Annotated in this window: 101 protein-coding genes, 3 pseudogenes and 1 riboswitch (1 of these 105 only partly in view); of the genes and pseudogenes, 19 read left to right on the forward strand and 85 right to left on the reverse strand. The window is 39.0% G+C overall.

The window, feature by feature from the left end; all coding sequences use genetic code 11:
• The 7 genes from QUF94_RS15610 to QUF94_RS15640 form a co-directional block, all read right to left on the reverse strand.
• Positions 1-784, reverse strand: the 5' end (the start) of a protein-coding gene (locus QUF94_RS15610) for a class I adenylate-forming enzyme family protein (protein WP_289316660.1). The gene continues 791 nt to the left of window position 1, outside the view; 784 of the gene's 1575 nt are visible here — the first part of the coding sequence; the start codon lies at positions 782-784; its stop codon lies off the left edge, out of view.
• A 27-nt stretch (positions 785-811) separates the two neighbouring features.
• The gene (locus QUF94_RS15615; RefSeq protein ID WP_289316661.1) at positions 812-1987 is read right to left on the reverse strand and encodes an acyl-CoA dehydrogenase family protein; all 1176 of its coding nucleotides are present in this window, start codon (positions 1985-1987) and stop codon (positions 812-814) included.
• Positions 1988-2156: 169 nt separating this feature from the next.
• The gene (locus QUF94_RS15620; protein ID WP_289316662.1) at positions 2157-3062 is read right to left on the reverse strand and encodes a LysR family transcriptional regulator; all 906 of its coding nucleotides are present in this window, start codon (positions 3060-3062) and stop codon (positions 2157-2159) included.
• A gap of 124 nt (positions 3063-3186) precedes the next feature.
• Positions 3187-4425: an MFS transporter gene (locus tag QUF94_RS15625; protein ID WP_289316663.1), complete on the reverse strand. Its 1239-nt coding sequence runs from the start codon at positions 4423-4425 to the stop codon at positions 3187-3189.
• A 270-nt stretch (positions 4426-4695) separates the two neighbouring features.
• A complete protein-coding gene (locus tag QUF94_RS15630; protein ID WP_289316664.1) occupies positions 4696-6711 on the reverse strand; it encodes an alkyl/aryl-sulfatase in 2016 nt (671 codons plus the stop codon).
• A 693-nt stretch (positions 6712-7404) separates the two neighbouring features.
• A complete protein-coding gene (locus tag QUF94_RS15635) occupies positions 7405-7560 on the reverse strand; it encodes a hypothetical protein (RefSeq protein WP_289316665.1) in 156 nt (51 codons plus the stop codon).
• A 95-nt stretch (positions 7561-7655) separates the two neighbouring features.
• Positions 7656-8534: a LysR family transcriptional regulator gene (locus tag QUF94_RS15640; protein WP_289316666.1), complete on the reverse strand. Its 879-nt coding sequence runs from the start codon at positions 8532-8534 to the stop codon at positions 7656-7658.
• Positions 8535-8788: 254 nt separating this feature from the next.
• On the opposite strand from QUF94_RS15640, the gene QUF94_RS15645 reads away from it, so the two are divergent.
• Together QUF94_RS15645 and QUF94_RS15650 are read left to right on the forward strand one after the other, a co-directional pair.
• Positions 8789-9418, forward strand: a complete 630-nt coding sequence (locus tag QUF94_RS15645) for a chromate transporter (RefSeq protein ID WP_289316667.1) — start codon at positions 8789-8791, stop codon at positions 9416-9418.
• Between the two features lie 86 nt (positions 9419-9504).
• Positions 9505-10047, forward strand: a complete 543-nt coding sequence (locus QUF94_RS15650) for a chromate transporter (protein ID WP_289316668.1) — start codon at positions 9505-9507, stop codon at positions 10045-10047.
• Positions 10048-10247: 200 nt separating this feature from the next.
• Here the strand turns inward: QUF94_RS15650 and QUF94_RS15655 are convergent, their stop codons facing one another.
• From QUF94_RS15655 to hutG, 4 genes are all read right to left on the reverse strand, one after another.
• Positions 10248-11564: a Na+/H+ antiporter NhaC family protein gene (locus tag QUF94_RS15655; RefSeq protein ID WP_289316669.1), complete on the reverse strand. Its 1317-nt coding sequence runs from the start codon at positions 11562-11564 to the stop codon at positions 10248-10250.
• A 173-nt stretch (positions 11565-11737) separates the two neighbouring features.
• Positions 11738-11846, reverse strand: a riboswitch (SAM riboswitch).
• A 335-nt stretch (positions 11847-12181) separates the two neighbouring features.
• Positions 12182-12853, reverse strand: a complete 672-nt coding sequence (locus tag QUF94_RS15660) for an SOS response-associated peptidase (protein ID WP_289316670.1) — start codon at positions 12851-12853, stop codon at positions 12182-12184.
• 60 nt (positions 12854-12913) lie between these two features.
• Positions 12914-13069, reverse strand: coding sequence for a hypothetical protein (locus QUF94_RS15665; protein ID WP_155727292.1), 156 nt, complete (start codon positions 13067-13069; stop codon positions 12914-12916).
• A gap of 294 nt (positions 13070-13363) precedes the next feature.
• Entirely contained in the window at positions 13364-14320 is a 957-nt protein-coding gene (gene hutG, locus QUF94_RS15670) for a formimidoylglutamase (protein ID WP_289316671.1), read from the reverse strand.
• A gap of 124 nt (positions 14321-14444) precedes the next feature.
• On the opposite strand from hutG, the gene QUF94_RS15675 reads away from it, so the two are divergent.
• Positions 14445-15347 carry a LysR family transcriptional regulator gene (locus QUF94_RS15675; RefSeq protein ID WP_289316672.1) on the forward strand — a complete coding sequence of 301 codons (903 nt, stop codon included), beginning with the start codon at positions 14445-14447 and terminating at the stop codon, positions 15345-15347.
• A 239-nt stretch (positions 15348-15586) separates the two neighbouring features.
• On the opposite strand, the pseudogene QUF94_RS28835 reads toward QUF94_RS15675, so the two are convergent.
• From QUF94_RS28835 to QUF94_RS15705, 5 genes and pseudogenes are all read right to left on the reverse strand, one after another.
• Positions 15587-16134: pseudogene (locus tag QUF94_RS28835) on the reverse strand (SF0329 family protein).
• 290 nt (positions 16135-16424) lie between these two features.
• Entirely contained in the window at positions 16425-17180 is a 756-nt protein-coding gene (locus QUF94_RS15690; RefSeq protein ID WP_241588816.1) for an amino acid ABC transporter ATP-binding protein, read from the reverse strand.
• 20 nt (positions 17181-17200) lie between these two features.
• Positions 17201-17914: an amino acid ABC transporter permease gene (locus QUF94_RS15695; protein WP_289316675.1), complete on the reverse strand. Its 714-nt coding sequence runs from the start codon at positions 17912-17914 to the stop codon at positions 17201-17203.
• A gap of 12 nt (positions 17915-17926) precedes the next feature.
• Positions 17927-18634, reverse strand: coding sequence for an amino acid ABC transporter permease (locus tag QUF94_RS15700; protein ID WP_289316676.1), 708 nt, complete (start codon positions 18632-18634; stop codon positions 17927-17929).
• Between the two features lie 187 nt (positions 18635-18821).
• Positions 18822-19694, reverse strand: a complete 873-nt coding sequence (locus QUF94_RS15705) for a transporter substrate-binding domain-containing protein (RefSeq protein ID WP_289316677.1) — start codon at positions 19692-19694, stop codon at positions 18822-18824.
• Positions 19695-20070: 376 nt separating this feature from the next.
• Between QUF94_RS15705 and QUF94_RS15710 the strand changes: the two genes are divergently transcribed.
• Positions 20071-21255, forward strand: coding sequence for an acyl-CoA dehydrogenase family protein (locus QUF94_RS15710; RefSeq protein WP_289316678.1), 1185 nt, complete (start codon positions 20071-20073; stop codon positions 21253-21255).
• A 144-nt stretch (positions 21256-21399) separates the two neighbouring features.
• Here QUF94_RS15710 and ggt read toward each other — a convergent pair whose 3' ends face one another.
• From ggt to QUF94_RS15730, 4 genes are all read right to left on the reverse strand, one after another.
• Entirely contained in the window at positions 21400-23475 is a 2076-nt protein-coding gene (gene ggt / locus QUF94_RS15715) for a gamma-glutamyltransferase (RefSeq protein ID WP_289316679.1), read from the reverse strand.
• Between the two features lie 224 nt (positions 23476-23699).
• Entirely contained in the window at positions 23700-25694 is a 1995-nt protein-coding gene (locus QUF94_RS15720; RefSeq protein ID WP_289316680.1) for a TRAP transporter permease, read from the reverse strand.
• Positions 25687-26193, reverse strand: a complete 507-nt coding sequence (locus QUF94_RS15725) for a DUF1850 domain-containing protein (RefSeq protein ID WP_289316681.1) — start codon at positions 26191-26193, stop codon at positions 25687-25689. Before QUF94_RS15725 ends, QUF94_RS15720 begins: the two co-directional genes overlap by 8 nt.
• Before the next feature lie 85 nt (positions 26194-26278).
• Positions 26279-27253 (reverse strand): TAXI family TRAP transporter solute-binding subunit, encoded by a 975-nt coding sequence (locus tag QUF94_RS15730; protein ID WP_289316682.1) that lies wholly within the window; start codon positions 27251-27253, stop codon positions 26279-26281.
• A 451-nt stretch (positions 27254-27704) separates the two neighbouring features.
• Here QUF94_RS15730 and QUF94_RS15735 point away from each other — a divergent pair, with 451 nt between their 5' ends.
• Complete coding sequence (locus QUF94_RS15735; protein ID WP_289316683.1) at positions 27705-28622, forward strand: LysR family transcriptional regulator; 918 nt, start codon at positions 27705-27707, stop codon at positions 28620-28622.
• 197 nt (positions 28623-28819) lie between these two features.
• On the opposite strand, the gene QUF94_RS15740 is transcribed toward QUF94_RS15735, so the two are convergent.
• Positions 28820-30862, reverse strand: coding sequence for a sigma-54 interaction domain-containing protein (locus QUF94_RS15740; RefSeq protein WP_289316684.1), 2043 nt, complete (start codon positions 30860-30862; stop codon positions 28820-28822).
• A 268-nt stretch (positions 30863-31130) separates the two neighbouring features.
• On the opposite strand from QUF94_RS15740, the gene QUF94_RS15745 reads away from it, so the two are divergent.
• Positions 31131-32552: a YfcC family protein gene (locus tag QUF94_RS15745; protein WP_289316685.1), complete on the forward strand. Its 1422-nt coding sequence runs from the start codon at positions 31131-31133 to the stop codon at positions 32550-32552.
• 35 nt (positions 32553-32587) lie between these two features.
• Complete coding sequence (gene iadA / locus QUF94_RS15750; protein ID WP_289316686.1) at positions 32588-33760, forward strand: beta-aspartyl-peptidase; 1173 nt, start codon at positions 32588-32590, stop codon at positions 33758-33760.
• Positions 33761-33786: 26 nt separating this feature from the next.
• Here the strand turns inward: iadA and QUF94_RS15755 are convergent, their stop codons facing one another.
• Positions 33787-34029 (reverse strand): hypothetical protein, encoded by a 243-nt coding sequence (locus tag QUF94_RS15755; protein ID WP_289316687.1) that lies wholly within the window; start codon positions 34027-34029, stop codon positions 33787-33789.
• A 591-nt stretch (positions 34030-34620) separates the two neighbouring features.
• Positions 34621-34845 (reverse strand): hypothetical protein, encoded by a 225-nt coding sequence (locus QUF94_RS15760; RefSeq protein ID WP_353957788.1) that lies wholly within the window; start codon positions 34843-34845, stop codon positions 34621-34623.
• 16 nt (positions 34846-34861) lie between these two features.
• Here QUF94_RS15760 and QUF94_RS29090 point away from each other — a divergent pair.
• Positions 34862-34936, forward strand: a pseudogene (locus tag QUF94_RS29090) (short-chain dehydrogenase); the annotation flags it as partial.
• Positions 34937-35032: 96 nt separating this feature from the next.
• On the opposite strand, the gene QUF94_RS15765 reads toward QUF94_RS29090, so the two are convergent.
• The 7 genes from QUF94_RS15765 to QUF94_RS15795 all read right to left on the reverse strand — a co-directional run bounded on the left by QUF94_RS15765 (position 35033) and on the right by QUF94_RS15795 (position 42125).
• Positions 35033-35362: a carboxymuconolactone decarboxylase family protein gene (locus QUF94_RS15765; RefSeq protein ID WP_289316688.1), complete on the reverse strand. Its 330-nt coding sequence runs from the start codon at positions 35360-35362 to the stop codon at positions 35033-35035.
• 582 nt (positions 35363-35944) lie between these two features.
• Positions 35945-36937 (reverse strand): NAD(P)/FAD-dependent oxidoreductase, encoded by a 993-nt coding sequence (locus QUF94_RS15770; protein WP_289316689.1) that lies wholly within the window; start codon positions 36935-36937, stop codon positions 35945-35947.
• 209 nt (positions 36938-37146) lie between these two features.
• Complete coding sequence (locus QUF94_RS15775; RefSeq protein WP_289316690.1) at positions 37147-37395, reverse strand: ferredoxin; 249 nt, start codon at positions 37393-37395, stop codon at positions 37147-37149.
• A 43-nt stretch (positions 37396-37438) separates the two neighbouring features.
• Positions 37439-38233, reverse strand: a complete 795-nt coding sequence (locus tag QUF94_RS15780; protein ID WP_289316691.1) for an alpha/beta fold hydrolase — start codon at positions 38231-38233, stop codon at positions 37439-37441.
• Positions 38234-38820: 587 nt separating this feature from the next.
• On the reverse strand, positions 38821-40101 hold the full coding sequence (locus tag QUF94_RS15785) for an MFS transporter (RefSeq protein ID WP_289316692.1): 1281 nt from the start codon (positions 40099-40101) through the stop codon (positions 38821-38823).
• 604 nt (positions 40102-40705) lie between these two features.
• A complete protein-coding gene (locus tag QUF94_RS15790; protein ID WP_289316693.1) occupies positions 40706-41167 on the reverse strand; it encodes a DUF2690 domain-containing protein in 462 nt (153 codons plus the stop codon).
• A gap of 397 nt (positions 41168-41564) precedes the next feature.
• Positions 41565-42125, reverse strand: a complete 561-nt coding sequence (locus QUF94_RS15795; protein ID WP_289316694.1) for an HPP family protein — start codon at positions 42123-42125, stop codon at positions 41565-41567.
• A 397-nt stretch (positions 42126-42522) separates the two neighbouring features.
• Here QUF94_RS15795 and QUF94_RS15800 point away from each other — a divergent pair, with 397 nt between their 5' ends.
• Complete coding sequence (locus QUF94_RS15800) at positions 42523-43545, forward strand: NAD(P)H-dependent amine dehydrogenase family protein (RefSeq protein ID WP_289316695.1); 1023 nt, start codon at positions 42523-42525, stop codon at positions 43543-43545.
• A 374-nt stretch (positions 43546-43919) separates the two neighbouring features.
• Here the strand turns inward: QUF94_RS15800 and QUF94_RS15805 are convergent, their stop codons facing one another.
• The 27 genes from QUF94_RS15805 to QUF94_RS15930 form a co-directional block, all read right to left on the reverse strand.
• Positions 43920-44675, reverse strand: a complete 756-nt coding sequence (locus QUF94_RS15805; protein WP_289318401.1) for an IclR family transcriptional regulator — start codon at positions 44673-44675, stop codon at positions 43920-43922.
• Positions 44676-45012: 337 nt separating this feature from the next.
• Entirely contained in the window at positions 45013-46743 is a 1731-nt protein-coding gene (locus QUF94_RS15810; RefSeq protein ID WP_289316696.1) for a sensor histidine kinase, read from the reverse strand.
• A 23-nt stretch (positions 46744-46766) separates the two neighbouring features.
• Positions 46767-47228, reverse strand: a complete 462-nt coding sequence (locus QUF94_RS15815) for a GAF domain-containing protein (RefSeq protein WP_289316697.1) — start codon at positions 47226-47228, stop codon at positions 46767-46769.
• Entirely contained in the window at positions 47218-47871 is a 654-nt protein-coding gene (locus QUF94_RS15820; RefSeq protein ID WP_098371816.1) for a response regulator transcription factor, read from the reverse strand. Before QUF94_RS15820 ends, QUF94_RS15815 begins: the two co-directional genes overlap by 11 nt.
• Before the next feature lie 98 nt (positions 47872-47969).
• Positions 47970-48620 (reverse strand): sensor histidine kinase, encoded by a 651-nt coding sequence (locus QUF94_RS15825; RefSeq protein ID WP_289316698.1) that lies wholly within the window; start codon positions 48618-48620, stop codon positions 47970-47972.
• A gap of 199 nt (positions 48621-48819) precedes the next feature.
• Positions 48820-49167 (reverse strand): PAS domain-containing protein, encoded by a 348-nt coding sequence (locus QUF94_RS28840; RefSeq protein ID WP_353957789.1) that lies wholly within the window; start codon positions 49165-49167, stop codon positions 48820-48822.
• Entirely contained in the window at positions 49160-50302 is a 1143-nt protein-coding gene (locus QUF94_RS15830) for a nitrate/nitrite transporter (protein WP_353957790.1), read from the reverse strand. Before QUF94_RS15830 ends, QUF94_RS28840 begins: the two co-directional genes overlap by 8 nt.
• Positions 50295-50582 carry a hypothetical protein gene (locus tag QUF94_RS15835; RefSeq protein ID WP_289316699.1) on the reverse strand — a complete coding sequence of 96 codons (288 nt, stop codon included), beginning with the start codon at positions 50580-50582 and terminating at the stop codon, positions 50295-50297. Before QUF94_RS15835 ends, QUF94_RS15830 begins: the two co-directional genes overlap by 8 nt.
• Positions 50569-50880, reverse strand: coding sequence for a hypothetical protein (locus QUF94_RS15840; protein WP_289316700.1), 312 nt, complete (start codon positions 50878-50880; stop codon positions 50569-50571). The genes QUF94_RS15835 and QUF94_RS15840 overlap by 14 nt, the downstream gene beginning before the upstream one ends.
• 5 nt (positions 50881-50885) lie before the next feature.
• A complete protein-coding gene (locus QUF94_RS15845) occupies positions 50886-51077 on the reverse strand; it encodes a hypothetical protein (protein WP_289316701.1) in 192 nt (63 codons plus the stop codon).
• Entirely contained in the window at positions 51067-51594 is a 528-nt protein-coding gene (locus tag QUF94_RS15850) for a QcrA and Rieske domain-containing protein (RefSeq protein WP_098371811.1), read from the reverse strand. Before QUF94_RS15850 ends, QUF94_RS15845 begins: the two co-directional genes overlap by 11 nt.
• A gap of 11 nt (positions 51595-51605) precedes the next feature.
• Positions 51606-52166 (reverse strand): 4Fe-4S dicluster domain-containing protein, encoded by a 561-nt coding sequence (locus QUF94_RS15855; RefSeq protein ID WP_061462858.1) that lies wholly within the window; start codon positions 52164-52166, stop codon positions 51606-51608.
• The gene (locus QUF94_RS15860; protein ID WP_289316702.1) at positions 52167-54335 is read right to left on the reverse strand and encodes a molybdopterin oxidoreductase family protein; all 2169 of its coding nucleotides are present in this window, start codon (positions 54333-54335) and stop codon (positions 52167-52169) included.
• Positions 54322-55404: a hypothetical protein gene (locus tag QUF94_RS15865; RefSeq protein WP_289316703.1), complete on the reverse strand. Its 1083-nt coding sequence runs from the start codon at positions 55402-55404 to the stop codon at positions 54322-54324. Before QUF94_RS15865 ends, QUF94_RS15860 begins: the two co-directional genes overlap by 14 nt.
• A 750-nt stretch (positions 55405-56154) precedes the next feature.
• Positions 56155-57144: a 5-oxoprolinase subunit C family protein gene (locus tag QUF94_RS15870; protein WP_289316704.1), complete on the reverse strand. Its 990-nt coding sequence runs from the start codon at positions 57142-57144 to the stop codon at positions 56155-56157.
• On the reverse strand, positions 57141-57899 hold the full coding sequence (gene pxpB, locus QUF94_RS15875) for a 5-oxoprolinase subunit PxpB (protein WP_289316705.1): 759 nt from the start codon (positions 57897-57899) through the stop codon (positions 57141-57143). The genes QUF94_RS15870 and pxpB overlap by 4 nt, the downstream gene beginning before the upstream one ends.
• A 27-nt stretch (positions 57900-57926) precedes the next feature.
• The gene (locus QUF94_RS15880) at positions 57927-58718 is read right to left on the reverse strand and encodes a putative hydro-lyase (RefSeq protein WP_289316706.1); all 792 of its coding nucleotides are present in this window, start codon (positions 58716-58718) and stop codon (positions 57927-57929) included.
• Positions 58719-58797: 79 nt separating this feature from the next.
• Positions 58798-59937 carry an NRAMP family divalent metal transporter gene (locus tag QUF94_RS15885; RefSeq protein ID WP_289318402.1) on the reverse strand — a complete coding sequence of 380 codons (1140 nt, stop codon included), beginning with the start codon at positions 59935-59937 and terminating at the stop codon, positions 58798-58800.
• Between the two features lie 119 nt (positions 59938-60056).
• Complete coding sequence (pxpA, locus tag QUF94_RS15890; protein WP_289316707.1) at positions 60057-60818, reverse strand: 5-oxoprolinase subunit PxpA; 762 nt, start codon at positions 60816-60818, stop codon at positions 60057-60059.
• A gap of 427 nt (positions 60819-61245) precedes the next feature.
• A complete protein-coding gene (solA, locus tag QUF94_RS15895) occupies positions 61246-62373 on the reverse strand; it encodes an N-methyl-L-tryptophan oxidase (RefSeq protein ID WP_289316708.1) in 1128 nt (375 codons plus the stop codon).
• 92 nt (positions 62374-62465) lie between these two features.
• Positions 62466-64025 carry a histidine ammonia-lyase gene (hutH, locus tag QUF94_RS15900; RefSeq protein ID WP_289316709.1) on the reverse strand — a complete coding sequence of 520 codons (1560 nt, stop codon included), beginning with the start codon at positions 64023-64025 and terminating at the stop codon, positions 62466-62468.
• Positions 64026-64107: 82 nt separating this feature from the next.
• Positions 64108-65493, reverse strand: a complete 1386-nt coding sequence (locus QUF94_RS15905; protein WP_289316710.1) for an MFS transporter — start codon at positions 65491-65493, stop codon at positions 64108-64110.
• Positions 65494-65693: 200 nt separating this feature from the next.
• Positions 65694-65846: a hypothetical protein gene (locus QUF94_RS15910; protein ID WP_289316711.1), complete on the reverse strand. Its 153-nt coding sequence runs from the start codon at positions 65844-65846 to the stop codon at positions 65694-65696.
• A 246-nt stretch (positions 65847-66092) separates the two neighbouring features.
• Positions 66093-67391, reverse strand: coding sequence for an imidazolonepropionase (gene hutI / locus QUF94_RS15915; RefSeq protein WP_289316712.1), 1299 nt, complete (start codon positions 67389-67391; stop codon positions 66093-66095).
• Positions 67388-69064: a urocanate hydratase gene (hutU, locus tag QUF94_RS15920; protein ID WP_289316713.1), complete on the reverse strand. Its 1677-nt coding sequence runs from the start codon at positions 69062-69064 to the stop codon at positions 67388-67390. Before hutU ends, hutI begins: the two co-directional genes overlap by 4 nt.
• A gap of 192 nt (positions 69065-69256) precedes the next feature.
• Positions 69257-70762, reverse strand: a complete 1506-nt coding sequence (locus QUF94_RS15925) for a helix-turn-helix transcriptional regulator (RefSeq protein WP_289316714.1) — start codon at positions 70760-70762, stop codon at positions 69257-69259.
• Positions 70763-71073: 311 nt separating this feature from the next.
• Positions 71074-72393, reverse strand: coding sequence for an MFS transporter (locus QUF94_RS15930; RefSeq protein ID WP_289316715.1), 1320 nt, complete (start codon positions 72391-72393; stop codon positions 71074-71076).
• Between the two features lie 481 nt (positions 72394-72874).
• Between QUF94_RS15930 and QUF94_RS15935 the strand changes: the two genes are divergently transcribed.
• The 3 genes from QUF94_RS15935 (at position 72875) to QUF94_RS15945 (ending at position 75611) form a co-directional block, all read left to right on the forward strand.
• Entirely contained in the window at positions 72875-73480 is a 606-nt protein-coding gene (locus tag QUF94_RS15935; RefSeq protein WP_289316716.1) for a TetR/AcrR family transcriptional regulator, read from the forward strand.
• Positions 73481-73626: 146 nt separating this feature from the next.
• Positions 73627-75057, forward strand: a complete 1431-nt coding sequence (locus tag QUF94_RS15940) for an FAD-binding oxidoreductase (protein WP_289316717.1) — start codon at positions 73627-73629, stop codon at positions 75055-75057.
• Complete coding sequence (locus tag QUF94_RS15945; protein WP_289316718.1) at positions 75054-75611, forward strand: MFS transporter; 558 nt, start codon at positions 75054-75056, stop codon at positions 75609-75611. The genes QUF94_RS15940 and QUF94_RS15945 overlap by 4 nt, the downstream gene beginning before the upstream one ends.
• Before the next feature lie 277 nt (positions 75612-75888).
• Here QUF94_RS15945 and QUF94_RS15950 read toward each other — a convergent pair whose 3' ends face one another.
• Together QUF94_RS15950 and QUF94_RS15955 are read right to left on the reverse strand one after the other, a co-directional pair.
• The gene (locus tag QUF94_RS15950; protein WP_289316719.1) at positions 75889-76773 is read right to left on the reverse strand and encodes a DMT family transporter; all 885 of its coding nucleotides are present in this window, start codon (positions 76771-76773) and stop codon (positions 75889-75891) included.
• On the reverse strand, positions 76774-77724 hold the full coding sequence (locus tag QUF94_RS15955; RefSeq protein WP_289316720.1) for a DMT family transporter: 951 nt from the start codon (positions 77722-77724) through the stop codon (positions 76774-76776).
• 117 nt (positions 77725-77841) lie between these two features.
• Here QUF94_RS15955 and QUF94_RS15960 point away from each other — a divergent pair, with 117 nt between their 5' ends.
• Positions 77842-79185: an aminotransferase-like domain-containing protein gene (locus tag QUF94_RS15960; RefSeq protein ID WP_289316721.1), complete on the forward strand. Its 1344-nt coding sequence runs from the start codon at positions 77842-77844 to the stop codon at positions 79183-79185.
• Positions 79186-79700: 515 nt separating this feature from the next.
• Here QUF94_RS15960 and QUF94_RS15965 read toward each other — a convergent pair.
• From QUF94_RS15965 to QUF94_RS16015, 11 genes are all read right to left on the reverse strand, one after another.
• Positions 79701-80300, reverse strand: a complete 600-nt coding sequence (locus QUF94_RS15965; RefSeq protein ID WP_289316722.1) for a nitroreductase family protein — start codon at positions 80298-80300, stop codon at positions 79701-79703.
• A 110-nt stretch (positions 80301-80410) separates the two neighbouring features.
• Positions 80411-81388 carry a ring-cleaving dioxygenase gene (locus QUF94_RS15970; protein WP_289316723.1) on the reverse strand — a complete coding sequence of 326 codons (978 nt, stop codon included), beginning with the start codon at positions 81386-81388 and terminating at the stop codon, positions 80411-80413.
• Between the two features lie 491 nt (positions 81389-81879).
• Complete coding sequence (locus QUF94_RS15975; RefSeq protein WP_289316724.1) at positions 81880-82803, reverse strand: DMT family transporter; 924 nt, start codon at positions 82801-82803, stop codon at positions 81880-81882.
• A 146-nt stretch (positions 82804-82949) separates the two neighbouring features.
• Complete coding sequence (locus QUF94_RS15980; protein ID WP_289316725.1) at positions 82950-83102, reverse strand: hypothetical protein; 153 nt, start codon at positions 83100-83102, stop codon at positions 82950-82952.
• Positions 83103-83210: 108 nt separating this feature from the next.
• Positions 83211-83654 (reverse strand): MaoC/PaaZ C-terminal domain-containing protein, encoded by a 444-nt coding sequence (locus tag QUF94_RS15985; RefSeq protein WP_375088592.1) that lies wholly within the window; start codon positions 83652-83654, stop codon positions 83211-83213.
• 195 nt (positions 83655-83849) lie between these two features.
• Positions 83850-85316 carry a GntP family permease gene (locus QUF94_RS15990; RefSeq protein WP_289316726.1) on the reverse strand — a complete coding sequence of 489 codons (1467 nt, stop codon included), beginning with the start codon at positions 85314-85316 and terminating at the stop codon, positions 83850-83852.
• A gap of 254 nt (positions 85317-85570) precedes the next feature.
• The gene (locus tag QUF94_RS15995) at positions 85571-86365 is read right to left on the reverse strand and encodes an enoyl-CoA hydratase/isomerase family protein (RefSeq protein ID WP_289316727.1); all 795 of its coding nucleotides are present in this window, start codon (positions 86363-86365) and stop codon (positions 85571-85573) included.
• A 187-nt stretch (positions 86366-86552) separates the two neighbouring features.
• The gene (locus QUF94_RS16000; protein ID WP_289316728.1) at positions 86553-88106 is read right to left on the reverse strand and encodes an acyl-CoA synthetase; all 1554 of its coding nucleotides are present in this window, start codon (positions 88104-88106) and stop codon (positions 86553-86555) included.
• A gap of 446 nt (positions 88107-88552) precedes the next feature.
• Entirely contained in the window at positions 88553-89923 is a 1371-nt protein-coding gene (locus QUF94_RS16005; protein ID WP_421157067.1) for a sigma-54 interaction domain-containing protein, read from the reverse strand.
• Between the two features lie 315 nt (positions 89924-90238).
• Positions 90239-91222 (reverse strand): alpha-ketoacid dehydrogenase subunit beta, encoded by a 984-nt coding sequence (locus tag QUF94_RS16010; protein ID WP_289316730.1) that lies wholly within the window; start codon positions 91220-91222, stop codon positions 90239-90241.
• Positions 91223-91234: 12 nt separating this feature from the next.
• Positions 91235-92230 carry a thiamine pyrophosphate-dependent dehydrogenase E1 component subunit alpha gene (locus QUF94_RS16015; RefSeq protein WP_289316731.1) on the reverse strand — a complete coding sequence of 332 codons (996 nt, stop codon included), beginning with the start codon at positions 92228-92230 and terminating at the stop codon, positions 91235-91237.
• Between the two features lie 568 nt (positions 92231-92798).
• Here QUF94_RS16015 and QUF94_RS16020 point away from each other — a divergent pair.
• From QUF94_RS16020 to QUF94_RS16030, 3 genes are read left to right on the forward strand one after another with little or no spacing between them, the layout of a single operon-like run.
• Entirely contained in the window at positions 92799-93221 is a 423-nt protein-coding gene (locus QUF94_RS16020; protein ID WP_289316732.1) for a MarR family winged helix-turn-helix transcriptional regulator, read from the forward strand.
• Positions 93218-94942 carry an ABC transporter ATP-binding protein gene (locus QUF94_RS16025; RefSeq protein ID WP_289316733.1) on the forward strand — a complete coding sequence of 575 codons (1725 nt, stop codon included), beginning with the start codon at positions 93218-93220 and terminating at the stop codon, positions 94940-94942. Before QUF94_RS16020 ends, QUF94_RS16025 begins: the two co-directional genes overlap by 4 nt.
• A complete protein-coding gene (locus tag QUF94_RS16030) occupies positions 94939-96798 on the forward strand; it encodes an ABC transporter ATP-binding protein (protein ID WP_289316734.1) in 1860 nt (619 codons plus the stop codon). Before QUF94_RS16025 ends, QUF94_RS16030 begins: the two co-directional genes overlap by 4 nt.
• Before the next feature lie 127 nt (positions 96799-96925).
• Here QUF94_RS16030 and QUF94_RS16035 read toward each other — a convergent pair whose 3' ends face one another.
• Positions 96926-97378 carry a MarR family winged helix-turn-helix transcriptional regulator gene (locus QUF94_RS16035; RefSeq protein WP_289316735.1) on the reverse strand — a complete coding sequence of 151 codons (453 nt, stop codon included), beginning with the start codon at positions 97376-97378 and terminating at the stop codon, positions 96926-96928.
• Positions 97379-97502: 124 nt separating this feature from the next.
• On the opposite strand from QUF94_RS16035, the gene QUF94_RS16040 reads away from it, so the two are divergent.
• Together QUF94_RS16040 and QUF94_RS16045 are read left to right on the forward strand one after the other, a co-directional pair.
• Entirely contained in the window at positions 97503-97943 is a 441-nt protein-coding gene (locus QUF94_RS16040; RefSeq protein ID WP_289316736.1) for a GNAT family N-acetyltransferase, read from the forward strand.
• Positions 97944-97984: 41 nt separating this feature from the next.
• Positions 97985-98412: pseudogene (locus QUF94_RS16045) on the forward strand (DUF6198 family protein); the annotation flags it as partial.
• Between the two features lie 302 nt (positions 98413-98714).
• Here the strand turns inward: QUF94_RS16045 and QUF94_RS16050 are convergent.
• Positions 98715-99983, reverse strand: coding sequence for an erythromycin esterase family protein (locus QUF94_RS16050; RefSeq protein ID WP_289316737.1), 1269 nt, complete (start codon positions 99981-99983; stop codon positions 98715-98717).
• Positions 99984-100013: 30 nt separating this feature from the next.
• Complete coding sequence (locus QUF94_RS16055; RefSeq protein WP_289316738.1) at positions 100014-100385, reverse strand: hypothetical protein; 372 nt, start codon at positions 100383-100385, stop codon at positions 100014-100016.
• Positions 100386-100638: 253 nt separating this feature from the next.
• On the opposite strand from QUF94_RS16055, the gene QUF94_RS16060 reads away from it, so the two are divergent.
• Positions 100639-101127, forward strand: a complete 489-nt coding sequence (locus QUF94_RS16060) for a divergent PAP2 family protein (protein ID WP_289316739.1) — start codon at positions 100639-100641, stop codon at positions 101125-101127.
• 302 nt (positions 101128-101429) lie between these two features.
• Here the strand turns inward: QUF94_RS16060 and QUF94_RS16065 are convergent, their stop codons facing one another.
• From QUF94_RS16065 to QUF94_RS16120, 12 genes are all read right to left on the reverse strand, one after another.
• On the reverse strand, positions 101430-102140 hold the full coding sequence (locus QUF94_RS16065) for a GntR family transcriptional regulator (protein ID WP_289316740.1): 711 nt from the start codon (positions 102138-102140) through the stop codon (positions 101430-101432).
• A 254-nt stretch (positions 102141-102394) separates the two neighbouring features.
• Positions 102395-103456 (reverse strand): YeiH family protein, encoded by a 1062-nt coding sequence (locus QUF94_RS16070; protein ID WP_483313661.1) that lies wholly within the window; start codon positions 103454-103456, stop codon positions 102395-102397.
• Between the two features lie 41 nt (positions 103457-103497).
• Entirely contained in the window at positions 103498-104247 is a 750-nt protein-coding gene (locus QUF94_RS16075; protein WP_289316741.1) for a PIG-L family deacetylase, read from the reverse strand.
• Positions 104248-104387: 140 nt separating this feature from the next.
• A complete protein-coding gene (locus QUF94_RS16080) occupies positions 104388-105740 on the reverse strand; it encodes an aminotransferase (RefSeq protein ID WP_289318405.1) in 1353 nt (450 codons plus the stop codon).
• A gap of 150 nt (positions 105741-105890) precedes the next feature.
• Positions 105891-107654, reverse strand: a complete 1764-nt coding sequence (gene xsc, locus QUF94_RS16085; protein ID WP_289316742.1) for a sulfoacetaldehyde acetyltransferase — start codon at positions 107652-107654, stop codon at positions 105891-105893.
• A 179-nt stretch (positions 107655-107833) separates the two neighbouring features.
• Entirely contained in the window at positions 107834-108664 is an 831-nt protein-coding gene (gene phnX, locus QUF94_RS16090; RefSeq protein ID WP_289316743.1) for a phosphonoacetaldehyde hydrolase, read from the reverse strand.
• Positions 108665-108756: 92 nt separating this feature from the next.
• Positions 108757-109212, reverse strand: coding sequence for a hypothetical protein (locus QUF94_RS16095; protein WP_289316744.1), 456 nt, complete (start codon positions 109210-109212; stop codon positions 108757-108759).
• Positions 109213-109385: 173 nt separating this feature from the next.
• On the reverse strand, positions 109386-110798 hold the full coding sequence (locus QUF94_RS16100; protein WP_289316745.1) for an amino acid permease: 1413 nt from the start codon (positions 110796-110798) through the stop codon (positions 109386-109388).
• A 375-nt stretch (positions 110799-111173) separates the two neighbouring features.
• The gene (locus tag QUF94_RS16105; protein WP_289316746.1) at positions 111174-111794 is read right to left on the reverse strand and encodes a YitT family protein; all 621 of its coding nucleotides are present in this window, start codon (positions 111792-111794) and stop codon (positions 111174-111176) included.
• Positions 111795-112331: 537 nt separating this feature from the next.
• Positions 112332-113033 (reverse strand): twin-arginine translocase subunit TatC, encoded by a 702-nt coding sequence (tatC, locus tag QUF94_RS16110; RefSeq protein WP_483313688.1) that lies wholly within the window; start codon positions 113031-113033, stop codon positions 112332-112334.
• A 162-nt stretch (positions 113034-113195) separates the two neighbouring features.
• Positions 113196-113408 carry a twin-arginine translocase TatA/TatE family subunit gene (locus QUF94_RS16115; RefSeq protein WP_289316748.1) on the reverse strand — a complete coding sequence of 71 codons (213 nt, stop codon included), beginning with the start codon at positions 113406-113408 and terminating at the stop codon, positions 113196-113198.
• 69 nt (positions 113409-113477) lie between these two features.
• Complete coding sequence (locus tag QUF94_RS16120; protein ID WP_483313662.1) at positions 113478-115220, reverse strand: alkaline phosphatase D family protein; 1743 nt, start codon at positions 115218-115220, stop codon at positions 113478-113480.
• Positions 115221-115343: the final 123 nt, after the last annotated feature.

The following is a 115343-nucleotide window of genomic DNA, read 5'->3' on the forward strand; positions in this document are numbered from 1 at the left end:
GTACCATGAATGTCGTCGTAATTTTATGTTCCTTTATCGCCTGTATGAATGCTGCAGCGTCAAATGAGCCCATCACATAGACATGGACGCCCGAAACAAGGGATCTCCAAAGTAATGAACCGGCAGAATGCACAATTGGCGTACTTAGCAATACCCGGTCTCGGTCATCTAGCGGGTCTTCGATAGCCGCAGAAAGTATGGCGGCGCCGAGTCCTTTCTGGGAATGCATGACGCCTTTGGGTGTACCCGTAGTCCCGCCTGTGTATGACAGAAGGGCAATGTCTTTTGCTTCAGCTAATGGCAAGTCCATATTTTTTATTTCACCGGGCCATTGAAACTGTTCAAACTCCTCCGGATAATTAATATTAAATCCAGGAAGCCCAATGATATGGACACCATCCTTCTTCATTTCTTCTAAATACTCAAATAAGGTGTCAAAGTGTGTCTGCGTAGCTATTATGACCACTTCTGGTTTTGCTTCCTTTAAAATGAATTTTATTTCTCGTTTCCCCAGTTTTTCACTTAATGGCACTAGGGTAGCTCCACATTGCTGGATAGCCAAACCAAACATCACACTTTCCAAACTGTTTGGGATGATAGACGCTATGCGGACACCCCTTCCGGCACCCAAGCGAAGTAAATAAGAAGAGATAAGTTCTGTTTTTCTCCATAACTCTTCGTAAGTTATCGTTTCTCCGTTTGGCAACAAGGTAATGGCCGGCAGTTCTCCAAATCGTTTCATTCCTTTATTCAACAGTGACTGAAATGTCAACTTATTCAGCATAGATCATTTCCTCCCTCGATAAAGGTTTTACCCTTTTAATAATGCTTTGGCAATTGTATTTTTTTGAATTTCTGAGGTTCCGCTTAATATCCGATACATTCGTGCACTCCTGTACATTTTTTCTACCGGATGCCCTTTTACCAAGCCTTTAGAGCCAAAGATTTGGATAGCCTTATCGGCCACACGGCTATTTACTTCTGAAGCAAACAGTTTAGCCATGGAGGTGCCGGCCCGATCCTCTTCTCCTTGATCGATTTTTTCAACCACATCATAGACCATGCACTTTGCCGCGTAGATTTCCGTCGCCATTTCTGCGAGCATATGCTGAATTGCCTGGAAGTCACCGATAGGCCGGCCGAATTGGACTCGCTTTTTAGCATGTTCAATAGATAAATTGAGAAGGTGTTGAGCCATCCCGATGAAGCCGGCCGCATGGGAAGCGCGATTTGTGTTTATTCTTTTCAATCCGAGCAGTAACCCTTTTCCTCTTTCTCCGATTATATTGGCGGCAGGAACTCGACATTGATTGAAATTCAATTCAGCATGTATGCGTTCTCCTGATAGTGGGACTTGAATGTCTCCTAGTTCAAACCCCGAATGATGGGGTGTTTTTTTATCTACCAGGAAAGCAGTGATTCTATCTTCTTTTTCTCCTTTCTGAGTTTCTTTCGCTATGACAATGGCGAAATCAGCATAGGGGGCCGCACTGATAAAATGCTTTTTACCATTTAATATATAATCATTCCCGTCTTTAACGGCTGTTGTTTCGATAGCAAAAGCATCTGATCCAGCATTTGGTTCTGTAAGGGCAAAGCAGCAGCTAGCTTCTCCCGTCACCACGGGCATCACATATTTTTCTATTTGCTCCTGTGTAAAACTTTCCAACATCTGACCAATTCTTAGCGGCCCGCCAATCTCCCCTATAACCTGCCCCCATAAAACCGCTCCGGAACGGGCCAATTCTTCCTTAAACATGCATAGCCCTTTTAAGCTAACATCTTGTCCCCCATATTTTTCAGGGAGGTTAATCCCGTAAAAGCCCAATTCCCTGGAGCGTTTTCTTACCCATTGTATGGCTTCCATCGGGATATCCTCTTCAGCGTTTAATTCATGCTCCTGTTCGTAGGGAAGCAATTCATTTTGAATAAAATCCTGTAACTTTGTTTGAAGCACCTCTAATTTCTCTTCCTTCATAGTTACCATAGTTTTCCCCTTTCACCTTTGAATTTCGCATTTAATTTAATATTCAAAATGTTATAAAATTAATTTTAAATGTAAATTATATTTAAGTAAATTAAAGAAATATGATACAAACATAAGAAATATTGATGTAAATGCAAAAAAATATTAGTTTCCCAATTACCATAGGAAACTAATATTTAAGAGTAGTGTAGAATTCGAGACATTTAATAAACTCTCTTGCAGCTTTTGAAAAATGTTGCTTCTTAGAGCGAACGTAACCGAATTCCATTGAATTATTTTCTAGCTCCACCAAAGGAATAGCCACAAGTTCCCCGCTTAGGAAATAGGGATCGCTGTTAATTCCAATATCATACGAAAAGGAAATGGCTAATCCTTCAGCGACCGTTTTTTTGATAATCTCTGTATTATTTGTGAAAAACAAAATATTCATCTCACCGTAAAGAGTAAAAAATTCTTTAATAAATGTCTTCATTCTCGGTCCATTGTAGACGACTAAATCTTGGTCCAGCAGCTCTTGTGGGGTTATGCTTTTCCGGTTCACTAGAGGGGAATTCTTACTGACCGACACAATCACTTTTGCTTCCATTAGGGGCTGAAATTCCAACTCATTTTCTTTCGGTTTAACCCTTGGAATATTTAATAGTCCGATGTCTATCTTATCATTCAGTATATCTTCGGTTATCTCTTGTCCCCCTTTCTCTTCAATCATAATTTTCACCTCGGGATACTTCTTCTTAAATAACGCTAATGATTTAGGTAAAACCGTAAGAAATAAACCTTGTGTAGATGATAGGCGTAACTCTTTTTCCATCGTATCTGAATGTATTTGGGCACTGTCTCTTATTTCTTCCAATTTGCTTAATACTTCAAGAGCTTTCTGGATGATTTCCTTTCCATCTTCTGTAGGAATGGTTCCTAATCGTGACCTCTTGAAGATTTTTATACCTAATTCCTTCTCCAAACTCGTAATGGCCATGCTGATTCCAGATTGAGAGATATGAAGGCTTTCTGAAGCCGTGGAAATCGAGTTAACCTCGGCTACCTTAATGATATATTCCAATTGTTCAATATTCATGGTTCATTCTCCTTCTATCCTATTACAAATATAATACCTCTAACGGAAAGCCCTTTCAATTATAGAGAAGGAGAATCAGAACCCATCACAATGTCTGCACCAAAGCAGGGCTCCATTCCTAGTTTTAAACTATGGTAGTTGTTTTTTCGTATTCTTTAGCTGGCTGTGCCCGATTATTTTTAATAGATACGGCAACAACCGTTCCCAATAGCGCCGTTATTACCAAAAACAGGAAAGCTACATTATAGGAGTCATTAAACAAACTGATAATCAAACCGAGGGCTAAAGGAGAAACCGCACCTGCAATTTGACCGGCAAAAGTTACGAGTCCGGAGGCAGAGCCCGTAAGTTCCTTTGGTGAGTATTTTATGATGATCGTGTATAGAACGGTTCCAAAGAAGGACAGCGCTACGGAGTTGAGAGTGAGATAAGTGATGATAAGTACTATAGACGTGGCGTTAGACATTAAAAAGAGAAAAATTGCCGATAATAAAGCACCTGCAGCGGCAAGATACTTCTCCCGGTTAGCCATATGCTTATCCAGAAGCCAACCGCTTACATTAAACATCAAGAAACCAAAAATATAAGGGATTGCCAATAAACCCCCGGCGGCTATTAAATCAACCCCTTTTTCCTTAACCAAATATATAGGCATCCAAGTGATCAGACCATAGTTGATAATATTTGATATAAACTTGAAAGTTATGAGTTTCCAAATGTTTTCGATTTTAAATAATAGTTTCAGAGCAACCTTTTTTTGTTTCGGTTTGTCTTTTTTAACCTCTTGAGTTTCTTGAGGCTTTAGAATGAACCAAATTCTGAAAGAAATTAATATCCCTATAATTCCGGCAATGGTAAACATGCCCCTCCAACCGAAAGCCACCACCATGGAAGCGGCAAGTGCAGTACCTAATATCCCGCCAATATTCTGGGCAGACAAGAAAAACGAATTTGCCCGGCCCCGTTCTTCTTCCGGGAAGTTATCTCTTATAGTGGACATACTGGCAGGATAGAAAGGCCCTTCACCTAACCCGAACAGGAAACGGATGAATAATAAAGACATAAATGACCAAGCAAACCCCGACATTACCGTGAACAAAGACCAACTGAATAAAGAAACAGTAACCATGACTCTGGCTCCGTACTTATCGGTCATCCATCCACCAAGCGGTTGCATGAGAGAGTAACTAATAAAAAATATACTGATTAAAAAACCTGTCTGGGACGTATTGAGATGAAACTCATCTGCAATTGGAATAATACCGACATTTATGGCAACACGATCAAAAAAGCTTAAAATCATTCCAACAAATAAAAGGCCGCTAATCATTAATTTTCGTTTCTTACTTGCATACAGTTGCATTCCCCATCACTCCATCTTTTATATTTTCACAAAACTCCCCCCTTACAGGAAGCGCTTACAATTCCTTTCAAATTACAAGACTTGAAATTTTCCTTTTTATGGTTATTGATTTTTGTTCTGTGACTTTTAGGAGCGTTTCATTCATTAATAAACAATGAATGAATTTATTAAAACGAAACTGGAAGCCTACAGGATTAATTGATACATTCAAACCCACGAGACTATATATTAGACTCGTGGGTACAGATATTGGTCACCGATCCATCCTGCTTACAGAATATAAAGTGATAGATTATCACGGAGTAACGATATTAATCTTTGGTTGAAATTGATCCAGCAAGACAAGAAATCTTCGAATTTTTCTTTATTACCGGAAATGGAAACTTTGCCGGACGCCTCCATTTTGGATAAATCTTCACGTCCTAGAGCAATCTGATAGAAGGTTATTCTATCTAAAGTTAATGTTGCATCAGGGGTGGACGCCATTTTCCCTTTTTTGAAATTTAACACAGAATTATCCAGATCAATCATGTAATTAGTTTTCGAATCTGTAAATGTCATATTGAATGTCATTTTTTTATTTTCCGCTTTTGTTCCGTTTAATTTAATGGATAAGAATTTCAGGAAATCATCCATTGGCATATTGAGCAGCGTATCGAGATTCATCATTCCGCCACTTCCCTTCGAGTCTGCCACACCATTCCTTAACTCATCTGCGCCGGTAAGATAGAAATTACGCCACACAGAAGATTCAGCCGAGTATCCTAATTGCTCATAAGCTTTAGCCAGTAAATTTTTTGCTTCTGTATTTTTGGGATTGGCCATGACTACATGCTTTAAGACTTGAGCAACCCAGCGATATTCCCCTTTTTTATAATCAAGTTTTGCCCGCTTGATGACCTTCTTTTCCCCACCCATATATTCTATATATTTAGCTCCCGATTCCACTTGTGGTAATGGATCCAAGTCGGATGGATTACCGTTGAAATATCCTAAATAAAAGTTGTACACCGCTTTTACGTTGTGTTCCAATGTTCCGTAATACCCCCGATTGGCCCAGACTTTATCCAACTTTTCAGGAAGCTTTAACTTTTCCGCGATTTCATCTGGTGTGAGACCTAAATTAGCTAATTTTATGGTTTGGTCATGAATATATTTGTACAAATCACGTTGACTTTCCAACTGTTCCAGAACACGGCCTTTCCCCCATATAGGCCATGTATGGGCGGTAACCATAGCATCTATATCTTCATTTCCAAACAGATCAACTGTTTCATCAAGTGCCTTTACCCATTTTAAGGTATCTCTGGTTTTAGCTCCCCTTAATGTATAAATATTATGTAACGTGTGTCCGGTGTTTTCGGCTACCACCAAAGTTTTGTAATCATTGATATAGTAATGCATCTCAGATGGAGCTTCTGAATCCGGCGTCAATAAAAATTTAAATGTTATTCCGTCTATTTCCACCGTTTGAATATCATCCTTTACTTCAATTGTTGGAGGTAAATAGCTAAAAGTTCCGTTACTTAATCCCGGGCCAATACCAGAAGTTACAAATCCTTTTTCATTTGCAGGTAAAAGATTTCCGAACATATAGCCTACACGCCGAGACATTATATTACCTAAAAGAATGTTCTCACTTAGCGCTTCTTCGTTAAATCCTTCTGGGACAATAATGGGCACCTTTGCTGGATTTTCAGCGTATTGAGCAATGCCTTTTATACCACCAAAGTGATCCGCGTGACTATGACTAATAACTATTGCACTTACTGATTTTTTGGGTCGATGTTCAAAATACAGTTCCATGGCTGCATTGGCTGTTTCAATTGTAGAAAGTGTATCCAAAACGATTAATCCTGTTCTTCCTTCAACTATGGTAAGCACTGATAAATCCTGTCCCCGAACTTGATAAACTCCATCTACAACTTTAAATAAGCCCGTTATATTTTGTAATTGAGCCTGTCTCCACAAGCTAGGGTTTACAGTATAACTTGCCGGCTGATCTTCTTTGATGAATGAATATCGATTGCTATCCCATACTACGTTACCTTTTGAATTTTTAATTGGATTCATATTTAAAGGTGCAATAAATCCCTTATGTGCATTTTCGAAATCTTCCTTATCTGTAAAATCCAACTGTTTATAAACAGCCTTATTTGCTGAAATTGTTGAATGTGTTGCGGGCATTGGCATATCGGGCGCAGCATTTGTAACAGAAGGTCCTACTAGTAAAACAAAAACAAATGGAACGGAAACAATTCCTTTAATAAAAGATTTTTTAGACATTCCATACCCCTTTCCCTTTTGAGTTTTTAGATATCAAAGTTGTAATTTCTTCCTTATATTGAAACGATAATTCTTCTATTTATTTAAATATTTAGAATAATATAACTTTATTTTATAATTGATTTGTCATTAAGTAAATTTACTATTTTTCATAGTAACTTCAATTTTATTTATATAAAATCCACTTGTATCCATTAATACAATTCGCTTTTTAGCTATGGCTCGGAAGCTAAAAAGCATACATGCATACTTAATTTCCGGTATATTTTGAACATAAAGACATTATGAGATAGTTTTTTCTATAGAAAATATGTAATGCCCCATTTTGTTATACATTTCATATAAAGGTGCGTAAGCTGTATATCCAAATGCAAAAAGGCCCCTCTCTATTGAGAAGAACCTTTATCCAATGTAAAAACCTCTAACTTTTTATATTGTAGAAGACTTTGCTTTTGCATCTACTAATTTGAACCTTTAAGCTGGTTTAACGAAGATTGAGAACTCAATTCTAAAAATTAGAAGAAAGCCCGCGGCAAAAAAGAAGGAATACACAAAACCAAGTGATACGTTTTCGTATGCGATTGTCAAGCACACCAGTGATAAAAGGCCTCCCTGCTATATTCATAAACGATGCGCTTTGGCTAGTCATTAAAAAAGTATAGGCACAGCCTTTTGCCATGCTTTGAGCGATGGTTATCCAGGTAGGGGCATGAAAATCGTAATGGAAGCCAAGACCATGCCTGTTTTCAATACGCTATATCCCAATTTCATCTCTGCAATTCTAGTAACGTAACCTGGCATCCATAGTCCCAGCCACATCGTTAACCAAAACCATGAAAACGCTGCCAATAAACTGTTTTCAAAAATTATTTGAACACTTTGTCACCTACCAAAATTTTCACTTAAAATGTAACCAAACGATGAGAGGTGACGTAATTCATTCACTATCGAAGAAATTCTACAAAATTTGACACCCCTATTTTATTAAAACGCTTGTTTTTCCTGACCAGCCACAGATTTCTTGTTATATCTATTCTGGAAATACCCACTTCCCGCAAAAAACCTTGTTCCAATTCCCTGGAAACCGTCAACCTTGGCAAAATGCTGATCCCAAGTCCAGCCTCAACCGCACTTTTTATCGCTTGAGTACTACCAATCTCCATGTAGCTTTCTATTTTTTCTAAAACCCCATGCTCCCTTAACATGTTTTCTACGATAAGTCGTGTCCCTGATATGGATTCACGCCATATCATCCTTTCATTTCCCAATTCCTCTAGCTGGATTTCTTTTCTGTCTTTCCATGGGTGGTCAAATGGACAAACCAATATCAATTCGTCTTCGGCGAACTTGTCTACAATAAAATCGGTGTTTTCCACAAGTCCTTCCACCAAGGCCAAATCAATGACATCGTTTGATAAATCCTCCAGAACCCGGGGGGTATTTTTTATCGTTAATGTCACTTTTATTTCAGGCTGTTGTTTTTTGAATTTCCCAAGCAAGCTCGGCAACAAATACTCGCCGATTGTCAAGGATGCACCTACTATGAGGTTAGCATTGTACTCGCCAGTTGATTGCTGAATCACTACTTTTGAATGGTTAAAGTCATTTACAATAGCTTTTGCAAAAGGGTATAACAACTTTCCTGCTTCCGTCACTCTCAACCTCCCTTCCTCACGGTCGAATAACAAAGTGTTATAAAAATTTTCCAATTGATGAATCTGTCTTGTTGCCGCAGGTTGAGATAAGAAGCTTAACCTCGCTGCCTGGCTTATACTTCCTTCATCCACCACTAAACAAAACATTCTTAGATTTTCTATTTTCAAGAAACCGACCTCCTTGTCTTTAAATGGTTTAATAAAATGATAGCATCATATAGCTAAATGGTGAAATGGGAAAACGACGCTATTTCCCCTGATTAGGTGGGCCTATTCATTCTTTGGTGAAATTCTATATAAAACGGATAAAGCTTCTGGGTATAACGTTTTGTTATACCCGATGATTTTGTTGCAATTTACCCAGTCCTTTTTCTTTGATATGTTAATGATAAGAATTAAACAGAGCAGCAAAGGAAGTGAGGATGTCAATGAAAGGACAATGGAAAACACTGTTCCAATTATTTTGGACCTTTTTTAAAATGGCACCTATGACATTCGGAGGCGGGTTTGCGATGATCCCCTTAATCGAAAAAGAAGTAGTGGAGAAGAGAAAATGGCTGTCAAGCGAAGAAGTTACGGATGTTTTTGCTTTATCTCAATCCGTACCGGGAGCTGTCGCCATTAACTCCGCCACCTTTATCGGCCATCGAATTGCCGGAATGAAGGGCGCAATGGCAGCCATGATTGGTGTTTCATTACCTACATGTTTAATTGTTCTACTCCTCGGCATTTTGTATTTTTTCATTCACGATAATCCGAAGATAGAATCCGCTTTCATATCGATTAGAGCTTCCATAGTGGCCATCATCGCATATGCGGCTATCAAGATAGGAAAAACGGCTATTGTTGACAAATCAACTTTCTGTATTTTGATAGTTGGAATCCCAGTCCTTTTCTTCGTTCACCCTGTTTTGGCTATATTAGCAGGAGCTATAACAGGTATTGTGACCATCTCTATTAAGAGGAAATTAGGTTTCGATGTCAAGATGGACCGAAAAGAAAAGAAAATAGAAGAAAATGATTTCGAATACTTCATGGGTGCTGGCATATAGGTTCCATGAAAGATCAAAGTTATTTTCTGAAGGATCTAGGAATAAACGGTCTAACTAATTTTCAAGAAAGTGTGTGATGTATAATAATGGAATTGTGGGAGTTGTTTAGCACCTTCTTTATTATCGGCTTTGTATCGTTTGGAGGCGGATACGCCATGATTCCGGTAATAGAATCGGAAGTCTTACAGCATGGGTGGATGACGACGCAACAATTTACCGATGTAATCGCTATTTCCGGCATGTCTCCCGGGCCTATCACCACCAATAGTGCCATTCTCGTAGGCTATTCGACTGCTGGATTAGCAGGAGCCATATCATCCGTTCTCGGAATCTTGCTTCCTGCCATTATACTCGTAACCGTTATAGCCACCTTCTTCAGCAAATTGAATCATTATCCAGTTATTCAATCGATGTTTTATGGATTAAGACCCATTGTCACTAGTTTAATCCTCTTTGCAGCTATCAGCTTTGCACTTTCCAATCATTTGATAGCCCTGAACTTTTCATGGCATACGATAAGCTTATTACTCGTTTTTGGATTATCGTTATTTGCCCTATTGAAATTACGCTGGCACCCAGCCTATGTCATTATTCTTTCTGGTTTAGTTGGTGTTGTCCTCTATTCATAACGACTAGCTCACACAACCATTATGCGTTGGGTTAATCAATATGAATCGGAATTCCTAAACATTGATAACACTTAAACTGATGGAAGAGCGAGGGTGACATCGCTCTTTTTAATTATTTTTCACCAATGTTTCAATACACCTTACAAAGTAAAACCCTGAATCTAATGATTCAGGGTTTATTTTCATGCTTATTCTCATTATTAAGAAGTACGTTTCTTCGTTTCATTATCTACCGGCTGAAATCGCGGATAACCAATCAAGATGGCTATGACTCCACAAAGGCCAATTAGTATTGGGTAATATGAATACGGCAAGATGCTTATCGGAGAAATATGTGCTACCCCAGCTGCAACAAGCAATTGTGCCCCATATGGAATTAACCCCTGAATGCAGCATGCAAAAACATCAAGCAAGCTCGCCGATTTACGCGGATCAATCCCATACTTTTCAGCAATATTTTTCGCAAGTGGCCCGGCAATGATAATTGATATCGTGTTATTTGCCGTGGAAAGGTTCGTCAAACCAACAAGCCCGGCAATGCTGAATTCAGCCCCTTTTTTAGTTTTGCTGTTTCGGGTCACGAGGTGGAGAAGGTAATCGATACCGCCATTATGCTTGATTACAGCTACCATGCCTGCGATTAAAATGGCCAGGAAAGAGATTTCATACATTCCCGCCATCCCTTCTCCGATTTTTTGAATGACACCCAACGGTTGATAACTTCCATCCGCCAAGCCGATAATTCCGGCAAATACGATTCCGATGGATAGGACCAGGAACACATTGACACCTGCCAATGCAGTGATCAATACACAAAGATATGGAAGGATCTTCACCCAATTATAAGAATGTTGAGTGATGGCCGCTTGTTCACCCATTGTTAAAATTCCAAGGATGACACATGTGATGATGGCCGCAGGTAAAACAATGAAAAAATTCACTTTGAACTTATCCTTCATTTTCGTTCCCTGCGTACGAACTGCAGCGATTGTCGTATCTGAAATGAAGGAAAGGTTATCCCCAAACATCGCACCACCAATAACGGCCGCCATTGAAAAGGCAAGCGAAATATCGGTTTGCTCGCTAATTCCCACCCCAATAGGTGCTAGTGCTACAATCGTTCCCATGCTCGTCCCCATGGATAGAGAGATAAAGCAAGCGATGATGAAAATCCCTACCATTAATAGATTTTGCGGAAAAACCGCTAAGGCAAGGTTCACCGTAGATTCAACTGCCCCCATGCCATTTGCAACTTCGGCAAAAGCGCCTGCCAAAAGGAAAATGATAACCATTAACATAATATTGGCATCCCCGGCGCCTTTACAGAAAATTTCAACCTTTTGATTGAATGACTCTTTCCGATTCATTGCCAATGCAGCAGCCGATGCAATTGAAATCGCTACAATCACCGGAAAAGAATAAAAATCTTTTGTAATGATTCCGGACCCTATAAATAAAATCAAAAAAACGACAAATGGGATTAATGCCCACGGATTCCCTTTATTGTTTGCACTCATGATGTACACCTCTTTTTATTTTTCCCATGACATGTGTCACAGCACTTATTCTTCTAACATTTTTCGTAAATAACACCTTCATGGAAGCTATAGCTAAAAATACTTTCAGCATAAAAAAGACCTCTTCCATTAAACACAACAAGAAGAGGTCTTTTAATTTATAAAAAACGCCCTCCTTATCTTTCAGGCAAAAATCAGCCTGCTGGATTTGGCACAGCACTCCTATTAAAGTCTGCTGCCGAGACATCTTCGGGCCAGTCCCTCCGTCTCTCTTGATAAGAAGATTTAAATTATATAATGATATTATCAAATGCACCGGTGTCCAAGAGAAAAGAAGCAGGCTGGTAACTTGCTATAACCGCTCCAAGTTTACCTCTGTCCACTTTCGGAAAGTGACATCGAAAGCCTTATTGAAAAGCAAATATAAGAGTACAGCATTTTATGTATTTTCGCAAGGTTTAGTTTAAAAGTATTTCAAATGTGGACCTTAATATTATAAACGGACTTTTACATGTACAGTAAATAAGGTATTTGGGTTAATTGTGATATTTGGATGAAATCTCAAATAATGTCATTTGTCTGGACGGAACTAAAATAAAAAGAGGTCTAAGGACCTCTTAGCAAATTTGTTGTATTAGGTTTGGTGAATTATTTTTAGTTGAGTTCACATCAGTCGATACCTCAAATGCTTCCATTTGTTCAGAATCGAATGATTTTAAATACTGCTGTAGAAAGGCAGGATCATTAATGGATGGATTCAACCAATCTTTTTCATCTTCAGGTTTAAGGATGACAGGCATGCGGTCATGAATGCTGGTCATTAGCTCATTAGGAACGGTTGTTATAACTGAGCACGAATAGATGTTGATTCCTTCTGGAGATTTCCAGGATTCCCAGAGACCTGCCATTCCAAATGGCGCATGATTTTTAAGCTTTATTCGCATGGGTATTTTTCGCCCGGGTTCCTTCTTCCACTCATAAAATGAATCAGCGATTATCAAGCATCGTTTCTTCTTATACGCATTCTTGAAGCTTGCCTTCTCAGCAATGGTTTCCGCTCTGGCATTGATCATTTTGTAGCCCAGTTTTTCATCTTTTGCCCAGAAAGGAATGAGTCCCCACCGAAGGTATCCAAGTCGATTCCTTGCTCCGTCATTAATGACGGATAGCACGGAGTGGGAAGGTGCAATATTGTAGCTGAATTGGTATTCTTCATCAAAAGGTCCTTGAATATTAAACCGTTCTTTTATTTCTTCAATGTCCGTGAAAAGCGTGAAACGTCCGCACATAATATCGCCTACCGTTTTAGGATTTATTACAGTGTAACAAATGGGACGGGCAGGTACAAATCAGCGTTCTAAAATCCTGATGTCGGTAAATGGTTGATTAAATAATTCGCTGGAAATCAAAAGTGTGCCCAGGACTTCTCTCTCATCTTCAGCTTTAATGATTTCTGACAAAATTAAGGTACTGCCATTCCTGACCGTTACATTATATTCATTCATAGAATCCCCCTCATTAGGCTAGATGGTTGTTATTATAAACCAAAAACCCACAAGTATCATTATTGACCTTTAGTAGAGTCGTAGTTAATCCACTAATGATGAGTCTATATAGGAGTACACCGCTATTTACATATACATAAAAAAGACTGTCCATGAATGATCACAGACAGTCTGGTCAACAGGTTTTTCACTTCAACAAATTTTTACCGGTGATGATAATGGGGATAGCAAAAAGGTCGATGAGTAATGCCTCTTGTTATTCCGTGGGAGTTACCCATAATCCATGTCCATTTATTATTTAAAATTCAGCAAAACCTCATTTATTAAATGTGCTGCCAATGTAACCGTTTTATTATTTTCGTCCAACGAAGGATTCACTTCCGAGATATCAAAGGAGAGGATCTTTTCATTTGATACGACATGCCTAATAATCGCACGGACCAATTTCGGATTAAGTCCAAACGGAGAGGGTGCACTTACCCCAGGTGCGTAGGCTGAATCAATAACGTCCGTACATAATGTAAGAATAATGAAGTCATTTTTCTTAACGAATTCATTTATCCGCTGCTTGGTTTCATCCATTTCGTTCAATGACAAATCTTCTTCCAATATGTAATCGACCTTATTCCTCTCAGCAGTTTCAAACAGGGCCTTCGTATTTCCCTGTTTCTGAATTCCGACACATAAATATCCACAACTTTGATCCTCGTCCAAAATCTGCTTAAACATCGTTCCTGATGAACTTTCTTTTTCATAAGGCCTCATATCAAAGTGAGCATCAATATTAATGATTCCTAACCTAGCCTTTGGGCCAATGTATTTTCTAATCCCAAGATAATGGCCATAAAAGGTTTCATGTCCTCCGCCAAGTATGATAGGAATCGCTTTACTCTCCAATATTTTGGAAACAGCTGATCCCAGTTGAGTTTGGGCAGCCTCCATCTCTGGACCTTCACACGTTACATTTCCAGCATCCAACAGCTCGGTTTGGGAAGATAAATGACATGGTAATTTTGCCAAGGACTGCCTAATGTGATCAGGACCCTCTGCAGCACCAATCCTGCCTTTATTCCTTTTGACTCCTTCATCACATTTGAAGCCAATCATTCCAAAGGTTCTGGATGCTTCGGAAGAGATGGGTAATTCCAAAATCGGTGCCAAACGCACTCGTTGGTGATATCTAAAGCTGTCCATGTCAGTATGGGAATCAACCCTTCCATTCCAATAATCCAAATTCGGTTTAATATACATAATTTTCTCCTTTATTTTAAAAATTCCGAAATATCTTTTTTAAAAATTATAAATGAGATAATATATAATTACCAATACTAAATTTTAATATATCTATAGTTTAAAGCTATAGAAAGGAGAATATATGGATTTACGCCAACTTCGTTATTTCACTACCATTGTCCAAGAAAAGAATTACTCCCAAGCTGCTAAAATACTACATATATCTCAACCTTCCTTAAGCAATGCCATAATGAAATTGGAAAAAGAAGTTAGTTTGCAGCTTTTGGAACGTAATACAAGGGGGCTAGAGCTTACGGAAGCAGGGGAGATTTTTTATACGAGATCTGTTGACCTGTTAAGAAAATTCAATAATATGCAAGTGGAACTTGAGGAAATGAAAGATGTTGGAAGTGGAACAGTATCAATAGGTTCCATTGAATCATTCAAATTTTGGTTCCCGAAGTTAATCAGGAACTTTAAAGTCAATTATCCTAATATTCATATAAAAGTCAGGGAAATATTAGGGGAAGAGAAAGTTATCGATTCGTTAAATCGGTATAATGTTCATTTCACCATCACGAACCAGCCCATTAATAACGAGGAAATCGTGTCCACCCCCCTATATAATGAAAAATTCATGCTTTTGATCCATAAAGATGATGAGTTAAACAAAAAAGAGTCCATCACTTTCCAAGACCTTGCAAAGAAAGAATTGATCATCAGTACAACTGGATTTCAAACAAGAGATGATATCTTAAAAGCATTTAAGGATGAAAATGCAATTCCCAATATCTTATACGAAATAGAAAGGCTTGAAGCAGCTTGCAGTTTGGTGGAAGAAGGACTTGGGGTTACAATTTTACCGGAAAGCTATATAAAATCCGCTGCAACACTTAATACTGCAATTCGTGCAATAGATTCGAAATCTTTGGAAAGGACTGTTTACCTGGCCTATTTGAAAGATCGATATCTGTCTCCTGCAGTATGTAAGTTAGTAGAAGAAATACTTAGCTTTTTTAAGTGGGATGTTAGGAACGATGCCTAAATGCTGATTCTCTAATTTAACGGAAAAGACACCATTGCTCATTGTGATTTACTTTATATAAAGAAAATACTTTAGACTTCCTGACAATGAGCTAGGTTTCCCACTCATATTTGCAGGAGGTTCATGTGTTTTCACTATCCATATTGTTTTTCCTCACTAATAAATAACGTCCTAACGCTCACACTTCCACGCCAAGTAAAATACTTGTTCAATAAAAATTCATTATAGCATAGCGCTTTTCAGGAAGTTCTTATTCCCTCTGCTTCACATCGCAAGTTATAAAAATACTGGATAAGTTCCTTTTCATTCAGGATAGATTTTTTAAGTCCCTTGTAACGTATGCATCCCAACTCTTCTATCTAACAGAGAAAGAATCTTTATAATCATATCATCTGATTTTAAGGAAATTTCTATTGGTAAATTAAAATATTCTTCAACCGCATTAAAAAAGTCATACTGTGCAAAAATCCCCTCTGCTTTAATCATTTGATGTGCTTATATCCCTATCCTCATAGTTCTGATTTCCATTATAGACATCGTATTCAATACTTTTGGCTTTTCTTATTTCATTTTCTTTTCTGAACATTTCTCTATCAGATGTTATCGTACACATATTTAGGATTTCCTTTTTATCAACAGTAATAAAAGCTCGTCCTAAGCGGTCGTGAGCCTTTCGATAATTCGTAACAGTAAACTGAACTCTATTTGTTAGAGAGTCACAGATAAAACTCTCTAACTTTTTCTTTACTTTACTCCATGGTTGATTACGCAAGTTTTTATTCTCCATTACAGTTTTCAATTTCCACAAAAGTATATTTCTTTCATTATTCTATTCTGCTTGTTAATGAACTGTAGAGGTATATGTTTAAAGAGTCAAAATCTACACAAGTTTAGCCATCTTTATTTTTGCGTTCGGTCACTTCTTGAAATGCTTGTTCACTTGCAGAAAATGATGATGCAAGTAAATGGATAAAGAATTCTTTCAACCGATGTATTTTTGCTTAATTCAATTTTTGAATTTTTACTATCAATTCTCTTAACGACATTCTGAATCCCTCAAAACAAACGTAACATAACCTAAATATAAAAAATATAATCCTCCGGCAAGACTCTTTTTAAGAACCTCTTCGTTCTTTCTTCTTTTGGGTTCACAAAAATTTCTTTAGGCGATCCCTCTTCCACTATGACACCTGCATCCATAAAAATCACTCTGTTTGCAACATCCTTTGCAAAAGACATTTCATGCGTGACGACTAACATCGTAGTTCCTTCTTTGGCAATTTGCTTCATCACCGTCAGTACTTCACCGACCAATTCCGGGTCCAATGCCGAAGTTGGTTCGTCAAATAAAATAATGTCAGGGTTTAAAGCAACCGCTCTCGCAATGCCCACCCTTTGCTGCTGCCCGCCTGAGAGTTCACTAGGGTAAGCATCATATTTTTCTGACAAGCCTACTTTATCCAATGCTTTTTTACCAATCTCATATGCTTCTGCTTTCGCAATCTTCCTTCCAATAACCAGTCCTTCCGTTACATTTTCCAATGCGGTTTTATTAGTGAAAAGATTATAATTTTGAAAAACAAAGGCTATCTTTTGCCTTATTCCATGAATCACTTTTTTAGATGCCGTTTTAAGACTTACATCAATATCTCCAAAAACGGCATGTCCTTGATCTGCTTTTTCAAGAAAGTTAATGCATCGAAGTAAAGTTGTCTTACCTGAACCACTTGGACCCAGAATTACCACCACATCTCCCTTGTCTATATTTAAATCCACACCTTTTAAAATCTCATTCTCACCGAATGATTTATGAATATTTTTAATCTCTAGCATTTCGGCCACACCTCCTCATTTCAGATACTCACAACTTTAAACCTGCTTACTCGTTTTTCATACCTTTTAAACAAGTATTCCACCAAACTACATAAAATTAGGTAAACAAGAAAGATATCAATATATGCTTCAACATAATTGTAGCCAACATTGGCAGCTACCTTGGCTTTTAAAGTGATTTCCTGCAATGACAAAGCATAACCTAATGATGTCGCTTTAATCAGATTGACTGTTGCTGTACATATATTCGGTAATGCAACTACCAATGTCTGTGGAATGATAATTCTTCTAAATGCTTGCACAGTTGTTAATCCGACAGCATACGAAGCTTCAAGCTGCCCCTTGCTCACTGTGCTAATTGCCGAACGAAACACCTCTGTGAGAATAGCTGTCGTATTCAACGAGAAAACAATGAATGCGTACCATATCGGATTTACATCGTATACATTCATTTCGACAGCATACTTTTCAAATATCGAAGTCAGCATTAATGGCACACTGCTATATATAATGAAAATTTGGATAATGACGGGCGTTCCTCTGACAAATGAAACGTATATCTGTGCTAAGCGATTCAATACCGGGATTTGATTTATTCTTGATAAAGCAAGTAAAAACCCTAATGGCAAGGCTATGATCAAAGCAACAATTGTAATGAATAATGCGGTCGGCACCCCCGATAACGCTACAAAAAAGGTTTCCACTAAAAACCTATAATCCAGACCTTCTGACATTCTGTCACCCCTCTATGCAGTTGTTATCACTTGTTTTCCTTTACTGAATGCCTTTTCCAATTTTAAGAACAGTTGTTCAATGGCAATCGACAATGTCCAGTAAATAACCGCCAATGCAAGATAAATTTCTAATGCATGTGTGTTATAGTTCCCAGCGATTATAAGCTCTGCCTTCCCCATGATATCTATCAAGCCGATTGTATATGCTAAAGACCCTTCTTTCATTAATTCAAGTAAGCTGTTACCGAAGTTTGGTAATGCGACTACGAAAGCCTGGGGTAAAATAATTCTCCGGTAAGCTTGCGTATTGCTTAATCCAACGCTTACTGCCGCTTCAAATTGCCCTCTATCAATAGATTCAAGCGATGTTCTGATCACTTCTGACATTGCAGCCGCAAATTGAAGCGAAAAGGTTATGACTACAAATACTGCTTTATCAATATCATTAAGATTTATACCAAAATTCCCTGCAATTGCAGGGATACCATAATAAGTCAAAAAAAGCAGAACTATAGAGGGCGTACATCTCAGTACCGTTGTATATCCATAGGCAATTTTCCTGGCGATTTTACTATTTCCAAGTTTCATGACTGCTAAGATGAAACCTATGATTGTCCCGAACAAGACCGATAGACCCGTAACGATTAATGTTACTTTTAGAAAAGGAACTAACATTGGTACCGACTCTACTATGTAAGCTAAATCAAAGTATTTTTCCATGTTTCACCTCCATCTGCTTTCATTGAAGATTCGAATTTTCAAATCCAATCATTCTATTGAAGGCCAGTACCTAGAAACTTGCCATCTCTTAAAATACCAAGAGTTATCCAAGAAAACCCATATTAAGAAAATGACAAGTCATAACCTTTTGATTGACATTTTAATGCTTGTTTTGCTAAGGACTTCGTTATCTCTCTACAGTTCCCAAAACTTCGAATAAATCCCGGCCATAAAACTTTTTGCTTAACTCATTCGTCTTCTTTTCGTCTTTAATTTTTTTAATCGCTTCATCATAAGCATCTGCGAATTTTTGTTCTTTTTTGTTGAATAATGGCCAGGTTTTAATGACTGCAAATTCATTGTAAACTAGATCATCCACTAAATTATGATAGGGGCCATCGTCGGCCACTTGCTTCTTAAAAGCTCCCTCGATCGCTATTCCACCGTCGACACGGCCTTCATTTACCCATTGAATTACATCTACAGTGAATGCATCTCCGGCTTTCAATTTCACCTTATTGTCTGGATTCGCCTGATTATACTCATCAACGATCGTGTATTGAGCGTTGTTTGCTGCGATTGGTGCTAAGGAGAAGCCCTCTGAAGCAAAGTCCTTGAGATTTTTGATCTTTGAATTTTCTTCCTTTAAAACAAGGCCCGCACTGCTTAATCCAAGGAATTCTTTAGGAAAGATGAACTTCTCAGTCCTTTCCTCTGTCCAGAAAGCATTTTTAACCCCCACTTGATATTTACCTTGTTCAATGCCTACTAACAGGTCATCGCTTGATGTGCCAATATATTCGAATTCGTATGCCGGTAGTAATTCATCAACCAATTTCATAACTTCCACATCATATCCAGTTGGATTTCCCTTCTCATCCAGCCAAGACATAGGTTTTGACGCTTGGTCATATGCTACTTTTACCTTTCGGACACCTGAAGTGCTACCTGAATTTGCATCGGCTTCATTACTCGTTGATGTACCTGATCCACACCCCGCTAATATGGTTACCAACGCTAAACCGATAGTTAAAACATGGCGAAATTTTTTATTTTTCATAGTGAATCCCCTTTCGTTTTACGAAGTTTTTTTACTTGCATTTGTATTTCCTGAAATTCAAAGGAAATACATACATCACCTTCACTACTCAATACCAACTATTTCGGTAGGTTAAGTAAGTCATTTGGTTATAAACATAATAGATGGATACTTTTGTAAAGTCAATGTGTATATTTAAAATTTTCAAGCAACTGCACACATCTGTTTTATTAAAAGAGTTGTAGTTATATGAAAATACAAGAGTCTTTCCGGAGGCATCGTTTATCTGCAAATCCTTAATTTCCTTGACAACTAAACACACCTTAATTATTATTTAAACCAATAAGATTAATAGGAATTGAAACAAAAACAGAAGGTAATAGAAGGAGGGAACCGTGTGATTAACCTATTCATTAAGACGGAAAGTCAAAAAGTGTGGCTGAAAAAATTATATGAAGTAGAATCAAAATTCAAAAATAATTCTGCTCAAATTGATGAATTGGCCTTTTTTCCGAAAGAACATATTCAAGATTTAATTCGTATGGGATATACAAGTTCAACTCTTCCCAAATCCTATGGTGGCGGAGGGTTAAAAGTTTATGACATGATTCTCCTTCAAGAAACATTGGCTAGTTTTGATTCAGCGACTGCGCTATCCATTGGTTGGAACCTTGGAGTGATAGGAGACCTTTTTGAACAGGAAAGTTGGACAAAAAAGAACTTAGAATTTATTGCTGGGGAAGTTCTAAATGGCGCTTTAGTGAACCGTTCCGTTAGTGAAGCGCAAACAGGCAGTCCGACTCGCGGGGGACGCCCCGGAACGAAGGCAGTAAAAAAGGGAGATTACTGGGTTATTTCTGGACGTAAAACCTATACAACCATGTCCCCAGTTTTAACTTATTTCCTAGTTTCAGCATGGATCGAGGAAAGGCAAAAGGTTGGATTTTTTCTCCTGCATAAAGATCTGGATGGGCTCTACATAGATGAAACATGGGACGTAATTTCAATGAGGGGGACAGGAAGTCATGATTTGGTCCTTAAAGATGTTGAAGTGGATGATTCAAAACTTGTTGAGTTACCTGAAATGCCAAGTGGAAACAGATTCAATGCTTGGATCCTTCATATTCCAGCCTGTTACCTTGGCATTGCGCAAGCTGCAAGGGATTACGCCATACACTTTGCCAATAACTATTCTCCAAACAGTATAAATGCACCTATCAGCCAGCTGGCTAATGTCCAACAACTGTTAGGAGAAATTGATTTGGAATTAATGAAAGCCAGGCATTTCTTATATAGCGTTGCCGAGGCTTATGATGATGAATCACGAAGAATTCATTTCACAAATGAGCTGGGGGCTGCAAAACATATTGTTACAAACGCAGCCATTACAATTGTCGATAAAGCCATGCGAATAGTCGGGGCAAAAAGTCTTCAACGCAATAATCCACTACAAAGGCACTATAGGGATGTAAGAGCTGGTTTACACAATCCTCCGATGGACGATGTAACGATAAAGAATTTAGCAAAATTGGCAATTGAACAGACAAAATCCAATTTAAGCGGCCATCCACTTTTGAAATGATCAGATTTGATAAAAGAAACGCTATGAACTATAAATAACCCCTGGATTCTCTTTTCATAGAGAATCCAGGGGTTTTCCATTTTTTGAGTCATACAGAATTCGATTTTATTCTTGGAGCAGGCTAGGCTCCCTCAAGAAAAGAAATTAATTGGTGACACTACCATCATCGTCTGGATCCTCAATATCCGCCGGATCTTTTTCCAATAGTGCCTCTTTGTCTTTTTCGTTCCATTTTGCTTTATATCCTAGGGATTTCGCCACTCTTAACACCGGTAAATACGATTTTTTATCTGGTTTAAATGTTTCTAAGTCCCCTGTTCCAATTGCACCCAAACCAAGTAGCAATTTGTCTGATTTGATATAGGGTTTTTCATCTATCAGTTTCATTTGGTCAGCTGTATAAGGATAAACGGCTCCATTCACTTTTAAGGTAAACGGTCCTTTCTTTTCTTCTTTTATTTCTTTTGGCTGTTTCGATTTATAGGATACATTATACACTCCTTGAACAGTTCCTTCTCTCGTATTATCGGCTCCGCCATACATTTTCCCCTTTTCATAATCAAAAATAACAGCTTGCACATTTCCAATATGTTGGGGTTTTTCTTCATAAACATGGCCTTTTGCCATTAACTCTAACCTTGTATTTTGTTCAATTCCCGGTTCCCATCTAACTGTCGGATAACCAGCAGAGTAAACACGTGGCGCAAGTATCGCATCTTGAATTAGCATTTGATGATCAAGCACGTTCATAATCGTTTCAGATACCGATGCTATTATCGTCGCTCCGCCTGGTGAACCAATGGCCATGAAGGGATTACCATCTTTTAATACGAAGGTCGGGGACATACTGCTTCTCGGTCTTTTTCTTGGTTCCACCTGGTTAACTCCACCCGGTGTGGCATCAAAATCGGTCATTTCATTATTAAGCATGAATCCATAATCAGGTACCATGATACCTGATCCGAACACTTGCTCGATTGTAGTCGTATAAGCAACCATATTTCCCCACTTATCCATTACAGAAAAGTGAGTCGTTTGTCCGATTGGGGTTTTCTCTTCTTTTACCTTCTCCATTGATGTGGGTTCTTTGCCCTCATACTTCCATGGATCACCTGCTTTGACATCAGCTGTTGATCTATTTGGATTAATTAGTTTTCTTCTTTCTTTTATATAATCTTCATCCAATAGTCCCTTTGTTGGTACATCATAAAAATCTTCATCTGCCATATAGGCAGCGCGATCGGCAAAGGCTAGATGCATAGCTTCAGTTAGATAATGAAGATACTCAGGGGAGTTTGCCCCCATCTTTTGTACATCGAATCCTTCCATTAGCTCCAGGATTTGTTGGACAGTCAAGCTGCCTGAACTTGGTGAAGCTGCCCCCACCACTTCAAATCCCCTATATTCCGATCTAATTGGCTCTCTCTCTTTCACCACATAGTTTTCCAAATCCTCGGTTGTCATCGTTCCTTCACGTTTTTGAACTTCTTTCGTAAGGGCATCCCCGATTTCGCCTTTATAAAAAACGTTAGAACCTTGTTTTTTTATTAACTTAAGAGTCTTTGCCAGATCTGGCTGAACAAGGGTATCTCCCTCTTCCAATGGTTTTCCATTTGGTACAAAAACGTTTGCAGCCGCTTGGTTATTTTCAAGTTTTTTTACATTTTCACCGATATATTGAGCTGTTGCCCAATTGACTTTCACCCCATTTTCAGCTTGTTTAATGGCCGGGCCCATAACTTGTGATAATTTCAATGTACCATATTTATCAAGAGCCGTTTCCATCCCCTTTAGGGTTCCAGGAACAGCAACCGCTTTCCCGGACGTGTGCCGTTTACTAAAAGGAATAGGTTTTCCCTTTTCATCTAAAAAAAGTTCAGGCGTAACATTTTGCGGTGCCATTTCGCGGCTATCGATCATCGTTATTTTATTTTCCTTTTTATTATAAATCATGATAAAACCACCGCCGCCGATTCCAGACATCATTGGCTCAACTACATTTAATGATAATTGAATGGCAGCTGCTGCATCGACTGCATTTCCACCTTGTTTTAGTATCTTTATACCCGCTTCAGCTGCTAAAGGGTGGGAAACTGATACGATTCCTTTTGTTGCTCCCCTTCCCATTGACTCATCCACTCCAGGGACACTTGCAAAAGCTGGTGTGATCATACAAAAGAAACTGAAAGTAACTAAAATAAAACTTTTTAAAAACTTCATGAATTAGTCTCCTTTCAAAATAAAACAAATTAGGGTTTTATCATAAGGCAAGTGGAAGTACTAACAGATGACTTTAGTAGGAATATGCTGGTTGATCTCGATATAAAGGCAGAATGCACATTCCCATTGGGCGTTGCGTTCTCAATGATGTTTTTCACTTCAAAAAATCACCCCCCAATTGGTTCAGCTCTAACCTTTTCCTTCCGGTTTGATAATCCGAAGGCTCAATTCTTCTCTAGACTTTGCTTATGATCCAGGATATTGGGAGTGTCGTGTTTGTCACTCTTCCAAAGGTATTGTAAAGCCAGTAATACGATAAATGCAGATAACCCAACGATATCCGATATCGTTTCAGGATAGATTAATAGTAAACCAACGATTATGGCGAGGACTCTTTCTAACCAGTGCATCTTCCTCATCCAGTAACCTATAACACCCGCACCAATTGCAATCATGCCGGACATTGCTGTAAGAACGACCCAGGCAACCTCCATCCAAGTTGTATCGATCATTAGCATTTGTGGGGAGAGAACAAAAATATATGGAATGATGAATGCCGCGATTGCAAGTTTTGATGACTCAATCCCCGTTTTTATCGGTTCACCGCCTGCTACCCCCGCCGCTGCAAATGCCGCTAATGCAACTGGAGGGGTTATATCAGCAATAATGCCAAAATAGAAGACGAATAAATGTGCAGATAAATCAGGAACACCAAGCAAAATTATCGCAGGTGCCGCAATCGTCGATGTGATAACATAGTTGGCGGTTGTAGGTGAACCCATTCCCAAAATAAGTGCTGCTACCATCGTTAGCATTAGTGTTGGAATCAAATATCCACCAGACAAATCGATTAAACCATTAGCCAGCTTCAGCCCTAACCCTGTTTTCGTAACTATTCCTACAATAATGCCGGCTGCTGCGGTAGCAGCTGCCACCGCAAGTGCTGTCCTGGCTCCATCCACCAATGCATAAATGATATCGATGAATTTCATGCGGACATCCTTGTTTATGAATCCTACGAGAACCGAAATAAGGATGGAATACAAGGCTGCATGTGTAACCGTGATATTCAGCATGAGCAAGATGATAATGGCGATGATCGGAATTAATAAATAAAATTTGCCGAACACTTCCTTTTTACTTGGCATTTCTTCCTTCGTCAATCCACGCAATCCCAGTCGTTTCGCTTCAAAATGGGTCATGATCCAAATTCCTGAAAAGTAGAGGATAGCTGGAATCGCAGCCGCCTTTGCTATATCCCAATACGTTATCCCGTTCCCGATGAACTCCACCATTAAAAATGCCGCTGCCCCCATTATCGGAGGCATCAATTGACCGCCTGTCGAAGCCGCTGCTTCCACTGCCCCAGCGAATTCCTTCTTATATCCAAGATTTTTCATCATTGGTATCGTAAATGCACCTGAAGTGACAACATTAGCTACAGAGCTCCCGCTGATTGTTCCTTGCAGAGCACTGGAAAAAATCGCAACCTTTGCGGGTCCCCCTATCCTTCTACCTGCAATAGCCGTTGAAAGATCATTGAAGTATTGACCGACACCCGTTCGGACAAGAAAGGAACCGAACAATAAAAATAGGAAGATGAATGTCGATGACACCGCTAACGGCGTACCCAAAATGCCCTCTGTCGAGAAGAACATCGTTTGTACCAAACGTTCCAGAGTTAAACCGCGATGGGCTAGGAAGCCCGGCATATACTGTCCAAAAATCCCATAGAAAACGAATAAAATTGCGATGACCATTATCGGAAGCCCTACTGCACGCCTCGTTGCCTCTAAAACCAACAGAATGGCCATTAAACCAACTGCAAAATCCAAAGCTCCTAAGCGCCCGACATTCATGACGATATCCTCGAAAAATAATGGCCAATAGGCACCTACCCCAATACTAAGGATCGCTAAAAGGATATCGTACCAGGCAATTTGAAACTTTCCTTTTTGACGCTTTTTCCGGTTAGCAGGAAATAGTAAAAAAATCAGGGAGAGTGCAAACCCTAAATGTATCGTCCGTTGGATTTGTGCTGTAAAAACACCAAAAATAGCAGTATATAATTGGAATAGAGAAAAAGCTAAGAGTCCAAAAAATGCAATGTGTCCCAAGAATCCAGTTAATTTCCTTGTCCCAGCTTCAGGATCGTACTTTTCCAATAACTCCTGTTGTTCCGCTTCGGTTAAATACTTCACTTTTTCTTTATCAGCCATTAATCTTCACTCCTTTCAACTGTTCCCATATTGAAATTTTTTCTGATGAAATCCTGACCCATGTTCCTGGCTTAATAAAGTCTGCCAATGTATATGTTTTTTCATCATATACTAATCGATGGTTAGCTCTGACTTGTCCTAGCCGTAAATCTATATAAGCGAAACTGCGATTCATATTTTTTATGAAGTAGGTCCCGTCTTTCTCTTCGAATACTTCCTCCCCCTCTGCATTAGAAGGCATACCGACTGCAAAATCGTAAAAAGCAAGTTCGGTTTGTTTGATTTGCCTACCGGAAAAACGATATGATTCCAGTACATCCGAGAGGTGGATGGAGTGTGTATACTTAATTTGGAAATTTTTTTTACTTTTCAATGGCAAGTACGCGACTAATTCCCCTTGGTCCTGGTAGGAAAATGCAATGACATGTTTATACGGAAAAAATAATAGAAAAGCGATGATCAGAGGTATACCAAACGCCATGAATTTCTTGAATTTCATAGGTACCCCTTTCAAAATAAGAAATCCCATTCAGAAAAAAATGAAGCCGATAGGCCACAATAAGCGAGCTACCGACCAAATTGCCTTACTTGGAAACACCTTTTTCTTTAAAGTATTTTGCTGCGCCAGGATGAACTTCCATATCCCCTAACCCTTCAAGTGCAGTTTCTGCTGTAATGAAATCGCCTTTTGCATGTGTGATTTGATCTGTATTGTCATAAACAGCTTTAGTCATTTCATAAACTAAATCTTCATCCAGATCCTTTTTAACCACTAACATCGCTTTAACAGCAACTGTTTTTACCTCGGATTTGATTTTGTACGTACCACTTGGAATCGTATCTTCAGCGTAGTATGGGTACTTGTTGACCAATGCTTGAATCTTGTCTTCTGCAATAGGCAGGATGATAATATCATTTTGGACGGATAGCGCCTCAACTGCACCAGTCGGTGTGCCGGCCGTAATGAAAGCTGCGTCAATATTGCCTGCTTGGATTCCTTCCGCCGACTCATCGAAAGATAGATTTTGCCCTTTAATATCTTTCTCTGACAACCCATGAATTTCCAGAATTTGCATGGCATTGATGTAAGCACCAGAACCCGGTGCACCCACTGATACCTTTTTACCCTTCAAATCCTCGACTGATTTAATTCCACTTTTTGCAGTCGTTACAATTTGAACCGTTTCAGGATATAAAGTACTGATCGCTAATATATTGTCTATGGGCTTCCCGTCGAACATTTCCTTGCCTTCAAGTGCATATGCAGCGATATCCGTTTGCGAAAAAGCGATTTCAGCTTCTCCAACTCTTAAAGTTTCCATGTTTTCAGCAGAGGCACCGGATGTCTGAGGTGTTATATTCGCTTTTGTTTTATCGGAAATGATTTTTCCAATTTGTCCTCCGAGTGGATAGTATGTACCTCCCGTTCCACCAGTCAACAGACTCAGGTTTTGGTTTCCACTGCCGGATCCACCTGTTTTACTGTCACCGCAGGCCGTGATAATACTGGTGACCGTCAAAATAATAACCAATATAAAGCACTTATGAAATTTTCTCATAAAACTCCCCCTCATACGTTTTCATCATCTACAAGAAATGATATTGTTATTATTCTACCGAGCACCTCACTTTTCCTTTTTTTACAAAATTAGACACCACGAACAAAAGCACTAGTAATCGATTAAAAAGTTTTATCTAAATCAAAAAAAAACAGTATAAATGAGTAAAAAAGCCTATTAAAACCAAGGAAATCCAGTTATTTATTGGGAGTATTTTACCTTTTATTACTTATTATTCCTTTCTTCAAGGATAATATTGACTCTTCCATTTTAGAAATATATTATTGTTATAAACTTATAAGTCTATATTATAAAATGACCTTCCTTGCATTTTTCTAGCATTCAATAATTATATTCAGGTATTTTTTGAGAGGGAATATTAGAAGTCCACCCTTCCTTTTACCAGCTATTTAACAGTGTATTTTCAAATCAAACTGAAGTGGGTGATTGTTTGAATTTCCTGTCCCTCCGCTATTTCATAGAGGTTTCTAACCATCTTAGTTTCAGTGAGGCTTCCAAAACCCTGCATATCTCCCAGCCCGGACTTAGCCAACAGATTTCATCCCTCGAAAAACAATTAGGCTTTAAACTATTAAATCGAACGACAAGAAAAATCACTTTGACGGAAGAAGGAGAGTACATCTATAAAAAACTTGCTCCTTCCTTTGAAGATATCGAGAAAACAGTGAATTACATAGTTGAAAATAAAACCATCCCCAAGCCTAAAATGAAGATTGCTACCGTCCCCTCTGCAGCTAGCATATATATCCCGAAGTTATTGAAAAAGGTAGTGGAGGAATACCCTGAAACAGAATTTTACGTGCATGAAACAACATCCTCAAGAGCTGTGAAACTCGTAAACCAACAAAATTATCATATCGGATTCATCCGAACGCCCATACACAATAACATCATCGCAAATGAAGGATTAAGCATGATTGAATTCCTGAGGTTTCCTTTACAATTGGTTGTTTCCATTGATCATCCACTAGCCCAGAAGGATTCCATACACTTATACGAAGCAAAAGACGAACCTTTTATCCATTATGATGCCGTTCAAGCACACTCCCTTCAATTCCTTTTGGAAAAAGCTTGTCTGACTGCTGGATTTTCACCTAAGGAATTATGTAAAGGATCCGAATTACTGACGATCGCCAATCTTATATCCAATAACTTAGGCGTTGCTCTCATGCCTGAAGATATGGTGAGCTTGTTGGGAAAAAGCAAAGTTAAAGCCTTGAACATCGATAACTCTGAATTATCCAGTTCCATTTCCGCAGTTTGGAAAAACACGGATGCATCAATGCTGACTAAGCATATTTTGAAAACATTAAAAAATGAACATGCTTTTAACGATATATTTGGCTAAAATAGCAGCGAAACAACTCGGAATGAGAAGATCAAAAGTAAAGGTTTTACGCATTATGAAGTAAAAAAAGCCCAATTTCTCGTTTATGACGCTGAGAAATTGGGCTATACTAATTTTTCTTCTATACTCCGCTAAGTAATATCATTTTCAAAACGTTCAAATATTCGGACCACCCCTATAGGTAGTGCCTAAGAATATCAATGTATCCCATGCTCTGACTTAAGAAAATATAAATACTCTATTCCGGCAACGGTGATTTTCGTACCGGCCCGTCCTCTGCCTTTGACGACAAACCCTTCGCTTTCTAAAATATTTAAGCGGCGTCGGATCTGCTGGGGGGACAAGAAAATGTCGGAATCTTGACTGTTACTTGAAATCAGTTCTCTACTTGCCGCTTTTCCTTTTTCGTTGCATTGCTTGATTACTTCCAGGATGAAAGCACGCTCCTGCATTTCCAGCATACTTTCACATGCGGGATATTCAGAAGGCACACTGTTTCCCGTAAGCCCGTGAATGAACGGAAGGTCACTTTTCGTCACGACATTTCCCTCACAGACAGTCAGCATGTAATCAATTGTGCTTTTCAGTTCTCGTATGTTGCCGGGCCATTCATATTGCATGAAATACTCCAGAACTCCTTGCTCCACCTTTACCCACTTCCCGCTTTTTGTGATTAGATGCTTTATCAAAAGCGGAATATCCGCTCTTCTTTCTTTAAGTGAAGGAATGTTCAGATTGAGTACATTCAGCCGGTAAAACAAGTCTGTTCTGAATGAACCGTCCCGCATCTTTCCTTGAAGATCTTTATTCGTTGCGGTAATCACTCTAACATTAATGGGAATGATTCTTTTTCCGCCAATCCTGCGAATTTCCCCCTCCTGCAGAACTCGAAGCAGATGGGATTGAACGGTGAGACTTATGTCGCCAATTTCATCTAAAAAAATGGTCCCATTATCCGCCATTTCAAACAGTCCTTTCTTGCCTCCCTTTTGTGCTCCTGTAAATGCCCCTTCTTCGTAGCCAAACAATTCGCTTTCAAGTAGCGTTTCTGTTAATGCGCTACAGTTCACAGCCAGAAACGGCCCGTTTTTTCGCAAGGAATGCTCATGAATGGCATGAGCAAACAGTTCTTTTCCTGTACCTGTCTCGCCCTGAATCAAAATCGGATGCTCCGATAAGGCAAGCTTCTTGGCAATTTGTTTACGCTTTTTCATTACTTCATCCTCGCCGATAATATCATCAAAACAGTATTTCGTATAGAATCCTTTATTTCGCATTTCTCTTTGTGCTGTCTTTTCTATTTCTAAGGCTTGATGTACACTTTTGAAGGTTGCAACGATTGTATGTTCTTTGATCATTTGCAATCGAAAAATTACGACATCCACGCTGTCTATTTCGAAGAACTTGCTTTCATCATTACCTTCCATGATGAATTGGGTAATATCCCGGCGATTCATTACTTGCTCTAGATACTTATTAACCACCTCTTGTGCCTCAACATGGAACAATGCCGCAAGCTGGTTATTGAATACTGAAATCAGTCCTTCTCCGTTAACGACCAATATTCCATCATCGACTGTTCCCAACACATTTTGGATGTGTTCGCTCATTTGCTTGGCATCCCGCTCTGCATATACGAGCTTACGTTGTAATTCTATGATATTGCTAATATACCTTTCTGAAATCTTCGAGGATATATCCTTGTGCAAACCACAACTTTCTACTACTTCCAGAATTGTTGTTATATCGAAAAGACGCACGCCTATATCGATTACTTCTTTTATATAAGGTGGACACAGATGTGTTTCTCCTGGTGAAACGGCAATTTGGACATCCTCATAAAACAATATACCCTTCCGAAAAGGGATAAATTGAATATGATCGACACCAAGCTGATATAAGGATTCAATAAGATTTATAGTTGCATCATCATCATCATTCACCAGAAGAACTGATGAACCATCTGGTATTCTTAAAAGTTTGTCAATGTACTCATGGTTAACCGTTCTTTTTCCCACAATTATTTTCCCGGCATTTACGCTATACATACCCTTTTTATTAACATAAGCGGCATCTGATGAATACAAGATGATTTCATCTTCCAGAGAATGCGGTAAACCCTCATCTGCAGCATGGCTTTTGACATGAACATAGTCTCCAAGCAATTGTTCCAGCTGTTCCTGCAAGGCTTCCTTTGTTTTTGTGCTTCCCGCTATAAGTGTAAGTGAGGATCCTGACATAAAAACACCAACCTGTCTTTAAATTGGTTCTATTATATCACCAAAAAAGACCAATAAAGTCCTTATACTCTAATTCCGACAATTAAGTTTCCGTAAATATCAATCTCCCCTTAATGGCACAAGATTTGCATATATAAAGGATTGAAGTGCCTATGGATAAGGAGGGGACGGCATAATACTAGGAAACTGATGATATCCCATAGGCCGGGAATATATTGTAAGCGTGTTAATTCTATGCATTTATTTTAAAGACAAAGGAGAGACACTGATGAGCCAAATAGAAGAGAAGGTTGTTTCGCTTGGAACAGCGGGAAAAAAAGAGAGAAAAATCAATGTTTTTGTATTGCTGCTCTGCATTCTCGCAATAGCAACTCTATTCACCTACATTTTGCCTGCCGGGGAATATGCACGGATCGAAGCCGATGGACGGACAACTGTAGATGCCAGTTCTTTTAAATGGATAGAATCTGCACCGGTCGGAATGTTCGATATGATAAAAGCTATTCACACCGGAATGGTGGAAGCCGGAAATATTATCTTTTTCTTATTGATTATCGGAGGATTTTTTGGTGTTTTAAGAGCAACAGGAACGGTTGATGTACTTATCGCTACAATGGCTCGGAAGTTGGCGACGCGTGAAAAGCTATTGATTCCTGTCGTGATGCTGTTTTTCGCAGTAGGCGGCTCCTTAATGGGGATGGCGGAAGAAACACTTGCATATCTTCCTCTTATCATTCCGTTGGCGTTGGCCCTGGGATTCGATACAATTACAGGAACCGCCATAGTCATAGTGGGGGCATTGTCAGGGTTTACGACTGCCATCATGAATCCATTCACAGTAGGACTTGCGCAAGGAATTGCAGAATTGCCGATGTTCTCGGGCATAGGGTTGCGCCTTATTTTATTTTTTATCGTCTATATTGTTTCTGTTCTTTATATCTATCGTCATGCAATGAAGGTAAAGAAAAATCCTTCTATAGGAATATACGGGAAATATACAAAAGAAGAAGCGAAAAAACTGCTGCAATCAAGTGCAAAGTTAACAGCCAGACACAAGTTCATCTTAGGCGCCTTTTTAATTAACTATATCGTCTTGGCGTTTGGAGTCATCAAGTTCCAATGGTACATGACAGAAATAGCTGCCTTATTCATTGTATTGACAATCGTTATTGGAATCATCGGGAAACTGTCTGCAGATCACATTGTCAACTCCTTTACCAATGGATCTGCAGCCTTGCTCGGCGGCGCTCTGATAATCGGCGTATCACGCGCCATTCTTGTCGTATTGAATGAAGGACATATCGTTGACCCAATGCTGCATCAAGTAGCTGAATCCATCCAGCATATTCCGGCCTATTTAAGCGTTGCCGGCATGTACAGCTTCCAAACCATTATCCATTTCATTCTAGCGTCAGGCACCGGTCATGCGATGCTGACCATGCCAGTTATGGTGCCGCTTGCAGACTTATTGGATATTACACGCCAAACTGCAGTGCTGTCTTTCTCTTTTGCGGACGGAATTGGAAATATGATTTTCCCGACCGCTACCACCTTGATGGCGGGCTTGGCAATCGCAGGCATTCCTTGGACAAAATGGGCGAAGTGGATTCTGCCGCTGGTGCTCATTCAATATCTCATCGGATTAATAGCTGTCATCACAGCTCACTTCATCGGATATGGTCCATTCTGATATAGATCACGACTTATTACAGGAGGAGAAACGCATTGCTTACTTTAATCAAAAATGGCGAGATATACTCACCCAATTACTTAGGACGGAAAGACATATTAATTACAGATGATAAAATCGCATTCATAGATGATAGAATCGAGATTCCTGACAACTTTGCTCCTATTCAAATCATCGATGCGACTAATCTTTTGATTGTTCCGGGTTTTATAGATTCACATGTTCATATTATTGGCGGAGGCGGCGAGGGCGGATTCAAAACCCGCACCCCCGAGCTGATGCTCACGGATATTACAACTTCAGGTATTACTACGCTGGTCGGCTTACTTGGTACGGACGGAACTACACGTAGAATGGAAAGCCTCCTTGCCAAGGCGCGGGCCCTTGAAGAGGAAGGTATTTCCTGCTTCATTCATACAGGCTCCTATCAAGTACCCGTTAAAACATTGACAGGAAAAATCGAAGACGACATTATTCTAATCGACAAAATTATCGGTGTCGGGGAGATTGCCATCTCCGACCATAGATCATCAGAACCCACATTCGAAGAAATTATAAAAATCGCCACAGCGGCACGTAATGGCGGGATTCTATCAGGAAAAGCCGGTATATTGGAAGTTCATGTAGGGGACGGAAATGGAGAGCTTTCATTGTTACATGAAGTCGCAGATAAAACCAACATTCCCATACGGCAGCTCCATCCGACACATATTAACCGAAATGAAAAATTATTCAGGGCGGGAATTGATTACGCGAAACGAGGCGGATACGTAGACTTCACTACAAGCACCATTCCTCAGTTTTTAGAAGATGGCGAAGTGAAGTGCAGCATGGCCTTACGCATCATGCTTGAAGAAGGGATTCCAGTCGGACACATTACCTTCTCTTCAGACGGGCAAGCAAGCCTTCCATTTTTCAACATTCATGGAGAATATGCAGGCCTTCAAGTAGGAAAAGTATCATCCTTATATCACGAAGTCCGTGATTCTGTTTTAGAAGAAGGCATCCCTCTTGAAACGGCACTGAAGGTCATCACCACGAATCCCGCACAAGTGCTGAAGCTTTCAAACAAGGGCAGTATACAAATCGGGAAGGATGCTGATATCGTATTGTTGCAAAAGGAAACATTATCAATCGCCACTGTAGTGGCGAGAGGAAAAGTTATGGTAGAAAAAGGTGTTCCGTTGATAAAAGGAACATTTGAATGAGGAGACAGGATACCCGTTTATCGGAATCACGTCGTCTCACAGTGATTCGATTCCGTAATAGGTATCCATCGCAATGTTGAAAATGGCATGCCACTCGCCAATTTGGAAATCTGCATTTCGACCGGTATCGGGTACGCAATCTTTCTGGCTACCGAAGAAAAATCATAGCGGGAATGCTGAATGACCAGTCCGTTGCGGATCCGATTCAAGGCGGTGCGGGAAATTCTCGGCAGGAGCAAAGAATCATCTATTGGTAGATTTATGTCCACATCGGTACTAGCGTTTCTCCTAGGTCCGTTGCAGGTGCAGGAGTAATAGATAATGAAGATATTTCATTCCGCCATTCCAGGGTAATGTCCACATCAAAAGCAGCAAGGAAAGACTCGAGTTGTTATAAATTTCTTGACCCGATAATGGGTGCTGTTATTGCAGGCTCCGACATAACCCAGACAACTGCAAGTGTTTAGGTGTCAATGCCATGTTCTACAGCATACCCATTAAATCGGTCAGCTACAGCGATATTCATTTCATCCAAATAGCGATCAGAATATCGTTTATCTTCCACTAACCGTCTTTGCTATGTTCGTTTATCCACCCCATGTTTCCCTTTAAGAAGTCCAGCTCCTAAAGGGCTATGGCTATAGAATACTCCAACCTGTTCGGAAGCGGGCAGAGGTAAAATTCCGACCTTAGCTTGACGTTTAACCAAGTAAAACATAGGTTGTATTACTTCAAAACGGACAAATTGTCCTTTTGTAGAAATCCACAGTGGGATAATTCAAAGTAACCCCTCCCAATCATTTTTTTAAAACAAATAAAGTATTAAATGTCTACGTTTCCCCAAAAATCCGGTCACATCATTAATGATGTGACCGGATTTCTGTTCCCTCATTGTAGATATAACAGCTGCAATGCCATAAAGTACGCCTTTGATGTTCACATTGATCATCATATCCATTTATCGATTTTTTTCTAAAATGGAATGATTGTGGCATCACTCCTTCATTATTCACTAATACATCGATTTTCCCAAACTCATTAAGCGCATACGAAGCCTGTACTTCCTTTTGTTCATGCCAAGCCACATAAGCTTACAGTCGAATTGAAGAAACTACTGCCAAAGAACTTGCATCTAAAGGGGCAAAGTTGGTGCCAGCGGCTCGACGTGAAGATCGATCAACGAAATTCCCGTAATAATGACAACTTTACCTTGAATATTAGCCATATTAATTAACATCCTTTCTTAAATAAATGACTTTTAAAATTTCATTGCTATTTTTCTTTCGAAAACAATTCTTTAGCAACCATGATTGCAGACATCGCTTTTGGCCAGCCGGCATAAAAAGCAAGATGGGTAATGACTTCAATAAGTTCTTCTTCAGAAAGACCGTTTTCCTTTGCTTTGTTTAAGTGAAATCCTAGTTGTTGTGTATTTCCACCGGTTATTAAAGAAGATACGGTAATTAAACTACGGTCACGGGGATTGAGTTCCCCACGCTCCCATATATCCCCAAACAAAACATCATCGTTTAATTGTACAAGCTTGGGAGCAATATCTCCGATCATTTTCTGTGCTGGAGTAGGTTCTATTGAATTTGACATTTAATATCTCTTCTTTCATTTTTTACTCTTCTATTTTGCCGTAGGTAGTTAAATTTGATGCCCAATAAAAAACATATTGATAAGATATCGCTTTCCTGGAATTTGTCATTGAAGAATTAAAAGGAGATGTGAATATAAACGTAGGAAAAAATCAAGGATTAAATAAAGAGGTTATTCTTAAATTCTTTGGATCAGCTAACGCAGGGGTAGTGGAATCCTACGATAGCTGACCCACCCTAAGTCGTGGCAGAACAAGTAGGGATTTCGTTATATAGGAACCTATAGTTATTTTCTATTAATAGCCTATTCAATACTATTTTTTACTTACGAAGAAACATATTGTGAAGAATCGCTATGGGGGACCTTACTTAAACGATCTAAAAAGTCGAATTCCTATCTTTGAAGAAATTCGACTTTTATTTTTGAATGTGTAGCTTTGAATGTAATATTCGTCTTGACGTAGCGTTTATGTAAGCAGGACCTATAATGAAGGCAATTGGACTGATTATTATTTATATAAGCTGTTACCAATTAGTACCTTCCTATATTAAATTTATTAAATCTTTATATTCCCTTTTCAGGTTAATTAAATAAGGAAGTACTATGCATCGGCTGAACTTTCGCTTTGGGATCAATGTAGGCTTTAGCATTATTGACAGCCGTAGGACCTTCACCAAATCCAGAAGCAATCAATTTAACCTTGCCATCATACGTACAAATATCCCCGGCTGCATAAATGCCTGAAATATTCGTTTCTTGTTTGGAATTAACGATAATTGCATTTTTATTGATGTTTAGATCCCATTCTTTAATCGCGCCAAGAGAAGAGACAAAGCCGTAATTAATAATTAAATCATCTACGTCCACCACTTCTTTTTGTTGAGTCTTTACGTGTTCCAAAACAATTTGAGTAATCTGATCCGACCCTACCAGTTCGGAGGGAATATATGGTGTTTTGACCTCAACAGAGGAATTCACTAATTGTTCTACACTATGTTCATGGGCACGAAATTTTTCTCTTCTGTGTATCAATGTTACTTTTTCAGCAATGGGCTCTAACATAAGGGCCCAATCAACTGCAGAATCTCCACCGCCTAGAATCGCAACTTTTCTTCCTTTAAATTGGTTCATATCATTCACGAAATAATGCAAATTCTTATTTTCGAACTGTGTTGAATCTTCCAATTCTAGTTTGCGGGGCTGAAAAGCTCCATTCCCAGCAGTAATAATTACTGATTTAGAGAAATGAGTATCGAGGTTTGTAGTGATCTTAAATGTTCCATCAGCTTGCTTTTCCATCTGCTCAACTGCTTCTTCAAGACAAATTGTTGGTTTGAATACTTTCATTTGTTCTTTTAAATTATCTATCAATTCCTGAGCCCTTACTTTTGGAAATCCAGCTATATCATAGATGAACTTTTCGGGGTAAAGAGCCGTGAGCTGTCCTCCCAATTGAGGAAGACTCTCAATGATTTTCACCTTTGCTTGCCTCATTCCCCCATAAAACGCCGTAAACAAGCCAACTGGGCCGCCGCCAATAATTGTTATGTCATAAACCTTCTTTTCTTCTGTCAAATTAATCACTCCTTGTTCTTCATGTTGTTGGTTGATCATACTGAACTTAGACCCATTAAGGGATAGACCTGTACAAGTAACCCTTCCATTTCCCCGTTCCAAAAAATAATAAATGTTGAATTTCCACCCTTTAAACCAAACTAGAGATGTTATCTCCATAGTTAAAAAAATCTATAAATCTATAATTGCAACCATCTTATCTAGAAATGTTATTCAAATTTATTAGGATTACCATCAAAGGACACTTGAGCTATTTTAATAGATTCGGTCGGACATCCTTCTGAAGCATCCAGCATATCCTCCTCGAGTTCATCAGGTATGATTGCTGCCCCATCATTATTATCCAATATAACAAACGCTATACCTTCATCATCGTAATCATAAATCTCCGGAGCTGTAGCACCACATGCTCCGCAAGCAATACAAGTTTCTTTATCCACGATTGTATATTTAGCCATTTTCACTATCATTCCCCTCTTTAATCTAAGCTTGTTTTTTTCCTTATTCACTTTTGTTCAAAAATTCTAGAATGCTTGAGTTAAACTTCTCTGGATTTTCTTGATAACACAGATGACCGCCTTCTGGAATTATAACTAGCTGGGAGTTCATTAATTTTTCATGAATTGCTTCCGACTCCTTTATAGGAGTTACAGTATCCAACTCACCACAAATAATAAGAACGGGAACATCTATATGAGATAACAAATTCATTTGATTTAGATGATAAAGTGAATATGCTACCGAACGATATCCTGCCGGCCTTACCTGTGTCATAATCTCTTTTACGCGCTTATGGACTTTTTCTGATGCATAGGAAGATAGCAATGCTTGTATCCTTTTTTCCGCTATCTCCCCAGGAGAAAGGTTTTCAATTGAAAATAATCGATTTTTCAATTTCATCTCGTTTTCTTCTGGGGTTAGGGCAGCAGCCCCTCTTGTCGAATCGGCTAATATAAGTTTATTAATCTTATTAGGGTACAGGCTACAGAACTCTATCGCAATTGCTGCTCCCATTGAATGGCCGAGCAGATGGATTTTTTCCAACTTTAGCTGATCAAGCATGCCGTTCAGAATACGTGCAAACTCTTTAAAATTTCTAAATTCTTCTGCCGGATCTGAACTTTTCCCATAACCCGGAGCATCCCATGCAATTACCGTGAAATGTTCCTTTAAATCATGAATTTGTTCCATCCATGACTGAGAATTATTACTCATACCATGCAACAATACTAAAGGTTCTCCATTACCTTCTATTTGATAATGAATACTTAAATCTTCAACTTGTACATAAGGCATGCAATCAGTCCCCCTTATTTGTTTTTGGCGGAGGCAAATCTATAAAACCTTTTTACAGAATTAAGTGTACGGTCTTGTAAGCGAGACACAAATTCCTTATTCTAAAAGGTTTCTTTTGCCACTTTAAATATCCTCAATAAATTAAACCTCACAAACCGAGTTGTTTCACATACAAAACATTGTTTTTTATATATTAACAATTTTAAAATGTAATCGCTTTATTGTCAATGTAAGTTATAAAAAAGGAAAAGTGTATTGGTTTTAACGCTCTGTTTTTTTATAGTCAACAAAAGATGATTTACACATTTATAATACTCAACTTGTTCTTTCACTCGTGAGTCTAAAAATATATCAACCCATTGGCACTCTATCTTTAAGACTTATATGGCTTCTCAGTAAGAATCCGGCGCCCCTTCTTACTGAGAAACCATTTCTAACTACGGTTTATTGAACACCAATTCCACTTGAACTGAGACAGGCTATACCACATTCGGTTCTTCTTTTACGGCGGGTGTCTGCGCATGTACTTTCACAACATTTGCGCTGTTTCTGCCAATCGTGTCGCTGCTGTCCCTTGATCCATCCAATTAAAAAGTTACTTTATTTCCGGTCGTATTACTTAGGTGATATTCAGCAGCCTCTCTTTTAATCATAAACAAGTAAGCCACAAACCCAAGCATAGCTGCCACAATCAGCATGCCGATGGAAGGACCAAAATCACCGCCAGACAAATCGCGACTCCACCCCATAATATAGCTTGAAAAACCACCCATAATATTTGTGAAACCCATTAAACCGGCTGCGCGGCCAACTGTTTCAGGTGTCGAAAATTTGATGATGAAAAAATTGGTCAGATGAAACATTCCTCCCTGGGTTCCCATAGCGAGTCCCATAGAAACGCCTGCGACAATAGGATTTGGTGCAATAACGGCAATTGTCAAAAATACAGCTGTTAATATGAAAAGAATCGTCGCTAGCAAACTCGGGCGTTTCGTTTTGTCCGCCAGAAATCCACCGGCCAGGACAAATCCAAGAGCAAATAGCCACGATAATGAAGTAATCCCCGTCATTGCTTCTCTTTCAAATCCTTTGGCTTCGACGAGATAGGTTGGCAGCCAAATGCTGATTCCAAAGAATAGAAAGGACGACATCAAATTGCCAAACCAGACAATCCAATAACGATAATCCTTAGCGAAGAATTGCTTCTGCTCCGCATCATTTGCTTCGTCTTTTTGGCGAATGTAGGAGACCTCTTCTTTACTGAGACGTGGATGTTCTTCTGGCGTATTGCGAGTCAAGAAAAGGAACATTGGAATATTAATGAATAAATTAAAGGCGGCGAGAACAAAGAATGCAGCCTGCCAATGAAAAGTTGAAATTATAAGAATGAGCATAACAGTACCCACTGCTGGGCCTAGATAGTTGCCGGTAATCCAGAATGACTGTGCCCGACCAAGCTCTCGTTTATGAAACCAATTCGAAATAAATTTACCCGATATCGGAATCATCATCCCTTCCCCAATTCCGAGGATGACCCTACTAATTAAAAACATTTCATATGAAGTAGACAGCCCCCCCATAACCATGGTCGCTGTCCAAACCAGCAAACCTAAAACAGCTGTTTTCCGTGCCCCTAACTTGTCAATAATAACCCCCCAAAAAATGTTGGAACACGAGTATGAAATCATGAATATAAAGGAGATTAAGCCAATTTTCGCATTTTTATCCGGGCCAGTTAAACCAAGGTCACTTAAAAATCCCGGATCAGTTTGGATAACAGAGATACCCACTTTATCAATCTGACCGAAAAACCAGAAGAAAAAAATAGGAACCGCAATGTACAACCACCTTTTTTGACCTTGTAACATGTTATTACCCCCTTTTAATACTTTTTTGAATACGCTTTCATTAGTGATAAGATAATGCCTCTCATACTATTAAACTTATCCAACTCCCCCTTTCAAAATAAATAGCAGCAACTTCATGTTTTATATAAAAAACATTGTTACCAATATTTAATGTTATATTGAATTTTCTAAATAGTCAATATTATTCAGTTAATATTTTTTCAATAAAAAAAATAGTTTTATATGAAAAAAACAAAAAAAGTATTGTTTCGTTGACAACAACACGAAACAATACCGTCTTCACCATTATTGATTATGGATTCTAAGATCGCACCAACACTACGCGGCAAGGAGTAACCGGATTTACAACCATCCATACAACTCGTGATCGCAAAAAATAAAAACGTGCCTATTTGTGGACACGTTTTTCATATGAAGGAAGGAATAGTTCCTTCCTGTATTTTAATTCGCATATAAGCATTGGTCGCTTAATGTATCTCCTTTACCGTAAATATAGGCTTTAGAGCCGGATGTATAGGAAGAATTGTCGTACTTCCATTTGTTTCTGAGGCCCATGTTTCCGCCTGCTCCATATGTTTCATTGCATTTCTTCTTATATAACCTACTAATAACGACCGGTGTTCGCAGAAATAATTAGAGCCCCAGTTGAAGAATAAATACCTGCTTTGGCCAAAGCATTATACGGATCTAAATTCCATAATTGTGAAGTATAACAGGACGTCTGACCTCTCATTATCCAACCGTTTCCACCGGAACTAGCACAACTTGTATATGCTCTCTTAGTCGTGCCATTAAAACTATCAACCCAAACATTTGCATAATAATCGTACGGAGCAGCCGAATAAAACTTTAAGTATCCCCAAGCAGTATGACAATACGCACTTCCTTTTAGCTGCACATATCCAATTTTCACACCGTTTTTATAGATATATTCTGTTTCATAGGTGATTGGACTTTTATTCGCACAGCCTGTCGAATAAGGATTTGTATTATCATGGGACAGGGCATATGCTTTATTCATGGGTGCAATCGCAAAAAACAGTCCAAAGACAAGAGTTACTGCCATCCCAATATTTAATAATTTTTTAATAATAACCTCTCTCCTTTCCTTCTTCTAGACTTCACCATACAATAATTGGAATTTCCATGTACTATGGAATCATTTACCATCTGTATAAATATTACCATTTTTCGGCTAACTACGAAGTAAACGGATAATCCCACATGCCCAGTATGGATATGGCGGCTTCTGCTAATAGTAAAAAAATCCGACCTATATTGGTCGGATTTTTTTTATTTAATTTAAGTATAATCAATGTTTTTGAGTTTTTTATAACTTCCAGTTGTATTTTCCCCAAGACAGGTCCTTTCGGAAACTCCTTGCCAAAATACACCCTCACTTCCCGATTTATATATAATTATATATTTCTAATCATCTAAATAATACAGACCATATTAGTTTTTCATAACCAGTGTTTTGGATATTGTCTAGTTTGAAATAAGTTATTATAAATCATCGATATTAAAACTAATAATATGGTACCTATTACAATCGATAGAAGGAATCCCCACCCTGCTTGAGAATTGACAGCCACAAGGGCACTTGCTGCTGCGGGAGGATGTACAGTTTTTGTAAGGGTCATTATAATTAATACTATAGCTAACACTAGACCGATAATGAATAGGCTCTTGCCAAATATGCTCCAAATAATAAGTGCTGAAGTTGTCGAGATTATATGTCCTCCAATAACATTACGAGGTTGGGACAAGAGACTATTATGGGCACCAAAAACAATTACACAGCTGGCCCCAAGCGGAGCTAATGCCATAGGATATCCTAAATAGACAGCTATGAAACTAATAATGATAATTGTAATGAGCCCACCTATAGCTGAAATAAACGAATCAATATAATCAATATCATCTTTTGATCTAGCTTCACCCTTCATTTTCTTTAAATACGCTGTTAAACCTATGTTTGGTTGATTACTCCATCTTTTCTCAAGGCTTTTTTCAAAATCCATAATTTATGTTTTCCTCAAGCTTTCTATGTAATTTGATACGTTCCGAAGTTTTTATCTATAAAGTTATCTTACATGAAAACAAGGAATGTTTAAATATATCTCTGAATTTTAATTTTTAGGGATTAATTCTTTACTTTGCTCGGTTAGAATACCGACGCGCCTTGGAATGGTTGTTTTGCTTCAATCCCTTGCAACCGATAGCCACTTCGTTCAGCACAAAAAGTTGGGACTTTTCTTAATAAAACCTTTTGAAGCCTCTTTTACATACATCCGCCCATTCATTACTGTCATTCCTTTTATAACGATAATTTATAAATATATAAAAATTAACTATTTTTATTATTTATCTATCAATGTTAGCCTTTTCTTATACGTTATTTGAAAGGATGAGAGATGAATGGCTAAACAATATTCTAAATTTACAGTATTCGGACTCGGCCCCATTGGTATTGAAATTCTACGCAGCGCTTATCAAACCAATCCACAATCGATTATCGGCGTTGTCGATATTGATCCCGATAAGGTAGGTAAGGATATTGGTTTACTCATCAATGAAAAAGAAACGAACAAGTGTGTAGTAACCCACATACAGGAAGTGAATTCTGCAGCTGACCACCCTATTGCCCTTCATGCAACCGGTTCAAACGCACAAAAAGTATGGCCACAAATCAAAGAGCTTTTAGATCATGGTTTTTCAGTTGTTTCCACCTGTGAGCAGCTTTCTTTCCCTTGGCATCGCTACCCTGTACTGGCAAAGGAAATAGATGATTACGCTAAAGCAAAAGGACTTAGTGTCATTGGAACCGGAATCAATCCAGGCTACATAATGGATACTATGGCCATTTCTTTTTCAACAATATTGACGACGGTTAACAAAATCAGGGTCAATCGTAAAGTGGATGTATCCAAAAGGCGCCTTCCCCTACAAAAAAAAGTCGGAATCGGTATGACCAAAGAAGAGTTTGAATTTTTAGCTGAACAGGATAAAATTGGTCATGTAGGACTTGAGGAGTCTGTAAGATTGATTGCTTATGGGCTCAATTGGAAACTTTCAAGCGTAATCAATATAATTGAACCAACGATTGCAAGTGAAAATATTACCGTTCCCCTAACTACATTAAAACCTGGGGATGTTAAGGGGCTCCATCAAATTTCCACGGGCAAGACAACGGACGGAAAGGAAATTTCACTGGATTTAACGATGTCTGCAGGTATTAAGCAAGAAGATGAAATCGTTATTGAGGGAAACGAAACCCAGAGGTTGATTGTCCCAAACGGCATTTTTGGCGATACCGCAACCGCAGCAATGATTATCAATACCGCAAAGCAAATTGATTCCCTCCGTAAACCAGGTTTACTTACAATGGCTGACATCGGCGTGCCGAGAAATATAAATCAATCAGACTTTGTGCGTATTTAGGGGCTAACTAACGATTATCCATTTAAGTGTAACCAGATTCCAAAGCTTGAATATAGCGATATCAGCAAAGGTGAACCATCTCGGATGGTTCACCTTTGCGTCTTGGGTCAGTTAAATTTCACTTCCCTATGTTCATGAAATGGTTAATGATAAGCCCCTCCTTAATAAAGCTGCTATCATTACACCGTTACTACTGAGCATGTCAAAATGACAAAAAAACCACCATAATCCGGTGGCTTTGCAGATTATTCCTTTTTTTAAAACCGGGGACCCCTACTTTTTTTGTCTACTATCATATGTAAGTCATCCTAATTAAGTAAACTAATCGATTTCGTAAATGATGATAGTTTGAAAAAAATCATTTTCTATTTTCCTTAATGAACTTGAGAACCAAGTTTCATGGAAATTGCCTTGGCAGCATTCGTTACTTTGTCAATCAAATCAGGCAGGCGATCTTCCTGAAACCTTGCTTCAATACCGGCCACACTAATACCAGCTACTATTTGACCTTTGCCATTAAGTATCGGTGCACTCACCGCTTTTGTATAATCTTCAAGTTCTGATGAAGTTATCGTGTAACCATTCATTCTAGCTTCATCCAAAGCATTACGGAGTTTAGTTTTATCCGTTATCGTTCCCATGGCGATTGGTTTTAATTGAATACTTCCCAAATAATTTTCACGCTCTTCTTCTGGCAAATTTGCTAAAATGATTCGAGAGTCACCAGCGTACAATGGCGAACGCCTTCCAATAGATGTATAAAGCCGAACAGGATGCAGGGTGTCCACCTTTTCGATGTACATCGCTTCATCCTTATCCCTCACAATTAAATTCACTGCTTCTTCAACATCATCCCGAAGGTCTTTCATGATGGGATAAGCGATTGACCTGATATCCAAACGCTCCCCTACCAGTTGACCAAACTGCAAGAATATCAGTCCAAGTGAATAATGGCCATCATCGTCCTTTGTTAAAAATCCCATTTCTTCCAATGATCCCACCATACGGTGTAACGAGGTTTTCGGCAAATGGGAAAGTTCCATCATTTCATTAAAGGTCAGTTTCGGATGATTTATGAAAAGGGTTAGGATTTGCATGGATTTCACGACCGTTTTGTTATGTGCCTGCATGATTTCTCCTTTCATGATACATGTTTTCCTTAACTATCATTCTATTATAAAACATGGAAGAAAGGATGTATTGTAGTATAGCCGTTTCCATATGTGGTTTTTTCGAAAATGCTCTGACCATGCTTTCGCATTAGATTTTCTGACTTACTCTCATTCTGATCGAATCATTTCATCATCATCCAAGCATATGAATCACCCTTAGGTTTTGATTTCCCCACGCATTGCAAACTGGAATTACCAATGGGCTATTGGCTAATCAAGCTCATAGTAAGAGCCTGATTTGGGAGGTGCTGCAGCGTTAGCGAGTTAATTTGCTTGAGAATTACGAAAAATCCATTCACCACAAAGGCATTTTCAACATTACTTTTGTCCCTTTCCCTTCACCAGAATGAAGGATAAGGTTGCCATCGGAAGCTCTGGCTCTTTCCTCCATACTGAATAAACCTACCCCACGGGTAACTTTTTCTATATCAAATCCTTTTCCTTTATCTTCAATTTCCACTAGAACTTCTTCCTCTATTTCCTGGATTGTCACTGTAGCTTCTTCGGTTTGAGCATATTTCCGAATATTTGTTAATGCTTCTTGGATAATACGGTAAATGGTAATTTCTTTGTTTGTATTCAGACGGCAATTCAAATAGCAGTCAAAATGGACCTTGATATGATGATGCTCTGAAAATTGCACCAATAAAGATCGAATGGCAGGGAACAGACCAAGATCATCCAGTACGGATGGCCTTAATTCCCACGATAGATGCCGGAGTGCTTCGATAATTTCGGTCGCTTCATCCTGCATCTGATCTAACAGGGGATGATCCATTTCAGTCTGCAGTCTGTTAATCGTTATGAGGTGGCTGTATAAGTTTTGACCGATATCATCATGAAGCTCTCGGGAAATGCGTTTTCTTTCTTCTTCCTGCACATCAATGACTTTCCCGGTCATTTTCTGAATCTCTTCTTCCGCAAGCTTACGCTGGGTCACTTCATGACGAATCGCCAAATATTGGTAAGGTTTATTGAACTCATCAAGAAATGGAACGATTGTCGTATCCACCCAATAATAAGTACTATCTTTGGACTTATTTTTAATCTCGCCTTTCCATACTTCCCCTGCTGATATTGTTTTCCAAAGATTGTTGAAAAACTCTCTCGAATGAAAGCCCGAGTTAATAATTCGATGATCCTGTCCGATCAGCTCTTCTTTTGAAAACTTTGAGATCCGGCAAAATTGATCATTGACATATTTGATCGTCCCTCTTTGATCGGTTATTGCCACAATTGAGGAAGAATCCAAAGCAAATTGAAAATCGGCCATTTTATTAACGGATTTTCCTAATTCCTCTAAAACTCGTTTATATTCGGTTATTTCCTTCCGGATTGCCAAGTATTTATAAGGGTTCCCGTCTTCATTTAAGAAAGGGACAATTGTGGTATCCACCCAATAATAGGTTCCATCCTTCGCTTTGTTCTTAATTTCACCCCGCCATACACTTCCTGATGAAATTGTTCGCCAAAGATCTTGCATAAATCCCTTTGAATGAAAACCTGAATTAATAATTCGGTGGTCCTTCCCAATGAGCTCTGCTGCTGAATATTTGGATACCTCACAAAATTTCTTATTCAAGTATATTATCTTGCCTTTTTCATCGGTAAATGCAACAATCGTTGATTCATCAAGTGCGTAAATTAAATCAACCAGCTCATTTATCGGATAGGTTTGCTGCTGGTTAATCCGTGATTGGTCTTTCACTTTATGGACCACGATTAAATAATAGAGCTCTTTCGCAAGCTGAAAGGAGTTCACTCTGAAAAAAAGCGAAAAAGCATGACCATCCTGGTGAATTCCAAAATGGTGGATAATTTCCCCTTCCCCACTTGACTGAAGGTTTACCCCTGGTATAAGATTCAGGAGCTTTTCCCCATTCAATTCTTGATGTTCATAACCAAAGTTTTCATATACTTGTTGATCCGCAAAAGAGATGACTCCTGATTCATTGACAAGGATTGTCGCATCGCTAGATCCAGGAGAAATCCCTTTTTTCATTTCCAAATGTTTATTCAAGTCCATACATAATCCTCCTTGTTGCCTTGTTAAATCGAGCTGTTCATTTCCTTTTCCAATTTTTTCGCTGCATCAAGGATCGTATGCTGGTCACTTTCAGAAATAGGCTGATCTGTTCGTTTACCTACTAATAATACCCCTTTAGGAACACCTTTAAAATGAATGGGAACTGCGAAAGCGCAATTGAGATTTTCCGCAAGCATGATGGGGTACTCTAAGGCTTTGCCGTGAATATTATTTGGAAAACCCTCGATTTTCATCGGCCTCCCCGTTGATATGACCTTACCTGCTATTCCTTTTCCATATCGAACAGTTATCCTTTTGTATTTATCATTTCTGTTTCCAGCGGCATAATGCCAGCTTATGTCAGGACCTTTCCTGTTTTGTAAGGCAAGGCCTACAAAGTCACAGTTCATTTCTTCTAATGCATGTTCACACGCTTCTTTAAACGGTTGATCCTCTTTCGATTTACTGCCCCCGCTAAATTCCATACCCTAATAACCCCTTTTTTAAAGCGAATGCAACAAGTTCATGCCTTGTTTTCATCTTGAGCTTTTCCATTAGGTTTCCTTTATGGCTTTCAACCGTTTTCACGCTTATGACAAGCTGTCCGGCAATCTCTTTGTTTGAAAACCCTTTCGCTATCAAGGTCAGTACCTCTTTTTCCCGGTCAGACAACAGATTGAAAGAATCTGCTGCCCCCTGCTTCACACTGCCTAAGTATTCTTCCATTACCCTTTTTGTTGCAGATGGATGAAGGTACGCATTTCCGTTCGCTAAAGATCGGATGGCTACCAATAATTCTTCATGTGGTGCACTTTTTAAAATACAGCCTGAAGCCCCCGCTTGAATAGTTCTGAACAAATATTCATCATCATCATGCATGGTAAGTATTAATATGGCTACCTCAGGCATTAGTTTTTTTAGTTCGGAAGTCGCCGATAAGCCATCTTTCCCATGAGGCATGCTTAAATCCATGACTACCACATTAGGCTGAAGCTCTAGTGCTCGTTGTATTCCCTCGTTCCCCTCTGAAGCTTCCCCTATCACTTCCATATCCGCATGATTGTTTAATAGCATCTTTAAGCCCATTCTTACAACGGCGTGATCATCGCAAAGCAAAATTTTTATCAAAGCGGCTCCCCCTTAGATTTGTTCGTATTTCTATCGTTATTAATGAATATGAAACAACAATGGGGATTGCAAAATTCGCAAACCCCTTGTTTAGCATTTTAATATAATGGCAGAGAAATCTCTATAGATGTCCCGTCATCTATTTTCGAAACAATGGTACAATTTCCGCCGATCAAATGCATTCTTTCACACATGGCAGCAAGCCCGCTCAACTTATTCATAGCGGCTTCAACCTCAAACCCTTTCCCTGAATCTTTAATCAAAACCAATAACCTGCTTTTTTCCCATTTAAATATCATACATGCCTTCGTTGTGTCAGCATACCTTGCTATATTCACCAATGCTTCTTGGCAGACCCTGAAAAGTGTAATGCTTTCTCTATCAGAGATTTGCGATTCAATACCATGGTTCTCCAGCTCAACCTCAAGGCCGTAGGTTGAAGTGTATAATTTTATGTAGCTTTTTATAGCTGAAATAAGCCCAAGAGTTGTAAGGGTAGGAGGATGCAATTCTACAGCCAAAAGCCTGATTTCTTGAATGGCCTTTTCCAATAACTGATTCATATCACCTGCATAGCTTTTCATGGCAGGCTGTTCGATTGCCGATTCAATGAGCTGCATTCCAGAAAAGAGACTGGAAAGGGACTGCCCCACACCTTCATGAAGCTCCATGGCAATTCTTTTAATCTCTTCTTCATGTGTTTGTATGATATAAGAACTGAGGTTGTTTTTGAGTGGCTTAGTATTCATTCCCACCCTCCTTCTTCGATTGTCGCTGATTATTGGCCATTCAAAATATGACATACTCTCCCAATTACACTTTCGGTCTAGCGGTTAAAACACTGACGTATACCTTCTCTCCCACCGGAAACTTAGCAATTAAAATTTCTCGTTCTTGAAAACTCCAATTCAGCCTTCAAATCCAATGATTTCATGCACGCAGTTCATTTTATGCCTTTTTCACTCTATGACTTGAAATGTCACTAAACATTCCTGCATATTGAACGACATCCCCCGCATCATTCTTTATCGAACTAATGGTCAGCCATTGTAGATATTGCTGTCCATCCTTTCGGCTATTCCAGATTTCACCTTGCCAGAACCCGTTTATCTCAATGGATTTCCACAAATCCTCATAAAAAGTTTGAGGCTGTCTGCCTGACTTAAGTATACTAGGGTTCTTCCCTATTACTTCATTTTCCTGATAACCCGTAATACTGCAAAACGAAGGGTTTACTGAAATGATTTTGCCGGTGGTATCGGTAATAAGAATCCCTTCTATTGTATGATCAATCACTTCTTTGGCAAGCCCAGACAACTAAAATCAAACTTGCAAGGGCAACTTCTGACAATGCCATGAACCCGATTGCATAATGTCCTGTGATATTGAATAACAAGGATAAAATTAATGGCGGAAAAAAACCTCCCAAACCGCCCATTGCGGAAACAATACCATTCACAATACCAGCCTGCTTTTGAAAATACATGGGCACCAGTTTAAAAATGACACCATTTCCCATTCCCGCACAGAGGGCAATACTCAAACAACCAAAAGTGTACCAGCCAATCGATGGAGCAAAGGATAGAATCATCGCTGAAACCGTATACACTCCGAAAACGAACATGAGCAGAATGAGGGAATGAAAGCGATCTGCAAGCCATCCGCCAATTGGTCTCATTAGGGTAGCAAGAACAATAAAGCCTGCTGTCCTCAAACCGGCGTCAACTTTATCCAAACCAAAGTTCGCTACAAGAAAATTTGGCAGATAGATAGTAAATGCAACAAAAGAACCGAATGTAATAAAGTAGAATAAACTTAGCAGCCATAGTTTTTCATTTTTGTAGACACTCTTCACTTGTTCTAAAAGCGGTGTTTTTACTTTCAGCTCTTTTTTATCCCCTAACAGAAAGTTACCTGCGATAAAGACAGCCAAAATCACAAGATAAAGCTGTACAGTTGTTGACCAGCCAAAATTCTCAGCTACAACAGGTGCAGCAAAAGCCGATACTGCCGTTCCAAGGTTCCCTGCACCGTAAATGCCGTTTACAAAGCCATGACGCTCCTTTGGATAATACTTAGGTAAAGAGGTTACTCCAACAGAGAATACGGCTCCTCCAATACCAAGGAAAAGTCCTCCAATCAATAAGTCGGCAAGGGAATCGGCGATACTGATATAATAAACAGGGAACAATAGTAAAATAAAGCTAATCAGGAAAATTTTCCTTGCCCCGAACTGATTGGCGTAAAAGCCAAGGGGGATACGAAGTACTGATCCCAAAATAACCGGAACGGCTGTCACCAGTGCAAGCTGGCCTTCAGGGATAGCAATATCTTCTTTAATAAAAGGCATCAGGGAAGAAATTAATACCCACACCATAAATCCTACTACTAAGTTTAAAGTCTGTAATGGAAGCTGTATTTTCCTAATCATTCTGATCACACTCTCTTCTAATTACATATTGTAACCCTGTGCTTTCGTCAAAAGCTGACCACTCATTTTTGTTTTTAGCCATATTGCATGCCAAAGGGACAGCGAAAAAATTATGGTGATCAAAATATATCCGTAGATGTGTCATGTCAGGACAAATCTCCACCTTAACAATCGTTTTAGAAACAAAGTGCGCTTTATCCTGCCCACCATCATCCAAGATTGCCACTCTAGCTTTTTCCGAGACTAATGATTGTAAACCTTCCAATTTAATGTGTTCCACATGTATTGCACCCTCTCTTTGCACTGTATACATATACTTGATAACCATGCAAATATTCCCATAATCTATCATCTGCATGATTCTCGATAAATTCAATTGTTTCTTCTTCAGATTCCCAACCACTCATTCCCTTTACTTCTGCAACTACAATATCTATCCCATCTATTGACTTTTCATCCAAATACCAGTTAAGGCGGGAGCCTTTAAATAGGTCTGAAAGGAGCTTATCGATTTCAGAAGAAAAGTTTACGGATGCTACTTTTACAAAACATAAATCAATGTAAGTTTCACTGTTCATTTGATTCACGCCTTTTCGTATTTAGTTTTTTTATACGTAAATAACCCTAAGGGAAACACAACAATGTTCAATCCACCAAATATTAGAACATTTATATAATTTTCATAATAAAATTGGTGAACCATGAATTGGGTGAATACAATATTCATCATCAAGAAGGCACAAAGCAACGCGACACCGATAAACTTAAACTTCATAACGCTTCACCCTTACTGCGTATACCGCCCCATTTTCCACTTTCACCTGAATCTCAGGCAGCGGCCTTCTTGGCGGCCCTGCAGTCGGAACGCCTGTTTCAACATCAAATTTCCCATGATGGCAAGGGCAGATCATCTCGCCCTCTTCCTTCACCCAGAAAACTGGGCAGCGAAGATGTGTGCATGCATTTTGGTATGCTACGTATTTCTTTTCTGACAATCTGATCAAAATGGCATCATCATGATCACCTGGAAATTTAAAATTCTTTGCGTCACCAATTGCAAGTTTGCTTACATCTGTGATTTTTTTGTGAGGATACTCCTTCTCCCCAAGCCCCATCAATTCTTTAGCCGCTACCGCCCCCCAAGGGAGGGAGGAAATGGCGAATACGCCAGCAGCGCCCACCAATGTTTTCATGAACCCACGTCTGTCAAGCTTTCTTTCATTATTCCGTTCAATATTATGAGTGTAATTATCTTCATTAAAGGGAATTTTATTATTTTTATCTGACGGCATCTTAATCCCTCCTAATATAGCTTGGTTATCCCCTGTAAAATACCTGGGAGATTTACCTTAACGTTCGTTTCACTTTCAAGATAAGGAAGGCTAGTCACCCATTTTCCATTATCTAGATTAAATTGTTTTCTCTTATTTTCAATTTCTTCATCTGTCAACCATTGAAGTGTATTGGATGGGCAAACACTTGCACACATTGGCGGGATACTGTCTTTTGTCCGGTCGATACATAAATCGCATTTGTACATTAAGTTTTGTTCAGTGTCAAATTTCGGTATTCCATATGGGCAAGCAATCGTACAATTTTGGCAGCCGATACATTTTTCAACGAGTGCTGATAACACGGCCCCTGTCTCATGGATTTGGATTGCCTGGGCCGGACAACTCCTTGCACAGGCAGGATTTACGCAATGAAGGCACATAAGAGGCATCGTTTGCCGATTGACCAGAGGGTTTACATCATATACATAGTTTCTGTTCCGCTCTTCATGCCCTCCGCATTGTGTACAAGCCGCTAGACATGACCTGCATCCTATGCAGTTTTCAAGTTCTAAGTAGAGCCTCTTTTTCATTTATTGCACCTTCTTTATTTCGACTTTTTCCATTTGGGCTGCACAGACCTTAAATTCCGGCATACGGGACATTGGATCAAGCGCTGCAATGGTTAATAGATTGATAGATTGCTCGTGCCCAAAGTGGTATGGAACAAATACAGTGTCTTCACGAATTGCTTCTGTAATTTTCACTTTATAGATTGCCTCACCTCTTCGGGTATACAGGCGGACCTTATCCTCATGGTCCATATTGTATTTTTTTGCTGTATCCGGATGTACTTCCACGTAAGGTTCCGGACACATATCACGAAGGAACTGAATTCTTCTCGTCTGGTTCCCTGATAGATAGTGGTAAACGACACGTCCAGTTGTTAAACGAAGCGGATATTTTTCATCTGGCTCCTCAGCAGGGGGACGGTAAGGAAGTGCACAAATTTTCGCTTTACCGTCTGCGTGATAGAATTTTTTATCCAAGAACATATGCGGCGTTCCCTTGTCATTTGCATCCTTACACGGCCAAAATACCCCGTCCTGTTTGTCAATCTTATCCCATGTGGCGCCGTAATAATCGGCATTTCCGCCTTTACTGGCCAGTCTGAATTCATCTGCCACATCTTTTGCAGTTTTCAAATGGGAAAAATATCTTCCTCTCCCAAGACGTTCTGCAAGCTCTACTTGTATTTGCCAATCGGGCTTAGATTTTCCGATTGGTTCTTGTGCCTTATTTATCTTAATAATTCGCCCTTCAAGGTTTGTAACTGTTCCTTCATCTTCTGACCACGTTACGGACGGCAGGATCACATCCGCAAACTCTGCTGATTCAGAAAGATAGAAATCCGAACACAGCATAAAATCCAGGTTTTTCATCGCTCTTCTGACAAAATTCAGGTTAGGCGCAGATACTGCAGGATTAGAACATAGCAGATATAATCCGCGAATCGTTTTTTGCTCCATCAGTTCAAACATTTCATAAGCCGAAACACCAGGCTTAGGCATTTCTTCCGGAGTGATATTCCATACGTTACAAACTTCTTCCACATGTTCAGGATTCGTAATTTTCCGGTATCCTGGCAATAAATCCGCTTTCTGACCATGCTCGCGTCCACCCTGTCCGTTTCCTTGACCAGTGAAAGTTGCTACCCCAGACTTCGGACGGCCAATCTTACCTGTTACAAGCGCCATGTTTGTATATCCAGATACATTGTCAACGCCCTTATGCTGCTGTTCAATTCCACGGGCAAACATGACAACTGCATTCGGTGATCTTCCATAAATCTCTGCTGCGCGAATGATCTTTTCCGGTGCAACACCTGTAAGCTCACTCGTATATTCCGGCGTAAAATCTTTTACAAGCTCTTTTGTTTCTTCAAATCCATTTGTATGATTATTAATAAATTCTTCATCAGCATAACCATTTTGAATTAATTCATTTAAGATTCCATTAGCAAGGGCAAGGTCCGTTCCCGGTTTCAAGTCAAGATGAACATCCGCTCTTCTCGCAACAGGCGTTTCGCGGGGATCCGCCACGATAATGTAACCGCCTCTTTCTTGAACGTTCCAGACTCTGAACATAGAAGTTGGATGGCATTCTGCTGTGTTGCTTCCTGCAAGAAATAAGCAATCAGTTTCATGAATATCTGTCCAAGGTAATGTTGAACCTCTATCTACGCCGAAAGAACGAAGGAATCCCCCGGCCGCACTAGACATGCAGAATCGGCCATTATAGTCAATGTAGCGCGTGCCAAGAGCCACACGTGCAAATTTCCCTGTTAAATAACATTTTTCATTCGTCATTGATACGCCGCTGAAAACGGATAATGAATCTTTTCCATATTTTTTTTGAAGCTCACTGAATTTTTTCGCGATTAAATCATATGCTTCATCCCAGCTCGCTTCTCGGAAGCCTTCCTTTGTTCCCTTTAATGATGCATCATCACGAATAAGCGGTGTTAAAATGCGATCATCATGGTTCGTCTGCTGGTAAGCTGTAACCCCTTTTGGACACATTTTCCCAACAGTTACGGGCCAGTCATAACGTGGTTCAACCCCAATGATTTTATTTGTCGCTCTATTTACCCTTAAATTCATTCCGCACTGCATTCCGCAATAAGCACAATGGGTTTTGACCAATGTTTCATTAGGGTGTATCACATTCTTTTCTTCTTTGAAAAACTTATCCTTTTGCATTCTGGTTTGCCTCCTTAACTTTTACCTCATGGCTGGGAAACCCGGAAAATTGGGCAATCCGGTATTTTCTTCGACAAGGAAGGCACATTTCAGCGAGGTGGTGGCCATCCTTCGTTTGGAATTCTATATCATTCTTACCGAGAACCTCTATGACATCTTTTGATTGTTCTGTTGAAACAAACTCATTACCGCAAACTTTGCATTCTTTCATGGATTGTTCCGCATAATGCTCTCTGTAGTTTCTGGCAAATACACTCAGTGGGCGGAAAGGTATGTGAGCAAGTTTTCCGAACGGAAGATAAATCAGTGTAATAATGACTGACCACTGGTGAATCAGGGACATGGCTGGCTGTCCTGCACCGTGCAAAAAGATGTTCATGAACGTTAATGCCAATCCTGTAACGCTGACCAATAACAGCATGAATAATGGAAGGAAGTCATACATGAATTGTTGTTCTGCTCTTGCCTGCATATTTTTCAAGCGGCGGTAAAGAGCCATGCATACTCCGGCAATGACCATTACAGCAGTAATGTTCAGAGCATTATATGATATGTACGCAATGATCCCATTAGCTGGTACTGTCATTACCTGGATCCCCATTGCGATGATGTTGTAGTAACCGTTGTCGTCCATGGTGAAGTACATCCATCCAAATACGAGGGGAAATGTCACGAAGCAGGAAAGAATGCATCCCCAGCCCATTAGAACGTGCTGAGTCCATCGGTAAATTCCCCTGTTCCAGATGAAATTGTATGTTGCTAAATGTTCAACTGTAGTTTTAGGCGTTGATTTTCTAAATAGAATCTTGATTCCTTTCTTTATAAAAACCTTTGTTGGCGGCCTTTCTCCCCATGCGATAAATCTGTAAAAGAAACCCCCAATAAAAATAAACGTCCCCACCATATATCCATAAAGGTTTAAATCTACATGTGTAAACATTCTCGTACCAATAAACGATAAAAAAACAAGTCCGCAAACTGCTAGAAACATAGACTTGGCAAAATGTGATGCAAAAGCATCATCAATCGATTTTCCTGTTTTTTGATTTACTGCGACTTTTGCCTGCATTACTATTCCTCCTTATCACAAACAATTACCATACCCTTATTGTAAGGTCTTCCCCGATTGTTCTATATCGGGGAACTTCCCTATCCTAAGGGGAAAATTCCCCTATCTTTTAAAATAAAAAAACAGTTCTGATGTGCAGAACTGCCTGTACTATATTTCAATGTTCAAGTTTTCTCTTTTCCAGTTTTTATATTTTATTTTGCAATGGAGGAAATGCTGATGGAAGTTTTTCTAGAGGTTAGTCTGATAAATGGATGTTTGTTGTTTTTGCAGTCTTTGCATATGATAAAATCGATTACCGAAAACAAATGTTTTTTAATGAAAATAAGTACATAGAGGTGAAATTATTGAGACATAATCTCACAAAAAGATATTAGTATTCAAGATTTTTATTGACTGAAAGAAGAACTGCACATACATAGTAAAAGTGGGATAGAGAATTCTGATAGATCGAAACATTTAATCAGATAGGGCGATAAAAATCCACATAGAAATTCAACGGTTAATACTAAACTTAAACGCAAGATAAAGTAATTCTTGATACAGTCATTACCTTAATACTTGTTGGAGTCACATCAGCCATCAAGTATTAAGGTAAAATAAAGCAACAATTTATTTGAAAAACTCCCTTGAATAAAGAAAATAAATAGAGGCTCCATCTTTCACTTATTATGTATTAACAAAAAAAGAAAGTACCCTTTTAATAAGAGTACTCTCTTCCTTTTGTTAGTTCTTGATGAAGTAACTATATTACATGATGTTTTTTAGAGCTAATGAAATCGAAACCTTTAAATCTTTTAATTGTTGTTCTTTTTGAAGGAAATGCTGCTCCGCTTCTTTTAAGGTTACTCTTGAAAATTGAATAGCTTCCCCTGGTTTGACCTGAGCAATTAATGGTAAATCTGCAGTAATCACTTGAGCTATCTTAGGATACCCTCCCGTTGTTTGGCTATCCGCAAGAAGAATGATAGGGTTTCCATCAGGAGGAACTTGAACAGACCCGTTAGTTACTGCTTCAGACAATAGCTCCCGTTTATCCTGTAACTCTAACAAAGGACCTGATATTCTATAGCCCATACGATCAGATTGGTTAGAAACTTTAAACAAATTCTCTGCAAAACTAACTTTACTAGAGTCCGTAAAATAATCATACTGGCTTCCATCTATGAAACGAATAACTGGCATGCGACTTGGCATAAACTCCTTTTCATTGACAAACCACTTTGGAGCGATAAACGCTTCTTTAAACTCCCGTTTATCTAGAATCGTAGAAGTTTCATTAAAATCCACAACATCATCTACTTTTAATGCTCTTCCCTTATAGCCCCCAATTTCCCCTCTTAGATATGTACTTTTACTATTCATAACTGTAGAAATAGCGTATCCTCCCGCTACAGACAAATAAGTCCTACAACCTGTTTTACATCCCGCGAATCGAAGAATAGAGCCTTTTTTTACATAAACAGGCTTCCACATTGGAACAGCTTGACTGTCAATAGTAGGTGATAAATTTCCACCTGTTATCGCGATCAAGCAATTTTTTTCTATTTTAAGAGTCGGACCCATTAACGTAATTTCCATGGCCGCTTCACCTTCTTTATTGCCAACTAACATATTGGCAATTCGTAGGGAATATGCATCCATTGCGCCGCTTACAATCACTCCATGTTGCTGAAACCCTTTTCTTCCAAGATCCTGAATACTAGTTAATAATCCCGGTTTGATTACACGCAGGCTCACTGTAACCCCTCCTTAAGAATAATTTCATTATACTCTTGATTAGAAATTGGATGGAATTTCACAATGTCTCCTGCTTGTAATAGACTTGGAGGATTTACATCTGGTAAGAATAGTTTGGTTGGCGTTTGTCCAATTAATTGCCACCCTCCAGGCGTAGATATTGGATATACACCCGTTTGCATACCTGCAATTCCAACTGCTCCTGTTGGTATGGACATTCTAGGAGAAGATCGTCTAGGTGTTGCAATTTTTTCTGATAGTCCACCGAGAAACGGAAAACCTGGAGCAAATCCAATCATATAGGCTAAGTACTCACCATTTGAATGAATATGGATTACTTCATCAGTAGTTAAATTATTATAACGAGCTACATATTCCAAATCCGGGCCATATTCCCCCCCATAACATACAGGAATAGAAACAGTTCGATGTGTCAGCTTTTTATCTTCTTTTAACCACTGTAGTTTCCTTTCCATGATAGAACGAACCACTTCATATGGAGAAATAAATTCATCATTATTGCTTTGTTTTTGTTTCTTATAGATAAATAGAGGATCATAAAAAACTGTCAAATTTGTAAAAGCCGGCACACATTCTATAAATCCAACAAAAGGTTCATCTTCAAGCAAATCCATAAACATTTTAATTTTTTTGTGAATGTCGTATTTAATTTCATTCCCAAATGTAATCACGATTGCGGAATCGCCTAAGGGAGACAGTATGCATGTAGTTTTATTCAAAAGCTTTTCCGGCATAGAGCTCAACTCTTTCTGTTAGTAATATTATAAAACGCCTAATTTTTCATCACGGATATCCGTTATAAACATATGTCCTGGTGCATGCGTAATCATAATCGCCGGTTTTGTTTCCATTGCGATTGATTGAGGCGTTACTCCACAAGCCCAGAAGACCGGCACTTCTCCTTCACGTATCGTTACTGCATCACCAAAATCAGGTTGCTGTATGTTAGAAACACCAATCGCCTCCGGATCTCCAATATGGATTGGACCACCATGAACAGCAGGAAAACGCGATGTAACTTGAGCCGCTCGCACCACATCTTTCTGAGGAATCGGACGCATGCTCGCTACCATTTTCCCGTGAAATATCCCTGCTTCAACACATGAAATATTCGTTTTATACATCGGTACATTACAGTTCTCTTCAATATGACGAATGGAAATATCGTTGTTTAAAAGGGCATGTTCAAATGTAAAGCTGCAACCGATTAAAAACCCAACCATATCATCTTCCCAATAATCTGAAATATCCGTTACTTCTTCCATTAATTCACCATATTTATATATCCGGTATTTTGGAATATCTGTACGTATATCACCAGACTGAGCAGCAAATTTAGGAATAGGAGAACCAATTTCTGTTACGTCTAGAAGTGGACAAGACTTAGGATTACGCTGACAAAACAATAAAAAATCAAAAGCATGCTCTTTTTTTAAGATGGCCAAGTTTGCTTGTGCATATCCGTTTGCCATTCCAGCAGTTGGCTTAATCAATTCATTGTTGCGGATCATTGCGCGCAATTCAGCCGGGGTAGCTTGAGAAAGATCGTTCATTAATATTCATCTCCTATTAAGAACTGGGAGTCAGTGACAAACTCGCACGCCACTTCCACCCCGTTTTATTGATGTATCATTAAAAAAGAGCGGGCAGTTGTTTCATTAATGTATATACGCCCATTAACGCCATGACGATTACCACAAATACACCTGAAATCGTCAACCATAAAGGATGTTTATAATCACCCACAATATTCTTCTTATATGCCGCAATTAAAAGTGTACCAAGTGCAATTGGTAAAATCAGACCATTAATTGCCCCTACTACAAGTAGTACTTTAACCGGTTGACCAATTAATAGAAAGCAAATGGTCGATACGACTATAAAGCCAATGATAATCCAGTTAGCCTTTTTATTTATTTTTTCGCTGAATGTTCTGATAAACGAAACGGAAGTATATGCAGCACCAACTACTGATGTGATTGCTGCAGCCCACATGACAATACCAAACATTTTATAACCTACATTTCCAGCAGCAAGTTGAAAAACGGATGCCGCAGGGTTTTCTGAATCAATTTGCAAGCCTTTAGATACAACACCTAGAACTGCTAAAAATAATGCAACTCGCATAACTGTGGTTATTAAAATACCCATTACTGAACTCTTTGTTACTTGTGGCAGTGCTCCGACACCTTTCACTCCTGCATCCAATAGACGATGACCGCCAGCAAATGTAATATAGCCACCTACAGATCCTCCAACTAATGTAACGATTGCGATAATATCAATCTTATCAGGTGCAAATGTCTTCACTACTGCTTCTCCAACTGGAGGAGCAGTTGTCCATGCAACATATATCATCAAGCAGATCATAAAAATGCCTGCAATTTGTGTAAAGCGGTCCATGGCTTTTCCTGCTTCTTTTACTACAAATATTAATACTGCAATAACTGCACTAATTGCTGCTCCAGTTGTAGGGGAAATTCCAATCATCGCATTTAGACCAAGTCCAGCTCCTGCGATGTTCCCTATATTAAATGCTAGCCCCCCCATAACTATGAGTGCCGCTAGAACATAACCTAGTCCTGGAAGAACCATGTTTGCAATCTCTTGTCCTCGTTTTTCAGATACAGCAATAATGCGCCATACATTTGTTTGTGCAAAAATATCAAGAATAACTGAAATAAGGATAACAAACCCAAAACTTGCTGCAAGACTTTGGGTATAAACAGTTGTCTGCATTAAAAAACCTGGTCCTATGGCTGATGTTGCCATAAGAAATGCTGCACCTAGCAATAAGGTCCTGTTAGTTTTTGGCTTAGAATGATTTTTTTTCGGGTCAGTTGAATTCTTGATTTGCTCCAATGGAATCTGCCTCCTAGATGTTTGTGATTTTATTTAGAAATAGACTTAACTGTAATTTCAGATATTTCTAAGGATTTTTTTACATGACGAGCAAAGGTTAAAGCATGTGCTCCGTCCCCATGAATACAAATTGTATCTGCCTTTAAAGTCACATCAGTTCCTTGCTGTGACAAAACCTTTCCTTCTTTAACCATTCGAATTACTTGTGCAACAGCATCATCATCATTTTCTATCATTGCATGCGCTTTCATACGAGAAGTCAATGAACCATCTTGTTGATATGTCCGATCTGCAAACACTTCACTAGCCGTTTGTAATCCAATGGTCTGTCCAGCACGTATTAATTCACTGCCCGACAAGCCAAATAAAATGAGCTCAGGATTAATTTTGTATACAGCTTCAGCTATGGCAAGAGACAACTCTTTATTCTTTGCCGCCATATTGTACAAAGCACCATGTGGTTTAACATGTTGCATATTCCCGCCTTCAGATTGCAAAAAGCCATTTAATGCACCAATTTGATAGACAACAATATCATAAGCTTCCTGTGGTGAAATATTAATATTGCGGCGGCCAAAACCTATTAAATCTTGTAATCCAGGGTGGGCACCAATTTTTACATCTTTCTCTAAAGCAAGTTGAACCGTTTTTCTCATAACGGTCGGATCGCCCGCATGAAATCCACAAGCAACATTGACAGATGTTACATAATCCAAAATCTCTGCATCATTTCCAATTCGATATGTGCCAAAACTCTCTCCTAAATCACAATTCAAATCAACTGTATTCATTGTAGACTCCTCCTATTTACAGAAATTTCGAACAAAAAAAACTATAAATATGTAGATAAAAAAATAAGTATTTCACTTTCATTAAATTCCGAAATTCGGAATTTGTGTTTCATATTTCGGAATATTCTTATTCTAGCATGTTTTTTTTATTTCGACAATACAATTGTTAGCTAACCTAACATATGTTTATGTATTTTTTCATTTATCTTGAATATCATTGATGTTTACTTCTAATATTATCTTTGATTAAACAGAAGATTATGTACATAGATGTAATATCAATAAACCGGCAAAAACATATACTAAACCTTTTTTTGCTGATAAAAAAAGTCGTTGATTCCTATGATAAGGAATCAACGACTTTAATTTTCATTCTATATGTTGGTTCAAGTTAAACTTGCGACTTTGTATTTTCATTACTATATTTTTAATTAAATCGATTTATAGAAAATAGTGAGATATCATTCTCACTTTTACCTGAAATAATAAGGTCACTTAAAATCTCTCCAATAACACTGCTGAATTTAAAACCGTGTCCAGAGAAACCCGCTGCTATAGCAATGTGTGGGTAATAAGGATGTTTATCCACTATAAAATGCTCATCAGGGGTCATGGTGTAGATGCAAGTTTTCCCATATTTCATTTTTTGATCAGTAGGCATATATTTCCGTAAAAACTTCACCAAATCTCCCTCATCTTCATCCAATTCACCAAAACCCTCAATATAGCCATCAGGATTTATACGGTTTCCTCCATCATGTCTCCCTATTTTCAATCCAGAACCATTTATACTAGGAAAGCCATAGTATGTACCCACTGAAGTATCAAAAGTAAAAGCTGGAAAATCATTATGATTATATAATTTCTCATTTGCATGAAACCAGGCAAATGTTTTTCTAATGGGTTCTAACGGCAGATGTAAATCTAACATCGCCAGTATTTTCGGGGCCCATGCCCCAACTGCAACCACTAAAGATTCTGAGTGGAATGTCTGTTCATCCGTTTTAATCGTGACCCCATTGCCATGAACAACTATCTTTCTTACCTCGCTGTTTACAATGATGTCGGCACCATGGGATTTCGCAAGTTGTTGATACGCTCTTAAGCACTCTTCACTTTTCAACACGCCCGAAGTCGATTCAAAGCACCCAATGTAGTCTTCTGGCAGTGTTATTCCAGGCCATCTATCATGAATTTCATGTGAATCCAAGATTTTCATAGGTAAACCATATTCCTTTGACCCCGCTTTCACTTGTTTAATGAAATCCGAATTGTCGCTTCCGGCATTCAGGACCCCTGTTGGAAGGAATAATTGTTTCCCTGTATCTCTTTCCAATTCACCCCATAGCTTTTGGGATTTAAGTGCCAAAGAAATATACTCCCTGCCTTCACCATAAGCATGTCTAATAATTCTTGTTTCCCCGTGATGGCTGCCCTTATTATGGGGAGGAGCAAAGGAATCTATTAATAATACTTTTTGTCCACTTTTTGATAGATAATAACCTGAAGACATACCCATAGATCCAGCTCCAATTACAATTACATCATAGTGCATCTTACATCCCTCCTCCTTTTAATATGATCCTTCATATAAAAATAAGGAAGCCATTACCTTATTAAATAAAGGAAAACAGCTTCCATATGGTTTTAGAACTCTATTTCCCCGATCGCCATTTCGACGAGCTTCACTATTTCACCTTCATGAATTTGCCTATAAATCGCTTCAATGTCAGGATGGAAAAAGCGATCTTCTTCAACCATCGGCACTTCGCTCCGAACTAAATGATATACCGCCTCCGTAGCCGGTGACGGTTTCAAGGGTAGATGAAAATCCATCGCTTGTGTTGCCGTCATCAGTTCAATGGCTAAAATATATTCAAGTTTCTTCGAAATCCGATAGGCTTTCTTCGAAGCGAAATAGGCAAAACTTATCACGTCTTCTTGATTTGCGCATGTAGGGATATTATCTATTGTGGCTGGATGCGCGAGCACCCTGATTTCATTTAAAAGCCCGGCAGCTGTATATTGTGGAATCATGTAGCCACTATTTAAACCTGGATTAACCACTAAGAAATTAGGTAATTCACTAAGGTGATGGTTTACAAGGCGATCTATTCTGCGTTCTGTTATTTTTGCTAAGTTTGCTAACGCAATGGAAATCGTATCCGCGTATATCCCAACAAATGACCCATCAAAATTCCCAGCCATTAGTGCAATTCCATCTTCCTCTTCCGGAAAAATCAGAGGATTGTCACTTACAGAGTTCATTTCATTCTCAATTGAAACAGCAGCGTCTTTCAATACTCTTTTTATGGCTCCATGGACTTGTGGAATGCATCGTAAGCTAAGTGCATCTTGTAATCTATGTTCCTTGTAAGTATCAATGATTTGGCTGCCTTCAAGAATCCTTGTTACATTTCTGGCTGTCTTAGCCTGTTCCTCATGTTTTTTCAATGCATGTGGACGGGGATCAAATGCTTTTATTGTACCTTTTAGCACTTCTAATGACATAGCTCCCGTAATGTCCGCGGTTTTTGCTGCTTGCATGCTATTGTATAAAGCCAGGACAGCCATCGCAGTGACGGAAGCAGTTCCGCTTATTAAAGCAAGTCCTTCCTTACACCCAAGCGTAACTGGCTTCAATCCAGATTGTGCTAACGCATCCTTCCCCGGAAGAAGCTCATCATTGTACCACGCCCGTCCCTCCCCGATCACCAATAAGGACATGTGGGCTTCAGGAGACAGATACCCCACTGACCCCTCACCTGGAACATAGGGAAGTATATCGTGATTTAACAGTGAAGCGATAAGCTTTAAAACTTGTAAACGGACCCCTGAATAACACTGGCCTAAATTCACGAGTATCATCAATTGAATGGCTCTTACGACTTCTTTTTCAAGAGGTTCCCCTACTGAAACAGCATGTGAACGAACAATATTCCGTTGAAGGGTTTCTGCGTCTTGTGGAGAAATCACTTCTGTCATATTACTGCCAAAACCTGTCGTTACACCGTAAATCAATCTATTATCTTCTAAAAACTTTTCTATTAAGCTTCGTGATTTATCCACCCTTTCACAATATACCTCGGTGAAAGTAACTTTTGCACCATATCTTGCAACCGCTATTATCTCTTCGATTGAGACTGCACCATCACCTAGTGCAACCTCTTTAATATCTTTAGGATGTAAAAAATCGGTCGTTATCATCCTTACACATCTCCTCACCTATGACTCATCAAGAAGGAGAAAAAAAATTTGGTCCTTCTCATTTATTAACTGGAAATTAATCTTATGTTATTTTCTTATTTTCTGTAAAGGGAATATCGGTTCCCTTCGAAAAGTTTCCCGCTTCTAGCAAAGGGTCACTTGCTTCATGCAAAGAAAGATTCTTCGTTTCAGGTGCCCAGGCTATCGATACGATCAAGCCAATCAGCAGAATTGCTGCCATTCCTGCCATTGAAGCACTTAATCCAAATGAACTTAAAGAAACAGGCAGCAGAAATGTTCCAATCGCAGAACCAATTCGACTAATTGCCGTAACCATACCTATTCCAGACCCACGAATCTCAGTTGGAAAAAGCTCTGCTGGGTATACTAATGTAAGGTTTGATGCTGCTGACATGAAAAAAGTAAAGATCAAGAAGGCTATCAACATTAAGAATTGAGAACCATTGTGTAAGAAGCTGAGTGAAAACAATGAAACGGTAAGTATCGTGAAAGCCCCGATGGTAAATCCTCTACGAGAAAATTTTGCAAGCAACCAAAGACCAAAAATTGCCCCAACAAGCAAGAATAGATTTAACATGGTATCGGCAAAAAAGTTTTGTTCAAAACCCATTGTACTTAGTATGGACGGAAGGAAAGTGTAGATTGCAAAGTATGGAATAACAAGAGTTAATTTGAATATTCCACCAAAAGCCGTACGCTTACGAAGCTTTTTACTGAAAAGTCCACGAAATCCCAGAGTCCTTTGATTTTCAGTGCCAGTAATCGTTTCTCCCATTTCAACGTTTGATCCAAGGTGTTTTTTTACAATCTGGCGAGCTTCTTCGACACGCCCCATGCTGACAAGCCATCTTGGTGATTCAGGGGTTCCTATTCTTAAGATTAAAACCAGAATAGCGGGAATAGCAGCACTAACAAGCATCCAACGCCATGAGTCTGAACCAACCTGTCCCAGGTAATGACCAACAAAGTTTGATGCTACATATCCAAGCGTCCATACTACGTTTATAGACGCGAGAAGCGAGGAGCGATACTTTTTTGGTGAAAACTCGGCGAGTAAAGTCGTACCGACAGCGTAATCTCCACCAAGTCCAAAACCAATTAACAAACGTAAAATGAAAAGCTCTTCTGGACTACTAACAAAAAATTGTAAAAGAGTAGCAACCGTGATAAGTAAAAAGTTTACGAGAAAGATTTTCTGTCTGCCTACACGATCAGAAAGTCTTCCAAGTATTAAAGATCCGGCAAACAGACCGATTAAAGCGGAACTGCCGATCAGTCCTGTCCACATAGCATTCATGTTCATTTGAGGCCCGAATACTGTCAATGCCATCGCAATGATCCCAAGGGAATAGCCATCACAGAAGCTTGAACCGAATGTAAGTCCAGCAATTCGAAAATGAAACTTATTAAATGGGGCATCGTCTATAGTGAATTTTTGTTCGTTCAAAGAATCCCCTCCATTTTTTGATTTATCAGATTTATGGATCAAAAAAACACTATTACAGTAATACTCCGGTAGTTAACCTAAAATTAAATGAATAGATTTTCAGGTTACATAAATAAAAATGATATTTTACTGACCTTACCATCTAAAAATGTAGACATACATGCATATTAGAAAATTAACATCATAAAAAATGTTAAGTTTTAAGATTCGACTAATCGTTGATCATTGAAATAAATGACTTCACTAAGGATTTTACACCCTTCTATTACTTCGAATTTTTCCCTTGCTTCCTTTTCAGTGTAAAACTCAAACATTTTTAAGTTATCCTTCGAATGGATAGTGATTATCCACATAAAATTCCCTCCACATGGAAGATTCATTTCCACGATTTCCTTAAAACACTTTCATTAAATCTCACTGTAAAGCAGTAAAGTATTTAACGCTGGCAATGGGTAGGATGATAAACCACCATCCTACGATTCAGCACCATTACATTTGATAAATACTTCTAAAAGCCCATTCCATCCCCTGAATTTTTCAGCGGATGGAATGGGTAGACATTGATTAAGAATCGAGGTCGTATCTTTTTTTAGTGATTTTTAAAGGCCCGTCAGGCTTTTGGAATCATTCTTCACTCTATCATTCACAACTTGAACACCGTTTTTCCATACAGTCTTAACGTGATTAACCCCAAACAAATATTGCAATTCCTGATAGTTTTCAACATTCCATAAAACGACATCCGCTTGTTTTCCTACTTCAAGCGAACCTATCTTTTCTTGTCTGTTGATTGCACAAGCAGCATTGTATGTTGCCGCCGTAAGCGCTTCAGCAGGGGTAAGCCGCATCGAGATGCATGCCAGATTCATGACAAGTGGCATAGAAGTCGTCGGTGAGGATCCGGGATTGCAATCGGTAGAAATGGCAACAGCTACACCTTCATCAACCATTCGGCGTCCTGGGGCCGCATCTTCTCTTAAATACAAAGCTGTGGCTGGAAGCAAGCAGGCAATGGTTCCTGACTTAGCCATGGCTTGAATTCCCTCTTCGGAAGCCTTTAATAAATGCTCAGCTGAAATCGCCCCTATTTTGGCAGCTAGTTCCGCTCCCCCGTATGGCTCAATTTCATCGGCATGAATTTTAGGGATCAAGCCGTACTTTTTCCCCGCCTTTAAAATCCGCTCTGATTGTTCAGGGGTAAAAACCCCCTTTTCACAAAATACATCATTGAATTCAGCAAGCTTTTCTTCAGAGACGATTGGAAGCATATCATTAATCAGATGATCGACAAATTCATCCTCACGGCCTTTATAATCCTTTGGAACCGCATGGGCTCCCATAAAGGTAGGAACTAAATCAATCGGATGCTCTTCCTGTAACTTCTTCATCACCCGCAACTGCTTCAATTCGGTTTCCAAATTCATTCCATAACCGCTTTTACCTTCTACTGTAGTCACGCCATGAGCGAGAAACGAATCAAGGCGTCGTTTGGTTTGTTCCATCAACTCTTCTTCACTTGCTTCCCTGGTCATGCGGGTGGTTGCATGAATGCCTCCACCTCCATTCATGATGTCCATATATGTTGCACCTTCAAGACGCATTTCAAATTCACGCTCACGACTCCCGCCATATACCACATGCGTATGGGGATCAACAAGCCCTGGTGTCACCAAATGGCCAGAAGCATCGAAAACTTCAGCTTCATGCATTCTATCAGCATAAAGTTCTTCCAATTCCTTGGTCGTACCTACAGCTTGAATCAAACCAGACTCCATCCATATACTTCCATCTTTTATCAAACCAAGCTCCGACATTCCCTCTTTGGAACGAGGACCTTTCCTTTCAGAGGTAAGGGTGGCAAGTTGAGCGGCATGTTTTATCCAAATTGGTTTTGTCATTGTTTATCAATTCCTTTATCAAGCATCGGGATATTAATACCTTTTTCACGAGCTGTTTCCTCTGCCAGTTCATACCCTGCATCAACATGACGCACTACGCCCATCCCAGGATCCGTTGTCAACACTCGCTCAATCCTTGCTCCTGCTTCTTTTGTGCCGTCTGCCACAATTACAACGCCTGCATGCATGGAGTAACCCATTCCTACGCCGCCGCCATGATGTACGGAAACCCAGGTTGCACCGCCCACTGCATTCACCATTGCATTTAAGATAGGCCAGTCAGCCACTACATCGGAACCATCCTTCATGGCTTCCGTTTCACGATTCGGCGAGGCGACAGAGCCTGAATCCAAATGGTCACGCCCAATCACTATTGGTGCCTTCAATTCACCGCTTGCAACCATATCATTGAGGATTTTACCAAAACGGGCGCGCTCCCCATAACCAAGCCAGCATATGCGGGAAGGCAGACCTTGGAACTGAATTTTTTCTTGAGCCATTCTGATCCAGTTACATAAATGTTCATTATCAGCGAATTCACGTAAAATCGCTTGGTCTGTTTTATAAATGTCTTCTGGATCACCAGATAAAGCCACCCAGCGGAATGGACCTTTACCTTCACAAAATTGTGGACGGATATAAGCTGGAACGAAGCCTGGGAAGTCAAAAGCATTCTCTACCCCTTCATCTTTCGCAACTTGACGGATATTGTTGCCATAATCAAACGTCACGGCTCCTTTTTCCATCATTTCAAGCATCGCTCTTACATGTTTGGCCATTGAAGCTTTAGAGAGTTTAATATACTCTTCTGGATTCGCATTCCGTAATTGTGCAGCTTCCTCCATTGACATACCAGATGGTGTATATCCATTTAACGGATCATGGGCGGAAGTTTGATCTGTCAAGACATCCGGAATAAAGTTTCTGGCGATCATTTCAGGAAGAAGATCGGAAGCATTCCCAATCAAACCAATCGATAATGCTTTTCCTGCAAGTTTTGCTTCTTTGGCTAAACGAATGGCCTCATCCAAAGAATCCGTTTTCACATCGGTATAACGAGTCTCGATCCTCCTGTCAATTCTTGTCTCATCTACATCGATCCCGATACAGACACCGCCGTTCATCGTAACTGCTAGCGGCTGTGCTCCTCCCATTCCGCCTAAACCTGCCGTTAGAGTAATGGTGCCTTTTAACGAGTTATTGAAATGTTGTTTTGCAAGCTCAGCAAAGGTCTCGTATGTACCCTGGACGATTCCTTGAGAACCAATATATATCCAGCTGCCAGCTGTCATCTGCCCATACATCATCAATCCCTTTTTATCAAGTTCATGGAATGTTTCCCAGTTCGCGTAAGCAGGGACGATATTTGAATTTGCAAGCAGGACACGTGGTGCATCCGAATGCGTTTTAAAAATGGCCACCGGTTTCCCTGATTGGACCAATAAAGTTTCATCTTCTTCAAGCTCTTTTAGTGATTTGACGATTGCATCAAAGCATTCCCAGTTACGAGCTGCTTTCCCAATCCCTCCGTATACCACCAAATCTTCTGGACGTTCTGCAACTTCAGGATCCAAATTATTCATTAACATTCTAAGCACTGCTTCTTGTTGCCATCCTTTTGTATGCAATTCTGTTCCAGTATAACGGATAACCTTGTTTGTAATCGTGTTCATTTTCATTTCCCCCTTGTTTTTGTTATATTTTCATTCTATAAGAAAAATTCAGAATAATTCATTATAATTTAATGATTATTTTATAAATTATTTCAAGTTTTTGTAGTTAACTTTATTTTTTTATGAATAATATTGAAAATTATATTGTTATGAAATAAAAAAGGACGATTCAATATTACTGAATCGTCCTTTTTATAATCCAGACCGATAAGCTGATGGAGTACAAGCTTCAAGCAGTTTGAATTTTGCATTAAAATAGGTCTGATGTGAATAACCGGCTAATTGTGCGATTTCCTCCAATGATAAATCCGTTTCCTTTAATAGGCGTTTAGCTTCCCTAATTCGAACTTGATGCAGCGTATTGCGAAAAGACTCGCCGGATTCAGCCGCAAAACGACGGCTGAGTGTGCTTTTATTGACACGCAGAGTATCTGCACAGGTCGATAGATTCCACTGGGAATCCCAATAGTTGGACTCGATCAGCTCTCTTGCTTTTTCGCTAAGAGTGCGTGCTCCTTCCTGTAATTGCCCGTGATCCTGAAGGAGCAAATGGGTGGTGAACGCATGCAGTTCTTTTACTATTTGATGAATGACTGGTTTATGTACGATTTGCTGAAATACATCATAGTATATTGCTTCTAGAGACGCATTTTGCAAGTTGTATGATTTCATATGCCTTCGGATCTGTGCGAGTACGCTTGTAAGGCGAATACGAACGATTTCCGGGTCAGGGTATGGTTGTTGAAAAGTTAGGAATTCACGTTCGATCCAGTTCCTTATGGCTTTCGCATCCCGTCTTTCGAGCATTTCTATCCAAAGCCTTTGTTCAAGAGGAGTGAGGAATGGATCCATCTCTTGAGGGGAAGTTTGTTGACTTTCCGCTAAAATGATATCATATCCATCGAAAAAGATTTGCCTCGTAAATTCACGTGTTTGCTGGTACATCCTTTTCAAAGACTCATCAGGCGTTGCCACTTTTATTATGATGGCAAGAGGCTCATCCATTCTTTCTTTCCAGTGAGCCAGGAACGCTTGATATTCTTCCTTATATACATCAATTTCCTTTGTTTCCTGGACGCATAAAATAAAATCCGATAAAGCGAATATTTGATGCTTCCCAGTAAAAGAATATCGTTGCAGTTCATCATATACTAAAGGGAGGGCCCTATTATCAGGTGTCAAAAATGCCACCATGGTTATTCGACTATCATGCCTCCGGTCTGTCAAGAAGAAATCTGGATAACCAATATCAAGTGTATTCTCTTCATCCATGGTGCTTGTCGAGGAAAAACCTTGACCATTTCTTAATTGAAAACGCAATTGTTGGATATGCTTTACCAAATCCGCTGAAGAAAAAGGACGGAATAAAACATCATCCGCACGAAAACGTAAGGCCCGATAAGCTGTTTGAAAGATTCGCTCAGATGAAATCCCTAACCAACGAATTCCCCTCCGCTTTAACGAAGCGCCCATCGCCTCACTTTCATTCGTCCAAATATCCATATCTAAAATGACGAATTCCGGATGCTGATTGCGCATGCCCTTTTCAAATTCTTCAATCGTTTTCCATAGGATCAGTCGGACTCCCGTAAGGTGGGATTCAACTATCCAACGAATTCCTTGAGCCTCTATCTCATCTTTTGCCACCAAATGAATTTCCACATCATCACCCATTTCTCTCGCTGATATCCTTTTCATCGAATAAATGTGACGTTTGAAAGAAAAGGAATCCCTGTTCTTTACAAAGCAACTTGCATCTCCTCTCCATTCTAATCCTGCCGAATCCTTCAAACAAGTCATATTGAGAAGAACCTGCGATCAAGATTAAATTTGGACATGCTCAAAATGGGAAGCATCCATATCTATTACGTTTACTTCCATCATTTAAAAATTACTTTTCTTTAATAATATGACTATATGAAAAAAGAAACACCATGGACCTTTGTGATTTCCACTGATGTTTCTATTTTAGTACTTTACGCTTTAATTCAATTTTCATTTAGAATTTTTTATAATTGCTTAATATTGACTTGAACTTCTTTTCCAATATTTTCATCTGAAACATTAGTCAATTTTAATGATAATAAAGTTATGACTCCCATCACAAGTAATCCAGATAATATAAACATACCTTGAGTAAATGCAACAGTTCCAAGAATCATCGGTCCTACAAAACCACCTAAAGCCGCAAATGAATTGACTAGGGCTATGCCAACTGGTGCAGTCGACTCAGTAAAGAAAAATGTCATATAGGCAAAAAAACATCCACTGAAACCGTATAACCCGAAAGATGTAATCGTTAACATAAGCACCATCATAAAGACACTATCTGAAAAGCCACACCCGATAAATCCGATAACTGATATCATGAGACAAACAAGCAAGTGTGGTTTATGTTCATTGGTCCGATCTGAATTCCAGCCAACAAATATAATGGCAGGTATGCCGACTAATGATGGAATCATCGCTAACCAGCCTATTTCTAAATTGGTTGTTGCATTTTCCGATAAAGATTTAATGATGGTTGGCATCCAGAATGACAATCCATAGATAGATGTGTACCCTGCGAAATAAAAAAGGGCCAACTTCCAGATTTTCGAATCTTTCAGCATATCAAGCTTAGTGACTTTATTTATTTTCGAGCTAGCTTTTCTTTCCGCACTCAATTCCCCTTCTAACCAATCACTTTCTTCCTTAGATAACCATTTAGCGTTAGTCGGTCTATTAGTTAAATAGAAAACAACAACAATTCCTATGATAATGGCCGGAATGCCTTCAAGGATGAACATCCATCTCCAGCCTGCCATACCAAACCAGGATATATTGTCAAGAATCCACGTCGACACAGGCGCACCAATCAATCCGCCAATCGGTAAGGCTAAAAGCAGGACCGCTGTTGCCCTTCCTCTTTCGCGGGCCCTGAACCAATAAGTTAAATATAAGATTATACCTGGGAAAAAACCAGCTTCGGCGACACCTAATAAAAAACGGAGAATGTATAAATGCATAGTTGTTTGCGCAAAACCTGTTAATATTACCACGAGCCCCCACGAAATCATTATTCGGGCAATCCATATCCGAGCTCCCACTTTATGCATGATCATGTTGCTTGGAACTTCAAAGAAGAAATAGCCTATAAAGAAAATACCAGAAAGTAATCCAAAAACCTCAGCGGATAAAGCTAATTCCGCATTCATTTGTAAAGCAGCATAGCCTAAATTGACCCTGTCCAAATATGCAATGATATAAAGGATCAAGATGAATGGAAGAATGCGTTTCATCGTTTTACTGATCGTCCTTTTCTCTATTTCACCACTGGAATGATTCATGATTATTTCCTCCCTTTTCAAGCTACATTTTCCACATGAAAAAATGCGATTCCCGCTGATCATTTCTTTCCTAGCTTCCCGACTCTCCGGTTCATTCCCGGTACCTTCAATACCACCTCCTCTCCATTTACATTTACTGATTCCCAACAATAGTACAAAACGCATATCATCCAGGCTAAAAAAGAATTACCTTTTCTACCTGACTGTAACTGATTGGAAAAGGATCTTACGAACTCTAACCACCCTTTTCAGGTATTCTCCTATTTTTTAAAAATCCTCCTGATTTTACTAGATTGACATCACCCCTACTGACCAAGAAACATCGTAAGCGCTTTCCCGACATGCCAAATGAATTAGGAAAGCGTTGTGAATATTCATAATCTACGTTAAATTAAATAGACCATAAATTTCCTAAACCAGACTGTAGTCTGATAGTAAACTATATAGGAATATTCTGTCAATTATCACTAGGAGGTTTTTTATGATTGAACCTAAAAAAAAACAGCTTAGGGGAGAAAAGACTCGTGAAAAAATTTTAAACATCTCTTTAAAGCTATTTAGCGAAAAGGGATATGATAAAGTTACAGTAGACGAAATCGTGAAAAAAAGCGGCACGTCGAAAGGGTCATTTTATCAACACTTTTCAGCGAAATCGGACATTTTTTTAGCGAGGTTCACAGAAGTCGATGATTACTATCGTGAAGTCTTCCATTCGTTCCCAGCCGATATGGACGCTACCGAGAAATTGTTTGTTTTCATACGCAAATTGATGCGTTTTCTGGAAGAAGAGATGGGCAAAGATCTAATGAAAGTGATTTACAGTTCCGCATTAGATTCAAAAGAACATACATACTTTTCAAATTCAAATCGCTCACTCTTACAAATTATTCGTTCATTAATTGAAGAGGCGAAAAAACAAAACAGCATAGGCACGGAACAGTCAATAAATGAGATTTCAACACTCCTCACCCAAAGCCTGATGGGTATCATCTATCATTGGGGTTTAAACAACACAGAACGAAGCTTGGAATCTTTATCCATACCTCTAATCGAAACTATCATTAATGGGCTGAAAATGAAGCACTAATGCATAAAAAGTTCAACATTATTTAAAGAATATAAAACCCAATCTCAATGAATGGCGTTGGTAACTCAATTATTCAATAAAGTTCATGCATTAATATATCTCTTGAGTGTCAAGCATATTTAACGAGGAGTCGAAAGCTAGTTATTATGAAACGATTTTTCTTTATCATCCCATATGCAATATTATTTGGTTTATCCCTGCAGGCTTTTAATTTCAAGCTTGACCACCCCATTGCAGAAGATATCAGCCGTCTGATGCCAGTTAAAATGAAAGCGATAAAAGCAGAAGATAGTGAAGAAGCAATCGAAAAGGTACTTAAAGAAGCTGTAAAAAACGGTGATTCCATTTCCATTGCCGGAATGCAGCATAGCCAAGGGGGACAGACATTATATCCAAACGGGATCCTGCTAGATATGAAGCATTATGACAAAATCCTTGATTTGGATGTAAAAGAAAAACACATCACGGTTCAAAGCGGAGCAACCTGGGCTGATCTACAGGAATATATCAACCCATATGGACTTGCACTGAAGGTCAGTCAATCTCAAAACATATTCACCATTGGCGGTTCTTTGAGCGTTAATGTCCATGGCCGTGATATCCGCCATCATGCCTTGATAGAAACCGTGGAATCTTTTAGATTGCTTAACGCGAAAGGACAAATCCTAACGGTGAGCCGTGAAGAAAACTCGGAGCTCTTCTCTTCGGTTATTGGCGGATATGGTTTGTTTGGAGTAATACTTGATGTTACACTCCAGCTAACCGATGACGAACTTTATAAAATTAAAACGAAATCACTCAATTATGATGAATATACTTCGTATTTTAAAAGAGATGTCCTTCAAAACGATGCTGTTAAAATGCATCTGGCAAGAATATCGGTTGCTCCTGGCTCCTATTTGGATGAAATGTATGTAACGGATTATTATAGGGCAAATGACCAAGCACAGCTATCGAACTACAATACTCTCAAACGGGAAACAATCGTTGCCGTGCCTAAATTCTTTCTTGGCCTATCACGTTATAATGACTGGGGGAAAAAGAGGTTTTGGGAAACTCAAGAGACCTACATGGCCAATATTGATGGTAACTTGGTTTCCAGGAATAATGTGATGCGGTCGGACTCTGCCTTTATGGATTACAGCAATCCCTCCAAAACAGAAGTGTTGCAAGAATACTTCGTTCCGATAGATCAATTTACTGATTATATCGATGATCTAAGAAAAACTTTATCACATGAAAAAGATTTCAATTTATTAAATATTACAATTCGTTATGTGGAACATAATGATGAATCACTCATGTCCTATGCCAAGGATGATATGTTCGCTCTTGTTATGCTAATCAATCAAGGGACAGATAACGAAAGTAAGGAAAATACGGGAAGGGTCATCCGTAATATGATTAATGTGACGCTTGACCATAACGGCAGCTACTATTTACCCTATTATGGTTATCCAACCAAGACACAATTATTTGAAGCGTATCCGCGTGCTGAGGAATTCTTTCAATTAAAGAATAAATATGATCCTGATAATCGCTTCATGAATCTTTTCTACAAGGAGTATCAGCCATGAATTATAAACGTTTTGTTATTTACCAAGGCACTGTTGGTATGGCTGCAAGCATGATTTTCCCTTTTTATATTTTGCTAATCAAGAATGTAGGTACCAGCTATTCGCAATTCGGATGGGCATATGGAATATTCTCACTGACAGCAGCACTTAGTTACCCTTTAATCGGAAAATTCGCTGACAAAGCCGGTGACAAAACATTTCTCATTATCTATTCATGGGGGATGGCACTAATCCTTCTTGCCTTTCCTCTCGCATATGAAATTTGGCATGTCTATCTCCTGCAGATTATAATGGGGGTCCTTGGGGCTGTACAAAAAAACACTGAAAAAACGGTACTTGCAAGATATGTTACGAAAACAACAGCGGGTAAGGAAATTGGAAACTACCATGTTTGGACATCCATTGGTGCTGCAGCTGCCGTGATAGCAACCGGATATTTAGTCGACTTTTTAACGATTGGAAGCATCTTTTACCTTGCATCCTTAATGTTTGCCTGGTCTGGATTTATTATAATGAAGATGGACAAAAACGCTTCACTATCTAATGCGGAATAAATAAAAACATAAGGATTATTGCTAGTAGTGATAATTTTCAGTAGAAGAAGCATCTGCTTTAACCTAAGTAGATGCTTCTTCTACTATATAAAAGTATATAAATCATTTGCGGATCAAAAACCACATATTCTTTCAAAAAATGAATTTCCATCCTACCAAGATAAAATATTATCTACTTCTCTTTTCTCACTTTTACTGCGGTATTTTTACGAAATTCTAAAATCTGCGGTTTATTAGTACAATTAATGACTACGGACAATAGCACATATATTAAATACTACTTTCTTATCAACTTTGTTATTATTTTTTTGTCTGAAAAAACCAATGACATCATAATTATACCCATCCCAATCATCTGATGAATAGACAACGCTTCATGTAAAAAGAAAAAGCCTAAAATCATTCCGATGACAGGCACTATATAATTACTGAATGACGTAAATAACGCGCCTTCTTGCCGAATCAGCCTATTAAATAACGCATAAACTACTCCTGCATGGAAAATGCCTAAAATCGCTAAGTAGATAGATTGAGATCGTTCTAAATCCAATTTGAAAGATTGCTCAAATAAAAGGGACATTGGGATGAGAAATGCACTGGCAATCAATAATATATTTCTCATATGAATAACGGAAGATCCCTCGTTTAATTTCTCCATGATAATCAATGATAATCCAAAACTCATGGCAGCCAATATCAATAGGATATTACCCTGAATACTGGTGAAAAGGTCATGGAATCCTTGTGTTGGCCAGGAAAGGCAGACAATACCTGCAAATCCGAATAGTATACTTGTAATCTCCGGCATTGTGCTTTTTCTTTTGTAAAATGTTATTAAAAAGAGGATGGTAAAGACAGGAACCATTCCAATCAACATCGATGCGATACTGCTTGATACCGTTTTCTGACCTTGCGCAATAAATACGAATGGTAATACAACTTCGAAAACCGCAATGATTATATACCATTTATAATAACTCCTATTTACTCTTCGCTCTTCTTTTGATAAGAAAAAACCAATGAAGAGTAAACAGATACCACCGATACATGCTTTGATGGCTGACAAAGTAATAACCCCAACATTATCTATAACTAATGCAATAAAGAAGAATTGAGATCCCCATATACAACTAATCACCAGTAATAACACATATTTATTCATTCACTTTACCTCTCTTTTCAGATCGCCAATAGCCTTACTGATATGCTTTGACCGATTTCCACCAAAATAGTTCGTGCCGATTACACCAACAAGAATAATCATTGCACCAATAACGTGATAATAATGTATGGATTCATGTAAGAATATCACCCCTGCCATAACCGTAATCAATGTTGCTAAATTACTGAAAACGCTCATCTTAGATGCTGGTAATACAGATAATGCATAGTTTGATAAAAAAGCAGTAAGCAGTGACGATAATGCACCAAGATATATGATTGAAATGAGAAATGCACTACTTGTATAGGGTAAAAAAAAGCTACTAAAAGATTGGTTAATGATATGGTTGATGATGGCCATACTATTAAAAGCAAAAAAACCATAGAACGTCATCACATAAGTTAACGTAAATAGTGAATATCGCTTTGTTAACCTTCTTGCTACCACATTATAAAGAGCCGCAGCAATCGAAGATAATAAGATCAGGATCGTTCCTTTCAAACTGTGAGCCTCAAGTTGCAAGTCATTCATGACAAAGATAAAGATAACCCCCATCACAGATAAATAAAGAAAAAATTTCTGACTTTTACCAGCGTATTCCTTCAAAAATAATGAAGCTGATAATAACGTGAAAATTGGTATGGTCGCTTGGATGATACCCGCTTCTGAAGATGAGGTATAAACGAGACCAAACACTTGGAATGTAAAGAATAAAATTGGATAAAGGGACACCAACGGAAGAGTTTTCAAAGTATCCTTTGCACTCATTTTCACTGATGTCCTCCTATACAGCTTAAAAATTATAGCGATCAAAAAAGCCATCGTAAATCGATGTGCCAATGTGTCTAACGGACTCGCTTCCATTAATGATATTTTTGTAAAGATAAATGAAAATCCAATAATAATGGCATATAGTATCGCCGCAAAATAGGCTTTTTTATGTTCTGGCATATTGAGTAAATCCTCCTTTTCAACACCCGGCCGGTTGTTAGTATCGTATTAAAAGTTCGACTACGATACAATACAAATAAAAAGCATCTGTAACGGTACAGTTTTTAGGAGGTATTCATGTTAAAATACGTAGCTTTGTTTAATGAATTTGAATCTCTCATCCAGAATGGACAGCTCAAAGCAGGCTTTAAACTCCCATCAATTCGTCAACTAAGCGCTCAACATCATTGTAGTAAAAGTACAGTCTTGAAAGCCCTGCAAGAATTGGAAAAGAGGCATTTAATCTATGCGGTACCTAAAAGTGGATATTATGTCGTTCAAAAAGAATTTAATGGTAAAAGTGAACCAACTGCGGAAATCGATTTTGTTACCTCCGCTCCCGCTTGGCATCAATTTCCGTATCATGACTTTCAACATTGCATCAACAAAGCCATCGATACCTATCAGCAAGAATTGTTTATCTATGGCACTCCAAAAGGACTACCCTCTTTAATTAAAGTGATCCAAAAGCAATTAGAGCAATATCAGGTTTTCGCAAAGGAAGAACAGATTTTCATTACTTCTGGCGTGCAACAAGCACTTTCCTTATTAACGCTTATCCCCTTTCCAAATGAACGTACCCATATACTTGTTGAACAACCTAGTTATCATTTATTTGTGGAGCAATTGAAAGCGTACAAGATTTCCGTGCAAGGAATCCAACGAACGGCAGAAGGTATTGATTTAGGGGAATTAGAACGGATTTTTAGTGGTCAGGAAATTAAATTCTTTTATACGATGCCTCGTTTTCATAATCCGTTAGGGACTTCTTACTCTAAAAAGGACAGGGAAGAGATACTAAAACTTGCTGTAAAGTATGGTGTTTATATTGTCGAAGATGATTTTTTAGCAGATTTCGAAGAAAATATGAAGGTAGACCCTATTTTTTCCGAGGATACACATCACATGGTCATTTATTTAAAAAGCTTCTCTAAAATAATGTTTCCAGGATTACGTATAGGTGTTGCCGTATTGCCTAAACCATTAGCGAACAGCTTCCAACTATATAAAAGAACAGCTGATATCGATAGTTCCATGATTTCACAAGCAGCCCTTGAAATCTACATAAAAAGCGGTATGTTTGAACGCCATAGAAACAAAGTGCGCCTGTCCTATTTAGTGCGTGCAAACTTGCTATTTGATGCTCTAGAAAAGCACTCGACTTCAGGCTTTCATCGCCCAGCATCCATATGTATGAACGCTCATATCGTACTACCTCATCGTTTAAATAGTGCTCAACTAATCAAAAACTTACATAATCAACAAGTACTGGTAGAGACGATAGAGCAAAATTATATAGATGGCTTTCACCAGGAAAAAATATTAAAATTAAACGTTTCCAATACAAATATACAAAAACTTGACCAAGGAATAGCACTCATTTATAAAGAATTGAATAACAAGCAGAACTATTACTTATAAAGCTTTTACATAAGGTATAGTCACTTTCCACTCAGAACATTTATCAAAAAAGCAGTAAAAATATTTTTTCTGATAACAACGCAAAGCCATTAATATCTGTAAATTACATCCATTAACATTTGTAATTCTGAAAAGCATATGCAAAATGAGCTCAACTAAAAAAGAGCTAAATAGAGTTGGCTCTCGGTTTGTATACAAAAGGGGGGCGGGATGGTCTCTTCCCGAATCATTTTGACGATTTTATCGAGGGGATCATTACCATAATTTCAAAACAAGACTTGGCTATATTCCATGATTTTTTACTGGTTTTATATGGGATGGAACTCTCGCTAGGTTGAAGAAATTTGCGACACTCCTGCCGAATAACTGGCTAGCCGGGACACCAAAGACGCTTGCGGCGAGGGAATGTTTTTTAAAGAAAAAAACTGTAGACAAACTCGCTTTTCTTCGAGTTTGTCTACAGTCTGAGAGCCCGTTAGACTTGGCTTTAATAAAGTTTCTCTTACTAGTCCACTTTATTTATAATATTTTATACGATCCTCAAGTGGTTTGAATTCTTTATCACCCGGTTGAGCTGTTGGATTACCGAATGGCATTTGCGCAATCAACTTCCAATTACTTGGAACATCCCATGCTTTTTTCACTTCATCATCAATTAGAGGATTATAATGCTGTAAAGTTGCTCCCAATCCTTCTGCTTCAAGGGCAGTCCAAACAACTAATTGATGCATTCCTGATGTTTGTTGTGACCAGATTGGGAAGTTATCGGCATAAGTAGCAAATTGTTCTTGAAGTGATTTCACAACAGATTCATCTTCAAAGAATAAGATGGTTCCGTATCCCGCTTTAAATGAATCCATTTTTTGTTGAGTGCCAGAGAAATCTCCCTCACCGACCGCTTTCCTTAACGCTTGCGTCGTAATATCCCATAATTTATCATGTGCTGAGCCTGATAAAACAATAAGGCGGGAAGATTGGGAATTAAAAGCCGATGGCGTGTGTTTAACGGCAAATTCAACAATTTCTTTTATTTTCTCATCAGATACTTGGACCTCTTTATTGATTCCATAATATGAACGTCTCTCTTTAATGGCCGTGTAAAAATCTTTTGTCATGATTCATTCCTCCAGAGCATTTTTTCTATTTCAAATGATTATTCCATGTTTTATTTCTACCTGTTTTAGTATGGGCATAAACCAATATATCATTCACTTAAGGTTACCAATTATTCTTTAATGAATTCCTTTGTGCTTCTCACTGTATCAATGGGACGGACCAATTTTTCGATTTGATCCCTTTTAGGTTCTAAGAACGGTGGTAAGGATAACTTTTCCCCAAGGGTTTCATATGGTTCATCCCCCATAAATCCAGGACCATCAGTGGCAAATTCGAATAAAATTTGCGGCGCCACCCGTACGTAAAGCGACTCAAAAAAGTGACGATCAACATAACCAGACGTTTGAAATTGGAAGCTTTCCATTCGTTCGATCCATTCTTCCAGAACGGAACGGTCTTCTACCCGGAAGGCTGTATGGTGAACAGTCCCAAAACCTTGCCGTGCCTGAGGAAGGCTCGAATTATGCTCGACAATTACTTGTGCTCCATTCCCGCCTTCTCCTACTTCGAATAAATGAAAGGATTCTTCTTCGGCTATTTCTTTGAATAATAGAACTTTTTCCATCATTTCTTTAAAGTAATCGAAGTTGGCGATACGAATGAAAATTGGTCCTAATCCTGTAATGGCGTACTCCAGAGGAATCGGTCCTTTTTGCCAGGGGATTCCAGCTGCTACCCCTTCATTATTTTCATCTGAGATCAATTGATATTGCTGATCATCAAAATCGACAAAAGAAATGACCTTTTTACCAAATTGTTCTTGGATTCCTGTATTCCACACTTCTAAACGGTCGAGACGCTTAACCCAATACTCTAATGCGGCATCATTCGGTACACGGAAGGATGTTTTTGAAATCTCATTGGTCCCATGCACACCTTTTGGAATACCAGGGAAATCGAAGAAAGTCATGTCAGTACCTGGACCCCCAACATCATCTGCAAAAAATAGGTGATAGGTTTGGATATCATCTTGGTTAACTGTTTTCTTGACTAAACGCATACCTAAAATATCAGTGAAAAATTCATAATTCTTTTCTGCGCTGCTTGTTATGGCCGTTACGTGGTGTATACCTTTTAATCCATTCATACTTGATTCCTCCCATTAAAACGATTCAACTCATGGTTGTTCAGCTTTTTCATTAGTTCCCTACATTTTCCCTTCAAGCAGAGTGGTCTATTCATTAAAGGAGTTTGTATAGGGTTTTACACCTTTTAATATCTCGAATTAAATTATCTTTACTTAAAGGTAATTTATCATGAATTAAATTTACTGTCAACAGCATTATCTCAAATTAATATATCTCAAAATCAAAATAATTTCAGGCAAAAAAAACACTGTCAATTTCACTTTCTATAATAGGAGAAATTAATTCTAAATATTCTACGTAAGAATATCCATCCTAATGCAAATGCCCTTCTGTATAAGGGTTAATGTCATAGCTATAAATGCGGCAAAGACAATCAATCACTTCTTTGGCAAAATTGGATTAGAATAAGTAAAACTATTAATGCGATTCAATACGAAAGCCCCCAGGAAAAAACAAAATCTTTACGTGAGGGCTATTTCGTTTTGGTTTCTTATTTTACGTGATGCAATTCCGCTTGTTTTCCGGATGAAGAGTTTGTGCCATCATTTTCTTTTGACTTCTTAGAAGAAAGATAAACTCCTGCGAAAATAATCAGCAGGCCAATAATTACGTTAGGATTAATCGCTTCTCCAAGCAGGACGTAGCCCCAAACCATAGCTGTTGCAGGAATAAGGTATGTAACCGATGCGGCTAACTCTGGGCTGCCATTTTTATTGATGTAGAAATAGATTAGCTGGCCAAGCCCAGAGCCAAAGCACCCAAGACCGACTATGGCGAAAATCGTCAGCGGTTCCATCAACATCACTGGCTTAAACGGCTCTGTTATTAGCATCCCGATCAAACCGATAACGGCACCCGTAAGCAGCGTAAACGTCGTAATGACCAATATGCTGGTACTGGAAAGAAATCTTTTCGTAAAATGACCAGCAAAACCATAACAGATGGACGCTAGCAGCATTGTCCCAATCCCGATGAATTCCTTTCCGAAAAGCTGACCGATTTGAAAATCCATCAATACTAGAATTCCGAAAAAACCAATTAGAATGCCCATCCATTGTCGGGCGGTTAGAACGTATGAAAAAAGGATAAATCCGATGATCCCCGTCCAGATGGGTGTGGTTGCATTTAGAATCGATGCCGTGCTGCTGTTAATCTCTGTTTCACTTAAAGATATTAATCCCCATGCTAATCCGCAATTGAAGATTCCGACAACGACCAGTGCTTTCCACGGCAATTTCCAGTTGATTTCCCTGCGCTTCCACCATAACACGGGAAGCAGAACAACAGCACCCGCAAAACAGCGGAGAAACACAATGCCCCAAATTCCCGCTGGCGGGAGCATCCACTTCATAAAAACAAATGATAAACCCCATATCAAACTAAGGCCGATTAAAGCCCCGTATAATCGAAGCATGATGTTCCCCCTTCCTACTTTCTTATTATGACAAAAATTGTTAGGGATTTCATATAAAATCTTGCTATATAAGATAAACTTGAAATTTTTTTCTGCAAAAATCGAAACAATACCCTATAAAGGCAAGATAAAGATGTCTTAAAAAACTAAAGAGGCTTGAGTTCATCAAAGAAGGCAAGCCAGTGTGCAGGCTTGCCTTCTTCTGAAAAATGAAGTAAAAAAACGCAGCTTGTTATTTCGTTTCTTCCGCCTACCGCCCGTTTAAATTCCGTGCTAAAGTTTGGGATAATACCTTTCACTTTGAATTTCCTCTTATACCCAAAAGCTAATTTGATATTGATAGTAGTAATAAGTACGTTTTATCTGCTCGAATATTTAAGTTTGTCGCCTAATAAATCAAGTGATTATTATATTTTTACTTCGGCATCAGAATTGACCATTATTTTCATATTGGCGATGGCTACAGTTTCTCCGTTTTGTTTTTTTATTTCTTGGATGACTGTTACAACACCTTGATAGCCCTTTTCAAAAAGGTCAATCACCTTTAATTCTACATGTATCGTGTCCCCAATAAAGGTAGGGTTTGTAAATCGAACTTTCTCCAAACCATAAAATGCAACGACGATTCCTGGTTCAAATTGAAATAAGCCGGTTGCAGCCGAAAGTATAAGCATTCCGTGGGCTATCCTTTGCTTAAATTGTGTATTTGCTGCATACTCCTTATCAGTATGGAGGGGAAACCAGTCACCGCTAAATGCAGAAAACATTACTAGATCTGCTTCGGTTATAGTACGTCCTTTCGACACCCATGTTTCTCCGATTTCATATTGATGGAAATATTTATTAAACATTATTCCAATCTCCTTTATTTGGGCTTAAATTAGTTGGCCGAAAATTCAGATATTAAATACTATATACTATATAATTTAGTGATAGTTTTTAAAATCAACACTATAAAAAATGTTTTTCGAAGACGTACTATTCGATGTAAATAGCGTTTAAAGCTAGAAATCGAAATGTATTTTCCAATGCTCACCGGCAAATAATTAAACGATGGCAAACAAGCTGAATATACCAATTACAAAGAATACAGCAAGTGTCTTTATAATGGTAATAACAAAAATGTCTTTATATGCCTGGCGATGTGTGAGTCCAGTAACAGCTAGAAGAGTAATTATAGCTCCGTTATGTGGCAAAGTATCAAACCCACCTGCTGACATAGCAATGACACGATGTAAAACTTCCAACGGAATGTCAAAATGAGCAGCTGTTTGTATATACGTATCCGCCATTAGGCTCAACGTAATGCTCATCCCGCCAGATCCTGAACCAGTAATTCCGCACAAAACATTTGTCATGATCGCCCCATTAATTAAAGGATTTGAAAACATTCCAGTAAGATAATCTTGTATCACAGTAAAGCCGGGTAAAGCAGCAATCACACCCCCAAAACCATATTCGGTTGCCGTATTCATGGTTGCAAGCAATGCCCCACTAATCCCTATATTAATACTCGAATTGAAATTTAATTTGACAGCTTTTAAGTTTAATAAGACGGTTGCTATTATTCCGAGAATAAGAGCCATCTCTACAGACCAAACACCAATAACTTTAGACATATCAACATTTCCATAATCTTTTAACCCAATTGTAGAAAAATCAAACCCTTTGGCATACCAAAGAGGAAAAGACTCAGTAAAAAACTTATTCATCACTCCAACTAACACCAACGGAATAAAAGCAAGCCAGTCTTTTCTACTTATAGCTTTTTCAGAATCCATTCCCAACTTATTAGTCGTTTCCAGCGATAAAGCAGAACTAGCTGCCATTTCTGCTTCAGCAGCTTCCTTATCAATAGCTTTATCCCCAATTCCAAAATACCCTTCACCATTTCTAGCTGCCTTATGTCGACAATGATTTAAGTATAAAAGGCTCAAGGAAATGATAAATATAGCCCCAATAATTCCCAATATCGGTGCAGCATAGATGTCAGTTTTAAAGAACCCCGTTGGAATGACATTCTGAATTTGCGGAGACCCTGGAAGTGAATCCATGGAAAAGGTAAAAGCACTAACTGCAATTGTCGCAGGAATTAAACGCTTTGGAATATTAGCTTCGCGAAACAGCTGAGCAGCAAATGGATAGATGGCAAACACTGCAACAAACAAACTAACTCCGCTATAAGTCAGGATTGCGCCCATTATCACAATGGCTAGAATGGCTTGTTTAGCCCCGATAAAACGGACAATAATTTTAGCTATGCTCTTTGCAACACCGCTTATTTCAACCAATTTCCCAAAAATAGCACCTAGTAGAAAAACCGGGAAATATAATTTAACAAATTCAACCAACTTAACCATAAATATATTAGAGAAGAAAGGTAAAACATGTCCAGGATCCGTTAAAAATACAGCAAACAAAGCGCACAATGGTGCAAAAAGTATAACAGAAAATCCTCGATATGCTAGAAACATAAGTAATCCTAGTGAAATAATAATAATCATTACATCCATATTGATTTCCCCCTTTTTCTCAAAATATAATATGTTATCACTTGTTGCTGGTTTGAATGCATTGCCCCAAGACTTCTTGGGCATCATAATTCACTTTTCTAGTGAACATAGAAAAGAACTCTAATTAATTTCCCGAATAGATCCATTGTTTTTTTAGAATAACTTTATCGATTTAGTTTATAAACAAAAATTAGTTATAACAGAATCTTCTTTTTTTCAAAAATTGACTTGACTCTGGTTTTTGTCATGAAGGATTACTTATCAACGAAGTTAGGCTCTCTTTTATTAATAAAGGCTTCAACGCCTTCCTTAACGTCCCTAGTCTGAAAAACATGGCCAAAATTTTCAGCTTCAATCACAAGTCCATCTTCAAGTGTTTGTTCATAACCATAATCAATAGAGTGCTTTGCAAAAGTTAAAGATTGTAAAGAATAATTGCAAATACATTTTGCGATCTCCATTGCTTTTTTTATGGATTCCCCCTTTGGCACGACATGATTAACAAGTCCTATTTGTTTGGCCTCTTCAGCATTCAGTGGCTCACCAGTAAAGATCAATTCTTTTGCTTTTGCTTTACCTATCAGTCTAGGAAGTCTTTGAGTTCCCCCTGCTCCTGGAAACAACCCCAATTTAATTTCTGGAAGCCCAATCCTAATTTGTTCCTCCGCAATCCGAATGTCACAACTTAAGGCAAGTTCACATCCTCCACCTAATGCTAATCCGTTGATTGCAGCAATGGTTGGTCGAGATAGACGTTCAATTTTATTAAGTGGTTCCTGAAGCCAAAGTGATTTCCCCTTTCCTTCTTCGACTCCTTTTCCTATCCATGCTGGAAATTCTTTAATATCTCCACCAGCAACAAAAGCTCTTTCGCCTTCACCTGTAAGGATAATGACCTTAACATTGTAATCGCTTTCAATTTCATCCACCACAAAATTCAATTGTTCTATAACATCTGCGCTTAATACATTAACAGGTGGATTATCAATAATAATCGTTGCAATATTACCCTGTTTCGACCATGAAACAACTTGATTTTTATTCTTCATCGGCTTTCCTCCTCAACCTTAAGTGTACTTGTGGGGTTCCAGATGTTCTTGCATTGCTGAAAACGTGCATCAGTGGATAAACCAGTTATCTTTATAGAATCCTTTGTGGTTATGTGCATTTTATAAACAAATTGAAATAATGCATTTAAAAAACCTGTACCTTTTTAACCTATGGGAAATTCCTTATTTATTCCATACCACTAAACTGTTTTCGAAGAATAAACTTTTGAACCTTTCCGGATGGGGTACGTGGAATTTCATCAACAAATGTGACCTTTCTAGGTTTTTTGTAGCTAGCAAGATGTTCCTTACAGTAATTAACAACATCTTCTTCCGTAAGTTTGGCTCCTTCTTTTTTAACAATAACAGCACATACAGCCTCAATGTATTTCGGATCAGGAATACCAATTATAGATACTTCCTTCACTTCCTCATGGCGGTATAAGACATCTTCAATTTCCGCTGAGTAAATGTTTTCACCACCGCTTCGAATCATATCTTTTTTTCTGCCTGCAATTGATAGATACCCATCATGATCGAATTTTCCCATGTCTCCTGTTTTACACCACCCATTCACAAATGTTTCCATTGTGGCATCAGGTTTCCTCCAATAACCCTCAGAAACCGCTGGACTTTTAATAGCAATTTCACCAATTTCACCAACAGGCAAGGGCGTTCCATCCTCATCGATAATATTAATTTCTGTAAGTGGCATCGGCTTTCCAACGGTATGGCCTTTTGTAAAAGCATCCTGTGGTTCAAGCGAAGCCGCAATTGGTTGTCCTTCAGTTAACCCGTAAACTTGAACAACTCCAATTTGAGGAAACCTCTTTTTTAATTGTTCTAATGCCCATGGCATTAGCGGGTCACCACCTGTATAAATAGTTTTTAAAGATTTTAGCTGATACTCTTCAATTTCAGGCAAATTTAGCATTTCATAAATCATAAAAGGGAATAAAAAAGCATCGGTCACATTTTCCTGTTCAATAACAGAAAGAATTCTTCCAATCTCGAATTCTTGGCTTTTTGTAATTATTACGCTTCCACCCATCATAAGAATAGGAAGTGCGATATCTTCCATCGCTCCAACATGATATAGTGGTCCTGTCGTCATCGCAACTTCTCTCCCTGTAAATTTCCATTTCAGCGCTTGTATCGTGGAAAACCAGAAAGTTGTATCATGAGTCCAAATCGCACCTTTAGGTCTTCCCGTTGTGCCTGATGTGTACATAAGCATGACCGGATCGTTTAATTTAATGTTATCGACTTTGACCTCATCTACCGAACCACTTTCTAAAACACTCCATGACTCAGACCAACCTGGGATTGAGCCATTTCTATGAGGAAGACAAAAATATCGCTCAACAGAAACATGATTACAAACTGATTCCAGCTGATTGGCTAAGTTCGAATGGAAGCATAATATTTTTGTCTGTGAATCATTTAATGCATACTCAAGCTCAGCACTTGATAGCCTAAAATTAAGTCGAACGGCAATTGCGCCGATTTTCGCAATGGCAAAATATAGACTAAAATATTCGAGACAGTTGTAAAGTAAAATACCGACACGATCCCCTTTTCGAACTCCTAATTCGTAAAGCTTGTTTGCATACGCATTTGATATATGGTGGAGATCCATGTACGTCATTGACTTTCCTGCTTCTTCTTTTATTGCTATTTTTCCATGATTTATATTATTTAAATCATTTGCCATTTTTCTTGTTATAAAACCGACATCCAATGAAATTCCTCCTTTTCAATGTAAGCAGATTCAAATTACAGATATCGAAGCGCTAAATTCAATAATGTTCAAAGTAATTCTTACTAAACAAGTGCCTCTTAAATACCATTAAATTGACCACTCGTCTTTATCGATTCCTTTCCTCCTTTCTTCTAATTTGAATGCAAGATTCATTCCAAAACGTACCCCCCCTTTACTGACTTACTTTTCCTAATTATTGAGGAATATCTAATTATTTATTTTCTGATTTTTCAGAAAAGAACCGAAAAAAATCAACTGAAGTTAGATCAGTTGATTTTTTATTCATTAATTTTCATAATTTAAATAAAAATTAAATCTGTTCTATAGCCTTTTTTCTCCTTTAATGTGAACTTTATCTACACTAATACGGAAATTAAAATTAAATCCGGGATTTCGGAATGAATTCTGAATTCCCGGATTTATTTTTATTGGTCAGAAATTCGATATTTTTTTATTTTATCGTAAAGGGTAGAATTCCCTATTCCAAGAGTTTCCGCAACCCGCTTTTTATCAAACTTAAACCTCCTTAACGCTCTTTCGATTGCCTTCTTTTCTGTTTCTTCCACAATATCCTTTAAACTTTCTTCTTTCATTTTAACCTTATGACCTTTTAGATAATCAGGTAAAACATCTTTTCCGATTACTTCGTCATTTGATAGGTGAACACCTGCATCAATCACATTCTCTAGTTCTCTGATATTCCCTGGCCAGTTATATTGCTCTATTAATGAAAGCACCTCAGGATGTACAGAGGTTACTCGTTTTCCTATTCGAGCTGTGACTTTTTTAAAAAAATAATCTACAAGTAAAGGGATATCTTCAATTCTATCTCTTAAAGGAGGAACAAATAATTGGACAGCATTAATTCTATAAAATAGGTCTTCACGAAATAGTTTTTCTTCAACCAATTTTTCTAAAGGGCGATTTGTTGCAGCAATCACTCGAACATTTAGTTTTTTTGGATAAAGCGAACCTACAGGCTCAAATTCCTTCTCCTGAAGAACCCTTAATAACTTGACTTGCATTTGCTGAGGCATATCACCAATTTCGTCAAGGAAAACAGTCCCACCATCAGCAAATTGAAACTTTCCTATTTTACCTCCCTTGTTTGCCCCTGTAAAGGCACCTTCTTCATAACCGAAAAGTTCAGATTCTAACAAGTGTTCCGGAATTGAAGTACAATTTATTTTCACAAGTGGTTTGTCGCTTCTCCCACTTAACTGATGAATGCTATGTGCTATTATTTCCTTGCCTGTACCGCTTTCTCCTCTAATTAGTACAGAGATATCACCTCTAGCAACCCTTTTCACACGTTCTTTTAACTGTTGTATTTCTTGTGAATTTCCAATTAAATTGTGTAAGGAATACTTTACTCCATTTGTAACATCTCTTTCATTTGTGTAAAAATTATGTTTTGTCAGTATCTCCTTAATGTGGCTATTCATTTTGTTCCAGTCATCTAGATCACGAAACATTATTGTCCCAATCGCACCAATTATTTCCTTATTTTCGATAATAGGAATGCGATTAGCGATAACAAAATCACCACGAAGAAAATGTATATCAGCGATTTCCGATTTACCTATTTGCACTACTAGGTGTAGCCTTGTATTTTCAATTATATTCGTCACATGTTCACCAATCACTGTACTGCGTTCAACATTTAAAAATTCACAATATTTATTGCTAATATATTGGATTTTTGCGTGACTATCGACAATTACAATTCCATAATATGTACTTTCAAACACCATATCTAATAGTTTATTATTGGATAATTGTCCAGTATTCATCATTAGTTCTCCTTTACCTAGAATGCTTTCCCATATAATACCACGCATTTCTATTTAATATATATTTATGAAGTGAAAATCCCCCAAAAATCACTGCTAAATAAAGTGTTCATTAAAAAGAATTCGGTGGAGTTTTATATGCCCTCTCTAGCGTAATCAAACGGATTATTTTTTCACAATAGATGATTTATTTAGCGCAAAAAAAAAGCCTGGCAACCTTTTTTATAGTTGCTAGACTTAAGTTCATTTTTAAGATCAATCCCAATATAAACAACAATTTAAACGGATGCGCAAGGTTCGTTCCTCCATGCCTATCATTTAATAGGCAACCAGGTCCCGCAGTGCCTTTTCCACTTTTTCAGGATTCACCATGAAGGATTTCTCTAATGATGGTGAATATGGCATTGCTGGAACATCCGGACCCGCAAGTCTCATGATTGGGGCATCGAGATCGAAGAGGCAGTTTTCTGCAATGATCGCCGATACTTCACTAATGATGCTCCCTTCCTTATTATCTTCAGTAATCAATAGGACTTTTCCTGTTTTAGATGCAGCTTCCATAATGGCTTCTTGATCTAATGGATAAACGGTTCGTAAATCAAGTATATGAACAGATATGCCATCACTGGCCAGCCTTTCAGCTGCCTGTAGCGCAAAATGAACACAAAGGCCGTAAGTAATCACTGTAACGTCCTCACCTTCACGTTTTACATCCGCTTTACCAATGGGTAAAACATAATCATCAGTCGGCACTTCTTCTTTAATAAGGCGATAGGCACGTTTATGTTCAAAGAAAAGGACTGGGTCGTCATCGCGAATGGCTGCTTTCAATAACCCTTTCACGTCATACGGTGTTGAGGGCATGACAATTTTAAGTCCCGGTTGATTGGCAAAAATGGCTTCAACGGATTGTGAATGGTATAACGCCCCATGTACGCCCCCACCGTATGGTGCCCTGATGACGATTGGGCATTGCCAGTCATTATTAGAGCGATAACGGATTTTTGCAGCTTCTGAAATGATTTGGTTGATTGCAGGCATGATAAAATCAGCAAATTGCATTTCCGCAATCGGCCTCATCCCATACATGGCCGCACCGATGCCAACTCCTGCGATTGCGGATTCAGCAAGCGGGGTATCAATGACACGCTGTTCCCCGAATTGTTCGTATAACCCTGAAGTCGCTTTAAAAACGCCGCCTTTTACCCCTACGTCCTCACCTAATACAAATACACGGGAATCACGTTCCATTTCTTCCCGCATCGCCATTATCACCGCATCTATATAAGATATCACTGCCATTTTCTTTCCTCCTTACCTTTCTGCGTAAACGTATTTTGAGAGCGTGTCTTCATTCGCAAATGGAGCATTTTCTGCATAATCCGTCGCTTCGTTCACAACTTCCATTATTTCCTCGTTCAATTTTTTCTCCATTTGATCATCCATGATTCCTGTTGCTTTTAAATAGGCACCGAATGTAATGATCGAATCTATTTTTTTTGCCTCCGCTACTTCATCAGGCGACCTGTATTGACTATCATCATCATCGCTTGAGTGTGGTGTAAGCCTGTATGAAACCGTTTCGATTAAGCTTGGGCCTTCACCACGCCTTCCTCTCTCAGCCGCTTCTTTCACCACCCGGTATACTTCAATCGGATCATTTCCATCAACCGTCACCCCTGGCATGCCGTAACCAATGGCCCGGTCCGAAACTTTCTTGCAAGCCAATTGCTTTTCTATTGGGATGGAAATGGCATACTGATTATTCTCGCACATCAAGATGACCGGAAGTTTATGTACACCTGCGAAATTCGCTCCTTCATGAAAATCACCTTGGTTTGATGAACCCTCTCCGAATGTAACGAATGAAACAATATCTTTTCCTTCCATTTTTGCAGCGAGTGCAATCCCCACTGCATGTGGCACTTGAGTGGTAACTGGCGAAGATCCCGTCACGATCCGATTCTTTTTTTGCCCAAAATGCCCAGGCATTTGACGCCCGCCTGAATTTGGATCTTCCGCTTTTGCAAAACTTGATAACATCAAATCCCTGGCGGTCATCCCAAACGCAAGCACCACTCCTAGATCCCGATAATAAGGAAGGACATAATCCTTTTCACGATTCAATGCAAACGCTGCACCCACTTGCGCTGCTTCTTGTCCTTGACAAGAAACCACGAATGGGATTTTTCCAGATCTGTTCAACAGCCACATCCGTTCATCTATACGTCTTGCCAACAACATAACTCTATACATCTCAAGCACTTTTTCGTCACTGAGACCTACCTGTAGATGACGGTTTTCAACCATATGTCATCATCCCTCCTATTACCTAATAATTAAAACATTTCCCCGTTAAAACCAGAATATATCCCTCATATTGGCACCTTATTTAAAATGGGGCTCTGTATCACAAATTACCAATCTTTCTTATTAGCTGTCTGTTTGTCTCGCAAACTTAAGTCCTGTTATGTTCTACGGAAGAAAAATTCTATTATGTATACATGCTTGCCATTTAACACCCGTACATTCTCATTTACGTTATCATCTACTATTATTACCTGGTACTAACTCAATATTATCCTAACACTTATCAGTTCACATTTTCAAGTTAATTTCACATTGTATGGTTTGTTTTCACGCGAAAGCCTCGCCTGACTTTAAAACTCATTTCCATGTATGCACCAAAGTCCAGAAAACCCCGGGGTGTTGAAGTCGTTTTTTTGTTGACGAAGCGGAAAGATAGATGTAAATTAAAATGATTCATAAAATTAAATGTTCAATATGGAACAGTTCGAAAAAGAAAGAATGGTGATGTTGAGTGGAGAATGAAAAACAGTTGATGCGTTCCGTACAACTTTTGCGTTCATTTTGGAACGTGCAGAAAAATATAATGCGGTTCGTTCAAAAGACAACGGCAGAAAATGGATTGACAGTTCCGCAATATTCCATTTTGATGGCCATCACTCTTCAAACGGAGATGACTCAAAAAACCGTTGGGGAGAAAACATTTCTTCCAAAAAGCACCTTGAGCCAAGCGGTTGATGGCCTCGTTCGGGCAGGTATGCTCCATCGCGAGCTTGTGGAGGGCAACCGGCGTGAGATTCAGTTGTCAATCACCGAACAGGGGAAAAATTTATTACAAACGATCCATTTTCACGAAGGAAGCATTCATCAAATTTTCCAATCGGCCATTGAATTACTTTCGGAAGAACAGTTTGAAGAGCTGCTTGAAACGCATCTTCAAATTACAAACTTTTTAGAAGCACAAGCTACCGAACAGGGAGAGTGTACAAAATGATAAAAATACTGAAAAATTTATCCGTTTATAAGTGGATTATTTCAGCAGTCATCGGACTGGTTTTTATTCAATCGATGTCGGACCTCTTTTTGCCTACATTAATGGCCGATATTATTGACAAAGGCGTCGTTCGAGGAGACACTCCATACATTTGGAAAATTGGTGGTTTGATGCTGCTGGTTTCCGCTCTTGGCGCTTGCGCTTCCATAATCGCAAGCTACTATTCGTCCAAAGCGGCTATGGGAATGGGACGCGATCTCCGGCTGAAAGTCTTTAATCATGTTGAAAAATTTTCCTTACAAGAATTTGATGAAGTAGGTACCGCATCATTGATTACTCGGACGACCAATGATATAACACAAGTCCAGCAGGTGGTTATCATGATGCTACGTATGGTTATCAGTGCACCTATCATGTTAATCGGCGGTTTGATCATGGCAGTATCCATGGATGCAAAATTATCTCTTGTCATTGTTGTCACAATGCCTTTGTTGATTGGGTCGATCTTGCTTATTCTATATAAAGGTGTGCCACTCTTTCAAACGGTGCAAAAACGATTAGACAGGTTGAACCTTGTATTACGGGAAAATTTAACTGGTATTCGCGTCATTCGTGCCTTCAATCGTGAAACACAAGAGAAGGAACGTCTTAAGAAAGCGAATAAAGAATTGACGGATGTCTCGATCAAGGTCAATAAAATCATGGCATTCATGATGCCTGTAATGATGCTAGTAATGAACTTGACGGTTGTTGGTATCATTTGGTTTGGTGGAATTCGTATTGATAACGGCGGTATGCAGATCGGGGACTTAATGGCCTTTATCCAATATGTTATGCAAATTATGTTCGCCCTCGTTATGGCATCCATGATGTTCGTTATGGTTCCACGTGCGGCCGTGTCGGCAACAAGGATAAACGAAGTCCTTGATATGAAACCTTCATTCCTGGATGAGGGTACAGAAAAGGCAGATCGTGAACACGGTACACTTGAATTTGAACATGTGACGTTCAGTTACCCAGGAGCAGAAGAACCTGCGTTATCGGATATTAGTTTTTCTGCAAGTCCTGGTGAAATCACTGCAATAATCGGTGGAACAGGCTCAGGGAAAACGACGCTCGTCAATTTGATCCCTCGCTTCTATGATATTTCAAGTGGAATAATTCGCGTCAATGGTGTTGATATTCGTAAGTCATCACAAGATGAAGTTCGCTCAAAAATTGGCTTTGTACCACAAAAGGCCATCCTCTTTACTGGTACTATCGCTGAAAACATTCGCTTTGGAAAACAAACAGCCACACAAGATGAAGTCGAGCATGCGGCTCGGATCGCGCAAGCGGAAGGTTTTATCAGCAAAATGAAAGACGGCTATCAGGCAGAAATCGAACAAGGCGGTTCAAACCTATCAGGAGGGCAAAAACAACGACTTTCGATCGCACGGGCACTCATTCGGAAACCCGATATTTATATATTCGATGATAGTTTTTCTGCACTTGACTTCAAGACGGATGCCAACCTTCGCGCAGCCCTGAAAGATGAAACGAAAAATTCGACAGTACTACTCGTTGCCCAGCGTGTCAGTACGGTCGTGGACGCTGACCGAATCATTGTGTTGGACGAAGGCCACATTGTAGGTATGGGAACACACCAAGAGTTGCTTATTACAAACGACATTTACCGTGAGATCGCCTTATCACAGCTCACAGAGGAGGAAATTGCATGAGTAATCAAAAAAAACCTCAAAGCGGCGGTCAGGTTGGGCATGGTCCCGGTGGCGGTAACATGATGATGATGGGTCAAAAAGCAAAAGATTTTAAAGGAACACTAAGACGCCTCTTGGCCTATTTAAAACCGCGGCGCAACAAATTGATTTCCGTGTTCTTCGCTGCAATCATGAGTACTATTTTTATGATTGTTGGACCAAAGATCATGGGAAATGCAATTACAGAATTATTCGAAGGAGCTTACGGGAAATTCCAGGGAATACCAGGAGCAGCTATTAACTTTGATAAAATTGGCCAGATCCTTTTACTGCTTGCCGGACTTTATGCCTTAAGCAGCCTCTTCAACTATGTACAACAATACATTATGTCAAGTGTTGCACAGGACACAGTATATGATTTACGAGAAGATGTTAACGAAAAGCTCGGGAAACTTCCTCTCAAATATTTTGAAGGACGTCCAAACGGGGAAACACTTAGCCGAATGACAAATGATATTGATACGATCGGAAGCACCCTTCAGCAAAGCTTAACGCAGTTCATCACTTCAATCGTAACGATTTTGGGGATTATCATCATGATGCTTTCGATTAGCCCGTTATTGACATTAATCTCGATAGTAAGCTTACCTTTGTCAATATTTGCAATCCGGCCTATTTTAAAAAGATCCCAAAAACATTTCGCCGATCAACAGCGTACACTCGGACAATTAAATGGCCACATTGAAGAAATGTATACTGGCCATCAAGTCGTTAAAGCATTCGGACATGAAAAAAAGGCGAGTGCCCAGTTTACCATGGTTAATGAAGAGTTGTATAAAGCGGGAAGCAAAGCTCAGTTTATATCCGGTATCATCATGCCCATGATGTTCTTTATCGGAAATTTGAGTTATGTACTCATCAGCGTTGTCGGCGGAATATTGGTAACGCAACGTTCGATCTCGATTGGTGATATTCAGGCATTCATCACATATTCAAAGCAGTTCACCCAGCCGATCACACAGACAGCTAACATCGCAAACATTATTCAGTCGACGGTTGCAGCAGCTGAGCGTGTCTTTGAGCTACTTGATGAAGAAGAGGAAATGAAAGAAAAAACCACAGCTAATATAAAGAGAGCAAATGGTGCTGTCACTTTTGAACATGTGGACTTTGGCTATGGGGAAGAAATGTTAATTAAAGATATGAACATCGATGTCTTGCCTGGACAGACGGTCGCAATTGTTGGACCGACTGGTGCTGGAAAAACGACCATGATAAATCTCTTGATGAGATTTTATGAACTCAATGGCGGAAAGATTAATATTGATGGTCTTGATACACGGAATATGTCCAGGAGTGATCTTCGAAAAAACTTTGGGATGGTGCTTCAAGATACCTGGCTCTTTAATGGCACGATTAAAGAAAATATCGCTTATGGCAAAAATGGAGCAACTGATGAAGAAATTTTTGCAGCTGCCCGCACGGCACATGCCGACCATTTCATTCGGACACTGCCAGATGGGTATGAGACAATCTTAAACGAAGAAGCTTCTAACATCTCACAAGGACAAAAGCAGCTTTTGACAATCGCCCGAGCTGTTCTAGCAGATCCACCAATCATGATATTGGATGAAGCGACGTCTAGTGTTGACACTCGGACCGAAGTCTTTATCCAAAAGGCCATGAACCGACTCATGGAAGGACGAACTAGCTTTGTCATTGCTCATCGTCTCTCAACGATTAAGGATGCAGATTTGATTCTAGTTATGGATCAAGGAAAAGTGATAGAGAAAGGAACACATTCAGAACTTTTAAGGGTGAATGGTTTCTATGCAGAGCTATACAATAGTCAGTTCACTGAAAATGTAGCTGGATAATATGAAAGAGGCTCAATTTCCAAATGAAATCGAGCCTCTTTTTATCAATTTATCTCCACAACCAGCTTAAGCGCTTTAACTAATGCTCCAATCAGTCATCCATGAAGCGAATAACTTATAAGATGTGTCAATACTCCCTTTTATTCCCTTTTTTCACAAATTCCCAATCTACCTCAATATTTTTTCTGACCCTTTGAAGAAGATGAAAAATCAATTCCGTTTCGTCCCTAGAAAATCCGGTTAATGCCACCTTGTCGGTATACTCCCCTTCTTTCTGTAAAAAGGGATATACTTTTTCACCTTTATCAGTAGGGTATAACTTTTTGATTTTTTTGTTGTCAGCATCATCTTTCTTTTCAATAAAACCTTGTATCTCAAGTTTTTTAATTGCACGAGCTGCTGTTGTTCGGTCAACCTTTATCATTTCTGCTACCTTTTCCTGAATGATTCCTGGATTTTCACATATTCGTACAAGATACAAATACTGCCCCTTTGTAAGGTCTAATTCTTTAAATTCGATATTACTTATAGAATCCAATGCCCTTGCTATCATTCCAATTTCACGGAGTATTTCCTTCATTCAAAAAGCCCCTGACTTTTTTTGTTGTATTTACAACAAAAATATTTTCGTATATACTATAAAAAGGATATACATATATTATGACTTGTCTTACTGAATAAATCTAGAAAAGGGATGAAGAACATTGGATTCAAAGAGAATAACTACAGAAAATGATTTAAAAATAGCCTTTCAAATCAGAAAAGAAGTATTTGTCGAGGAACAAGGTTTCCCTTTAGAAAGTGAATTTGATGAATTTGATACACTTAATGCTTTATCTGAACACATATTAGTCTATTATAATGAAAAACCAGTCGGAACTGGTAGGTTAAGAGTTGTTGATGGTTTAGGTAAATTGGAGAGAATTTGCATCTTAGAGCCTTACCGTAAATTTGGTCTTGGAAAAATAATAATTAAAACATTGGAAGAAATTGCAAATGAAAAGGCAATATCCCAGGTTAAATTACATGGGCAAACACAGGCAGAGGGTTTTTATAAAAAACTTGGCTATCATACTTCATCCGATGTCTTTATGGAAGATGGCGGTCCACATCTTTTGATGATAAAAGAATTAGTTAATGAATAAGTGTGTTAAATGTGAGTAAAACAAATATTAACCTTTATCTGATGGGGATCATACTATTAACCCTTGGTTGTTCTTTAACCATTCAATCAGCGCTATCATGATATTTTTAAATTCGCTTTTAAAAAGGCAATGACCAGAATTATTGGGTCTACTAACTGCTTTAATAATAGGTCTTGGTATTGATATATGGCTTTTTTTTACTGAATAACTTGGTACAGCCAGAACAACTGCTCATTAAACTTGTTTGTTTAACGTTTGGGTTAATGGTTATTGGACTAGGAACGGCTATCTACTTACATTCACAAATTTCGCCCCAAACCCTGTAGACCTTTTGATGCTGATCATTCAAGATTTAACTGGAAGAAATACACCATATTCAAAAACATTCATTTATCTTTCTTCTTAGTTATGGCAGTCATTTTCAGGACCAATCGGTTTCGGAACTTTATTAACCGTCTGTTTAGGAGGCCCTTAATTATTCACCTAATTAATTGGAGGTTCATTTAAAAAATCCAGTCCATCCGCAAATAGATATCAAGATAAAAACCATTCTTTATAGAATGGTTTTTATCTTAAATATTTTAATCGCTTTGTACGAACGATTCATTAGCTATTCATAAAGCTTTAAAAACAGAAGTGATCGAACGCAAATCCTTTGGTTTCCGTAGAGATGATAAGACCATATTGGGTAGCATTAAGAATTAGCACGAACAAAAAGGCAAAGCCCTTTATAACTCGACATGTTATACAGGGCTTGTATATTTATATTTTTTACATAACGGGTGCTTTTTCATGAACAAGCGGGTGAAGGGCCTGAGTTTCATCAATGTAAACAAAAGCATCATATCTATCTGACATTACAGAAGGTACATAGTTTCCATATTGTTCATATTCCGGTCTGTATACAACTCCAATCGCCCGATGTCCAATCCTATCTTGGAATAGCTGACGATTTTCATCGGTGAAAATGAGCAACTTATCATATGCCCCCGAAAGGTGCATTGCCTCCTCCCAACTTCCATTCGTTGCCGGGGGTACTGTTTTTATTTCAAATTCCATACCCCATTCATCTGCTGCAATAACAGTTCCCCTGTAGGTTCCGAAACCTGTGATAAATACATCTTCAGTTGGGTTTTGCTCACGAATGACCTGGCCGACATTAATCATCCCGGAATCCTTCATATCAGTAGCGCTGGCATCGCCGACATGGGTATTATGTTCCCATACAATCGCCTTGCCTTCTGAACCGTAAAAATCCATAATTTCATTAAGTGCATCCACCATATGCATATCTCGAATATTCCATGATCTATCGTCATGAACCACCATAGTCCTGTAATAATTTTCGGCATTATACGCTACCAATGCATTCACTTGAAGATTCAAATTCAATTCCTCGTGATGGGGGTATTTTTCTTTTTTTCTCTGAATGGTTGTCAGTAATTTGGCTACTTCCTCTATGCAGTCTTCAGAAAAAATGCCTGCGGAAACTGCGTACTCTTCGTTATTCCGATTAAATGGCTCAAAGCATGTGAATGCCTGTCTGGCAGCTTCGAGGTCGGGTGAATCAATTTGTTTTAAGTAATGGATGACTTCATCCATGGATTCCCAAAGACTATAGATATCTATCCCATAAAATCCAACTTTCGTTTGTTTTTGTCCAGATTCATTGTATTCTTTCATCCATTCAATCAGGTCGATCATTTCCTCGTTTGCCCACATCCAGGTCGGCCAGCGGTTAAAACTTTTAAGAACATCGTGTGCGGATTTAGTTACTTGATCATAACCTTTAACATATCTATTAATTGCCTGGCATGCGGGCCAATCGCCTTCAACGGCTACAAAGGTGAACCCTTTTTCTTTAATAAGTTTTTTTGTTATTTCAACTCGGGCCGTGTAAAATTCGGATGTTCCATGTGATGCCTCTCCCAGCAAAACAAATTTTGAATTTTTAACTTGTTGAACGAGCTTACCCCAATCACCATCACTTGTAAGCGGGACTGAATGTTCGATTATTGATTGAACCAGATTATGATGCACTGTTTTTCCTCCTTATTCTTCTTACCACCATTACCGTTTGTACTCAGCATTATAAGAATTTGAACCTGCGTGCACTGACAGCAAAGTATCAGCGTATCCTACCAGTCGATTTACAAGTTCATCACATATAGAGTAAACCAGTTGAAAATTTTCTTCCTCAAATAGAACAGGGTCATCCAGAATGACCGTTGTGTTAATGAACATATCTTTGTTTCCATATAGATTGTAGTGAACTATAGCCTTTCCAGCAGCACCCCCAGTAACTGGATCCTTAAAGCCTGGAATGAAAACAAACCATTCTTCAGCAGTAGCAGACCTGAAGTTTTTTGTGAAAGACAATTGCTTGGTTACAGTCTGAATCCTTTTTAACTCTTCCGGATTTATATCCTTGATCTTGTTCATTCCATAGCCACCTTAACACCGTGTTAATAATATTCCGTTATAGATTTTCCTTAAGGGACCAATCCTATAAATATTAATATGAAACAACGCCTTTCCCCGTATAAACTGAAGCAAAATAACACAAGTAGACTTTTAATAAATGCTGATAAATCATGGATGACTTCCGCATATTAAGATTATATTTTGGGTATCAAAAGAGAGAAGACAAATTCCCGGATTGGATTGGGACTGGTCTGGAGTGGAGGAATTGCTCATGGAAAAGATGAATCGGGGAATTTTAACGGCGCTGTCGGCAATTGGCATTGCGCAAGGATTGAAAATTTTAACGCATAATAGGCTTACGGGAAAGTGGGACTTGAAGCAGGCTTTCACAACAGGCGGCATGCCTAGTTCGCACTCTGCGGGTGTGGCAGCACTGGCATCCTATGTGGCAGCCAATAAAGGATGGTTGCATACGGAGACATCACTTGCGACAGTGTTTGGCGTGATTGTGATGTATGATGCTCAGGGGATTCGGCGCCATACAGGCGAAATTGCAAAGCTTGTGAATGATCTTGAAGATAATCTGGCGAAATTTTCTGGTGAGTTTCCAAGTTTTGAGTATGTGGAGCGTGAGAAAGAACTGAATGAACTGCTCGGACATCAGCCTGTGGAAGTGGGAGCAGGTGCGCTGCTTGGAGTTGTACTTGGGCTTATTTCGGCTAAATTGGAGGATGGTAAGACCACTAATTCGGCTGAATAAAAAAACCATCTCATTAAAGGTGTTCTTTCTTAGTTATCCATCCGGAAAAATGTACAGTCACGAATAATTTTGTTGATCATATTTAATAAAAAAATATGTCTATGTTATTAATGTAGACAATCTCTCCAATCTTTGTGTACGTTTAATACTATAAAATAATTACGTGGATAATGGGTTTAAATAGAATAATTTGACTGGTGTTTTTAAACTGTTAAAAACCAACCATCTTAATGATTTGAGAACCGAAAATGACCTAAACCACTCTAAAGGCTTAGGTCATTTTTTGCGTCGGTAAAATAAAATCAGTTATTCTTCCGGGACATTTTCATAGCGAATGAGTACATATCCGACCTGAATAAACCTTTATAATATTCTACTAAATTACCATCAGAATCAAAAATCATTCTTTCTGTAATCAGCAAGCACATCGTTTCTGTTATACCTAAATGTTCAGCATCTTCTTTTGTTGGAAAGCCGCATGTTATAATTTGTTCCGCTTCACAAAAGTTAATGTTAAGATCACCTTCGAGCGCGTCATATAATACTGTGGTGCTTAAATCGAATTTCGTCAATTTTTGTCCTAAGTCCAAAGAATAATAATGTAATTCTATCGCTATGGGGACATCTCCCTGCAACCGCAGCCTTTTAATATGGTAAGATTCATCTTCAAAACCATTTGCATCAGCTATATTTTCTGGTGTCAAAACACGGCCATGGTCCAGTAATTTAATCCCCATGCTTTTAGTGGTTTCAGTGAAACTTATCATCTTAAGCCATTCCTGTACAGGTTTAAGGGAAACGAACGTTCCCTTCCCATGCCTTTTTTCCAATATCCCTTCACGAACCAGGATGGATACGGCTTCCCGTACAGTGCTCCTGCTGACAGAATACATATCCATGAGTTCCCTTTCGCTCGGGATTTTGTCCTTATAGTAACCTTCTAAAATCTGGTTTTCCAATATGGTTTTTAATTGTGCGTGTAATGGGATTGGATTTTTAAAGTCTAACTCCATAAAATTTCCTCCAAACAGAAAAAGACATCGTAATGTTCGTATCAGTTCTTATATTGTAAACCAAATAGTTATAATTTTCAAACACGCCAGCGTTCATTTTTTCCATAAATTAGAAAGTCGTGAGTTTCCTTTACTCCTTTTCCAATACATCACGTTCAAAAACCGTTTTCTTTTGAAGAATAAATAAGCCCGAATAATACCGCGTATTCAAGGTTTATCAGGCCTGCTTAGTGGTGCCACAATGGATAAATATATTAAACGATAAAGTATGAGATAATCGAAAGCAACAAAGAGGTAATGGTCATGGCTAAAAGAGGACGCATGGCTTTTGTGCGAAGTGCCTGCAGGCTGACATTCAGTCCAAGACCGATCATGGCCATCGTTAATATGAATGTAGTCGTTTTCGAAATACCATCCATTACAATTGGAGACACCGTAATATAAGTTCCAAATACATAACTTCCTATTAGACTCATGATTATAAAACCAACGAGGAACCATGGAAAATCAATTTTGGCATCATGGCCCATTTTCCCGGATGTACGTTTTTTCATCCAATACATAAAAATGAAACATAAAGGGATAAGTAAAAAGACACGGCCCAATTTCGCGAGGAGTGCAATCGCTAGCGCATCTTCACCAGCCGGGGCTCCTGCCAATGCAACATGGGCGATTTCATGAAGACTGATCCCGGACCATATACCATAATCCAAAGCAGAGATCGGAAGGATCGGACGTAAAAGGGTATAAATAATGGAGAAAAGTGTTCCCATTAAAGCGATTATCCCAACGCCTATGGCTGTATCTTCTTCCTTAGCTTTCACTATTGGAGATATTGCAGCGATGGCTGCTGCACCGCATATCCCAGTTCCAACAGCAAGAAGAAGGGAAATGGAGGCATCTGCCTTAAACCACTTTGCAATCAGGACCATCACGACTATAGCAAATGTTACTGTCCCTATATCACGGACCAACAATGGCAAACCCTGATTGAAAATCACATCGATATTTAATTTCAATCCGTATAAAATAATGGCAAAACGCAAAAGTTTTTTAGCGGAAAATTCAATTCCCGTCCGGAACCTTTCTGGATATCCAGCGATTTGACGATAAATCACGGCAATGATGATCGAACACGCAAGAGGGCCGATTCGATTGAATCCTGCAATCTTGGACAGCCCCAAGCCTAAAAGTGCAATAAAAAAGGTGAAAGCGATACCGCTCATCCACATTAGCACTCTATTTTGAAGCGGTGATTTCGAATTTTGCTGTTCCTGAATTGTTTCTTCCAGTGGTTCATATTTTTCTAATTCCATACATTCCTTCCCCCTTTCCGGATAAACCAAAGCATTACGGATCATCTCATTCTTTCTATCGTTTGAAAAAGATCGTTGTCTTCCATATCATTAGGAGAATTACCTTTGATAAAATACTCGAATTTCTTTAAAAAAGGCAAGCTTGGAATTTGATTCCCCCACAATTCAGGAACGGCTAGAGTCTGGGAACGATGGGACCTTAGGGCACGGATCTTTTTCTGTAAAGTCCCTGCTATATTCACTCTTGTGATACTGCTCAGCCCGTTTTCCTTTAACCATTTTTCATGAAAAGCATGCCAAAGGACAAAGTACAGGCTATGAACCTTAATAGCGGGAAAAACGGGATCTGGATAAAAACCGGGATCACCGGATTTTAAAAAAGCCAATTCTGCTGCACGACCAATCGCACAATGGTCTGGGTGTCCCCCATATTTCTCATGGAATGTGACTAGTGCATCCGGTCGAACTTCACGAATCACCTTAACGATTCTCTCTGCTAATAAATCGATGGATTCAAATTCAATGGTTTTATCCCTTACATGTAAAAATCGAAGGTCGTTGATCCCTAACTCTTCACAAGCGCTGTTTAACTCCTTTACCCTTAGTCCAGGCAATGACTCTCTCGTTGCAAGAATCGGATTCCCCATCCGCCTACCCATTTCGCCTTTTGTCGCACATAGTAAAGTTATATGAACACCTTGCTCGGACATTTTGGCAATGGTTCCGCCACACAAGAATGATTCATCATCGGGATGTGCAAGAACCACTAATAACCTTTGTTGTGATTGCATATTTCCTCCTACTTCGGATCCAGTTTCCCCACACTGTGAGACCCAATATGAAAAAATGGACATGGATGTCAAAACGGTTAGACATATCATGCCCATCTTCAAATTCGTCTATAAATATAGCACCCTAAAGCGAATCATCTTTAGCATAATTCATATAAAACGGATTTAACCGTTTCTATGACAAAGCGTAAATCTTCAACGGTCGAAGATAAAGGCGGTGCAATGATCAATACATTTCCATATCCAGGAACTGTATCACCATTACGACCGATGATAAGACCCTTTTCCTTGCAAGCCCCTATTATTTTACCCATGAATTCATCGGAAACTGGCGTTTTTGTCTTTTTATCTTTCACTAATTCAATACCATATAAAAACCCAACTCCCCGAACTTCCCCTACTTTATCCAGGGCTGTCAATTCAAAGAGCTCACTTAGTGTCGATTCACTAAGTTCAGATACTCGTTGCACGATTTTTTCATTTTCTAAGATTTCAATGTTCTTTAGCGCAACTGCGCAAGATGCAGGATGGCCTCCATATGTTGACACATGCCTGAAATGATTTAAATTTCCATTATCCTTGAATTTCTCATAAATCCTGGAATTCACTGCCGTTGCTCCAAGTGGAAGATAACCACTAGTCAAACCCTTTGCCATCGTTACAATATCCGGTTGAACCCCATCGGAGTGCATGAACCCAAACATTTTTCCGGTTCTTCCAAAACCTGAAACCACTTCATCCACAATTAAAAGAACATCATGCTTCTTACAGATTTCCGAAACCCTCGTTAAGTATTCCTTCGAAGGAATAAGGACCCCGCCACCAGAAATGAATGGTTCAAGAATAACACCTGCTACAGTTTCAGCTCCTTCAAAGTTAATGACCTGATCGATATATTCAGCTGCAAGCAAATCGGAGTTTTCAACGTTTTCCCCAAACGGGCTTCGATAACTGTACGGTGGTGGCACATGCAGGAAACCTGGAACCGCCGGATCATATTTCACTCTCCGATTAGCCTGTGCTGTTGCACTAAGCGCGCCGAAAGTATTGCCATGATAAGCTCTATACCTTGAGATGAATTTGTATTTACCCTGATTCCCATTTTGAGAATGATATTGCCTTGCTATTTTAAAAGCTGTTTCATTCGCCTCAGAGCCGCTGTTCGTAAAAAAGGTAGTATAAGAGCCCTTTAAATGTTCACTAATTTTAGCAGATAATTCGATTGCCGGCTTATGGCTTAACGTTAAAGGGAAGTAAGATAAGTTAATCATTTGTTCATAGGCTGCCTGGGCAATTTCTTTTCGTCCGTGACCCAGGTTCAAGCACCATAAACCGGAAACCCCATCTAAATATTTATCACCTTTAGAATCTGTGAACCATGAGCCGGATCCTTCTGTAGCCATCATGGGAGCATCCTTCTCATTATAGCGATGCATCGCATGCCATAAATGGTCTTTATCCATTTGAACAAGGTCTTTCGTTTCAGTTTCCATCTTCACTATTGAAACCCCCTTATTTTTCATTGAATGCAATTAAGTTAAGTTCCCATGCTGTTACAGATCTTTTAGGCGAATTGGTGATGATACGATGACCCGAATAGTTCACCAAGTCATCGCACAAGTCATATCACTCTTTTCACACCATTATTTATCCCAGTTTTTATGATCTAAGTGAGAATATTTTTCTAATAATCTAGTAGGCATTTTTAATGCATCTTTTCTAAAAGGAGGAGCTAATTGTGTTCCATCCACTTGTATATCAATCACAGTCGGTTTGTTTGATTTTATTGCTTTTTCAATGACAGAGCCTAACTCCTCAGGTTTTTCCACTCTTATACCAACAGCACCCATAGATCGCGCAACTTCTGCAAAATCAGGATTTTGGATATCCGCCCCTACAAAACGGTTATTATAAAAATCGACCTGGTTCTTTTTCTCTGCGCACCATGCATTATTATTGAAGACACATGCTATGACCGGTATGTTTTCTTCAACAGCCGTACTCACTTCATGTAAGCTCATACCCCACGCTCCATCTCCAACAATGGCTATAACAGGCGTATTCGGCTCAGCTAATTTGGCACCTAGTGCGGATGGGTAAGCAAATCCCGTATTCCCGAATGTAAGCGCAGCGATATGCCTGCGGCTCTGATTGAATTTCAAGTAAGCGTTTGCAGTTGACGATACATTACCGATATCTGTAGTGACGATGGCATTTTCAGGCAACACTTTAGTCAATTCCAGTAGGGCTCGACGCGGATTGATCGGGGTTCCATCGATCATCGCAAGTTTCACCAATTCTTCTTCCCATTTTTGTTTTTCATTCGTTATTTCGACTATCCTCTTTTTTTCTTGTTTTAGATTAGGTTTACTTGCCTTCAAGCGTTTCAAGATTTCACGACTCGCTTCACGGGCATCTCCGATGATCCCGACTTCCACAGGGTGCGTCCTCGCTATTTGCCTTGGGTTAATGTCTATTTGAATGATTTGTGCATCTTTAGGAAAATAATCAATGTCATAGCATGGTAACGTTCCAAATACCGATAATCTTGTACCGACCGCTAAAATGACATCCGCTTTCTTAAGTGTATTCATGGCAGCCTTTGAACCCATGTAACCGATTGGGCCGACTGACAATGGGTGATCAGCAGGAAAGGCATCATTATGCATATAGGAGACAGCTACCGGAGCTGTTAAATATTCTGCAATATTCTTAATTTCCTCAATGCCATCTGAATCAACGGTTCCCCTACCGGAAATAATGACAGGATACTCAGCCTTAGCTAAAATTTCAGCCGCTCTATCCAATGATGCAGAAGATCCGCAGCCCCGTTCATCTACGCGATATTGATGTGGTTGCAGTATTTGATCTTCCACTTCACCATAGAAATAATCACGGGGGATATCGAATAAAACCGGCCCCCTCTCTGCATAGGCAATCCGAAATGCTGTCCTAAGGCAATCAGCGACCCTGCCTGGATGTGTCACTCTAACCGTTTCTTTCGTGATGGCCTTGAATATGGAAACCTGATCACATTCTTGAAAACCATCCCATCCAACCGTTGGTGTACCAGCTGATGGAGAGATGACCACCATAGGAGTATGAGCTTGATTGGCCGCTGCAACAGAGGTGACCATATTGGTCATTCCAGGTCCGTTTTGCCCGATGACAACCCCTGCAACACCTGAGACCCGACAATAGGCATCTTCCATATGTGCAGCACTTTGTTCATGGCGGACACCAATGAAACGGATACCTGCAGTTGGCAATAAATCAAGCATATCCATGAAAGCGGATCCCAGGATTCCCGAGATATGTTTAACTCCCTCAGCCACCAATGTCTCAACGATGGCTTCACTTGGTGTCATTTTAACTTTCGTTCCTCTTAACATTTTTGTTTCGACCATAGCACATTCTCCTTAATTATATTTATTTCTGATAATGACGTTGCAACGTCCGTACCAGTTATAAGATGTATAATACTACCATTGGATGAAACAGTCAATGAATAAATTGAATATTTTGAATTTAAACAAGATCATTATATCAAAGTCACAAACTTATGCATTACATCAATGATTTTTCTTTAAACAATAAATATATCCTTTTTTTCTGTCAATCTGTAGTTGATCCTGTCGATGATCTCCAATAAATCGCCTATTTCATCAATTACGAAATCGGCACCTGCATTCAGAAAACGGTTTTCTGCATGTTTCATCCGTTTTTGCAGATCATATGGGTCCATATCGTTGATTTCTGTTTCTGAAAGACCGATTTCACTGCCGCCTTTCAATACGGCAACAGTCCACATTCCTGCAGAAATGCCTTCTTTGATGTCACTGATCGTATCGCCGACTTTAACAATTTTACTGAGGGGATACACTTGGAGATTCATCGCCGTCTGAAAGCACATCCAAGGGGCAGGCCGTCCTGCAGGCACTTCGTTGGATGCAACAATGGAATCCGGGTGATAGCCCCATTTTTCCGCCTCTTCTTTAACAACATTAATCATTTCACGAGTATACCCTGTTGTCGAACCGATTTTTATTCCTTGCTGCCTTAAACGGCTGACTAATTCAATTACGCCTGGTATTGGCTTGGCGTTCTCCTTAAGAACCTTAAAAAGCAAAGCCTCAAAGTCCTTATATAACGATCTAAGCTCAATTTCATCCGGTTCTTTTCCATATTTCGAAATCCATAACTTGGATATTCTATTGATTTTCAAGAGTTCCCTTATATGATCCATTTTCAATAACCCCATAGGTTCCCTTGCTTCCTCAATGGTAATATCAATCCCCCTTATCTTGAATATCTCGACAAATGCCTGTACCGGTGCAAAACAACCATAATCCACCGTAGTTCCTGCCCAATCAAATATTACTGCTTGAACTTCTTTGCATTTTTTTGCACGTTCCAATCTATACTCCCCTCCTCATCCTTACCTCCTTCAAAACCACCATAGACACCCGTAAATTCTCCACTGGTGATCAACCCGGGTATAAAGTGAATTCATTTCATTTCTTCCAAAAATAGCTGTAGGTCTTCTTTAGTAGCTTCAGAGAGTCGTTTAATTTTTTCCGGGTCTTTATCAGGATTCCCTGACTCCCCAATTAACGGGTAAAGGTTTTTCTCAATTCGTTCATACCAATCGGGATATTCATCTTCCACTTGCTTTTCTATCGAATCCCAGGCAGAACTGATCTCTTTTCCCACTTTTTGAATTTCCTCAACATCCGCCTTTGTGCTTACTTCTGTTTCCATTGCGTTAATGGATTGAAGCACCTCGCCGACACCTTTTTTAATAACCTCTGCATTTTGGGCTTCACCTGGATTTGGATCCGACTTTTCTTTTATTACTGGATTTTTTTCTTGTTGGCCTTCTTCCGGTTTAGCTGAATCGTTGCAGCCTGATAACAATATGGCTCCAAGGATGAACCCATTAGTTAATACACGGAAACCATTCAACATAATCCCTCCTTCATGATTTAAAAGACAGATGCCATCTAGTTGGCACAACTCTCTTTTTCTATGGGAATCATATTCTAGGTGAAATGTGATTGAAGAATTTTGTCTGAGGAATTCCATAGAAGTAAACGAAGCATTACTTTAAGTTAATAATGGATGGTATAGAGCTAAAGCTATAACTTTTCAGAATTAGGGGAACCAGAAACAATATTTAATTCATTCTCGATATATTTCGCTTTTTTACGTCGTATGAAAAAGAATGAACAGATAATGATCAAGCTAAATAGCATGGTAAAGATAAACTGTGGACGCTGTGAATCGATAAATGCCATTAATATCAACACGGAAATCATGGAAAGAATGGTTGCATACGTCAAATACGGGAACAGCCACATCTTGATCTTGAAAATTCCGGGATTCTCTTTCTCCATTCTCTTCCTTAATCGGAGATGGGAAACCGCAATGGCCAGATAGACAAGAATTCCGACTCCACCCGAGGAATTCACTAAAAAGAAAAAGATTTTATCAGGTGAAACGTAACTGAAAATGGTGCTGATAAAGGCAAATAAAGTAGAACCGACTACAGCAAATATAGGGACACCATTCTTGCTCACTTTTGAAAATACCCTTGGAGCGTCCCCCTTTTGTGCAAGTGAAAACAACATGCGTGAGCTTGTATATAATCCTGAATTCAAACAGGAAAGCAATGCAATGAGAATAACTATATTCATGATTAGCGCAGCAGAAGGGATTCCTAGCATTTCAAGTACGGCAACAAATGGACTTTTCAGCAAGGAAGCTGAATTCCAGGGTAAAAGCGTCACTAGTACGGCTATGGACCCAATATAGAAAATCAGGATTCGCCAAACCACGCTATTCAATGCACTTCTAACTGACTTGACCGGATCACTCGTCTCACCAGCAGCTATCGCAGGAATCTCCACTCCAACAAATGCATGAAAAACGATTGCGACGCCAACAAGTACAGAACTTATCCCATTTGGAATAAAACCGCCAAAATTCAAAAGATTGGAAGTTCCGGGTGGTTTTATCGTTGGGATAAATCCTAAGATCACTGCCACACCCAGACACAAAAATAAGATGATACTGATTATTTTAATGATAGAAAACCAGTATTCAAACTCACCAAACGATTTTACGGAAAATATATTCGTCAGTTTCAATAGGATTATCAATGATAGACTTATGACCCAGACGGGAACGGAAGGAAGCCATCCATGTATGATCGCAGCTCCAGCTGTTGCTTCCAATGCAATTACGATAACCCAAAAGAACCAATATAACCAACCTGTAGTGAAACCGGCCCATTCACCAATCCCATCCCTTGCATATACGGCAAAAGATCCAGTATCGGGATTCACTGTAGCCATTTCCCCCAGCATTCTCATGACTAAAACAACGATCAAGCCTGCCAAAACATAGGATAAAATCGCCCCGGGACCCGTTTGACCAATAATGATACCGCTTCCTACGAATAAACCAGCGCCTATGACACCACTCAAAGATATCATCGTTAAATGTCTTTGTTTCAGACCTGGTTTCAGTTCTTCCTGTTGATGTTTCATACCCTCCACCAACTTTCAATATTTTGGGGAATCAACTAAAATAATCGCTAAAAAACAAGGCTTTACAGCTGCCTGTCCCTTACATGTACACAAAGATAGTGGGAACTTGGGAACTTGGAAACATGGTATATTCAAACAACACAGGAACACTATGAACTAAAGAGTCTATAACTCACTTCTTCCCCCTTCCTCAGGCTATTTTAAAATTCGAAGCGAACACAACATCACTACGTCATGATGTTAGTACCACTTTCTATGTGTATAATACACTCTGACATTTTTAAAGTCAATTTAAAATCTGAATATTTAGATAACGAAATAAAAATAAAACAAATGGCGGCCATTAATACAGATCTCTTCAAACCTCTAATTTTTTCATTTTACTTCTTTCACACTGGAATTTTCATCGAACGCACTATCCGTTCCTGCCTTTCGGGCCTTCGGCTTCCTATCCAGCATTTTCTTTAAAAGGTATGAAAAAAGCAATGTATACGCAACACCCTTAATAATCGATGTATAGCCATAAACGAGAAGACCCAACATCAGTACGATAAGATTAATGATCCTTATTGTCACTGCAATATCTATTTTTTCATTTTTATGATGTAGAATTAAGGCGAGCACGTCAAAGCCAACAGTGGAGGCATTTGCTGTTATACATAAATAGTATCCTATCGCTATCAAAATCGACGAAAAGATAATCACTAAAAAGATATTTACATCAAATTTAATATTCAATGAATAAAAAAAATTAAAAAAAAGCATATAGCTAAGGGAACTTACAATCGACTTAAAAAAGTACTCTTTCCCTAGAAAAACTAAACAAATGATTAATAGTAATCCTGTAACGAAATTGGCGAGCATGGCAATGTTATAACCCGATAATGCATGCAATAATAAGGCCGAGCTAGTTACACCTCCATTAATAATTTCATTGGGAACGATTAAAAAGGCATAGGCAAAGGTCATTGAAATGTTTCCTGCGATAATTTTCATTAAATCCCTCATAAACTTCTCACCATCCCTTTCAATATTTTGATTATGCTTTTCCCCCCTAGATATATATTTATACTTGAACGATGTAATCAACATTCATTTCTGCATCCCAATTTTTCCGGATCATTCACCTTTCTAATCAAATTAATTTTCAAAATTCCCCCTTACCTCATTCCTGTTGGAATGGGCGAAATGAAGATTACTGGTTTTATGTTCAAGTGATTACATTTATTCGCTAACCAGAATCCTCGCTCCTTCTAAAATATAAAATAAAACATGCCCCATTTTATCAGGAGCATGTTTTTACGAAAGACAAAGATACAAATCCAAAAGATCTGGGAACCTGACAATTTTAAAATGGGTTACGCAATTCAAAAAGTCCACTTAGAGGAAGCAAAAGCTTATTTTTTAAGGGTAAGGCACTTACTTAATCCATCAAGTATTATTCCGCAATAAAAAAAGTTGAGGAATCGCCCCCTCAACTTTTAAGTATGTTCCATTAACTATTTCCCAAGAAATGTTTTTTCAGAATGCATTTCATGTTACAGGTAATGCTGACTCATCTTTCATCAGCCTTTTTCGATAAACCATATTGGACAGCTGTACACTCACTTCATAAAGCACAAGCAATGGGACGATAACCAAAATGTCCGAAATTATATCAGGAGGCGTAATCAAGATTGAGATGATGACCAGGACGAAATAAGAAATCTTACGCGACTTTTTCAACACTGTTGGATTGATGATTCCTAATCTGGTCAGGAACATGACCACAAGCGGCATTTCGAATAAAACCCCGAATGGTAAGATCAAATTAATCATGAACCGAAAATACTTTTCCGCTGTGAACATCATCTCGAACTGCCCTGCGGATAGGGAAGTGAGGAAACCCAGCACTATCGGGAACAACACAAAATATCCAAATGAGATACCTGTTATGAATAGAATGAACAGCCCCGGAATGAACCGAAATGTAACTTTTCTCTCTTCAGGTTTCAACGCTGGAGCCACAAAGCGCCATAACTGATAGGCAGCTAGCGGAATTGTTGCGGCTATTGCGCAAACCGCGGCAATTATCATATATACCCACAGAATTTCACTTGGACCAAGCACAGCAAGCTTCCCATCTAAATCCTTAATGAGTAGTTCATAAATATCCTGTACAAATATGAAACTCACTATGAAGAAAACAAGAAAGCCTATCAGTGTTTTAATGATTCTTCCTCGTAGTTCCTCCATATGCTCGATAACGTGTAAATCCTTGCTCTCCACTTTCACTCCTCCTTTTCAGTCAATTTCCAAGCCATATTATCTGGATTAAATGGCTTAATGAATTCCTCCTCGAACTCTTCTCATGAAAAGAAGCAGGCGAGTCTTTCCGCCCGCTCTATCTCATAAAATTCATCCCTCTTTTTTAACCGCTCTTAACGCAGCTTTATTCTCGTTTTCATCCTCTTTATCTGAATCATTCACCAATCCTTTGGTTGCACTTTTGAATTCCGATAACGTCCGACCAAATGCACGGCCGATTTCCGGCAGCTTGGACGGTCCAAAAATAATCAGTGCAATCACGAGGACGATGACTAGACCGGGTATCCCTATATTAGAAAGCATTCTTATTCACTCCTTTGATCTTCTCATTTTTCTTTACCATATCCTTGTCAAGCATCATGATTGTTCCTATCAATTAGTGACTTTACCCTGCTTGTTCATTCTTTGTTTTTCATGTGCGCGATTATGGGCACGTGTCCGATCTTCCTCGACTTCGTTCGTTTTTTGTACACCTTCCATAACTGCTGCTGATGCAACCTTTCGCAACCCAGTTTGATCTTTATCAAAAACAAAGGAGGCTCTTGTCGATATATCTGCACCTGGTTCTGTCACGAATGGGACTACACGGTAGTCCGCCTTCCATTGTTCTGGTGTTACTTTGCAACGGACATATCCCCGATAATCATTAAAGAACTTTATATGTGGATTTTGACTTAGTATTTTATCCGTATCCGCACGCTTATCTGCTCCATTTCCACCAGATGTAATGGATGTGCCGACAAACTCCACTCCGAAAAGCTTTGAATTTGGATCATTGAAATCCGTCTTTAAATTGGCCGCCCAGCTTGCATGTACATCACCGGTCAACACGACCAAATTTTCCTGGTTGTTACTCTTTATTACATCAATCAAACGATCGCGTGCAGCCGGGTAACCATCCCAAGAATCCATGCTGAATTTCGGAGCGGTAGGTGTTCCATAATTCCGTTGTGAAAAGAAAATCTGCTGCGGCAGTACATTCCACTTCGTTTTTGATTTCGAAAGATTATCAGTAAGCCACTGTTCCTGTTCTGGACCTAGTAATGTTCGTTTCGGATCAAGTGACTCAGGCGTTTGCGGTGAACTGACATCGCCGTTTGCCTGATCATCCCGGTATTGACGTGAATCCAGTACAAAGAAAGAGGCCAGGTCTCCATAAGTGAAATTTCTGTATAACCGCATATCCGCTCCCTTAGGCAATGACGATTTACGAAGGGGCATATGCTCATAGTAAGCCTGATAAGCGGCTGCCCTTCTCTTGATGAATGCTTCAACCGATTGTCCTTTTTCCGGGATGACATTTGCATAATTGTTCTCAACTTCATGATCATCCCAAGTCACGACCCATGGGAAAGCCGCGTGTGCCGCCTTTAAATGGGTATCAGAGCGGTATTGAGCGTATCTATTTCGATAATCCTCAAGCGTAATGATCTCCGGACCATTATGTACACGGACATTACCTGTTGAAGAAACATATTCATTTGCACCATATTCATATATGTAATCGCCAAGGTGAAAAACAATATCCAGATCTTCTTTTGCCAAATGTTTATACGCCGTATAATAACCATGCTCAAATTGCTGACATGAAACAAACGCGAATGACAAGCTCGAAACACTTGAACCTATTGACGGAAGTGTTTTCGTTTTCCCAGTCTGACTTACTTCCCCACCACTTTTAAAACGGTAAAAATAGACCTTATCAGGTTTTAACCCGCTTACTTCCACATGAACGGAATGGCCCAGTTCAGGCCTGGCTATTTCCTTGCCCTGCTGTACAATCTTTCTGAAATTCTCATCCTTTGCCACTTCCCATTTAACGGAAATGGCTTCTTGTGGCATTCCTCCGCCATTCAACGGATCAGGTGCCAGCCTTGTCCATAAAACTACACTATCCGAGAGTGGATCACCTGAAGCTACACCGAGAGTAAATGGATAATCACTGAACTTTGGGGCAGCATTCACTTCAATCCCGCCCATTGATTGGGCAAGGGCAAGACCTAATGAAAGTCCGGCAAGCTTACTTGCTCCCTGGATAAAGTTCCGGCGGTCCATATTCTTACCTAATTCGCTCCAATTCTTGATTAAATCATCCATTGCTCTATCATTATTCATTGATCTTTCCCTCCTATTGTTTGAATCTGGTTCAAGTATAAAAGGACAATTTTAAAGGTGTATGAAGAAGTGTAAAAACAATAAAATCCCAACTAGGAGTTTTTACGCAGGACTTATGGATCC

Source organism: Peribacillus sp. NJ4 (genome assembly GCF_030348345.1).
Classification (GTDB): domain Bacteria; phylum Bacillota; class Bacilli; order Bacillales; family DSM-1321; genus Peribacillus.

Excerpts from the sequence above, each read along its gene's own strand:
- pxpA (WP_289316707.1), bottom strand. The coding sequence starts at position 60,818 with ATGAATACAGTTGATTTGAATTGTGATTTAGGAGAGAGTTTTGGCACA.
- tatC (WP_483313688.1), bottom strand. The coding sequence starts at position 113,033 with ATGGAGGAACTACGAGGAAGAATCATTAAAACACTGATAGGCTTTCTT.
- QUF94_RS15940 (WP_289316717.1), top strand. The coding sequence starts at position 73,627 with ATGAAACGATTTTTCTTTATCATCCCATATGCAATATTATTTGGTTTA.
- QUF94_RS15795 (WP_289316694.1), bottom strand. The coding sequence starts at position 42,125 with ATGGATTTTGAAAAAAGCCTTGAGAAAAGATGGAGTAATCAACCAAAC.
- QUF94_RS15615 (WP_289316661.1), bottom strand. The coding sequence starts at position 1,987 with ATGGTAACTATGAAGGAAGAGAAATTAGAGGTGCTTCAAACAAAGTTA.
- QUF94_RS15730 (WP_289316682.1), bottom strand. The coding sequence starts at position 27,253 with ATGAGAAAATTTCATAAGTGCTTTATATTGGTTATTATTTTGACGGTC.
- QUF94_RS15690 (WP_241588816.1), bottom strand. The coding sequence starts at position 17,180 with ATGCTAGAGATTAAAAATATTCATAAATCATTCGGTGAGAATGAGATT.
- QUF94_RS15810 (WP_289316696.1), bottom strand. The coding sequence starts at position 46,743 with ATGGACTTGAATAAACATTTGGAAATGAAAAAAGGGATTTCTCCTGGA.
- QUF94_RS16060 (WP_289316739.1), top strand. The coding sequence starts at position 100,639 with ATGGAAAAGATGAATCGGGGAATTTTAACGGCGCTGTCGGCAATTGGC.
- QUF94_RS15985 (WP_375088592.1), bottom strand. The coding sequence starts at position 83,654 with ATGTTTAATAAATATTTCCATCAATATGAAATCGGAGAAACATGGGTG.
- QUF94_RS15790 (WP_289316693.1), bottom strand. The coding sequence starts at position 41,167 with ATGGCAGTAACTCTTGTCTTTGGACTGTTTTTTGCGATTGCACCCATG.
- QUF94_RS15970 (WP_289316723.1), bottom strand. The coding sequence starts at position 81,388 with ATGAATGGATTAAAAGGTATACACCACGTAACGGCCATAACAAGCAGC.
- hutH (WP_289316709.1), bottom strand. The coding sequence starts at position 64,025 with ATGATAACGACCGATTTTTTACATCCTAAAGATATTAAAGAGGTTGCA.
- QUF94_RS15740 (WP_289316684.1), bottom strand. The coding sequence starts at position 30,862 with ATGTCAGGATCCTCACTTACACTTATAGCGGGAAGCACAAAAACAAAG.
- pxpB (WP_289316705.1), bottom strand. The coding sequence starts at position 57,899 with ATGCCGGAAAAGCTTTTGAATAAAACTACATGCATACTGTCTCCCTTA.
- QUF94_RS16105 (WP_289316746.1), bottom strand. The coding sequence starts at position 111,794 with ATGAAAATTATCGCAGGAAACATTTCAATGACCTTTGCCTATGCCTTT.
- QUF94_RS15630 (WP_289316664.1), bottom strand. The coding sequence starts at position 6,711 with ATGTCTAAAAAATCTTTTATTAAAGGAATTGTTTCCGTTCCATTTGTT.
- QUF94_RS15665 (WP_155727292.1), bottom strand. The coding sequence starts at position 13,069 with ATGAATGAATATAATGTAACGGTCAGGAATGGCAGTACCTTAATTTTG.
- QUF94_RS15955 (WP_289316720.1), bottom strand. The coding sequence starts at position 77,724 with ATGCCAGAACATAAAAAAGCCTATTTTGCGGCGATACTATATGCCATT.
- QUF94_RS15815 (WP_289316697.1), bottom strand. The coding sequence starts at position 47,228 with ATGGAATTTAGCGGGGGCAGTAAATCGAAAGAGGATCAACCGTTTAAA.
- QUF94_RS16010 (WP_289316730.1), bottom strand. The coding sequence starts at position 91,222 with ATGGCAGTGATATCTTATATAGATGCGGTGATAATGGCGATGCGGGAA.
- QUF94_RS15650 (WP_289316668.1), top strand. The coding sequence starts at position 9,505 with ATGGAATTGTGGGAGTTGTTTAGCACCTTCTTTATTATCGGCTTTGTA.
- QUF94_RS15960 (WP_289316721.1), top strand. The coding sequence starts at position 77,842 with ATGTTAAAATACGTAGCTTTGTTTAATGAATTTGAATCTCTCATCCAG.
- QUF94_RS16015 (WP_289316731.1), bottom strand. The coding sequence starts at position 92,230 with ATGGTTGAAAACCGTCATCTACAGGTAGGTCTCAGTGACGAAAAAGTG.
- QUF94_RS16035 (WP_289316735.1), bottom strand. The coding sequence starts at position 97,378 with ATGAAGGAAATACTCCGTGAAATTGGAATGATAGCAAGGGCATTGGAT.
- QUF94_RS15700 (WP_289316676.1), bottom strand. The coding sequence starts at position 18,634 with ATGGAAAAATACTTTGATTTAGCTTACATAGTAGAGTCGGTACCAATG.
- QUF94_RS15655 (WP_289316669.1), bottom strand. The coding sequence starts at position 11,564 with ATGAGTGCAAACAATAAAGGGAATCCGTGGGCATTAATCCCATTTGTC.
- QUF94_RS15975 (WP_289316724.1), bottom strand. The coding sequence starts at position 82,803 with ATGCTTCGATTATACGGGGCTTTAATCGGCCTTAGTTTGATATGGGGT.
- QUF94_RS16030 (WP_289316734.1), top strand. The coding sequence starts at position 94,939 with ATGAGTAATCAAAAAAAACCTCAAAGCGGCGGTCAGGTTGGGCATGGT.
- QUF94_RS15930 (WP_289316715.1), bottom strand. The coding sequence starts at position 72,393 with ATGAATCATTCCAGTGGTGAAATAGAGAAAAGGACGATCAGTAAAACG.
- hutU (WP_289316713.1), bottom strand. The coding sequence starts at position 69,064 with ATGAACACGATTACAAACAAGGTTATCCGTTATACTGGAACAGAATTG.
- QUF94_RS15765 (WP_289316688.1), bottom strand. The coding sequence starts at position 35,362 with ATGTCAAATTCAATAGAACCTACTCCAGCACAGAAAATGATCGGAGAT.
- QUF94_RS15805 (WP_289318401.1), bottom strand. The coding sequence starts at position 44,675 with ATGCAGGCACATAACAAAACGGTCGTGAAATCCATGCAAATCCTAACC.
- QUF94_RS15910 (WP_289316711.1), bottom strand. The coding sequence starts at position 65,846 with ATGTGGATAATCACTATCCATTCGAAGGATAACTTAAAAATGTTTGAG.
- QUF94_RS16120 (WP_483313662.1), bottom strand. The coding sequence starts at position 115,220 with ATGAATAATGATAGAGCAATGGATGATTTAATCAAGAATTGGAGCGAA.
- QUF94_RS15775 (WP_289316690.1), bottom strand. The coding sequence starts at position 37,395 with ATGGCTAAATATACAATCGTGGATAAAGAAACTTGTATTGCTTGCGGA.
- QUF94_RS15705 (WP_289316677.1), bottom strand. The coding sequence starts at position 19,694 with ATGAAAAATAAAAAATTTCGCCATGTTTTAACTATCGGTTTAGCGTTG.
- QUF94_RS15860 (WP_289316702.1), bottom strand. The coding sequence starts at position 54,335 with ATGCAAAAGGATAAGTTTTTCAAAGAAGAAAAGAATGTGATACACCCT.
- QUF94_RS15660 (WP_289316670.1), bottom strand. The coding sequence starts at position 12,853 with ATGTGCGGACGTTTCACGCTTTTCACGGACATTGAAGAAATAAAAGAA.
- QUF94_RS15845 (WP_289316701.1), bottom strand. The coding sequence starts at position 51,077 with ATGAAGTTTAAGTTTATCGGTGTCGCGTTGCTTTGTGCCTTCTTGATG.
- QUF94_RS15855 (WP_061462858.1), bottom strand. The coding sequence starts at position 52,166 with ATGAAAAAGAGGCTCTACTTAGAACTTGAAAACTGCATAGGATGCAGG.
- QUF94_RS15885 (WP_289318402.1), bottom strand. The coding sequence starts at position 59,937 with ATGGCAACATCAGCCATAGGACCAGGTTTTTTAATGCAGACAACTGTT.
- QUF94_RS15800 (WP_289316695.1), top strand. The coding sequence starts at position 42,523 with ATGGCTAAACAATATTCTAAATTTACAGTATTCGGACTCGGCCCCATT.
- QUF94_RS16065 (WP_289316740.1), bottom strand. The coding sequence starts at position 102,140 with ATGGAGTTAGACTTTAAAAATCCAATCCCATTACACGCACAATTAAAA.
- QUF94_RS15745 (WP_289316685.1), top strand. The coding sequence starts at position 31,131 with ATGAGCCAAATAGAAGAGAAGGTTGTTTCGCTTGGAACAGCGGGAAAA.
- QUF94_RS16025 (WP_289316733.1), top strand. The coding sequence starts at position 93,218 with ATGATAAAAATACTGAAAAATTTATCCGTTTATAAGTGGATTATTTCA.
- QUF94_RS15945 (WP_289316718.1), top strand. The coding sequence starts at position 75,054 with ATGAATTATAAACGTTTTGTTATTTACCAAGGCACTGTTGGTATGGCT.
- QUF94_RS15620 (WP_289316662.1), bottom strand. The coding sequence starts at position 3,062 with ATGAATATTGAACAATTGGAATATATCATTAAGGTAGCCGAGGTTAAC.
- QUF94_RS15925 (WP_289316714.1), bottom strand. The coding sequence starts at position 70,762 with ATGAAAAGGATATCAGCGAGAGAAATGGGTGATGATGTGGAAATTCAT.
- QUF94_RS15840 (WP_289316700.1), bottom strand. The coding sequence starts at position 50,880 with ATGAACAGTGAAACTTACATTGATTTATGTTTTGTAAAAGTAGCATCC.
- QUF94_RS15625 (WP_289316663.1), bottom strand. The coding sequence starts at position 4,425 with ATGCAACTGTATGCAAGTAAGAAACGAAAATTAATGATTAGCGGCCTT.
- hutG (WP_289316671.1), bottom strand. The coding sequence starts at position 14,320 with ATGTATATTAAACCGAATTTGGATTATTGGAATGGAAGGGTTGATTCC.
- QUF94_RS16080 (WP_289318405.1), bottom strand. The coding sequence starts at position 105,740 with ATGGAAACTGAAACGAAAGACCTTGTTCAAATGGATAAAGACCATTTA.
- QUF94_RS16115 (WP_289316748.1), bottom strand. The coding sequence starts at position 113,408 with ATGCTTTCTAATATAGGGATACCCGGTCTAGTCATCGTCCTCGTGATT.
- QUF94_RS15850 (WP_098371811.1), bottom strand. The coding sequence starts at position 51,594 with ATGCCGTCAGATAAAAATAATAAAATTCCCTTTAATGAAGATAATTAC.
- QUF94_RS16055 (WP_289316738.1), bottom strand. The coding sequence starts at position 100,385 with ATGAACAAGATCAAGGATATAAATCCGGAAGAGTTAAAAAGGATTCAG.
- QUF94_RS15725 (WP_289316681.1), bottom strand. The coding sequence starts at position 26,193 with ATGAAATTCAAGAAATTCATGGCGTTTGGTATACCTCTGATCATCGCT.
- QUF94_RS15695 (WP_289316675.1), bottom strand. The coding sequence starts at position 17,914 with ATGTCAGAAGGTCTGGATTATAGGTTTTTAGTGGAAACCTTTTTTGTA.
- ggt (WP_289316679.1), bottom strand. The coding sequence starts at position 23,475 with ATGAAGTTTTTAAAAAGTTTTATTTTAGTTACTTTCAGTTTCTTTTGT.
- xsc (WP_289316742.1), bottom strand. The coding sequence starts at position 107,654 with ATGGTCGAAACAAAAATGTTAAGAGGAACGAAAGTTAAAATGACACCA.
- QUF94_RS15995 (WP_289316727.1), bottom strand. The coding sequence starts at position 86,365 with ATGAAGAATAAAAATCAAGTTGTTTCATGGTCGAAACAGGGTAATATT.
- QUF94_RS15965 (WP_289316722.1), bottom strand. The coding sequence starts at position 80,300 with ATGACAAAAGATTTTTACACGGCCATTAAAGAGAGACGTTCATATTAT.
- QUF94_RS15780 (WP_289316691.1), bottom strand. The coding sequence starts at position 38,233 with ATGCCTTATGTACAAGTTGAAGATTTAAGTATTCATTATCAAATAGAA.
- QUF94_RS15880 (WP_289316706.1), bottom strand. The coding sequence starts at position 58,718 with ATGAACGATCTTTCTCAAGCTACCCCGGCTGAATTGCGCGCAATGATC.
- QUF94_RS15990 (WP_289316726.1), bottom strand. The coding sequence starts at position 85,316 with ATGGATGTAATGATTATTATTATTTCACTAGGATTACTTATGTTTCTA.
- QUF94_RS15950 (WP_289316719.1), bottom strand. The coding sequence starts at position 76,773 with ATGAATAAATATGTGTTATTACTGGTGATTAGTTGTATATGGGGATCT.
- QUF94_RS16070 (WP_483313661.1), bottom strand. The coding sequence starts at position 103,456 with ATGGAATTAGAAAAATATGAACCACTGGAAGAAACAATTCAGGAACAG.
- QUF94_RS16005 (WP_421157067.1), bottom strand. The coding sequence starts at position 89,923 with ATGATGAATACTGGACAATTATCCAATAATAAACTATTAGATATGGTG.
- QUF94_RS16100 (WP_289316745.1), bottom strand. The coding sequence starts at position 110,798 with ATGAAACATCAACAGGAAGAACTGAAACCAGGTCTGAAACAAAGACAT.
- QUF94_RS15645 (WP_289316667.1), top strand. The coding sequence starts at position 8,789 with ATGTCAATGAAAGGACAATGGAAAACACTGTTCCAATTATTTTGGACC.
- QUF94_RS15825 (WP_289316698.1), bottom strand. The coding sequence starts at position 48,620 with ATGAATACTAAGCCACTCAAAAACAACCTCAGTTCTTATATCATACAA.
- QUF94_RS15785 (WP_289316692.1), bottom strand. The coding sequence starts at position 40,101 with ATGTTACAAGGTCAAAAAAGGTGGTTGTACATTGCGGTTCCTATTTTT.
- solA (WP_289316708.1), bottom strand. The coding sequence starts at position 62,373 with ATGCACTATGATGTAATTGTAATTGGAGCTGGATCTATGGGTATGTCT.
- QUF94_RS15720 (WP_289316680.1), bottom strand. The coding sequence starts at position 25,694 with ATGGCTGATAAAGAAAAAGTGAAGTATTTAACCGAAGCGGAACAACAG.
- QUF94_RS15830 (WP_353957790.1), bottom strand. The coding sequence starts at position 50,302 with ATGATTAGGAAAATACAGCTTCCATTACAGACTTTAAACTTAGTAGTA.
- QUF94_RS15935 (WP_289316716.1), top strand. The coding sequence starts at position 72,875 with ATGATTGAACCTAAAAAAAAACAGCTTAGGGGAGAAAAGACTCGTGAA.
- hutI (WP_289316712.1), bottom strand. The coding sequence starts at position 67,391 with ATGACAAAACCAATTTGGATAAAACATGCCGCTCAACTTGCCACCCTT.
- QUF94_RS16075 (WP_289316741.1), bottom strand. The coding sequence starts at position 104,247 with ATGCAATCACAACAAAGGTTATTAGTGGTTCTTGCACATCCCGATGAT.
- QUF94_RS15865 (WP_289316703.1), bottom strand. The coding sequence starts at position 55,404 with ATGCAGGCAAAAGTCGCAGTAAATCAAAAAACAGGAAAATCGATTGAT.
- QUF94_RS15675 (WP_289316672.1), top strand. The coding sequence starts at position 14,445 with ATGGATTTACGCCAACTTCGTTATTTCACTACCATTGTCCAAGAAAAG.